This is a genomic window from Bacteroides cellulolyticus, assembly GCF_025567135.1.
In the GTDB taxonomy this organism is placed as follows: Bacteria; Bacteroidota; Bacteroidia; order Bacteroidales; family Bacteroidaceae; genus Phocaeicola; species Phocaeicola cellulolyticus.
On sequence record NZ_JAOQJJ010000001.1, the window covers coordinates 616,345 to 714,338 of the forward strand.

Annotated in this window: 77 protein-coding genes and 1 pseudogene (1 of these 78 running past the window's edge); 42 read left to right on the plus strand and 36 right to left on the minus strand. The window is 40.6% G+C overall.

Annotated features, from left to right (window positions below):
• The 4 genes and pseudogenes from uvrA to OCV82_RS02715 form a co-directional block, all read left to right on the plus strand.
• Positions 1-2,335: the 3' portion of an excinuclease ABC subunit UvrA gene (gene uvrA / locus OCV82_RS02700; protein ID WP_154042978.1), read on the plus strand. 440 nt of this gene lie to the left of the window's left edge; 2,335 of the gene's 2,775 nt are visible here — the last part of the coding sequence; its start codon lies off the left edge, out of view; the stop codon is at positions 2,333-2,335.
• A 229-nt stretch (positions 2,336-2,564) separates the two neighbouring features.
• Positions 2,565-5,159 carry a xylan 1,4-beta-xylosidase gene (xyl3A, locus tag OCV82_RS02705; RefSeq protein ID WP_154042979.1) on the plus strand — a complete coding sequence of 865 codons (2,595 nt, stop codon included), beginning with the start codon at positions 2,565-2,567 and terminating at the stop codon, positions 5,157-5,159.
• 65 nt (positions 5,160-5,224) lie between these two features.
• Positions 5,225-6,678 (plus strand): annotated as a pseudogene (locus tag OCV82_RS02710) (RapZ C-terminal domain-containing protein).
• A complete protein-coding gene (locus OCV82_RS02715) occupies positions 6,675-7,412 on the plus strand; it encodes a nucleotidyltransferase family protein (protein WP_154042980.1) in 738 nt (245 codons plus the stop codon). Before OCV82_RS02710 ends, OCV82_RS02715 begins: the two are co-directional and overlap by 4 nt.
• A 42-nt stretch (positions 7,413-7,454) precedes the next feature.
• Here the strand turns inward: OCV82_RS02715 and metH are convergent, their stop codons facing one another.
• The 5 genes from metH to OCV82_RS02740 form a co-directional block, all read right to left on the minus strand.
• Complete coding sequence (metH, locus tag OCV82_RS02720) at positions 7,455-10,214, minus strand: methionine synthase (protein ID WP_154042981.1); 2,760 nt, start codon at positions 10,212-10,214, stop codon at positions 7,455-7,457.
• Between the two features lie 9 nt (positions 10,215-10,223).
• Positions 10,224-10,685, minus strand: a complete 462-nt coding sequence (gene smpB, locus OCV82_RS02725) for an SsrA-binding protein (protein WP_154042982.1) — start codon at positions 10,683-10,685, stop codon at positions 10,224-10,226.
• Between the two features lie 35 nt (positions 10,686-10,720).
• Complete coding sequence (locus OCV82_RS02730) at positions 10,721-11,290, minus strand: YIP1 family protein (RefSeq protein WP_154042983.1); 570 nt, start codon at positions 11,288-11,290, stop codon at positions 10,721-10,723.
• A 205-nt stretch (positions 11,291-11,495) separates the two neighbouring features.
• A complete protein-coding gene (locus tag OCV82_RS02735; protein ID WP_154042984.1) occupies positions 11,496-12,287 on the minus strand; it encodes a hypothetical protein in 792 nt (263 codons plus the stop codon).
• 83 nt (positions 12,288-12,370) lie between these two features.
• Complete coding sequence (locus OCV82_RS02740) at positions 12,371-12,880, minus strand: DMP19 family protein (protein ID WP_154042985.1); 510 nt, start codon at positions 12,878-12,880, stop codon at positions 12,371-12,373.
• Between the two features lie 660 nt (positions 12,881-13,540).
• Here OCV82_RS02740 and OCV82_RS02745 point away from each other — a divergent pair.
• The 7 genes from OCV82_RS02745 to OCV82_RS02775 all read left to right on the plus strand — a co-directional run bounded on the left by OCV82_RS02745 (position 13,541) and on the right by OCV82_RS02775 (position 26,238).
• Positions 13,541-15,106 carry an RNA-binding domain-containing protein gene (locus tag OCV82_RS02745; protein WP_154042986.1) on the plus strand — a complete coding sequence of 522 codons (1,566 nt, stop codon included), beginning with the start codon at positions 13,541-13,543 and terminating at the stop codon, positions 15,104-15,106.
• A 216-nt stretch (positions 15,107-15,322) separates the two neighbouring features.
• Entirely contained in the window at positions 15,323-17,674 is a 2,352-nt protein-coding gene (locus OCV82_RS02750) for a DUF4922 domain-containing protein (RefSeq protein ID WP_262542822.1), read from the plus strand.
• Entirely contained in the window at positions 17,656-18,972 is a 1,317-nt protein-coding gene (locus tag OCV82_RS02755) for a SpoIID/LytB domain-containing protein (protein ID WP_154042988.1), read from the plus strand. The genes OCV82_RS02750 and OCV82_RS02755 overlap by 19 nt, the downstream gene beginning before the upstream one ends.
• Positions 18,973-19,033: 61 nt before the next feature.
• The gene (locus OCV82_RS02760) at positions 19,034-20,308 is read left to right on the plus strand and encodes an MFS transporter (protein ID WP_154042989.1); all 1,275 of its coding nucleotides are present in this window, start codon (positions 19,034-19,036) and stop codon (positions 20,306-20,308) included.
• A 111-nt stretch (positions 20,309-20,419) separates the two neighbouring features.
• Positions 20,420-21,211, plus strand: coding sequence for a hypothetical protein (locus tag OCV82_RS02765; RefSeq protein WP_154042990.1), 792 nt, complete (start codon positions 20,420-20,422; stop codon positions 21,209-21,211).
• Positions 21,211-25,488, plus strand: a complete 4,278-nt coding sequence (locus tag OCV82_RS02770; RefSeq protein WP_154042991.1) for an AAA domain-containing protein — start codon at positions 21,211-21,213, stop codon at positions 25,486-25,488. Before OCV82_RS02765 ends, OCV82_RS02770 begins: the two co-directional genes overlap by 1 nt.
• Before the next feature lie 9 nt (positions 25,489-25,497).
• Complete coding sequence (locus OCV82_RS02775; RefSeq protein WP_154042992.1) at positions 25,498-26,238, plus strand: SDR family NAD(P)-dependent oxidoreductase; 741 nt, start codon at positions 25,498-25,500, stop codon at positions 26,236-26,238.
• A 1-nt stretch (position 26,239) separates the two neighbouring features.
• Here the strand turns inward: OCV82_RS02775 and OCV82_RS02780 are convergent, their stop codons facing one another.
• The 12 genes from OCV82_RS02780 to OCV82_RS02835 form a co-directional block, all read right to left on the minus strand.
• Positions 26,240-27,607, minus strand: coding sequence for an MATE family efflux transporter (locus OCV82_RS02780; protein ID WP_154042993.1), 1,368 nt, complete (start codon positions 27,605-27,607; stop codon positions 26,240-26,242).
• 191 nt (positions 27,608-27,798) lie between these two features.
• Positions 27,799-29,544 (minus strand): phospho-sugar mutase, encoded by a 1,746-nt coding sequence (locus tag OCV82_RS02785; protein ID WP_154042994.1) that lies wholly within the window; start codon positions 29,542-29,544, stop codon positions 27,799-27,801.
• Positions 29,545-29,747: 203 nt separating this feature from the next.
• The gene (locus OCV82_RS02790; protein WP_154042995.1) at positions 29,748-30,440 is read right to left on the minus strand and encodes a response regulator transcription factor; all 693 of its coding nucleotides are present in this window, start codon (positions 30,438-30,440) and stop codon (positions 29,748-29,750) included.
• 4 nt (positions 30,441-30,444) lie between these two features.
• Positions 30,445-31,767: a sensor histidine kinase gene (locus OCV82_RS02795; RefSeq protein ID WP_154042996.1), complete on the minus strand. Its 1,323-nt coding sequence runs from the start codon at positions 31,765-31,767 to the stop codon at positions 30,445-30,447.
• Between the two features lie 53 nt (positions 31,768-31,820).
• Positions 31,821-34,370: a carboxypeptidase-like regulatory domain-containing protein gene (locus tag OCV82_RS02800; protein ID WP_154042997.1), complete on the minus strand. Its 2,550-nt coding sequence runs from the start codon at positions 34,368-34,370 to the stop codon at positions 31,821-31,823.
• Positions 34,371-34,395: 25 nt separating this feature from the next.
• A complete protein-coding gene (locus OCV82_RS02805) occupies positions 34,396-35,205 on the minus strand; it encodes a GLPGLI family protein (protein ID WP_262542827.1) in 810 nt (269 codons plus the stop codon).
• Positions 35,206-35,308: 103 nt separating this feature from the next.
• Complete coding sequence (locus OCV82_RS02810; RefSeq protein WP_154042999.1) at positions 35,309-36,874, minus strand: ATP-binding protein; 1,566 nt, start codon at positions 36,872-36,874, stop codon at positions 35,309-35,311.
• A gap of 297 nt (positions 36,875-37,171) precedes the next feature.
• Positions 37,172-38,536: a PFL family protein gene (locus tag OCV82_RS02815; protein ID WP_154043000.1), complete on the minus strand. Its 1,365-nt coding sequence runs from the start codon at positions 38,534-38,536 to the stop codon at positions 37,172-37,174.
• A gap of 35 nt (positions 38,537-38,571) precedes the next feature.
• Positions 38,572-38,844, minus strand: coding sequence for an ACT domain-containing protein (locus OCV82_RS02820; protein ID WP_154043001.1), 273 nt, complete (start codon positions 38,842-38,844; stop codon positions 38,572-38,574).
• A 90-nt stretch (positions 38,845-38,934) separates the two neighbouring features.
• On the minus strand, positions 38,935-39,720 hold the full coding sequence (mazG, locus tag OCV82_RS02825; protein ID WP_154043002.1) for a nucleoside triphosphate pyrophosphohydrolase: 786 nt from the start codon (positions 39,718-39,720) through the stop codon (positions 38,935-38,937).
• Positions 39,721-39,737: 17 nt separating this feature from the next.
• A complete protein-coding gene (locus tag OCV82_RS02830; protein WP_154043003.1) occupies positions 39,738-40,640 on the minus strand; it encodes a LysR substrate-binding domain-containing protein in 903 nt (300 codons plus the stop codon).
• A 96-nt stretch (positions 40,641-40,736) separates the two neighbouring features.
• Positions 40,737-41,318: a DUF6621 family protein gene (locus OCV82_RS02835; RefSeq protein ID WP_154043004.1), complete on the minus strand. Its 582-nt coding sequence runs from the start codon at positions 41,316-41,318 to the stop codon at positions 40,737-40,739.
• 261 nt (positions 41,319-41,579) lie between these two features.
• Here OCV82_RS02835 and clpB point away from each other — a divergent pair, with 261 nt between their 5' ends.
• Entirely contained in the window at positions 41,580-44,168 is a 2,589-nt protein-coding gene (clpB, locus tag OCV82_RS02840) for an ATP-dependent chaperone ClpB (protein ID WP_154043005.1), read from the plus strand.
• A gap of 35 nt (positions 44,169-44,203) precedes the next feature.
• Here the strand turns inward: clpB and OCV82_RS02845 are convergent, their stop codons facing one another.
• Genes OCV82_RS02845 through OCV82_RS02865 form a run of 5 tightly spaced genes read right to left on the minus strand, consistent with a single transcriptional unit; the run spans position 44,204 to position 49,065 of the window.
• Entirely contained in the window at positions 44,204-45,850 is a 1,647-nt protein-coding gene (locus OCV82_RS02845) for a C69 family dipeptidase (RefSeq protein WP_154043006.1), read from the minus strand.
• 24 nt (positions 45,851-45,874) lie between these two features.
• Positions 45,875-47,509 (minus strand): M23 family metallopeptidase, encoded by a 1,635-nt coding sequence (locus OCV82_RS02850; RefSeq protein WP_262542832.1) that lies wholly within the window; start codon positions 47,507-47,509, stop codon positions 45,875-45,877.
• Positions 47,510-47,531: 22 nt separating this feature from the next.
• Complete coding sequence (gene tatC / locus OCV82_RS02855; RefSeq protein WP_154043007.1) at positions 47,532-48,332, minus strand: twin-arginine translocase subunit TatC; 801 nt, start codon at positions 48,330-48,332, stop codon at positions 47,532-47,534.
• A 2-nt stretch (positions 48,333-48,334) separates the two neighbouring features.
• Positions 48,335-48,541: a Sec-independent protein translocase subunit TatA/TatB gene (locus OCV82_RS02860; RefSeq protein ID WP_154043008.1), complete on the minus strand. Its 207-nt coding sequence runs from the start codon at positions 48,539-48,541 to the stop codon at positions 48,335-48,337.
• 14 nt (positions 48,542-48,555) lie between these two features.
• Positions 48,556-49,065: an ECF transporter S component gene (locus tag OCV82_RS02865; RefSeq protein WP_154043009.1), complete on the minus strand. Its 510-nt coding sequence runs from the start codon at positions 49,063-49,065 to the stop codon at positions 48,556-48,558.
• 373 nt (positions 49,066-49,438) lie between these two features.
• On the opposite strand from OCV82_RS02865, the gene OCV82_RS02870 reads away from it, so the two are divergent.
• The 7 genes from OCV82_RS02870 (at position 49,439) to OCV82_RS02900 (ending at position 54,984) form a co-directional block, all read left to right on the plus strand.
• Entirely contained in the window at positions 49,439-49,723 is a 285-nt protein-coding gene (locus tag OCV82_RS02870) for a LysO family transporter (RefSeq protein ID WP_154043010.1), read from the plus strand.
• Positions 49,713-50,339, plus strand: a complete 627-nt coding sequence (locus OCV82_RS02875) for a lysine exporter LysO family protein (RefSeq protein WP_154043011.1) — start codon at positions 49,713-49,715, stop codon at positions 50,337-50,339. Before OCV82_RS02870 ends, OCV82_RS02875 begins: the two co-directional genes overlap by 11 nt.
• 103 nt (positions 50,340-50,442) lie before the next feature.
• Positions 50,443-51,471, plus strand: a complete 1,029-nt coding sequence (locus OCV82_RS02880) for a PhoH family protein (RefSeq protein ID WP_154043012.1) — start codon at positions 50,443-50,445, stop codon at positions 51,469-51,471.
• Positions 51,472-51,510: 39 nt separating this feature from the next.
• Positions 51,511-52,455: a phosphoribosylaminoimidazolesuccinocarboxamide synthase gene (locus OCV82_RS02885; protein WP_154043013.1), complete on the plus strand. Its 945-nt coding sequence runs from the start codon at positions 51,511-51,513 to the stop codon at positions 52,453-52,455.
• A 68-nt stretch (positions 52,456-52,523) separates the two neighbouring features.
• A complete protein-coding gene (ubiE, locus tag OCV82_RS02890; RefSeq protein ID WP_154043080.1) occupies positions 52,524-53,264 on the plus strand; it encodes a bifunctional demethylmenaquinone methyltransferase/2-methoxy-6-polyprenyl-1,4-benzoquinol methylase UbiE in 741 nt (246 codons plus the stop codon).
• An 18-nt stretch (positions 53,265-53,282) separates the two neighbouring features.
• Complete coding sequence (locus OCV82_RS02895; RefSeq protein ID WP_154043014.1) at positions 53,283-54,026, plus strand: shikimate dehydrogenase family protein; 744 nt, start codon at positions 53,283-53,285, stop codon at positions 54,024-54,026.
• A 7-nt stretch (positions 54,027-54,033) separates the two neighbouring features.
• Positions 54,034-54,984: an alpha/beta hydrolase gene (locus OCV82_RS02900; RefSeq protein ID WP_154043015.1), complete on the plus strand. Its 951-nt coding sequence runs from the start codon at positions 54,034-54,036 to the stop codon at positions 54,982-54,984.
• 142 nt (positions 54,985-55,126) lie between these two features.
• On the opposite strand, the gene OCV82_RS02905 is transcribed toward OCV82_RS02900, so the two are convergent.
• Positions 55,127-57,064 (minus strand): NAD(+) synthase, encoded by a 1,938-nt coding sequence (locus OCV82_RS02905; RefSeq protein ID WP_154043016.1) that lies wholly within the window; start codon positions 57,062-57,064, stop codon positions 55,127-55,129.
• Between the two features lie 176 nt (positions 57,065-57,240).
• On the opposite strand from OCV82_RS02905, the gene OCV82_RS02910 reads away from it, so the two are divergent.
• Complete coding sequence (locus OCV82_RS02910; protein ID WP_154043017.1) at positions 57,241-57,663, plus strand: Fur family transcriptional regulator; 423 nt, start codon at positions 57,241-57,243, stop codon at positions 57,661-57,663.
• A gap of 48 nt (positions 57,664-57,711) precedes the next feature.
• The gene (locus OCV82_RS02915; RefSeq protein WP_154043018.1) at positions 57,712-58,263 is read left to right on the plus strand and encodes an NADH peroxidase; all 552 of its coding nucleotides are present in this window, start codon (positions 57,712-57,714) and stop codon (positions 58,261-58,263) included.
• A gap of 93 nt (positions 58,264-58,356) precedes the next feature.
• Here the strand turns inward: OCV82_RS02915 and OCV82_RS02920 are convergent, their stop codons facing one another.
• Positions 58,357-59,091, minus strand: a complete 735-nt coding sequence (locus tag OCV82_RS02920) for a UDP-2,3-diacylglucosamine diphosphatase (RefSeq protein ID WP_239469579.1) — start codon at positions 59,089-59,091, stop codon at positions 58,357-58,359.
• A gap of 302 nt (positions 59,092-59,393) precedes the next feature.
• Between OCV82_RS02920 and OCV82_RS02925 the strand changes: the two genes are divergently transcribed.
• Positions 59,394-60,623, plus strand: a complete 1,230-nt coding sequence (locus OCV82_RS02925) for a site-specific integrase (RefSeq protein ID WP_154043020.1) — start codon at positions 59,394-59,396, stop codon at positions 60,621-60,623.
• On the plus strand, positions 60,620-60,928 hold the full coding sequence (locus OCV82_RS02930; RefSeq protein ID WP_262542838.1) for a hypothetical protein: 309 nt from the start codon (positions 60,620-60,622) through the stop codon (positions 60,926-60,928). The genes OCV82_RS02925 and OCV82_RS02930 overlap by 4 nt, the downstream gene beginning before the upstream one ends.
• 59 nt (positions 60,929-60,987) lie before the next feature.
• On the opposite strand, the gene OCV82_RS02935 is transcribed toward OCV82_RS02930, so the two are convergent.
• On the minus strand, positions 60,988-61,137 hold the full coding sequence (locus tag OCV82_RS02935) for a hypothetical protein (RefSeq protein WP_262542840.1): 150 nt from the start codon (positions 61,135-61,137) through the stop codon (positions 60,988-60,990).
• 340 nt (positions 61,138-61,477) lie between these two features.
• Between OCV82_RS02935 and OCV82_RS02940 the strand changes: the two genes are divergently transcribed.
• The 3 genes from OCV82_RS02940 to OCV82_RS02950 all read left to right on the plus strand — a co-directional run bounded on the left by OCV82_RS02940 (position 61,478) and on the right by OCV82_RS02950 (position 65,457).
• Positions 61,478-61,933, plus strand: coding sequence for a hypothetical protein (locus OCV82_RS02940; RefSeq protein WP_154043021.1), 456 nt, complete (start codon positions 61,478-61,480; stop codon positions 61,931-61,933).
• A gap of 107 nt (positions 61,934-62,040) precedes the next feature.
• The gene (gene mobV / locus OCV82_RS02945; RefSeq protein ID WP_154043022.1) at positions 62,041-63,348 is read left to right on the plus strand and encodes a MobV family relaxase; all 1,308 of its coding nucleotides are present in this window, start codon (positions 62,041-62,043) and stop codon (positions 63,346-63,348) included.
• Between the two features lie 99 nt (positions 63,349-63,447).
• On the plus strand, positions 63,448-65,457 hold the full coding sequence (locus tag OCV82_RS02950) for a hypothetical protein (protein ID WP_154043023.1): 2,010 nt from the start codon (positions 63,448-63,450) through the stop codon (positions 65,455-65,457).
• Positions 65,458-65,774: 317 nt separating this feature from the next.
• Here the strand turns inward: OCV82_RS02950 and lepA are convergent, their stop codons facing one another.
• Positions 65,775-67,556, minus strand: a complete 1,782-nt coding sequence (gene lepA / locus OCV82_RS02955; RefSeq protein ID WP_154043024.1) for a translation elongation factor 4 — start codon at positions 67,554-67,556, stop codon at positions 65,775-65,777.
• A gap of 229 nt (positions 67,557-67,785) precedes the next feature.
• On the opposite strand from lepA, the gene OCV82_RS02960 reads away from it, so the two are divergent.
• Both OCV82_RS02960 and OCV82_RS02965 read left to right on the plus strand, forming a co-directional pair.
• Positions 67,786-68,247 carry an alanyl-tRNA editing protein gene (locus OCV82_RS02960; RefSeq protein ID WP_154043025.1) on the plus strand — a complete coding sequence of 154 codons (462 nt, stop codon included), beginning with the start codon at positions 67,786-67,788 and terminating at the stop codon, positions 68,245-68,247.
• Between the two features lie 5 nt (positions 68,248-68,252).
• Positions 68,253-69,239, plus strand: a complete 987-nt coding sequence (locus OCV82_RS02965) for a DNA/RNA non-specific endonuclease (RefSeq protein ID WP_154043026.1) — start codon at positions 68,253-68,255, stop codon at positions 69,237-69,239.
• Between the two features lie 71 nt (positions 69,240-69,310).
• Here the strand turns inward: OCV82_RS02965 and OCV82_RS02970 are convergent, their stop codons facing one another.
• Entirely contained in the window at positions 69,311-71,371 is a 2,061-nt protein-coding gene (locus OCV82_RS02970; RefSeq protein WP_154043027.1) for a fimbrillin family protein, read from the minus strand.
• 15 nt (positions 71,372-71,386) lie between these two features.
• Positions 71,387-71,533, minus strand: a complete 147-nt coding sequence (locus OCV82_RS02975) for a hypothetical protein (protein WP_262542845.1) — start codon at positions 71,531-71,533, stop codon at positions 71,387-71,389.
• Positions 71,534-71,788: 255 nt separating this feature from the next.
• Here OCV82_RS02975 and hisH point away from each other — a divergent pair, with 255 nt between their 5' ends.
• The 8 genes from hisH to OCV82_RS03015 all read left to right on the plus strand — a co-directional run bounded on the left by hisH (position 71,789) and on the right by OCV82_RS03015 (position 79,199).
• Complete coding sequence (gene hisH, locus OCV82_RS02980; RefSeq protein WP_154043028.1) at positions 71,789-72,379, plus strand: imidazole glycerol phosphate synthase subunit HisH; 591 nt, start codon at positions 71,789-71,791, stop codon at positions 72,377-72,379.
• A gap of 15 nt (positions 72,380-72,394) precedes the next feature.
• Positions 72,395-73,132 carry a 1-(5-phosphoribosyl)-5-[(5-phosphoribosylamino)methylideneamino]imidazole-4-carboxamide isomerase gene (gene hisA / locus OCV82_RS02985; protein WP_154043029.1) on the plus strand — a complete coding sequence of 246 codons (738 nt, stop codon included), beginning with the start codon at positions 72,395-72,397 and terminating at the stop codon, positions 73,130-73,132.
• 2 nt (positions 73,133-73,134) lie between these two features.
• Positions 73,135-73,890 (plus strand): imidazole glycerol phosphate synthase subunit HisF, encoded by a 756-nt coding sequence (hisF, locus tag OCV82_RS02990; RefSeq protein WP_154043030.1) that lies wholly within the window; start codon positions 73,135-73,137, stop codon positions 73,888-73,890.
• A gap of 38 nt (positions 73,891-73,928) precedes the next feature.
• The gene (hisIE, locus tag OCV82_RS02995; protein WP_154043031.1) at positions 73,929-74,540 is read left to right on the plus strand and encodes a bifunctional phosphoribosyl-AMP cyclohydrolase/phosphoribosyl-ATP diphosphatase HisIE; all 612 of its coding nucleotides are present in this window, start codon (positions 73,929-73,931) and stop codon (positions 74,538-74,540) included.
• Positions 74,541-74,543: 3 nt separating this feature from the next.
• Positions 74,544-75,224 carry a cell division ATP-binding protein FtsE gene (locus OCV82_RS03000; protein WP_154043032.1) on the plus strand — a complete coding sequence of 227 codons (681 nt, stop codon included), beginning with the start codon at positions 74,544-74,546 and terminating at the stop codon, positions 75,222-75,224.
• Positions 75,225-75,339: 115 nt separating this feature from the next.
• Complete coding sequence (locus tag OCV82_RS03005; protein WP_154043033.1) at positions 75,340-76,659, plus strand: aspartate kinase; 1,320 nt, start codon at positions 75,340-75,342, stop codon at positions 76,657-76,659.
• 103 nt (positions 76,660-76,762) lie between these two features.
• On the plus strand, positions 76,763-77,923 hold the full coding sequence (gene lysA, locus OCV82_RS03010) for a diaminopimelate decarboxylase (protein WP_154043034.1): 1,161 nt from the start codon (positions 76,763-76,765) through the stop codon (positions 77,921-77,923).
• A 115-nt stretch (positions 77,924-78,038) separates the two neighbouring features.
• The gene (locus tag OCV82_RS03015; protein WP_154043035.1) at positions 78,039-79,199 is read left to right on the plus strand and encodes a glycosyltransferase; all 1,161 of its coding nucleotides are present in this window, start codon (positions 78,039-78,041) and stop codon (positions 79,197-79,199) included.
• Positions 79,200-79,214: 15 nt separating this feature from the next.
• Here the strand turns inward: OCV82_RS03015 and OCV82_RS03020 are convergent, their stop codons facing one another.
• Positions 79,215-81,350, minus strand: coding sequence for a DUF5686 family protein (locus tag OCV82_RS03020; protein ID WP_239469098.1), 2,136 nt, complete (start codon positions 81,348-81,350; stop codon positions 79,215-79,217).
• Between the two features lie 181 nt (positions 81,351-81,531).
• Here OCV82_RS03020 and OCV82_RS03025 point away from each other — a divergent pair, with 181 nt between their 5' ends.
• Positions 81,532-82,233 carry a Crp/Fnr family transcriptional regulator gene (locus OCV82_RS03025; RefSeq protein WP_154043037.1) on the plus strand — a complete coding sequence of 234 codons (702 nt, stop codon included), beginning with the start codon at positions 81,532-81,534 and terminating at the stop codon, positions 82,231-82,233.
• Between the two features lie 88 nt (positions 82,234-82,321).
• Here OCV82_RS03025 and OCV82_RS03030 read toward each other — a convergent pair whose 3' ends face one another.
• Together OCV82_RS03030 and OCV82_RS03035 are read right to left on the minus strand one after the other, a co-directional pair.
• On the minus strand, positions 82,322-83,566 hold the full coding sequence (locus OCV82_RS03030; RefSeq protein ID WP_154043038.1) for an ABC transporter permease: 1,245 nt from the start codon (positions 83,564-83,566) through the stop codon (positions 82,322-82,324).
• 3 nt (positions 83,567-83,569) lie between these two features.
• Positions 83,570-84,772, minus strand: coding sequence for a pyridoxal phosphate-dependent aminotransferase (locus OCV82_RS03035; protein ID WP_154043039.1), 1,203 nt, complete (start codon positions 84,770-84,772; stop codon positions 83,570-83,572).
• A 168-nt stretch (positions 84,773-84,940) separates the two neighbouring features.
• On the opposite strand from OCV82_RS03035, the gene OCV82_RS03040 reads away from it, so the two are divergent.
• The 5 genes from OCV82_RS03040 to OCV82_RS03060 all read left to right on the plus strand — a co-directional run bounded on the left by OCV82_RS03040 (position 84,941) and on the right by OCV82_RS03060 (position 90,191).
• The gene (locus OCV82_RS03040) at positions 84,941-85,420 is read left to right on the plus strand and encodes a DUF4494 domain-containing protein (protein WP_154043040.1); all 480 of its coding nucleotides are present in this window, start codon (positions 84,941-84,943) and stop codon (positions 85,418-85,420) included.
• A gap of 14 nt (positions 85,421-85,434) precedes the next feature.
• Positions 85,435-86,103: a YggS family pyridoxal phosphate-dependent enzyme gene (locus OCV82_RS03045; RefSeq protein ID WP_154043041.1), complete on the plus strand. Its 669-nt coding sequence runs from the start codon at positions 85,435-85,437 to the stop codon at positions 86,101-86,103.
• A gap of 13 nt (positions 86,104-86,116) precedes the next feature.
• Positions 86,117-87,091 (plus strand): dihydroorotate dehydrogenase-like protein, encoded by a 975-nt coding sequence (locus OCV82_RS03050; RefSeq protein WP_154043042.1) that lies wholly within the window; start codon positions 86,117-86,119, stop codon positions 87,089-87,091.
• 187 nt (positions 87,092-87,278) lie between these two features.
• Positions 87,279-88,937, plus strand: coding sequence for a long-chain fatty acid--CoA ligase (locus OCV82_RS03055; protein ID WP_154043043.1), 1,659 nt, complete (start codon positions 87,279-87,281; stop codon positions 88,935-88,937).
• A 3-nt stretch (positions 88,938-88,940) separates the two neighbouring features.
• Positions 88,941-90,191, plus strand: coding sequence for a hypothetical protein (locus tag OCV82_RS03060; RefSeq protein ID WP_154043044.1), 1,251 nt, complete (start codon positions 88,941-88,943; stop codon positions 90,189-90,191).
• A 214-nt stretch (positions 90,192-90,405) separates the two neighbouring features.
• Here OCV82_RS03060 and OCV82_RS03065 read toward each other — a convergent pair whose 3' ends face one another.
• From OCV82_RS03065 to OCV82_RS03085, 5 genes are read right to left on the minus strand one after another with little or no spacing between them, the layout of a single operon-like run.
• Positions 90,406-92,643, minus strand: coding sequence for a glycoside hydrolase family 3 N-terminal domain-containing protein (locus OCV82_RS03065; protein WP_154043045.1), 2,238 nt, complete (start codon positions 92,641-92,643; stop codon positions 90,406-90,408).
• A 20-nt stretch (positions 92,644-92,663) separates the two neighbouring features.
• Positions 92,664-94,199, minus strand: a complete 1,536-nt coding sequence (locus OCV82_RS03070) for a fimbrillin family protein (protein WP_154043046.1) — start codon at positions 94,197-94,199, stop codon at positions 92,664-92,666.
• A 25-nt stretch (positions 94,200-94,224) separates the two neighbouring features.
• Positions 94,225-95,946 carry a fimbrillin family protein gene (locus OCV82_RS03075; protein ID WP_154043047.1) on the minus strand — a complete coding sequence of 574 codons (1,722 nt, stop codon included), beginning with the start codon at positions 95,944-95,946 and terminating at the stop codon, positions 94,225-94,227.
• A 28-nt stretch (positions 95,947-95,974) separates the two neighbouring features.
• A complete protein-coding gene (locus tag OCV82_RS03080; RefSeq protein ID WP_154043048.1) occupies positions 95,975-96,823 on the minus strand; it encodes a fimbrillin family protein in 849 nt (282 codons plus the stop codon).
• Positions 96,824-96,853: 30 nt separating this feature from the next.
• Entirely contained in the window at positions 96,854-97,897 is a 1,044-nt protein-coding gene (locus OCV82_RS03085; RefSeq protein WP_154043049.1) for a family 16 glycosylhydrolase, read from the minus strand.
• Positions 97,898-97,994 lie beyond the last annotated feature (97 nt).

Genomic DNA, 97,994 nt, shown 5'->3' on the forward strand with positions numbered 1-97,994 from the left:
AGGAACGAAATATACAGTACTGACTCTGCTCCTGCCGCGCGACGGACGCACACATCAGGAACAGTTGGACATGGATCTGAAACAAGGCTTTACGCGTCTGGAAGTTGACGGCGAAATAGTAAGGATAGAAGATTACAAATATGACGAAAGCGACAAAGTATATCTTCTGATTGACCGTATGAGCTGTAATGACGACAAGGATTCGATAAGCCGACTGACGGACTCTGCCGAAACAGCCATGTATGAAGGCGACGGCACATGTATGCTACGTTTCTACATGCCAGACGGCGAAAGCAGGCTTCACTGTTTCAGTACAAAATTCGAAGCTGACAGTATAAAGTTCGATGAACCTACGGACCAGATGTTTTCGTTCAACTCCCCTATCGGTGCATGCCCAACGTGTGAAGGTTTCGGAAAAATAATCGGTATAGACGAACATCTTGTCATTCCAAACAGGGCATTAAGTGTTTACGACGGTGCCGTAATGTGCTGGCGAGGTGAAAAAATGGGCGAATGGCTTCAGGAATTCCTAAGAGAAGCACCTAAACACAATTTCCCTATATTTACGCCATACTACGAACTCACCGAAGAACAGAAGGACTATCTGTGGCATGGCCCGCGCGATAAAGTATGTATAGATACATTCTTCAAAATGCTGGAAGAAAATCAGTACAAGATACAATACAGGGTGATGCTGGCACGCTACAGGGGCAAAACAACATGTCCTACTTGCAAAGGCGGAAGACTGAAAAAGGAAGCCACATACGTAAAAGTAGGCGGGAAAAATATATGCCAGCTTGTTGACATGCCGGTATCGGAGCTGAAAGAATTCTTCCGTACACTACAACTTAACGAACATGACACACTGGTTGCACAAAGACTGTTGAATGAAATAAACAGCCGACTTAATTTCCTTATGGATGTGGGACTGGGATACCTCACACTGAACCGCTTGAGCAATACCTTGTCAGGCGGTGAAAGCCAGCGTATAAACCTTGCCACATCATTGGGTAGCAGTCTGGTTGGTTCGCTTTATATCCTTGACGAACCGAGTATCGGTCTGCACAGCCGCGACACAGACAAGCTTATCAAGGTGCTCCGACAACTTCAGCAATTGGGTAACACTGTAGTTGTGGTGGAACATGATGAGGAGATTATACGTGCGGCCGACTATATCATAGACATCGGTCCAAAAGCCGGACGTCTCGGTGGTGAGGTGGTATATCAGGGCGACATGAAAGACTTGCAGAAAGGAAGCAACAGCTATACGGTGAAATATCTGCTGGGCGAAGAAACTATCCCTCTCCCATTGAGCCACCGTTCATGGAACAACTATATAGAAATTAAGGGAGCAAGGGAAAACAATCTGAAAGGAATCGACGTCAAATTCCCGCTCAATATAATGACAGTGGTTACAGGCGTTAGCGGATCCGGAAAAAGTACACTGGTACGCGACGTGTTCTATAAAGCACTGAAAAGAGAATACAGCGAAGCAAGCGAACGTCCGGGTGAATTCGTTTCTCTGGAAGGAGATATAAAGATGATAAACGATATTGAGTTTATCGACCAGAATCCAATCGGAAAATCATCACGCAGCAACCCTGTGACATACGTCAAGGCATACGACGAAATCAGAAAGTTGTTTGCCGAACAGCCATTGTCAAAGCAGATGGGATATACGGCAGGATATTTTTCTTTCAACACTGAAGGCGGAAGATGCGAAGAATGTAAAGGTGAAGGTACTGTGACCGTAGAAATGCAATTTATGGCAGACCTTGTTCTGGAATGTGAGTCATGTCATGGAAAACGCTTCAAGAGCGATGTCCTAGAAGTGAAGTTCGAAGGAAAAAATATTTACGACATTCTGGAAATGACAGTAAACCAGGCCATAGAATTCTTTACTGAGCATAATCAAAAGAAGATTGTAAAGAAACTTCAACCGCTACAGGAAGTAGGGCTTGGATACATCAAACTAGGGCAATCATCATCAACCCTGTCAGGAGGAGAAAACCAGAGAGTAAAACTGGCATATTTTCTAAGTGTGGAGAAATCGCAACCTACGATATTCGTATTTGACGAACCTACCACAGGTCTGCATTTCCACGACATAAAGAAACTGCTCGAAGCCTTCGACTCTCTGATAGCTAGAGGACATACCATAGTAATTATCGAGCACAACATGGATGTGATTAAATGTGCGGACTATGTTATCGACCTCGGACCTGAAGGTGGAGACAAAGGAGGAAATCTGGTAATAGCCGGAACACCGGAAGAAGTAGCCAAATGCGGAGCTTCTTATACGGGACAGTTCCTTGCAGAAAAAATAAACCAATAGGAAGAATACAGGGAAAAAACTCAAAAGGTTGTGTGACCAATAAAAGAACGGTTACACAACCTTTTTTATTGTAAATCAGACTGAATATACATAAGATGAAACATATATATAAGAAAATGTTACATATAGAAAAAACATTATCGGTCAATAAAACTAAATTTACGTCTGTTATTGCATAAGACACGATGCATAACAATTACCATGAAAAAACATAAAAACATTAACCGTTATGAATTTTAAAATCTTATTACGAACAGGCATCTTCTGCGCCTTAGTATCATCATGCGCACAAGAAAACAAATTCCCTTATCAAGACACATCATTATCTCCTAAAGAAAGAGCCGAAGACTTATTGAAGAGACTCACCCTCGAAGAAAAAGCCCTGCTGATGCAAAACGAATCACCGGCTATTGAAAGGCTTGGCATCAAGGCTTACGACTGGTGGAACGAGGCACTTCACGGAGTGGCAAGAGCAGGACTGGCAACCGTCTATCCGCAGGCTATAGGTATGGCGGCATCGTTCGATGATGAACTTCTGTACGATGTGTTCACTTCCGTTTCGGATGAAGCCAGGGCAAAATCAACAGAATTCAGCAAATCGGGAAAGCTGAAGAGATATCAGGGACTTACGATGTGGACTCCTAATGTAAACATATTCAGAGACCCTCGTTGGGGAAGAGGACAGGAAACATATGGCGAGGATCCATATCTTACGTCAAAAATGGGTGTAGCAGTAGTAAAAGGACTGCAAGGACCTGACGACAGCAAGTACGACAAACTGCATGCCTGCGCCAAACATTATGCAGTACATTCAGGTCCGGAATGGAACAGACATAGTTTTAACGCAGAGAATATTTCTCCGAGGGACTTATGGGAAACATATCTTCCTGCCTTCAAGGAACTGGTGCAGGAGGCTGACGTAAAAGAAGTGATGTGCGCCTATAACCGTTACGAAGGCGAACCTTGCTGTGGTAGCAACAGACTTCTTACACAAATTCTGCGCGATGAATGGGGATTTGACGGTATTGTAGTTTCAGACTGCTGGGCTATCAATGACTTCTGGACAAAAGGAAATCATGAAACACATCCGGACAAGAATCATGCCATTGCTGATGCAGTTTCAAACGGAACTGACCTTGAGTGCGGACCTAACTACCCATCTCTTCCTGAAGCAGTAAAAGCAGGACTCATAACAGAAGACCGTATAGACAAGTCACTGAAAAGACTTCTGAAAGCCAGATTCGAATTAGGAGAAATGGACGACAAGACTCCATGGAGTGAGATTCCTTATTCCGTAGTAGATTCAAAAGAGCATAAGGAACTGGCACTTAAAATGGCAAGAGAGACGATGGTACTTTTACAGAACAAGAACAACATCCTCCCACTGAAAGGTAATGAGAAAATAGCGCTTGTTGGTCCTAATGCAAATGACTCCATCATGCAATGGGCAAATTACAACGGCTATCCGTCGCATACGATTACTCTTCTGGAAGCTCTCAAGAATACTATCCCGGCAGGAAATCTGATTTACGAACAGGGATGCGACCGCACGGAAACCACCACACTTGCAAGTACTTTCAGCCAATGCAGCAACGACGGCAAACCTGGTTTCAAGGCTACATACTGGAATAATACCGAAATGAAAGGCGAACCGGCTACTGTTACACACGTAAGTACTCCTTTCCACTTCATCACTACAGGTGGAACGACTTTTGCGTCAGGGGTAAACATACAGGGCTTTTCTGCCAAATATGAAAGTGTGCTGAAACCTGAAAAAGACACAGACATGAACTTCTGTTTCACCGCTCACGCACAGATCAGACTATACATTAATGGAGAAAAAGTGGGAGAAGGAAGATTTATCAAAAACAATGAAAGTCTTTATACCCTCAAGGCAAAGGCAGGACAGGAATACAATATAGCCATTGAATACATTTTCAACAGTAACGACCGTGCGGCATCTCTCGACTTCGATATGGGTTACTATGTACCTGTAGATTTGCAGAAGAGCATAGACAAGGTAAAAGATGCTGACATCGTAATTTTCGCAGGAGGTATTTCCCCTACTCTGGAAGGTGAGGAAATGTCTGTCAAGATTCCAGGATTCAAAGGTGGTGACAGAACTGATATAGAATTACCTGAGATACAAAGAGAATTCATCAAGAAACTGAAGGCGGCAGGAAAGAAAATCGTTTATGTGAACTTCTCCGGTTCCGCAATGGGACTTGTACCGGAATCACAGAATTGTGATGCCATTATTCAGGCATGGTATCCGGGACAGGCAGGAGGACAGGCCGTGGCTGATGTTATCACAGGTAAATATAATCCGGCTGGAAGACTTCCTATAACATTCTACAAGAACGTTGAACAAATTCCTGATTTTGAAGACTACTCAATGAAAGGACGTACATACAGATATATGACTGAAAAGCCTCTGTTCTGCTTCGGACATGGATTGAGCTACACAACTTTCGAATATGGAAATGCCAGCGTAAGCAGCAATACTCTTGATGATGACGATGAGATAAAACTGACCGTTCCTGTGAAGAACTCAGGAAAAATGAATGGAGATGAAGTCGTACAAGTATATCTGAAATACAACGGCGACAAGGAAGGTCCGTCTCACGCACTGAGAGCTTTCAAGAGAGTCAACATCGGAAAGGGAGAAACACAGAATGTAGAATTCACTCTTGATGACGACGATTTCGAATGGTTTGACACTCAGAACAACACAATGAATACCCTAGAAGGCAAATACACCATTTACTATGGTGGTACATCTGATTTGTCGAAACTGAAAAAACTCACTGTAGAAGTGAAATAAGAGATATTTCTTGCATTCAACGAAAAAGAGTTGTACTTTTGAATTCAAAGAATACAACTCCAGACATGAATACAGAAACAATAAGTACATTATACAAACAAGTTACCGGTCAGCAGCACGATAATATCGAGCTGCTGACCGGTTCCGGTTCAAACCGTCAGTATTTCCGTATGACAGGAATACGCAATCTGATAGCCGTGCGTGGTGAGTCAATTGCCGAAAACCGTGCTTTCATATATATGGCACGCCACTTTCACGAAAAAGGAATACCTGTTCCAGAAGTCCTTGCCGTATCAGATGATGAAAGTTGCTACATACAGGAAGACCTCGGCGACACGTTGCTTTTCAATGCCATAGCCAATGGCAGAAACACAGGCATATTCAGCAATCATGAAAAAGAACTTATACGAAAAAGTATAACAGTTCTTCCGTCAATACAGTTCAAAGGAGCCGAAGACATGGATTTCGGGATGTGTTATCCACTGTCGGATTTCAACCGACGCACGGTGATGTGGGATCTGAACTATTTCAAATACTGTTTTCTGAAAGCCACAGGAATAAATTTTAATGAGAGTAATCTGGAAGACGACTTCGAAGAAATGACAGACATTCTGCTCAGTGCCTCGTCCGACACTTTCATGTACCGTGATTTCCAGAGCCGCAATGTAATTATCAAAGATGAAAAGCCTTACTTCATTGATTTTCAGGGAGGGCGCAAAGGTCCTATATATTACGACGTAGCTTCATTCCTATGGCAGGCAAAGGCTAATTTCAACAGCGAAATCAGAGAAGAAATGATTGAAACATACATTTCGGAAGCGAATAAATTCACAGAAATCAACTCTGAGGAATTCAAAAAAACATTACACCATTTCGTGGTTTTCCGCACCATGCAGGTACTTGGTGCATACGGATTTCGCGGACTGTTCGAACGCAAGACACACTTCATAGAAAGCATCCCATATGCCCTGAATAATCTTCAGACACTATTCAAGAACCATTCGAACGAGTATCTTTACCTGAGCAAACTACTCATGCAACTTTCAGAAATGGATATAAACGATATAACAACATTAAAACAATGAATACAGACAAACAGCTTACAGTAAAAGTGATGAGTTTCTCCTACCGTAAAGGCATTCCTGAAGATACATCCGGCAATGGCGGAGGATACGTTTTCGACTGCCGGTATGTACACAATCCTGGAAGATATGACGAATACAAACCTCTGACAGGACTTGACAAACCAGTTATAGATTTCCTGGAAAATGACGGTGAGATAACAGAATTCCTTACTCACGTATATGCACTTACAGACGCACACGTAAAACGCTATATCGAAAGAGGATTTACCAGCCTGATGATATGCTTCGGCTGTACAGGCGGACAGCACCGTTCCGTATATTCGGCACAACATACGGCTGAACATATCCACAACAAGTTCGGCGTGAGAGTAGAGCTTCTTCACCGCGAACAGAACATAGAACAAATATTCGAAGCAAATAATACAGAAGTATGAAAGCAATGATATTCGCGGCCGGTTTGGGAACCAGACTCAAACCTCTGACTGACACCATGCCAAAAGCACTCGTACCTGTAGCGGGAAAACCGATGCTGGAGCATGTCATCATGAAGCTGAAATCATCCGGATTTGACGACATTATCATAAACATACATCATTTCGGAGAACAGATTATAGATTTCCTCAATGCCAACAACAACTTCGGAATAAATATCCGTATAAGCGACGAAAGGGATATGCTACTCGATACAGGCGGAGGAATCAGACATGCCCTTGAACTCTTCCCTACCGACGAGCCTGTGCTGATTCATAATGTTGACATCCTGTCAGATGTAAATCTGAAAGAATTTTACAGTTTCCATCTCCAGTCCGGCAATGATGCCACACTTATGGTAAGCGAAAGAAAAACATCACGCTATCTTATATTCAATAAGGAAGACAGACTCTGCGGATGGATAAACAAAAATAGCGGTGAGACGAAACCGGAAGGCTTCGTTTATGACTCTTCTGAATACTCAGAATATGCTTTCAGCGGAATACACGTGGTTTCGCCATCAATGATGAAATACATGGATGATAAATGGAGCGGAAAATTCCCTATAATGGATTTCTATCTCGGAACATGCCATAAGGCTAAATTCGGAGCATGCATAAGACCAGAAATCAAACTGATAGATATAGGTAAACCGGAAACACTTGAGAAAGCGAATGAATTTATAAATTCATTATAATATTAAAGGCGGTCTTCAAAAAACCGCCTTTAATGTTTATTATCAATCCCAAAGTTTAAGTCTGTTCTTGCGAGCCTCATCCAGAGATACCACATTCACCTTCTTTTCCTGATGGGCTTCAGTCAGAGTTTTATACTCGTCATACAGTTCTTTAACGAATATATCTTTCTGTTCCGGATTTAGCAGTTTTGCCGCTACAGGAGCATTTAGAGACGCATCCTTCAGATGAACTACCGGAGCATGATATGCAGGTACAATCTTTAAGGCCGTATGCAATTTGGAAGTTGTAGCTCCACCCACTATAACAGGTATATCAAGTCCGGCACGCTCCATCTCCGAAACTGTATGTACCATCTCATCAAGCGAAGGAGTAATCAATCCGCTCAATCCTACTATATCAACCTTTTCACGTATAGCAGTCTCTATTATCTTGTCGGCAGGCACCATAACCCCAAGATCTATAATCTCGAAATTATTGCATGCCATTACCACACCTACAATATTCTTACCTATATCATGCACATCACCTTTCACTGTGGCAAGAAGAACTTTTCCGGCACTTGTGGCACCATCTTTCTTTTCCGCCTCAATATATGGCTGAAGTACGGCCACAGCCTTCTTCATTGTACGGGCAGTCTTGACCACCTGCGGAAGGAACATTTTTCCCGAGCCGAACAGCTCACCCACATGGTTCATTCCGTCCATCAACGGACCTTCTATTATACTTACAGCGTTGGGATATTTATCAAGAGCTTCGTTAAGATCCTCTTCAAGGAAGTCGCTCACTCCTTTAACCAAAGCATATTTCAATCTTTCTTCAACAGTAGTTCCTTCACGCCATACAATCTTAGACGAAGAAGCCTGTTCACCGGTCTGCCCTTCCTTTTCTGCCTTCAATCTTTCTGCAGTCTCAATCAGTCTTTCCGCTGCATCCGGACGACGATTAAGCACCACATCCTCTATCCTTTCAAGCACATCTGCCGGAATATCTGTATATAAAACAGATGTCCCCGGATTTACAATGCCCATATCCATTCCCTGCTGGATTGCATGATAAAGGAACACAGCATGCATTGCCTCACGGATATAGTTATTTCCACGGAACGAGAAAGAGAGATTGCTGACACCACCACTGATGTGTGCTCCCGGAAGATTTTTCTTTATCCAGCCTGTAGCACGGATAAAGTCAACGGCATAATTGTTATGCTCCTCAATTCCGGTTGCCACAGCCAACACGTTAGGGTCGAATATTATATCGTGTGGATTGAAACCTACAACCTCTGTAAGAATTCGGTATGCACGTTCGCACACAGAAATCTTACGTTCGTATGTATCTGCCTGCCCCTGCTCGTCGAATGCCATAACTATAACAGCGGCACCGAATGCCTTGACAGTACGTGCATGTTCTATAAACACCTCTTCACCTTCCTTTAGGGAGATAGAGTTTACTACACACTTTCCCTGAACACATTTCAATCCGGCCAGAATAACGTCCCATTTAGACGAGTCGATCATCACAGGCACACGAGCTATTTCCGGTTCCGAGGCCATGAGATTAAGGAAAGTGGTCATCTCTGAAACTGCGTCAAGCAGACCGTCGTCCATATTGACATCTATCACAAGAGCTCCGTCTTCCACCTGCTTTCGTGCGATGGAAAGAGCCTCATCGTATTTCTTTTCGTTTATCAGACGGAGGAATTTCCTTGAACCGGCAACATTACATCTTTCTCCTACATTGACAAATCTCACTTCCGGTGTAAGCTCCAAAAGTTCAAGACCTGAAAGCCACATATACTGAGGTTTTGACACAGGTTCATGTGGAACAGCATCCTTTATCAGCTCCTGATATTTGGCTATATATTCCTCTGTAGTACCACAGCAGCCACCGATTATGTTTACCAGTCCTTCATTGATATACTCTTTCACCTCCTCTGCCATCTGTTCCGGAGTCTGGTCATACTGTCCAAGGCTGTTCGGCAAGCCGGCATTAGGATACGCGCTTATATAATACGGCGCACGAACAGCCAAAGCTTCAAGGAAAGGTTTCAGCTGTTTCGCTCCGAACGAGCAGTTAAGTCCTACAGACAATATGTCTGCATGTTGTACAGAAGCAAGAAAAGCATCAAGAGTCTGTCCGGACAAAGTCCTTCCTGCAATATCGGAAACTGTAACAGAAAGCATCAAAGGTACTTTTCTGCCAGTCTTCTGCATAGATTTCTCAGCAGCCATTATAGCTGCCTTGGCATTCAGAGTATCAAAAATAGTTTCTATGAGAATCGCATCTACTCCACCCTCAATCAATGCCTCCATCTGGATGCAGTATGCAGAACAAAGTTCATCGAATGTAAGTGCACGATATGCAGGATTATTCACATCCGGACTCATTGAACAAGTTTTGTTTGTAGGTCCCACCGAACCTGCCACAAACCTAGGTTTGTCAGGATCCATGGCAGTAAACTCGTCTGCCACCTTTCTTGCCAGACGTGCAGCCGCAAGATTTATCTCACGGCAAAGGTGTTCGGCATGATAGTCCGCCATCGACACCGGAGTAGCATTAAAACTGTTGGTTTCGATTATGTCCGCTCCTGCCTGAAGATATTTTCTGTGTATTTCCTCTATCACATCAGGGCGTGTAAGACAAAGCAAGTCATTATTTCCTTTCTGCTGTCCAGGAAGTTCCTTGAAACGCTCTCCACGGAAATCATCCTCTGCCAGTCCATATCGTTGTATCATCGTACCCATAGCTCCGTCCAGAACCAGAATACGCTCGCTTAATAATTGTTGTATTGATTTTGTAAGCATATATTATGTTTATCTCTTAAACATACGGTCCATCATTCTCTTGTCGTCTTTCTCTTTAAGCGTTTCGCGCTTGTCGTATTGTTTCTTACCTTTTGCAAGTGCTATAACCACCTTTGCAAGTCCGCGTTCATTTATAAACATACGTGTAGGAACAATGGTAAATCCAGTTTCCTGTATTCCACGCTGCAACTTACGAAGTTCTTTCTTGTTGAGCAAAAGTTTACGGTCGCGTCGCGCCAGATGATTGTTATACGAGCCATAGAAATATTCGGCTATGTGCATATTCTTCACCCAAAGTTCACCCTTCGAAAAGAAACAGAAAGTATCTACAAGGCTCGCTTTTCCCTGTCTGATAGATTTTATTTCAGTTCCGGTAAGCACTATTCCGGCTGTATATGTATCTATAAATTCATAGTCGAACGAGGCGCGCTTGTTCTTTATATTTATATTGTTATTGGTAGTATTTTTCATCTTATCACTTATTTTATTCTACAACCACCTGTAAATTACCGTAATGTTGCAGACAATACATTAAACACTATTTCAATAAAAGAAGGACAGAGCAGTATTATTATCGTCGCCACAAGAGTGAAAAGCGTTACTTTATCCTCCCGCAATCGTAAAAAGCCTCGTGTACCTTCGAACACTACAAACAATGTATAAATTTGCAATATTATAAGCAGGAGTTTAAGCGAAAGAAGACTGCTTAGGATATCAAGCACAAATTTCACAGTCATGGAATATGCCACAAACACCGTTACCATATCCCTTGAAACTGTAGTTGAAAACCATTTCTGCAAAATCTTGTCGAGCAGATATACCGACAAGAAAAAACCTCCGAAAAGTGCAACGGCAACCGCACAGCAATGAGTCAGTGCTACCTGAAACACATCTGGAATAAATTCCTTACCGAAAAAAGTCCCTATGAATTCACTCACTCCACACAAGCCTATCATAGGATATACAAAATTCGCAAGAACCGATTTCGATTCTCCTTCTGTAGAAATCTGCTCCCATGCCTTGGCAGGCGAAGAAAGTATAAATAATGTCCTTGATAACAAATCTTTGTAATTCAATGTTCCTAAGTTTTAAGTTTCTAATCCTTTGATATTCTTCACTAATACCTTTTGCCACAAAACGGCTATTTCAAAATCAATTCGAACTACAAATGTATAAAAAACAATGATAAAGTTATTAATAATGACAAAAAAAAATAAAGACGGGCAGTAAACAGTATTTACCACCCGTCAACAATCAGTTATGAGAAAATATAAGGAAAAGTTAATTATTAGTTCCTTCAATCTGAGAATAGTCAATTTCTATTTTTTGTGAAGTTACACTATTCTCATCATACAATCCGCTATTAGAGTTCTGTTCGTACTCAATACAAATTTTCTTAGGACTTGAACCTTTTACTGATTTATATTCAGACAATGCATAAAAAATATTGTATGTAAATACCTGATGATATATAGCTTTTCTCTCGCTATTTAGTTCTTCATCACCCACTGAATGTCTAAGACGCAAAATTAACTCACCTTCATTAGCTTCTGTATCATTTACACTATAATAAACTTCAATATTATGAGAATTCAACTCTTCTTGCTGCTTTGTTTCATCGTCATTATATGCTTTTACATAATAAAAAACGGGAATAAACATAGTTGTCTTGTCCCAAAATAATGTACTATAATAATATCCATCTGTAAGTCCTATAACAGGAGCATTGGCCATAAGTTCCTCCTCATCTGTATAAGGACTCAAGTACTTATTTTTAAAGCCCTCTATTCCAAGACATTCTATATCCTTATCTGCATTTACGGCAAACACACTTGAATCATATTTATAATAAATTAAGGCATAATTTGTATCAAAATCAAGATTTATTACACTCTGATTGTTTGGAGTGAGTTTTGCACCATAAGCAGTCTCAAATTTATAATATCCCAGACCTCCTGTTACCTTTACATAATCAAAACCAGTTACATTCGGATCAGACTCACCCAAACAAGAACTCAATCCCAACACTGCCATAAATGCGGTAAGCAAAACCGCGAACTTTGTTTTCTTCATAAATATCTATTTTCTTTTTAAAATTAATAAACTATACAGTAAATGCACTATAAATGTAAATACTGCATGAAAAACAAAAAAAATTATTCTATTTCTGCAAAATCTTCCAAATGATTGTCCACATACTCTGCAATTGTTGCAGTCACCATCTCTTCCATATCCATGAACTGTTCTTCCAAATCGTCGAAAACCTCATACTGTTCGTACATAGCCATAAACTCTTCGTCAGTACATTCCTTTTGCAAATCAGCCTTGTTTGCATCATAGATGGCTTTTGCATCATAAATCAGTTTGGCAAAATCCTTGGCACCAAACATACGCATAGCTTTTGCAAAAGGATTTTCGAAGATATACGGACCGTAACCATTCTGAATCAGCTGTACGAAACCTCCCTCGAGAACTTCCTCACGAAAGATATGATATCCCAACAAAGAATGCTGGAAACCATTAAGCATAGGCATTGTCTCAGCATTTATCTCGCCTCCTGTAACTTCAATATATTTATCCGTAAATACTTTGAGGAAAGCATCCATTCCTTCCTCTGCACCCTTACGCAATTCTGCATCGGACACTGTTATTTTCTTTATTTCCATAACTTATGTTTATATTTCTACAAAGGAAATATTTTTTCGCCAAACATACAATATTTATGTAATTTAAGTTTAGTCTAGCAGACTTTAACTTAGTTGACCGCCGGTTCAGTTAGCCAGTGAACACAAAATCTATCTTTACCATGTTGAAAAGTTATTTTAATCCTGACGAAATCTATAAATACAATTGTTGTTTTTATAAACCACAGTGTGATTTGTATAAACTACAGTGTGATTTATACAAACAACAGTGTTGTTTATAGTTTTTTTCCTGAAGAAAGCAATTTCTTTTATGCTTGTACTGAAGTTTTTATACAGCACTTTTCCGCCTAGACACTGAAAACTCGTATGAATCGATTAGTCTTCAAATTTTTCGTGAGAAAAGAAGAAGTATAATAATAGTATTTATTTCATTCAAACGATAACAATTGTTATTTTGTAGAAATACATTTTTCCCACAAAAGAATTGTAGCTTTTTAGAGATTTCATCGTGAATCTACAATCCTTTTTATATATTTGTGTTCAAATATTGGCAATCCCCAAAGAAGACAATAGAAAGAAGATGTTCGGTCTGTTGCCATCTTTACCTAATAAGGAAAAGAAAGTAAAGGATTCTGGTCAACGTAAGATATGTGAATGTAGAGAGTATAATCGATTAGGAGTATGGCACTTGCAATAAATATAGACGACCTTCTGAATAAGCAGAGGATAGAATCCAACCGAATAGAATTCAAGAAGGGTTGGAATCCAGCAAGCATATACCATAGTGTATGTGCATTTGCCAATGATTTTGACGATCTTGGTGGTGGTTATATAGTGGTTGGTGTTGATACAGACGAAGCAACAGGAGTAGCTATTCGTCCTGTGAATGGAATCCCTACAGAAATGATTGATGGAATATTACAGGATATGGTGGGTTACAATAACAAGATTTCACCTTACTATATGCCCCGAACTAGTGTGGAGGAAATTGATGGTAAGGTTGTACTTGTTATATGGTGTCCTGCAGGAATCAACCGACCATATTCTGTTCCTGAGAACGTTACAGCTAAAAGTATAACAAAGGAATATTTCTATATCCGTAGTGGTACGAGCAGTATAATTGCTAAGGGTGAAATTCTCGATGAATTACGTGAATTGGCATGTCGTATTCCATTTGACGAACGTGGAAACCCCGATATTAAAGTGGAGGATATTTCAACGCTCCTGTTACGAGAATATTTGGTTAAGGTTGGCAGTAAACTTGCCAATGAATTATACACAAAACCTTTAGAGAATATTCTAGAACAAATGGATTTATATGTTGGTCCCAAAGAAAATCGTATGCTTAGAAATGTAGCTGCAATGATGTTTTGTGAAGACCCAACTAAGTTTTTCAAACGCACACAGGTGGAAATCGTATATTTCCCGGAAGGAAGATTGAATAATCCAAACAATTTATATGAAGGACCTGTTATTAAAGGTTCTATTACGCAGATTATTGACAGAACATTGGAGTATCTGAATCGAATGCTTGTTATGCAAACGATAATAAAGCCAAAGGATAGCAGCCGGAGCCAAAAGTTTTTCTCCTATCCATATCAAGCTTTGGAAGAGAGTGTAACAAACTCATTATATCATAGAGATTATCGTGAATGGGAACCGGTGGTCATCACTATAGAACCGCAAGGAATTACCTTACAGAATGTTGGAGGTCCTGACAGAAGTATATCCGCAGCTGATATTTCAAAATGTGAAGTCTTGGTATCAAAGCGATATCGTAATCGCAGACTCGGAGAGTATCTCAAAGAACTCGATTTGACTGAAGGTCGTAGTACTGGTATTCCCACTATTCAGAATGTTTTGGTGAATAATGGTTCACCACGAGCTAATGTAGTTACAGATGAAGAACGAACCTTTTTTAGAATAACAATTCCATGTCATGAAGCAGCTGGAAATATTATTGCTGACATTGCACATAAAGACGGCTCATTAAAAGTTTCCAAACGTGGTTCATTAAAAACTGCACTACAAAGTGCACCAGAAACTGCACTACAAAGTGCACCAGAAACTGCACTGCAAATCATTAAAGAGATTAGGAATAACCCCAATATTACACTTTCTGAGTTAGCAGAAAAGATTGGAGTATCTCGCCGTTGGATAGCAACTAATATTAAACACCTTCAAGACACTGGAGCTGTGAAAAGAATTGGACCCAATAAAGGCGGTTATTGGGAAATTATAATGTAAATCAATCGCTAAAAAGAAACTTAATATGCTGTTATGGCAAAAGATAAAAGGACTAAGACTTGAGAATGGAATACAACAAAGACAACCAACTTCTTTTCTTCAAACAGTAGATAACTGACTAATCCGTAACCTTTTACTACAGTTAGTTGGTAGCTACTACTAATTCTCAATCACTTAGGCCTTTTTCATAATTTTGATAAACAAAAAAGAATGACTATGAATAAAGACATAACTTGCTTCACCGTTTCCGAAGATGAAAGCATTGCAAGACATATAATGAAAGAATGCAACAGAGTGAAGCAGACTATAGCACTGAAAATCAACGAAATTAACTCTACTCAGGGAATAAGAAATATCTTACGGCAGGCAGACACGGATTTTATACTGATATACACCAAACCATATCCTATAAATCTGGGATATAAAGCCATAGAGCGCATGGCAGACTATCTTATGGCAGACAATGCCGGTATGACTTATGCCGACCATTACATCATGAAGGAAGATACACGTCTGTCTCATCCTGTTATCGACTATCAGAAAGGAAGTGTACGCGATGACTTCGACTTCGGTTCACTGATAATGTTCAGAACTGATGTTTTCAGAAAAGCAGCCGAAAGCCTGATCGCACAGAAGGAATATTTATTCTCGGGACTTTATGCACTGCGACTGGCTGTTTCGAGAATTGCTGACATTATCCATATCAGGGAGTTTTTATATACAGAAGTAGAAGACGATTTGCGAAAATCTGGCGAGAAACAGTTTGACTATGTTGATCCTCGCAACCGTAGCGTACAGATTGAGCGTGAAGAGGCTTTTACATATCATCTGAAACAAATAGGTGCTTATCTCCCGCAAAGAAACAGACTGATAGATACCGAGGAAGGCAATTTTGCATACGAAGCTTCGGTCATTATTCCTGTGAGAAACAGAGTGAAGACTATTGATGATGCAATAAAGTCGGTTCTGGAACAGGAAACGGATTTCAAATTCAACATTATAATAATAGACAATCATTCTACTGACGGCACTACCGAATGCATAGATAAGTATAAAAATAATAAGAATGTGATACACATAGTTCCGGAACGTACCGACCTAGGTATAGGCGGATGCTGGAATCTTGGTATTGACCATCCTGAATGCGGACGTTATGCTGTACAACTAGACAGCGATGACCTCTACAGCAGTCCGCACACACTGCAGACTATAGTGGATAAGTTCCGTACAGAGAAATGCGCCATGGTTATAGGCTCGTACAGGATGACAAACTTCAGTCTGGAGACGTTGCCTCCGGGAGTGATTGACCACAAAGAGTGGACAGACGAGAATGGTCATAACAACGCTTTGCGCATAAACGGGCTCGGCGCTCCACGCGCTTTCTTCACTCCACTGTTGCGTGAAACAAGAGTTCCGAACACAAGCTATGGAGAGGACTATGCACTGGGACTGGCATTTTCAAGAAATTACAAGATTGGAAGAATTTACGATGTGGTATATCTGTGCCGCCGCTGGGAAGGAAACTCTGATGCGGCATTGAGCATTGAGAAGATTAACCAGAACAATGCATATAAAGACAGTCTGCGCACTTTGGAGATAAACAGAAGACTCGGACTGGCAGAAAAAGAAGCTGAAGAATTCATTGCCGCACAGTTCGAAAAATGGGAGCTTTGTCGCAAGAACCATGAAGCGCTGAAAGACATCAAAACCAAAAGTTTCAATATCAACGGAAACAATATCAAGGTGCAGTTCAATCCGGCAAGAGCAGTATCTACACTGGCAAAACTTGACAAATCATCCATCGAAGCACGTCCGTGCTTCCTCTGCATGAAAAACAAGCCTGAAGAACAGTATTCAATAAGCATTGATGCAGGAATGAAATTCAGCGTCAGAATAAACCCATATCCTATTCTGCCGGGACATCTGACGATTTCTTCGGAAGAACACATTCCACAGACACTGGCAGACAAGATGAATATGCAACTGCCGGGAAAGGTTCTTCAAAAAGTAGAGGATTATTTCGGACACGGATATGCCATATTCTATAATGGCGCTAAGTGCGGCGCATCGGCTCCGGATCATTTCCATTTCCAGGCTGCCAGAAAGGAGGATATTCCTTTTATTGCCCAATGGAACGAAATATTCAAATCTGCAGTCAAAGATGAAACTGTAGAAATGCAGAACGGAGATATGTGTACAAGTTTCTCAGTCAATGGCTATATATGCCCGATAAAAGCTTTTATTTCTAACTCTGGCAACATTGATACAGAACTACTCAACAGATATCTAAACTCACTGACTACACATGAAGGTGAAACTGAACCACGATTCAATATGTTTGCATGGAGAGATACAGACGGTAAGTTTATAACTGCATATTTTCCGAGAGAAGCGCACCGTCCATCATGCTATTTTGCAGAAGGTAAAGAACAGATATTTGTCAGTCCTGGAGCACTGGATATGGCTGGTCTTATAGTAACTCCACGCGAAGAGGATTTCTTAAAAATAACAGAATCAGACATAAAAAAGATTTACAAGGAAGTATCATCATGGAAAAACCATATATAAATGTAGGTATAGTAGCGGGGAAAGAAATCTCATTTACTCTGAATGGCGAATACCTGACACAAGAAGGAGAAGTCGTAACGGGACATCTTAAAGCATCTGTAACTGGGAATGGGGAAATCTCATTGGGTACAAAAAAAACTGAGTCCATAGAACTCACTCCGGAAGACAGCAACTGTTCGTTTACACTTCATAACGTAACAATAGGTATCTCCTATCATTGGGAAAGGCAGGAGGAGCAGACTTTCACCGGAAAATTAAAACTGATTACAGATGGAGATAATGTGATAGCCATAAACATATTGCCTGTTGAGGATTATCTGGTGAGTGTGATTTCTTCAGAAATGAGCGCCACGTCATCGCTGGAATTCTTGAAATCGCATGCGGTAATATCGCGTAGCTGGCTTCTTGCACAAATTGAAAACAGAGATAGGAAAAATGTACATAAATCTTTACAACAAAATTTCACAACAGATGAGAACAGTATAATAAGATGGTACGACCGTGAGGATCATAAACTTTTCGATGTATGTGCCGACGACCACTGTCAGAGGTATCAGGGAATCACAAAAGCATCAAACCCGTCTGTAGCAAAAGCTGTGAAAGATACTGAGGGTATGGTACTTATGTATGGTGATGAAATATGCGACGCGAGATTTTCAAAATGTTGTGGAGGTATTTCGGAAACATTCGATACCTGTTGGGAAGACAAGGATTATCCGTATCTGCAGCCTGTCATTGACGATTCTGAAAACAAGGACATACCGGACCTCAGTATTGAAGAGAATGCCGAAAAATGGATTCGCGCCACTCCTACCGCATTCTGCAATACGCACGATGAAAAGGTTATGAAACAGATTCTGAACAACTATGATCAGGAAACTACCGATTTCTACCGTTGGAAAGTGAAATATTCGCAAAAGGAAATATCGGAACTCATTCACAGGAAGACAGGTATTGAGTTTGGAGATATTAAAGATCTCATCCCAATGCAAAGGGGAAAGTCAGGAAGAATTTCAAGACTTAAAATAGTAGGGACTCTGCGCACTGTAACTATCGGCAAGGAACTGGAAATACGCCGTGCTTTGTCGGAAAGCCATCTGTTCAGTTCGGCTTTTGTAATTGACAAAACAGAAGTTGCAGGCAGCGTTCCGTCAGAGTTTACTATAACCGGTGCCGGCTGGGGACACGGAGTAGGTTTATGCCAGATTGGCGCAGCCATGATGGGCGAAAAAAGTTATTCCTACGACAAAATTCTTTTACATTATTACAGGGATGCTGAAATAAAGAAAGTTTATTAGTGTAGAGAAATCAGTTGTTAGTTAGTAGTTGTTAGAATTGGCTTTTGTACTTTAAAATAATATGAATGAAACAATAAAAACACGTTCGCCATGGACATGGGTACCTTCGCTTTATTTTGCCGAAGGTCTTCCTTACGTGGCTGTTATGATTATATCGCTGGTGATGTACAAACGAATGGGAATTTCGAACACGGAAGTGGCTCTATATACCAGTTGGCTGAACCTTCCATGGGTTATCAAACCGCTTTGGAGTCCGTTCATCGACATCATAAAAACCAAACGCTACTGGATTACCTCAATGCAATTGCTGATAGGTGCAGGACTGGCAGGAATAGCTTTTACTATTCCTACAGATTCATTTCTGCAAACCACTCTCGCAATATTCTGGCTTATGGCATTCAGCTCCGCCACTCACGATATAGCAGCCGACGGATTCTATATGATAGGACTTTCGCAACACGAGCAGGCACTGTTTGTAGGAATAAGGAGTACCTTCTACCGTCTTGCAACAATAACCGGACAGGGTGGACTTATCATGCTTGCCGGTTATCTGGAAAGCAGCAGTGGAAATATCAGCCGGGCATGGAGCATTACTTTCTATATTCTGTCGGGACTGTTCATAGGCCTGTGGCTTTACCACAGATATATCCTACCCCGCCCATCTTCAGACATAAAAATAAGTAACAGCAATTCAGAGGGTATTCTGTCGTCATTCATAGGTACATTCCGCTCGTTCTTCAAAAAGAAACAGGCAGTTACGGCTATCCTTTTCATGCTCCTTTACCGTCTGCCGGAAGCTCAGTTGGCCAAAATGGGTATTCCATTCCTGCTTGACCCATTGGAAAAAGGCGGTATGGGAATGACTACGGAACAGATTGGTTTCACTCAAGGTACTGTAGGAGTGATAGGTCTCACAATAGGCGGGATTCTTGGAGGAATTGCAGTTTCTCGTCACGGACTGAAAAAATGGCTCTGGCCTATGGTATGGGCTATATCACTGCCCGACATAGTTTATGTATATTTGAGTTTCTTTCAGAACAGCAGTCTGGAAGTAATAAATTTATGTATTTTCATCGAACAATTCGGTTATGGTTTCGGTTTTACTGCATATATGCTCTACATGATTTATTTCTCGCAGGGAGAAAGCAAAACTGCACACTATGCAATATGTACAGCATTTATGGCTTTGGGAATGATGCTTCCGGGAATGATAGCCGGATGGCTGCAGGAAACCATGGGATACCGTATGTTCTTTATATGGATTATGGTATGCACGGCTGCGACGTTCTGGGTTACATCATTGCTGAAAATTGATAACAATTTCGGAAAGAAATGAGTATAAACAGAAAAATGGGACATAACTTACTTGAATATTACCATAAAATATCTTTTTGATTTTTCATTTAAACATATATCTTTGTGACATAATAACAAAAAAATGAAACATATGAAACGAAATCTATTATCAACTCTAATTGTAATTACTAATATATTATTAACAGCTTTCCTTGCCTCTTGCGGTGAAAGCTATGCTCCGATAACATTGGTCAGTGCTGACGGAAAGACTCATATTACAAATAATGACACTATATATATCGATGCTTTCACAGAAGGACAGGATTTCTACATCAAGGGAGGCAACGGAAAATATATACTGGAAAATCTTAACAAAGATATCGTCAGCTATGAATACAATGGAGAAAAATTATCGCTTACTCCAGTAAAGATAGGAAATGGCATTATGCGTATTACTGATTACGAGAAGAATGAAAGCAGATTTGTTATAACCGTTAAAAATCAGGCACGCATATTCCATGTAAATAATATCTCTACTGAAGTTATAGGAGGAGCATTAACTCAGGATGAAACAAAAATGATTGAAGAAGATATAACAAACAGCGCAATAATGAAGACTGGAGGATCTATAGAATTTACCTATACTGTAGAAGAGCTTAACGGAGGTAATGTTACCATATATCCACAAAAGGGTGCAAGTGCAGTAACAGGAATTTTCAGTCAGAAAGAATCTTACGATCCGGAAAATGGAAACAAGATATTAAGTTTCGACATATCACTGGCAGGAAACAACAAAATAGAATTGGATCTGATTGATAAAACTGAAAACAATTACACATATAAGGTTCTTCGACATGATGTGACTGAAACATATCAGAGTCAGTATCCTAGACTTGAAAAGGCAACAATTGAATATATTCTGGAAGACACAACCGAAAACTGATGACAGACAGACCGGAACACATAGATATACAGTCTTTTGATTTTTTCCAAAGAATAGAAAAAATACATACTCAGCCCGCAGCGTCGCAAGACAACCTGCGGGCTAAGTATATTTTGCTATATAAGGTTCTGCAACAGGCATGTTACGAACTCACCACAGAAGTGACGGCTTCATTTGCAAATATGTTCTCCAGACTGGACTTTATATGCAAGGAGAAGAAGATGACTCCTTCAGACAGATACGCCATACAGACAATGAGGCGTAACTGTAATTCAGCAATGGGTGATAACTTCCAGCCGGACATGAACGAATATCTCTACGACCTCAGGGCAATAGTAAGATTTATATCACTAGGTTTTGAAGAGGACATACCGGCATCCATACTTCCGCAGATACCGCATTCCAACCGTCCGTACAGCGGAACACGCCTGTCACATATTCCTTACGTGAGAGCATCGGTGAACAGCTGGAACGAAAATCTGATTTTCGCATCTACCGACAGCGATGAGGATCCGATGATAGTAATCAACTATGCCAAGGGAGGATTTAACGGCGACATGCTGTATCTGAATGATCTGCTTGAGGAAAACATGCAGATAAACCTGCTTGGTGTTAAAGTAGATGAAGAAAACCACTATATACCGGAACTGATAATACTGCATCCGGACTTTCTGCTCGACATAAGTTCGCTGGCTTCATGCTTCAGGGAGTACGGACATCATCCGTTGAACTTTTTCATGAGCCGAATAAAGCCTAAGGCAAATACTCACCACATACTTATGGGTAACCTCGCCGGACTGTTTCTGGACGATTATATAAACGAAAGGAATACACAACCTGTGACATACGCAGGCAGTCTGAAAAAATTTTTCTCGGCTTCGGCACTTGATTTCTGTACCTGCCCTATACCTGACAATTTCCATACAATGGCACAGGCACAGATGATGAATATTCGTTCCTTCGTAAACGATATTCTACCGCACAGCATTCCTTCTTTCGACAGAAACAAGGTTATGCTTGAAGCATCGTTTATATGCGAAAAACTCGGTTTGCAGGGACGTGTGGACTTGCTTCAGAAGGATTTCAAGGTACTGATAGAACAAAAATCAGGCAAAAAGGATGAGTACAACAAAAGGCATAAGGAAGACCATTTCATACAGATGATGCTGTATCAGGGTGTTCTGATGTATAATTTCGGAAAGGCCACTGAAGATATGCAGACCTTCCTGCTTTATTCCAGATATACAGACGGACTTATCATTGAACACTTTACCGACAAACTATTCCGTGAAAGTATCAAACTGAGAAACATGATAGTGTGCAACGAAATGGCTTTCAGCGAAGGAGCCATTTCTAAAGTGACAGAAGAAATTGATACAGACCTGCTGAACGAACTTCAGGTACACAACAAACTGTGGACCGACTATCAGGAACCTGAACTTTATAAAACAATTCAGACTCTGAAGCACTGCTCATCACTGGAAAAGGCTTATTTCCAGCGTTTCTTTACATTCATATCAAAAGAATCGGTACTGGCTCGCACAGGCGGCAGTGACGACTTATCCAGAGGATTTGCCTCGGTTTGGAACACTCCGTTGGCCGAGAAAATAGAAAACGGTAATATCCTTACCGGTCTGAAAATAAAGGACAAACGCAAGAGTTCACCCAACAAGGGATATGACCTGATAGAACTCAGCATACCTGCTCAAGGAGATGATTTCCTGCCCAACTTCAGAAAAGGAGATATAATAATATTCTATCCATATACAGAAAAACCAGACGTGAGAGACGAAATTCTCATGAAAGGAAACATAACAGAAATAACTCCCGACAATATAACGATAATACTGAGGAACGGACAGCAGAACAAGGACATAATAGGTGGAAATAACGATACTTTTGCCATAGAACATGATTCTTCGGACGTTTCCGCTTCGGCAGGAATAAGAGGGCTTTTCTCTTTCCTTTCTGCACGTACAGACAGAAAGGAACTTCTCCTTGGGGCCAGAGAACCATCGTTTAATGAGGGAGTAAAGTTGAACGGCAGCTATGGACGTTTTGATGAAATCATTCTCAAGGAGAAACAGGCAGAGGACTACTTCTTGCTTGTAGGACCTCCGGGTACGGGAAAGACTTCGTGTGCATTGAGATTTATGGTTGAAGAAGCTCTTTCAGAAAAAAATACGTCCATACTGTTATTATCATATACCAACAGGGCTGTAGATGAGATTTGCAGTATGCTTGTTGATTCCGGAATAGCATCCGATACCCCTTTTATTCGTATAGGGCATGAAATGTCGTGCGACAAAAGATTCGAACCATTCCTACTGAAAAATCAGTTGGAAGACTGTCCGAAACTGACTGATATCAAAAAGAAAATTTCGGATACAAGGATATTCGTAGGAACGACTACCGCCATAAACAACAGACTCAATCTGTTCGACATAAAGCACTTCGATATGGCAATAATAGACGAGGCTTCGCAGATTCTTGAACCCGACCTGATAGGAATACTCTCTGCCAGGAGTGGCAACTATAATGCAATAGATAAATTCGTGCTTATAGGCGATTACAAACAGTTGCCTGCCATTGCACTCCAAAATGCAGAAAGCGCAAAGATTACAGACCCTCTTCTGAATACCATAGGACTGTATGATTGCAGAAACTCGCTGTTCGAAAGACTGTACAGACAGAGCGATGAAAAGGCTAAAAGCGTACTGAGGAAACAGGGACGAATGCATCCGGCTATCGCCGAATTCCCAAACACGACGTTCTATAGCCGTGAGTACCTGGAATGTGTACCTCTACCCCATCAGGAAGAGGAATTGCCGTATGCAAATATTCCGGAAAATCCAGATATGATAGAAAAGCTTCTAACTTCGAGAAGGATGGTTTTCATCACTGCACCTACCCCGGAAAATATATCAGCATCATCGGATAAAGCCAACATAAACGAAGCAAAAATCATAGCCGCATTGTTGAAAAGAATTTACAGCCTGACAGAAAACTATTTTGATACAGACAAAACTGTAGGAATCATTGTGCCATATCGCAATCAGATAGCAATGATAAGAAAGGAAATTTCATCTCTCGGCATTCCGGAACTGATGAATATCTCCATAGACACTGTAGAAAGATATCAGGGAAGCCAAAGGGATATTATAATATATTCCTTCACCGTAAGAAATACCAGCCAGCTGAATTTCCTTACATCGAACACTTTCCGCGAGGAAAATGCAATCATAGACAGGAAACTGAATGTAGCCATCACCCGTGCCAGAAAGCAGATGATAATGACAGGCAATCCGCAGGTGCTTAGTGCGAACATCACGTTCTATAAACTGATGGAATATATCCGCATGAACAACGGGTTTATTGATACCAATACAGATGACTTCTGTAAAGGTAACTTTACTATACCTTCATACGACATGAACTGGGAAACGGATGATAAATCGTATTCCATAAAACCGGAATTTGAACAAGCATTCAAGGATATTATAGAAAAACAATATTCGGAGAAAGTCCATTTATCAGGAATGGATGTCGCACGTGCCAAGGAACTGATTTCATACGGGAGAACAGATTTCAACTCTTTACACGGCTTGAAAACAGATGACTACGCCCTACTGTTCAACTTTCATGAAATGAGAAAACAATATTCGGCTGCCATGGCAATGTACGAGGACTGTGGAAACTGGCTGAGGAATGCCATACGAAATGTTTCGGGAAGAGTGGTATTCTGCGATATATCATATGAATCGGCTGCATCAGGCCTGGCATTCATAGACCTGTGCAGGCAGCTGAGCCATACGGATATATATTACTTGGGAATATACCCTACGGAAGAAATGGGACAAACGAGCGAAAAATTCCTTACATCAGAAAACTACAAACACGTGAAATGGAGTCTGTATCCACGCATCACGGCTGTAAGCGACAGTTTCTGGAAATCACACTCCGTACTTCCTGAACTTGTTATATTCAATATGTCGAACATTATGGGATGCATATCCCCTATCGAAGCAAGACATCTTGCCATGCACATAAACCAGGTGGTACATGCACGCCCAACGAACCACTACATCACCATATACAGGGATGATGCAGGAAACATGGCTAACAGGAATGCATATATGGCATTCTGCAGTCACTTGGGAAGAGAGTTTATCAGCCTAAATGAGCAGATGCCAATGATAGCAAAATATTATTTAGGGAAAAACACTAATATTCCTGAATATAAAGAATTTATTTACGAAATAAAATCAAACAGATAAAGAACAGCAATGACAAACAATACGAAACGTGCAGTAATTATGGGAGCTACTTCAGGATTAGGCTATGAAGTGGCACGACTTCTGCTTGCAGATGGCTGGAAACTGGGAGTGGCAGGCCGAAGAGAAGAGAACCTGAAAAAATTACAGTCGGAATATCCAGGACAGGTATGCGTAAAAGCCATAGACGTAAAGGACTGCAATGCCGACGAGGAACTTCTATCTCTGATTGGCGAACTTGGCGGTATGGATATGTATTTCCACAGTTCTGGTATAGGATATCAGAATGCGAGACTTGATGCCGATATAGAACTGAATACACTTGAAACAAACGGAACCGGATTTACCAGACTGGTAGGTACTTCTTTCAGATATTTCAGGGAAAAAGGCAGAGGACATATTGCAGTGATAAGTTCCATTGCCGGAACGAAAGGTTTGGGTGTAGCACCTGCATATTCTGCCACAAAAAGATTTCAAAATACATATATTGATGCATTAGAGCAACTTGCCACTATGCAGAAGCTGGATATCCGTTTCACGGACATACGCCCCGGATTCGTCGCTACAAGTCTGCTTAACGACGGCAAGAATTATCCTATGCTGATGAAAACGTCATACGCAGCAAAGCTGATAGTAAAAGCCTTAAAGAGAAATAAAAGAATAGCTGTGATAGACTGGAAATACAGCATACTGGTATTCTTCTGGAAACTCATACCGCGATGCATCTGGAAAAGGATGAAAGTGAAAAACTAAATCATGCAGTATGCAGAACTTTCTCTTTTTCCACTATATGACATAATCTGCGATATACATATCTGAATGCCGGAAGAAGAAAGGCCACGGCAAACATCCATGCCACAGGATCACCAAAGCATACCGCCCAGTATCCCCACATTGGAACAGCCACTACGCTGACCAATACACGGGCTATCATCTCTGCCACTCCGGAAAGCATAGACAACTGGGTATAACCGGCTCCCTGAATGGTATATCTGAATATACACACCATACCCAAAAATATGAAGAATGAAGCCGATACATGCAGAAACAATGCCGTGTCGGCCAATACTTCTGTTTCAGAGGCATCGACAAACAGCATGGCTATCTCTTCAGAAAAATTCCACAAGACCAGATTCACCATTGCTACATAGGCTACAGTAAGCAACATTGATGCTTTAACGCCCTGCCATATTCTCTCCGGTTTTCCTGCTCCGTAGTTCTGTCCGCTGTATGTAGCCATTGCCATACCAAGACTTTCGAGCATACAGAGGAAGAACATCTTTATCCTCATAGCTGCAGTAAATGCCGCCACACATGCCGTCCCCAAAGCATTATTGGAACCCTGAAGCATTATACTGCCAATGGCTGTTATGGAAAACTGGAGTCCCATAGGCGCACCTATGTAGAGCAACTGTTTCGCCAATTCAGGTCGGAAACGTCTGTCTGCAGGAGCAGTTTTAAGAATGTCAAATTTGCGATACATATACTTATAGCACATAAGTGCCGATACCCCCTGCGAAACGACAGTTGCTATAGCAGCACCGGCAACCCCCCATCCCAACACCAGGATACATACCAGATCGAGAACAATGTTCAGTACAGTAGATATTAGAAGGAACCAGAATGGTGTCTTGCTGTCGCCCAATGCACGTATTATACTGGAAAGAAGATTATAATAGAAAGTACATGGAATACCGATAAAAGTTACCAAGAGATATAGATAAGCTCCTTCCATGATATTATCAGGTGTCTGCATCCATTTCAAGATATAGGCACAAAGCAGACTCGTAACAATGGCTATAGCAACAGACATCACTCCAGCCAGTTTCAGGCTGACCGATACAAATCTGCGCATAGTGACATAATCGCGTGCACCGAATTTCTGAGCAACAGGAATACCGAAACCACCGCAACATCCATTACAGAAACCAAGGATAAGAAACACGACAGACGTGCTTGCACCTACAGATGCCAGTGCATTTATACCAAGAAACTTACCCACTATCGCAGCATCTACAAACGAATATGTCTGCTGAAGCAGATTTCCCAATAAGAGTGGAACTGTGAAATTCAATATAAGAGGCAGAGGAGCCCCAGATGTCATCTCTTTAGACTTTGCCATATATCCTGTACTTTTTACCGGGATGCAAAGGTAATGTATTTTCTACACTCATAGACTTAGGGTTATCAGGATTTTAACAAAAAATAAACTGCACCGGACGATATTGTTCTCACAATCATCATCCGATGCAGTATGAATATTATTTGAAAATCGTTTGCAAAAGTATTGCAAAGCCTTTGCAAGACATCTTATCAGATACCAAGAGATTTCTTGACAGCTTCAATCTTTTCTTCAGCGTCAGCGCATGCTCCTGCATAGCACTTAGGGCATGCCATTTCACCCTTGATTTCCATATAGAACTTAATCTTAGGCTCTGTACCTGAAGGACGTACAGAAATCTTAGTACCGTCTTCTGTGAAGAACTGAAGTACGTTAGATGGTTCCGGCATATCAATGTCTGTTACATTACCGTTGCCGTCTGTTGCCTTAAGAGTCTTGTAGTCCTTAACAAGAGCAACCTTAGAACCGCCAAGTTCCTTAGGAGGACATGCACGGAAGTTGTCCATCATAGCCTTGATTTCGTCAGCACCACTCTTACCCGGTTTAGTTACGTTAACAGTCACTTCCTTAGAGAAACCGTATTCAACATAGATTTCCATCAATACATCGTACAATGTCTTGCCCTGATCCTTAGCCCAAGCACAGATTTCAGCAAGAAGAGCACAAGCAGAAACTGCATCTTTATCACGAACAAAGTCTTCAGCAAGGAATCCGTAGCTTTCTTCACCACCACCGATATACTGTTTGATACCTTCGTTCAGACGGATCTGACGTGCAATCCATTTAAAACCTGTGTAGCAATCATACATTTCGATATTGTTCTTGTCAGCCACAGCTTTGATAAGTTCAGTAGTAACGATAGTCTTCACAACGAACTCATTACCCTTCATCTTACCCATAGCGATACGGTTCTTGATGATGTAGTACAAGAAGATCAAGCAAGTCTGGTTACCGTTGATAAGTACCCATTCGCCTTCGCTATTCTTGCAAGCCATACCCACGCGGTCAGCGTCTGGGTCGGAAGCCATAACGATATCAGCATCGATACTCTTTGCAAGGTTGATAGCAAGTGTAAGAGCCTCAGCATTTTCAGGGTTTGGAGAGATTACAGTTGGGAAGTCACCACTCTTTACCATCTGTTCAGGTACGCAGTGAACATTTTCGAATCCCCACATCTTAAGAGCCTGAGGGATAAGCATCATACCTGTTCCGTGGATAGGAGTATAAACGATCTTAAGATCTTTTTGACGTTTGATAACTTCAGGATCGATAGAAATTGAGTGAACTTTTTCCAAATAAACATCATCCACATCCTTACCGATAATCTGGATAAGGTCTTTGTTGCCTTCGAATTTGATATCTGCAGCAGAAGCAATCTTGTTAACTTCGTCGATGATACCCTTGTCGTGTGGAGCAAGAACCTGTGCACCATCATCCCAGTATGCCTTGTAGCCGTTGTATTCCTTTGGATTGTGTGAAGCAGTAAGGATGATACCGCTCTGGCAGCCAAGGTGACGGATAGCGAACGACATTTCAGGAGTAGGACGCATATCATCGAAAAGATATACCTTAATACCGTTTGCAGAGAAGATATTAGCAGAAATCTCAGCAAACAGGCGGCTGTTGTTACGGCAGTCGTGACCAACAACTACAGAGATATCTTTCTTGCCTGCAAAACATTTGTTAAGATAGTTGGACAATCCCTGAGTAGCAGCACCTACAGTGTAGATGTTCATACGGTTTGAGCCAACACCCATGATACCACGTAAACCACCTGTACCGAATTCCAGATCTTTATAGAATGCTTCAATCAAGTCTGTCTTGTCCTCGTTTTCTATCATACGTTTTACTTCTGCCTGAGTTTCAGCATCATATGCTGGTGTCAACCATTTCTGTGCCTTTTCAATACAAAGCTTAATTAATTCTTCGTTTCCCATGATTAGTTATTATTAAAATGATTATTGATTATATGATTAATTATGCACAAAAATATAAAATGAAAACAAATTATCCTAATGTTTTTTTATCAAATAAGACGTAAAAACAAAAAGAACGACAACAGCAATCAAAATTGAAATAAAACCCTGTTGCTATTTCATCAGGATTACAGCAAGAAACATCTTTCAAATAATACAATAAACTAATCCAACGAAAGTTTATATCCATTTCCCCTAATATTAATAATCTGGATACGTTTATCCTTCGACAAGCGGTGCCGTATCCTTGTTATCAGTACTTGCAGACTTCTTGTACAGAAAAAATCATCGTTTCCCCATAATTCCAGCAACACATTCTGCATGGGAACAATAGAATCAAAATTCTGACAGAATCTTTTCAAGACCTCTGTCTCTCTATTTGGAAGTTGTTCTGTTTCACCTGTAGGTATATATAAAAGAATACCCTTGTCCGCATCAAACTCATAATCTCCAATATTAAATATATGCTGTTCCGATTCCTCTTTTGAAGAAATACGTCCGGTCAGAGCTTTTATACGTACTATTAGTTCCTTCATGGCAAATGGTTTGCGGATATAGTCGTTGGCACCTGTTTCAAATCCTGCCACTACATCGTCCACCTCTGTTTTTGCCGTCAGAAATATTACGGGTGTAGTCTGGTCTGTTTTTCGTATTCTCTGTACCACATCCAGTCCTGATATTTTCGGCATCATTATATCCGAAATCAGGACATCGGGTTTTGATTCAAAGAAAAGTTTCAGTCCCTCCTCACCATCGTATGCAAGACAGACGTCGAATCCAACACTTTCCAATGTATCTTTAATTATCTTCGCCAAAGTTATTTCATCTTCAATAAGCAATACTTTTATCTTTCCCATATCATTATAATTCAATTGTAAACGTACTTCCCTCCCCCGGAGTACTGGTTAATGAAATCCGTCCTCCATGTCTTTCCACAATCGTTTTTGCAAAATAAAGACCAATGCCATATCCTTTCACTTCGTGTACATCGCCATGAGGAACACGATAGAATTTCTCAAATACATGTCTCTGGTGTTCCGGAGCTATTCCAATCCCGTTGTCTGATACTGAAATAAACAACTTATCTGATTTTCTGATTGCTCTAAGCTGTATCCGTACCGACTCACCTGAATACTTTACCGCATTATCGACTAAAGTGGAAACCACGCTCGACATCAGTTTTGCGTCGAATACAGCAGTCAGATTATCATCGGCCTCTATCTGTATATCACAGGCTTTTGCAGTACGTAATCTGGTCTCCTGTACTATTTTCTCAAACATATCTCTTATATTTGTTTCCGATACATCCAGCCGGAAATTACCTCTTTCCTTCATTGACATCGACAGGATACGCTCCACAAGGGCACTCAGTTTTTCCAGCTGTTCCTTGGTGTCAAGCAGGTATTCCTCCCTTTTTACAGGATTGTCCGCCAAGCCATAATTCAGCAAAGCATCATTTGCCGCGTATGCCACTGCAATAGGAGTCTTCAGTTCGTGAGTGATATTGCTCGTAAAGCTGCTTTTCATCTCGTCCAGTTCCATCTGCTTTTTCAGAGTACTTATGAAAAACCAGAAAGAGAACACCACTATGGCGACAACCATCAACGAAGTGAATATAATGCCGGACATATTCAACAGTATATATCCGGTCATCAGCCCAGTATCAAATGAATAAGGTGTTTTACCAAAAGTTGATTTAACTATGATATATCCATTTCGAACAACAGAATCGGGATTTACATTAGATACAAACTCCTGTGTATCCAGCGGACGGAAGATTTCATCTATACCTGCCTCCTTAAAATTCTGAAAAAGTATGGAATCCATCATTTCATAAAATTCCGGAGAAGTTACTGAAGATGCCACCTGTTTATTAAAGTCGTCACGCCTATATACACTTATTGACCTTATTTTATTATCAAAAGAAGAGTCTCTTTTTATTGATACAATCTTAGACAAATTATCAGGACTCAAAAATGCTATGGAGTCTGTCAGTTGCTCTCGTTTTAACTGAAACGAATAAGCTGCGAGCTCAGACTTGGAAATCAATGAACTGATCTGCATCTCCAACGACTGTCGTTGAGACTTGTAAAGCCCAGAAAGCCAATACCCCTCATAAGCAGCAATCATGACAACTGAAATTACTGCAATAATCAGGAATCTATGTTTATTGTCTATCTTCATAACAAAATAAATCCGTTTAACAGAACAAAAGTAATAGTTTTAAGGCAATATAATCACAAATCCACACTTAACTTCATGAGATATTCACGTGGTCTGAGTCGGGTCATAGAATAAAAACGGGTGATTGAACTTACATTAACCTGCTCATAAACAGAATTGCCGATAATATTGTCTGCCACAAGCGACAGTTCCCACTTCTTTGATTTATACCCTACAGAGATATCACAGAAGCTGTTCACCCCAAAAGATTTTTCATTGCTGTGATATATTTCATTATTCATCGAGAATATCCATCCGCCTGCGGGATTGAAATTTACCCCAAGCGAATGTGACCAGTCAATTACAGCACTTTCATTGTATGGAGCTGTTTTTTCCTGTCTATTGCATATCATCATTTTTGACTCACCCTGTATTGATATACCTTTCACAGGCTTCAATGAATAGTCTAACGACGCATTATACACATTCATCCTGTTTTTAGCCAACACTCCGGAAACTAATATCTGCGATTCGGAGGAGTTTACTCCCCCTCCAATCCCAAGAGTGGTATTTGCCCAAAAGAAATTCTTGGCTATACGTCCGTCAACTATATATGAGTCTGTATTATAACGCCCGGATGTAGCCACCATATTATACACTCCGGAATCCAGTTCTCCGCTATACAGAATGTTACCTTTATTATGAATATACACAGGTCGCAGATAGGCAAACAAACCGTAAAGAGGATTACGATAAGTAAACGAAGCGCTCAGAGAATGTGCAAATTGGGTTTCCGGTTCGCCTATTCCTACAGTACATTGAGCATACGAAGTGAAAAGAGGTTCTGTAACAAGTTTCTTTGCATCATACGGATCGGCCGTCAGACGGTAATCAAGAATAAGTTTCGATGTGGGAGACATTTCCCATCTCCAGTTCAGGTTAGGCTCAATCCAGAGGTCTGAAGAACGAAGCTTATCAGCAGCCCAATTCCCCGAATTATCCAATAACTGATTCACATAGCTGACCTTGGCCTTTGCCGTTAACTCATGTTCTTTATGTTTCAGACTCACAGACGGACTCCAATATAACTGCTGTAGCTTCCAGTCTGTACTGTTTATCTTCTGATAACGACTGTCAAACCCCACCATATTTTCAAAATACAATGCTCCGAACTTCTTTTTATACTGCACATGATTTTTCGAAGAGAATAAATCCATATCAAGCAACTGAATGTTGCCGTTTATCGTGAGCAACTGTCCCGGCAAACGGGTATAACCGGTAGAGGAATTGAACTGAATGACATTGCCCCCTGCCGTAGTATGCGACAACAGTAAATCTTCCGAGACCATACGTTTATAAGGTTTGACCGAAAGAGCGGTAAGCCTGTCATTATAAAGTATATTGCCATGACTTACATTCCAGTCGGAATACACTTTCGAAATGCTTTTCAGATATGTCCTTTCCTTATTCAGCGTATATGTGATTTCTCCCTTTGCCTCCTTTCGTCTGCTTTCCACATTCCAATCCTCCGTGATTACCGGCGAACCATCCAAATCCAGATATGTAGTGGAACTATTTCTCAGCTGCTCCTCACTGTCAAACAGTCCGCTTGCCTGTATCCTCAGGTCTGAATCTTTTCCGGTCCTCCACAGCCAGTTACCGGAAAGAAGATGACTTTTATTGAATGTATATCTTTCGACATCAAAGGCAGGACCGCCCAAATCGAGCAAACTGATAATATTCGCTTCTCCACGATATTCCAACAAGTCGGAAAGGCTTAAAATCTCATCTGCAATATTTGTCCCTGTATTGGTGTTTTTATAAAGCAACAATGTCTGGAAATTCTTCTTGAAATTCATCCCCTTCAGACGGTTCTCGTAAAGGAAGCCATCACTCTTTTCCGCCCATCCCAATCCTATATCAGCCAAACCCGTCCAAACAGACTTGGCATCATCTTTAAGAACTATGTTCAATGCTGCTTTATCACTGAACTCAATATCACGCAAGGACTTTACAGCCTGATGATTTTCCAAGACCTGAACACTCTCCACCTTGTCTGCCGATATGTTATTGCTGGCCTGGGCATATTGACTTCCCATCAGATCAAGACCTTCAATGTAAAAATGATTTATCGATTTTCCCTGATAAGATATACTGCCGTTAGGCTTTACTTCCAGACCTGGCATTTTCCTTATCACATCGGCTATACTGCGGTCCTGTATCTGCTTGAAACCTGCTACGGAATATGTCAGAGTATCACCCCTTTCACTTATACGTTCGGCTTTTACAGAAACCTCACGAAGCTGAAAGCTTGTTTCTTTCATTCTGACAACAACCTTATTTACCGCAGGATTATACTTCACAGTCTGTGTTTCATACCCCAGAAAGCTGAACCTGATATATGCAATTCCACCTACAGACTTAAGAGTAAAGTTACCTTCAGCATCTGAAATGGCATAACACAGCTGCCTGCCGGATTCATTATAAACCACAATATTCACTCCATACATTCCATTTTCGGATGTATCAACCACCTTACCAGAGAAAACGGCAGAAGATTGCGCAGGCAGACACAAAGAAACAGCAAGAGAGAAACACAACAGAATGATTCTTACCATAACCATACGAATGATGTATTTTCAAATGGTATTATTCCAAATCAAGATAATTACTTGTAGGCTGGACTGTATTGGTTATATCTTTACCGTTGATATCAACAGCCTTTACCAGGTTGATACCCAATTCTTTTACCGCTTCTCCATAAGTTTTTCCTTCATCGGCTTTTCTCAGTTTCAGAAATTTCGAACGTGAACACTTCAGAGCCTTGTCCTTTTCGAACAACTCTATTCTGGCGTCAGAAACATTCAGTTCCAGACCTACAGCAACAAAATGAAAAAGATTGTCAGCATCGCATGCTTCAAGAATCACACCGGGCAAACCTTTCAGAACATAAGGACCTGCCGAAACAGGGATATCTGGTGTGTACCATACAGTCCATGTTCTGCCATAAACTGTTGCTACGGCCTTCTTGCACTGATAATCACAAATCGTTTTGGTACTGTCTGATAATGCCCAGTCTATTTGCGGAAGTTTCTCTGTGTATATAAACTTATTTGTCTTGATATACCTCATATAGGTATATTTATCAGACGATGGCGCACCCGTCAGAACTTCCAGAGAGTTCTTGTTTCCATACTTTTTATTTACATTCTGTGCCCTCACCAGGGCTGTTGCAATATCCGCTTCCTTGGAAATATTATCATACTCCGACGTCCATGCCCTATTATTAGGATTGTAGAAAACAGATTGGGTTTTGCCTACATCCAGAAACCATCTGTAGGTCTTGCGTGTTTTACTGTACAAAGCATCACAATCGTATGTGACGCGAAACAAGGCTGTTTCCTGCGCATTCAGCACAACAGCCGAAAGAAATAGAATAAAGGTAATAATCTTTCTCATAAATACATTCATTTAATGTTTATATGACAAAGATCGTATGTTGGAACCAGATTTGCGGTTAACTCATAGCTAACACTCGGTTAACTAGAGTTAACTGAATCCTCTACTCTACCTTCCACTCCTCTATAGTCCCCGTCTCTGACGAGAACACAGCACCTATCTTATATACTCTACGGCTGTCAGACTCATATTCACGGACATACCCCTTTTCATCTATCTGACGCATAGCCTCATCGGCAGTTCCGTCAAGCTTGAATTCAAAAATATATACATAGTCCGGAGTTTCTACGATACAGTCCACACGACCGTGGCTCTGCACCTTCTCTGTATAGACTGTATAGACACTGATAAGGCGCATTATAAGATAGAATGTATAGTGGAAATATCTTTCCTTTTCGCGCTCGTTCTCTTTGCGTCGCATCGTATAGGGAATACTTGCAAGGAAAGCGGTCATACCGGTACGGAAATCGTCTATCTCACCTTTTTTCAATTGTGAGACAGTTTTCCTTATCCATGATGCAGTCTCCATTTTATCGCCAAAATAAGATGAAGCCACCATCGTAAGAAACCCGCGTTTTACTTCATTGTTTGGGAAATCAAGCAGAAATGTCATTTCTTCCAAATCGAATTTCTTTATAGTAAGGTAGCCACTCTGATATATCATAGGCAATGGCTGCTCAACATTGGCTTTGTAGTCTATAAATTCTTCAGGAGAATAATACTTCCCTGTTATCTCGTTCATATTCTCATCAGAATGCGACAACAGGCGGATAAGATATGTCGGAGTACCACTCTTGAACCAATAATCATTCATTTCACCTGAATCGAATGCATTAAGCAGACTGAAAGGATTATACACATCTGTCATTCTTTTACTGAAATGATAACCGTCATACTGCAATTTCAGCTTTTTCATCATTTCATCATACGTACAACTGTATTCATCAGCCATCTGTTCTATAGGCTCTCTGAAAAAACTCTCCAGTTCCTCCTGAGATATACCGCAAAGTGTCTCATACTTTGCATGCATACTTATATCCTTAGGCTGATTGAATCCGCTGAAAACACTCACCTGCGAGAACTTGGTTACACCTGTCAGGAATACGAACTGCAGGTATTCATCGGCTCCCTTGAAAGTGGAATAAAAACCTTTCAGGACGTTGCGATGCTCTTCCTCCAAATCTTTGTCATAATCCAGGACATCAAGGATAGGCTTGTCATACTCATCAATAAGTACCACAGCACGGAGACTGTTTTTTTTATAAGCTGCCTCGAGTATTCTCTTGAACCTGAAACCCAGATTAAGTTCTTCTTCGCCTTTTTCTATTTCGTACAGTTTCTCCCAATCTGTAATATAGCTTAGAATAGCACTTCTCAATGCGCCTTTAATTGTATATTCCCCACCGTTGAAATCAATATGAAATACCGGATATACCTTCCAGTCCTTTTCCAATGCATCAATTTTCAATCCCCTGAAAAGTTCCTTTCTGCCAAGAAAATAGTTCTTCAGTGTCGATACAAGAAGACTCTTGCCGAAACGGCGCGGACGGCTTAGGAAGTATATTGAGCCTTCCTGCACTAAGCTATATACCATATCAGTCTTATCGACATAAACATAATCGTCCTCTATTATACGGTCAAAGCTCTGTATTCCTATAGGATATTTCATATTGGAGAATTAATAATTAAAAGTGAATAAAGACTATTTTGTAAACATTCTTGCCTTTTACAAAGATAATGAAAGTTGAGAGCAGAGACAAATGAAAAACAAAGTTTTTCATATTTAGACTATGCCGAAACGCATCCTAGCTTATCAAAAGATAGCGCAAACATTGTGTAGTACAAAGCGAAAACAAAGTTATCATACTTTTAATTCCGAATTGAAGCCTATCTTACGCAAATATAAAAAATGACGAGCCACCCTCTTAAAGAGAAAGACTCGTCATATATACTAAATTATTTCTTTTTAGTTCTTGAAGCTATGTATAGGAGCAGGAATACGTCCTCCTCTGTTTACGAAAGCATCGCAGCTGAAACGGTTGATAGGCATAACCGGAGCATAACCCAAAAGACCTCCGAACTCTACAGTTTCGCCCACAGTCTTTCCTACAACAGGAATTACACGGACAGCTGTTGTCTTCTGGTTTATCATTCCTATGGCTGCCTCATCGGCTATCATACCTGCAATAGATGTAGCCGGTGTATCACCAGGAATTGCTATCATGTCAAGTCCCACAGAGCATACACATGTCATGGCTTCCAGTTTTTCTATTGTAAGGGCTCCTGCCACTACAGCATCAATCATTCCCTGGTCTTCGCTTACAGGGATAAACGCGCCGCTAAGACCTCCTACGTATGATGATGCCATCACACCACCTTTCTTAACCTGATCGTTAAGCAAAGCCAAGGCAGCTGTAGTTCCCGGTGCACCCGGATACTCAAGTCCTATCTCCTGAAGAATTTCAGCCACACTGTCGCCCACAGCAGGTGTTGGTGCCAGCGAAAGGTCGATAATACCGAAAGGAATACCAAGACGATGAGACGCCTCCTGTGCCACAAGCTGACCTACACGCGTAATCTTAAATGCTGTACGCTTTATTGTCTCGCAAAGAACTTCGAAACTTGCTCCACGTATCTGCTCGAGTGCATATTTCACTACTCCCGGACCACTTACTCCCACGTTTATAACAGCATCGTCTTCAGATACTCCGTGGAATGCACCTGCCATGAACGGATTATCATCAGGAGCATTGCAGAGAACTACCAGCTTAGCGCAACCCAGAGAGTCACGGTCTTTAGTCATCTCTGCAGTTTCCTTGATGATATCACCCATAAGACGCACAGCATCCATATTAAGACCAGTCTTTGTAGAACCTACATTGACAGAACTGCATATTCTATCTGTACATGCCAGTGCCTTAGGAATGGAACGGATGAACAGTTCGTCGCTATGGCTCATACCCTTCGATACGATAGCTGAGTAACCTCCAATAAAGTTCACTCCCAATTCGGCTGCCACACGGTCAAGTGTCTGTGCAATCTTTACATAATCATCGGAAGTCTTACACGCAGAACCGCCTACCAGAGCTATTGGAGTGATAGAAATACGTTTGTTTACGATAGGAATACCAAATTCCTTTGATATTTCTTCGCCAGTACTTACCAGCTTTCCGGCAAGACGGGTTATCTTGTTGTATATATTCTGACAAAGGACATCAAGATTACCATCTGCACAATCAAGAAGGTTGATACCCATAGTGATGGTGCGGACATCAAGATTTTCCTTTTCTATCATTTTATTGGTTTCAATAACCTCGGATATATTTATCATGAGTTTTTGAGTTTGTAAGTTTTTGAGTTTGTGAGTTAGATACGATGCATCTTGTCGAAGATTTCTTCTCTCTGACACTTAATCTGTACACCCATTGTTTCTCCCAAAGCAGACATTTCAGTAACAATCTGCTCAAAAGGTTTTTCTATGGCTGACATATCAACAATCATCATCATGTTGAAATATTCCTGAACGATAGTTTGCGAGATGTCAAGTATGTTTACTTTGTTATCTGCAAGATATGTACACACTTTGGCAATGATACCTATAGTATCCTTTCCTACTACGGTGATAATTGATTTATTCATCTTTAATTGATTTTTAATAACTAATTTGTCGGCAAAGATAGTTAATTGATTTCAAAATGAAAGAGTTTCAATTCGAAATATCGCAAAAATCTACAGTCCTTTACTTTTTGCCTCATTCCATAACTCGTCCATCTCGCTGAGAGTCATATCATTCAGGTTTCTTCCAGCCTTGATGGTGTGTTCCTCCAGATAGTTGAAACGGCGGATAAATTTCTGGTTCGTGCGTTCCAGAGCATTGTCAGGATTTATCTTATACAGCCTTGCCGCATTGATAAGACTGAACATCACATCACCAAACTCGGCCTCTGCCTTCTCCTTATCCATATTGCCGACTTCTGACTCAAACTCGGTTATTTCTTCTTTTACCTTTTTCCATACATCTTCCCTGTCCTCCCAGTCGAAGCCTACATTACGCGCTTTGTCCTGGATACGGTATGCCTTGATCAGTGAAGGAAGTGCGGCAGGCACTCCACTCAAAACGGATTTGTTTCCGTCTTTTTCCTTAAGCTTTATCTGTTCCCAGTTTTCCGAAACTTTCTCAGCCGTATCTGCTTTCACTTCGCCAAATACGTGCGGATGACGGAATATAAGTTTGTCGCATAGTTTGTCGCATACATCCTTAATATCGAAATCTCCGGTCTCACTGCCTATCTTTGCATAGAACACTACGTGAAGAAGTACATCGCCCAGCTCCTTGCATATGTTCTTCTTGTCATTCTGAACCAAGGCATCGCAAAGTTCGTAAACTTCTTCTATTGTGTTGGGACGCAGACTTTCGTTAGTCTGCTTTCTGTCCCACGGACATTTTTCACGCAGTTCGTCCAGCACATCAAGCAGACGGCCGAACGATTTCATCTGTTCTTCTCTTGTACTCATTATTATATATTGTATTGTTATTTGTTTTCTTTACCAAGACTGCTACGTACGAAACGCATGAACAACTGTGCAGCCTCAATCTCCTGACCTTGTGCCGACACAAAGCAGAAATGACGTGTAAACTGAAGCCCAGAAACATCAATCACCCGGAACATTCCTTCGCCCAACTCCTTCACCAAAGCGGCAATTGAGATTATTCCCATGCAATCGCTGCATGCCAGAAATGACTTGATACTCTCGGTACTTCCCAAATGCATTCTCACATTGAGTGACGAAAGTTTCAGACCTTCCTCTGCAAGGACTGTTTCTATAGCATCGAGTGTTCCAGAACCTCTTTCCCTAAGAACAAGTGGGATCTTGCAGAACTCTTCAAGAGTTATTTCCTCTACATCGGCTGGAAATGCCGACGAACGTACAACCGGAACGAGTTCATCACAAAGAAACGCCTCGTATTTCAAGTTCGGAGTACGAAACACTCCTTCCACCATACCAAGGTCTATAGTATGTTCCGACACGGCGTTCTCCACATTACGGGAGTTGGTATCGATGAGCGACACCTTTATCTGTGGATATTTCTCCGTAAACTTTGCCAGTATCGGAGGAAGGATGTACTGGGCTATTGTTGTACTTGCTCCAAGACGTAGTTCTCCCGCATATTCGTTATTAAGCAAATGCATGTCGTATTCCATCTTGCGATACTCCGTAAGGATACGCTCGCAATGTTCCATCATCACCTTTCCTGCTTCGGTCAGGGTTATCTTGTTGTTCATACGGTCGAACAGACGCACGTGGTACATGCTTTCCAGCTCGTGTACATGTTTTGTCACTGCCGGCTGACTGACAAATAGTTCCTGCGAAGCTTTTGTGAAACTAAGGTTCTTCGCCACACTATAAAATACCTTTAGACGGAAATCGGACATGTAGTTAAGAATTTAAAATTAATAGTTCTTAGTTGTTAGTTTCTGGTTGTCAGGTATAGAACTAAAAACTAATAACTAAAAAACTTAAAACTAACATTACAACTCTTCTGCTTTAATCCCCAATGACTGAAGCACTGAAAAGCCTAACATCTCAAAAGAATATGAAGCCTCATCCTTAGGAGGATTCATACCAAACAGTGTTACACTTTCTTTTCCCTTTATTTTATTGAGTGTGGAATGAGTTTTCTGCTGATATGCGTCTTCATCGGCAACAGCTACAACACGTTTCACATCCTTGGATTCGCCTGCCAGCATAAGAGCCTCATTGAACAATTCCTCGCACGTTGCCATATCTGACGGCTGGAAAGAGTATATGGAAAATTCGCCAAGCTGACTCTTGAAGGCTACATTATTGAGTTCCTTATCCAAATCAGACGGGGTACAGAACGACATTCTTGGCTCTGCCGAATCATATATAAAAATTACCTGAACGGCATTATCCCCTAATACAACTCCCGCATCAAGCGCCAGACATTCAAGCAATGCAGCCAGATCTGCCTTCGGTAATTCTCTATTTAATATAGGTGAAAAATGTTCGGCCATATCGCAGCCTACTCTATCAAGATATGATGCATCTATAAGCATCACGTTTGGTGCAAATTCTATTTTCTTTTCCATAAAAATTCAATTACCGTGTAAAGATACTAAAAACTTTACAGACAAACTGTCCTAAAAAAGGACAAAATTGCAGTCTTAGGCTCTAAGTATCTGACATTTAGACATATAATCATTTAAAAACTGTTTTGGCAAGAAGTTTGGAGTATTATAAGCGTGATTAAAAACGAAAGGTAAAAACAAGGATAACAACAAGGTATTGGAACAATAGGTAAAAAGATTCTTGGATAACAATAAAGTATAAAATAAGAAAGGAGAATATATATGAATTTCAACAACTTTACAATCAAATCGCAAGAGGCTGTTCAGGAGGCTGTGAACTTGACACAAAGCCGAGGACAGCAGGCCATAGAGCCGGAACATATACTTGCGGGCGTATTGAAGGTGGGCGAAAACGTAACCAACTTCATATTCCAGAAGCTTGGAATAAACGGCCAGCAGGTAGCTACAGTTCTTGACCGTCAGATTGCATCTCTGCCTAAAGTTTCCGGTGGCGAGGCTTATCTGAGCCGCGATACCAACAATGTATTGCAAAAGGCAGTTGAGTACTCAAAAGAACTTGGCGACGAGTTCGTTTCACTTGAAGCTATACTTTTGGCTTTGCTCAATGTGAAGAGTACTGTGGCAACAATTCTGAAGGATGCCGGAATGACCGACAAGGAATTGCGTGCCGCAATCAACGAACTTAGACAGGGACAGAAAGTCACTTCACAGTCAAGCGAGGACACTTATCAGTCACTTTCAAAGTATGCGATAAACCTGATTGAGGCTGCACGTACAGGAAAGCTGGACCCGGTGATAGGCCGTGACGAGGAAATCAGACGTGTACTTCAGATCTTGAGCCGTCGTACAAAGAACAACCCTATCCTGATAGGTGAACCGGGTACAGGTAAGACAGCTATCGTGGAAGGTCTGGCACAGCGTATCCTTCGTGGTGATGTGCCTGAAAACCTGAAGAACAAACAGCTGTTCTCACTCGATATGGGTGCGCTGGTTGCAGGTGCCAAATACAAAGGTGAGTTTGAAGAAAGACTTAAATCTGTAATCAACGAGGTAACAAAATCAGACGGTAACATAATATTGTTCATCGATGAGATACATACCCTGGTGGGTGCAGGTAAAGGCGAAGGCGCGATGGATGCCGCAAACATCCTTAAACCGGCATTGGCTCGTGGCGAACTTAGAAGTATCGGTGCTACCACACTTGACGAATATCAGAAGTATTTCGAAAAGGATAAAGCCCTTGAACGTCGTTTCCAGACTGTAATGGTGGACGAGCCTGACACTCAGAGTTCTATTTCAATCCTTCGTGGTCTGAAGGAAAGATACGAGAACCATCATCAGGTACGTATCAAAGACGAAGCTATCATAGCTGCAGTTGAATTGAGTAACAGGTATATCACAGAACGTTTCTTGCCGGATAAGGCTATCGACCTTATGGACGAGGCTGCAGCAAAACTGCGTATGGAACGTGACTCTTTGCCTGAGGAGCTTGACGAAATTGAACGCCGATTAAAACAGCTTGAAATCGAGCGTGAGGCTATCAAACGTGAAAAGGATGAAGCCAAACTTGCACAGCTTAACAAGGAAATTGCCGAACTGAAAGAACAGGAGACTTCCTACAAGGCTAAATGGCAAAGCGAGAAGGAACTTGTAAATAAAATTCAGCAGAACAAAAAGGAAATAGAACAACTCAAGTTCGAAGCCGACAAGGCTGAACGTGAGGGTGACTATGGACGTGTAGCTGAAATACGTTACGGCAAGTTACAGGCACTGGAAGCTGAAATCAAGAATATTCAGGAAGACCTGAAACACAAGCAGGGCGACAGCGCCATGATCAAGGAAGAGGTTACTGCAGAAGACATTGCTGATGTGGTATCACGCTGGACCGGAATACCGGTAAGCAAGATGCTGCAAAGCGAACGCGAAAAACTTCTTCATCTGGAAGACGAGTTGCACAAGCGTGTCATAGGTCAGGACGAGGCTATCCAGGCTGTATCCGATGCTGTAAGACGTAGCCGTGCTGGATTGCAGGATCCTAAACGTCCGATAGGCTCATTCATCTTCCTAGGTACAACCGGTGTAGGTAAGACTGAGTTGGCCAAGGCACTGGCAGAATATCTGTTCGATGACGAATCACTGATGACGCGTATAGATATGAGTGAGTATCAGGAGAAACATTCTGTGTCAAGACTTATCGGAGCACCTCCGGGATACGTTGGTTACGATGAAGGCGGACAGTTGACAGAGGCAGTAAGACGTAAACCTTACTCTGTAGTATTGTTCGACGAAATCGAGAAAGCTCATCCTGACGTGTTCAACATCCTGCTTCAGGTATTGGACGATGGTCGTCTGACAGATAACAAGGGACGTACGGTAAACTTCAAGAATACTATCATCATCATGACTTCAAACTTGGGAAGTTCATACATACAAAGCCAGTTTGAAAAAATCACTCCGATGAATCATGATACGATAGTAGAGGAAACCAAGAACGAAGTGATGAATATGCTGAAAAAGACTATCCGTCCTGAGTTCCTGAACCGTATAGACGAAACTATCATGTTCTTACCATTGAACAAGAATGAGATAGAACAGATTGTACGTCTGCAGATAAACGGCATTAGAAAGATGCTTGAAGAGAACGGTGTACAGCTCCAGATGACTGACCAGGCTGTCGATTTCATAGCTACAGCAGGTTACGACCCTGAGTTCGGTGCCCGTCCGGTGAAACGTGCGATACAGCGTTATCTGCTCAACGACTTGTCAAAGAAACTTCTTTCACAGGAAGTTGACCGCACAAAACCAATCATAGTGGAACGTGGTGGAGACGGATTGAGTTTCCGCAACTGACAATAACAGAAAAAGAGGCCCTCGGGCCTCTTTTTTTATTTCAATTCAACTGATTTATATCTGTCGCCTGTAGCCTTAACTACTTCCTTCAAGAATTCTTCAGGATATCCAGGACGTTCCAATGGAGCGCAGTTTCCAGTTTCAGGAGCAACCATCTTTCCGTTCTTTACCAGTTTTCTCGCACCGTCGTTATAACGTACGATAAGGAACTCTGCAAGTTTCTTCCAGCGGTCAACTGTTGTACGGGCAGTCATGTCAGTATAGTTTGTAAGGAAATCCTTTGCCTTTTCAGGACTTTCCTGATACAACTTCAGTGCCGAAGATTCTATTCCTGACTGAGCAGATTCGAAAGTATCTTCAAGCTCATTCTGTACGGCACGCATATCATCTATCATCAGGCTGTAACGAGGACGGATCATGTCTGCCACCCAGTTGTAAATCCAGAAAGCAGAATCCCATGAGAATGTGATGCAGTCGCCGTTTCCTTCAGCGTATGGAACAGGAATTCTGTCTGTACAGCAGTAAACCGGAGTAAATACAGTCATGTTTGCATCATCAAGTCCGAACCACAATACACCACCTACAGGGTCTGGCAAGTTTGCACGCATCTGTGCCACGAAAGAGAATGCACTCTGCTGTGTTGAGATAGGACGTTCGTTGAAGTATTCCACTCCGTCAACCTTGAATGTAAGAGGAGAAAGACGGTAAGGAGTTTCAAAAGGACCTGCACCCAAATCCTTAGTGATGTCAAGCGGTGTACCTTCGTAATGGTCGCGCATAGCTCTCTGAACATCGCGTACAGAAAGTTTTGAATCGGCCTTTATATAAAGTGGCATTGGCTCTTTGCTCTCGCCAAGAATGTATGGAAGATAAGCATCGCCTGTTGTCTTGCTGAACATATTGTAGAAACTCCATACACGCGCCTCGCAGAAACGGAGACCGCTGAAATCAAGCGGACAATATGCATCGGCAAAACTGAAATCAGAGTTCTTGCCAGTGAAATAGCCTTTTTCACGAGCGAACGAAATTACGTCCGGAGAATAAAGGCAGTTATCCTTGTCATTAAGATTGAATTTGTGGATACGACTCTGGTTGGCATGAGCAGCGATACAGTCATCAGGAATACGGACTGCCACCCAAACAGCACCTTTTATACCGGGACCCTTACCAATCATTTCCATTATCCATGCCTCATTAGGATCGGCAATAGAGAATGATTCACCGCTACTGTAATAGCCGTATTCCTTAACAAGATCTGTCATAACCTTGATGGCTTCCTTGGCTGTACGCGAACGCTGGAGAGCTACATAAATCAGGCTTCCGTAGTCCATGATACCTGTTGTATCGACCAGTTCAGGACGACCTCCGAATGTGGTTTCGCCGATAGTAACCTGATATTCGTTCATATTACCCACTACATTGTATGTCTGCTTTGCCTCCTTGATCTGTCCGAGATACTTTCCGGTATCCCAGTCGTGAATATCACGCATGGCACCATCAGGATGTGTAGCGGCAGGATAGTGATACAACCATCCGAACATACCGTAAGAGTCGGCAGAATAAGACACTATTACTGAACCGTCGGCAGACGCTTTCTTACCGACAATAAAGTTGGTACAAGCCCAACCGTTTACTACAAAGGCTGTAAGCATTACCACAGCCATTAACACTCTGTTTGTCATAAGCGTTTGTGATTGAATATTTATTTAGAAATTTAATTGTTTACGTGTTTCGTTTCCGCAATTGTCGGTCACCACGACTTCGAGCTTGTGAGGAACTCCCCTCTTTACTTTTTCCTTATCCTGAATGACAAGAATATCTTTCTTCATACCGAAGAGAACGAACTTTCCATCGATATATACTTTATAGGAAGCTATCCCTGTAGCCTTGTCGGACACCTTGAAACGGATATTCGAAGTGGAACGCCATTTTGCCTTATCAAGCGGAACGACAGAAGGAGGAACAGTGTCAACAGCCACAGAATATTTTCCGAAGTTACGTACCTTTGCCCTCATCCAGCCATTGTCGTATTTACCTCCAACGTAGTATGTCCTCCTGCCGTCAATCTGCCTGATATAGTATTTATCGGGAGATACAGTATTCAGTTTTCTTACTCCTATAGCCAAAGGACAATAACCGTGAAGCGGAGTGTTTCCTGCATCAATGTCATATTCAAGCGAAACGGCTGTTGTGTCTTCGGCTGTAATGCCAACACTTACCTCCGTATCATCGTAAAGCATTCCTTTCGGTATAATGAATTCCATACCAGGACGCTGGATAATGGCCGTATGAGAAGACTGCAACAGTTCCTCTCCTTTCATACGGTATTCCGGAATATCCTGCCTTTTCCCTCTCACCGTAAAACGGTATTTATTCTTATTCCCGAAATTATCCTCAAGGACATAGACAAACTTATAATCCCTTTCGCAGTCTATATTCACAATACCCCTGCCCTCGCCTACATGATGCAGACGCAGCTTGTTTCCAGGCGACTTGTACGAACGCATCATCAATCTGCGTGAACGCACAAGTTCATCATAATCTGTAAAGGTATTTATCATTCTGTTTTCATCGGGAAGAACCCTGTCCGTCTTACTGTTGAACACCTCAACAGAATCGACATAAAGAGTTACGGAATGTACTCCATAGAAATTGGATGTGCCGTCCATATAATCCTTGGCACTGATGGCAGCATATATCTGCCCCCATACAGTAACCGGCGACTTGATTGATGCCACAGGATAAATCTTTTTATTGGTCGAGCCTTCCACTACTCCTTTACCTCTTACAGGATAAAGTCCGATAAAGTTTGCCTTAGGTGCCTTGGTATCCTTTATCTTGCTGCTGAAATAAGGCATAGGGTCAAGATATTCATCTGTACCGGTTTTTCTTATTTCAAGATGAAGATGAGGGCCGGCAGATGAACCTTCATTACCGCTCAATGCTATGATGTCGCCCTTCTTGAACTTGAAACGTCCAGGTTCGGGATATAGATAACAGACAAAAGTCTCGTTGGCATACTGATATTCCCTTACGTATTTCTCAACTTCGGGAGCAAACGAAATGACATGACCATAGACGGATGTATGTCCGTCTGGGTGAGTGATATATATAGCCTGTCCGTATCCTCCATGCTGGACAGCCACACGCGACACATATCCGTCGGCAATACATCTTACAGGATGCCCTACAGTTCCTTTTGTCTTGAAATCAAGGCCGTTATGAAAATGGTTTGGTCTCAGTTCGCCGAAATTGGCGCTGAGTAATAGCGGAAAATCCAATGGCGCACAATACTTTATAGTATCACCGGCATATGAAACCGAGGCAACACAACAAAGCATAGCAAAAAAAATTTTTCTTAAATCAATCATCGACATTCTTATCAACATTTCTAACTATAAGAATACTTGCTTCGTATAATACAAATATAGGTACTGAAACAAGCAACAATGTAAATATATCAGATGTAGGAGTAATCACAGCCGCCACTATAAGTGCCACAACATATGCATGCTTTCTGTATTTCTGCATGAATGAAGAATGCAAAACCCCTATTTTGGCAAGGAACCAGCAAACTACAGGTATCTCGAAAACTATTCCCATTAACAGGCTCAGAAGCATCAGCGTGTCGATATACGATGAAAGCATTATTGTGTTCTGAACATCAAGGCTCACCTGATATGATGCCAAGAAACGGAATGTAAGCGGGAATATGATAAAATAGTTTACCAATACACCGATAATAAACAGCAGGTATCCGCTCGTTACTACACGAACAGAGTATTTGCGTTCATTCTCATATAACGCAGGCGATATAAAATGAAACAATTTATAAATAATGTATGGTGAAGCTACTATCAGGCCTGCATATATGGACACCATGGCGTGCATCATAAACTGACCAGCCAACTGGGTATTGATGAGCGTGGAGGTGAATTCGCCTGGACATAACCCCGGCATACCAAGCAACTCGGACAAACGGCAAAGAAACCTATAAAAAATGAAATCGGATTCCTTAGGTGCCAGTACAACAGCAAAAAGCTGATCCTTGAGACAAAATCCAAGAATTGTAAATAGCGCTACAACAACGACTATACGAAACAGGACACTTCGCAATTCGTCCAAGTGATCCCAAAATGTCATTACTTTCTCGTCCTGTTCCACCTTTACTGCTCTTTCTTATCCTTGTTTTCCTTATCGGACATCTCGATATCGTCCTCTATACCTTTCACTCCATCCTTGAAACTCTTTACTCCTTTACCCAATCCTTTCATCAGTTCAGGTATCTTCTTTCCACCAAACAAAAGCAAAAAAATAAGTCCGATAAGCAGGACTTCCTGCATCCCTATCCCCAATAGTAATAATGTTGTCATATGTTTTTATGAATTTAAATTTTTGAAATCGATTTTAAAAGCCAATATCCTCCGAAAATCTGAAGAAGCATTCCCGGAACACCTATTCTGAAGTCCTGAAGAGCTGCGTCAAGACTGCCACTTATAGCCCATTCTGCCATCCCGCCTACTATCTGATAAAACAGTACGACACCCATAAGTGAGAATATAGAAAGCTTTCCGGTACGGCTAGCCAAAAATCCTGCAGCTACAGCAAGCAATACAGACTTACATATTATAGCCGGAAGCAAAGCCGGTACTGGCATTCCGAAGAAAAACGAATTTACCAAAGGAGAAAGGATTGCAACAAGCAAACCAAGCTTCATTCCATATTTATATGCCCCAACCAGAGTGAAAAAATAAATAGGCAACATAGTAGGACCACCTAGATGAACCAGATGACACAACTGAGGCAGAAGAATATTTCCAAGTACGAAGAGCACAGAAAACAGATATGTCCTGCTCTGCCTGTAGGATAAAGAAACAAAGTTAAATGCTGTATTCATATCAAATATAAATGTTTTCATTATTAATAGTTGCAAAGTTATTACTTTCATACAATTATCAATCATATAATGAATGAAATAATTTCCGCTGAAAAGGAAAAACTTATAAATATTTGGAAAATATGCAATTTCATCATACCTTTGCATCGCAAAACAAAATAAACAGACTACCAATGAACAAACTTCTGACATACATACAGCCTCACACTCCGCTCCGAATTTATCTTACGTTCGGACATCGCAGTGCGTCCGTTCATTGGTTCAGCGGATTCGAATAAGCATAACTTCTACATATCGTTTTTCTTTATTAAGAGGTACATTATATATGTATCCCAAGGCAATCATATTCTCTCATTTTTAATATAGTACGGTTATGTTTACAATCATAGGAACAATGTTCACAGGAATTATTTTGGGTTATATTTTCAGAAACCTGGATTTTCTGAAAAAAACAGAAAAGACCATTTCTTATACTATCATATTGCTTTTGTTCATAATGGGGCTGTCAGTAGGATCGAACGACAGGATAATAGAAAACCTGGGAAGCTTCGGATGGCAGGCGGCAATAATAGCGTTCTCGGCTACTTGCGGAAGCATCATCGCGGCATGGCTGGTACTGACACTGTTTTTCAAGAAAGGAGAAAGCCATGAAGGGTAGCATGATTGTTCTTCTGTTTTTTATGGCAGGTTGCATATTGGGAGTACTGGACATCATACCTCTCGACTTGCAGAAGAGCAATCTGTCAATGTATATACTGTATGCACTTATGCTGCAGGTGGGACTAAGCATAGGTTCGAGCAAGGATCTGAAGTCTATAGTAAAGGATATACGTCCTAAATATCTGCTCATACCTCTTGCCACTATTATCGGCACACTACTGTTTTCGGCATTTGCCAGTCTGCTTCTTTCGCAATGGAGCATTTTCGACTGTCTGGCTGTGGGTAGCGGATTTGCCTATTACTCACTGTCATCAATACTGATCACACAGTTCAAGGAAGCATCACTCGGCATTCAGCTTGCCACAGAGTTGGGAACCATTGCCCTTCTTTCGAATATCTTCCGCGAGATGATGGCTCTTCTGGGAACACCGCTGCTAGTGAAATATTTCGGCAAACTGGCACCTATATCAGCTGCCGGAGTAAACTCTATGGATGTAGTACTACCTATTATAACAAGGTATTCAGGAAAAGACATGATTCCCGTAGCAATTTTCCACGGAATATTGATAGACCTTACGGTACCGTTTTTCGTATCATTTTTTTGCCGGCTTTAGTCATAAGCCGGCATTTTTTATACCTGTTTGTACATAACAATCAAAAGGATTCATTAAATTTGCAGAAAAATATACAAAACTAAAGGATATTGAATTTGACTGAATGATAGAAAAACATATTGTACTTGAAGATATCGATCCGGTTATCTTCTATGGCGTGAACAACGTCAACATGCAAATGATTAAAGCTCTGTTTCCCAAACTTAGGATAGTGGCTAGAGGAAATGTCATAAAGATAATGGGAGACGAGGAGGAAATGTGTGCCTTCGAAGAAGCTGTGACAGCACTGGAAAAACACTGCTCGATATATAACTCGCTCGACGAGGAAGTTATTCTGGACATAGTAAAAGGCAAAAACACAAAAATAGAAAAGAACAGCGAGGCTATCGTGTTCAGCGTCACCGGAAAACCTATCATTCCGAGAAGTCCCAATCAGCTGAAACTGGTAAAGGATTTCGAAAAAAACGATATGATATTCGCCATAGGACCGGCCGGTTCGGGCAAAACTTATACCGCAATAGCTCTTGCTGTGAGAGCTCTCAAAAACAAGGAAATCAAAAAAATCATATTAAGCCGTCCGGCTGTAGAGGCAGGAGAGAAACTGGGATTCCTGCCGGGAGACATGAAGGACAAGATAGACCCATATCTGCAACCGCTGTACGATGCTCTGCAAGACATGATTCCTGCTGCCAAACTGAAGGAATACATGGAACTGAACATCATACAGATAGCTCCACTGGCTTTCATGCGCGGACGTACGCTAAACGATGCGGTAGTAATCCTCGATGAAGCGCAGAACACTACTACACAGCAGATAAAGATGTTCCTTACACGTATGGGTATGAACACCAAGATGATTATCACAGGCGATATGACGCAGATTGACCTTCCTTCGTCGCAGACATCAGGCTTGGTGCAGGCAATGAAAATCCTGAAAGGAGTGAAAGGCATCAGTTTCATAGAGCTTAACAAAAAGGATATCGTAAGACACAAACTGGTAACAAGAATTGTGGAGGCTTACGAGAAATTTGAAGAGAAAGTAAAATCCGAAAAAGCGGAGAAAGCGAAAGCAGAAAAAGAAGAAAAGGACAAGGCTGAAAAAACTGAAAAGAAAGCTGCGTCAAAACAATAATGGAAACAACATATTTACTTCCTAAAATATATAGAAAAGATGAGTAAAGCATTAACAAAAACAGACTTCAACTTTCCTGGTCAGAAGAGTGTTTACCACGGAAAAGTTCGCGATGTTTATAACATCAACGGTGAAAAATTAGTCATGGTTGCAACAGACCGTATCTCGGCATTCGACGTTGTTTTGCCTGAAGGTATTCCTTACAAAGGCCAGATGTTGAACCAGATTGCAGCCAAATTCCTTGATGCTACAACTGACATCTGTCCAAACTGGAAACTCGCTACTCCGGACCCAATGGTCACTGTAGGTGTAATGTGCGAAGGTTTCCCTGTAGAAATGATTGTTCGCGGTTACTTGTGCGGTAGCGCATGGCGTGCTTACAAGAGCGGTGTTCGCGAAATCTGCGGTGTGAAACTTCCAGAAGGTATGCGCGAGAACCAGAAATTCCCTACACCAATCATCACTCCTACCACTAAGGCTGAAATGGGTATGCACGATGAGGATATCTCTAAAGAAGAAATCCTCGCTAAAGGTCTTGCTACTCCTGAAGAATATGCTACACTGGAGAAATATACTCTGGCTTTGTTCGAACGCGGTACACAGATGGCTGCTGAACGCGGTCTTATCCTCGTTGACACTAAATACGAATTCGGTAAGCACAACGGTCAGATTTATCTGATGGACGAAATCCATACTCCTGACTCAAGCCGCTACTTCTATTCAGAAGGTTACGAAGAACGCTTCGAAAAAGGCGAACCTCAGAAACAGCTTTCTAAGGAATTCGTACGCGAATGGCTGATGGCTAACGGTTTCCAGGGTAAGGAAGGACAGACTGTTCCTGAAATGACTCCGGAAATAGTAAACTCAATCAGCGAACGTTATATCGAACTTTACGAACACATCACTGGTGAAACATTCGTAAAGGCTGATACAGCTGAACTTGCATCACGCATCGAAAAGAACGTTACTGAATACTTGAAATAATTATGACAGGGCGGGATTCTTCCCGCCCATCATATATTCTATCCACAAATCCTACACTAACTCACAACATGTCAAACTATCCTCAAGAAAACATCAAACCTTATAATCAAGACGAAAGCAAAGCCGCACAGGTAGAAAAAATGTTCGACAACATCGCTCCTACTTACGATAATCTGAACCACGTACTTTCGCTTGGCATTGACAAGAGCTGGCGACGCAAAGCCATCAACATGCTCAAGCCATACCGACCGATGCACATGATGGACGTGGCTACAGGAACTGGCGATTTTGCTATACAGGCATGCCGTGTACTTCAGCCTGAAGAACTTATAGGTACAGATATCTCGGAGGGTATGATGAATGTAGGACGTGAAAAAGTAAGACAGTCGGGGCTGGACAGACAGATATCCTTCGCCAAGGAAGACTGTACTTCTCTCACATTTCCCGACAACAGATTCGATGCCATAACAGTGGCATTCGGAGTACGTAACTTCGAGAACCTGGACAAAGGGCTGGCAGAGATGCACCGCGTATTGACCACAGGCGGACATCTGGTCATTCTGGAACTGTCCGAACCGGAAACATTCCCAATGAAACAGCTTTATGCCATCTACTCGAAAGTCGTAATTCCAACAATCGGAAAGTTACTATCGAAAGACAACAGTGCATACACATACCTGCCGCAATCCATCAAGGCTTTCCCGCAAGGAGAAGTTATGCAACAAATTCTTTACAAGGCAGGATTCAGCAAAGTGACATTCAAAAGACTTACATTTGGTATTTGCACTCTTTACTTTGCAACAAAATAACTTAAAATTTTTACTACAATGAAGAAATTTGGTTTAATCGGCTACCCTTTGGGACATTCATTCTCTAAAAATTTTTTCAACGAAAAATTTCATTCAGAAAATATTGATGCCGAGTACGTTAATTTTGAAATACCATCCATAGAGGAATTCAATAAAGTTATAAAATCCAACCCTACCCTCTGCGGACTGAATGTGACTATACCATACAAGGAACAGGTTATCGGATACCTGGATGAACTGGATGCCGACGCTGCTGCAATAGGAGCAGTAAACGTAATAAAAATAGAAAAGAACAAAGGCAAACTGAAACTTATAGGCTATAACTCTGACGTAATGGGATTCACCCAGTCCATTGAATCTCTATTGGAGCCTCACCACAAGAAAGCCCTTATTCTGGGAACAGGAGGAGCATCAAAAGCCATCAACTACGGATTGCACAAACTGGGACTGGAAACAAAATTCGTTTCAAGAGCCAAAAGAAATGAAAATACTATTACTTACGACGACATAACTCCGGAGATTATGAACGAATACAAGGTAATAGTAAATTGTACACCTACAGGTATGTACCCAAAAGCAGACGAATGCCCTAAAATACCATACGAATATCTCACTCCTGAACATTTACTCTATGATTTGCTGTACAATCCTGATACAACACTATTTATGAAAAACGGTGGAGAGAAAGGTGCAGTAGTAAAAAACGGTCTTGAGATGCTTCTGCTTCAGGCTTTTGGAGCTTGGGAAATTTGGAACAAATAAGACAGACATGAAACATAAGAAATTAATTATCAGCCTCACAGTTATTGTAGTAATAATAGTTGGCGGACTGATAGGTGGAAGTCTTTACATGATAGACTACTCACTTCGTCCTGAAAACAGAGGTAAGGATCTGGCCGGATCTGAAGCGTACATGCGCGAGACCTATCCTCAAATAAATGGATGGTTGGACAGCCTTCAGGGAAACCAACTGCTAAAAGATACATTTATAACTGCCAAGGATGGAATCAAACTGCATGCTTATTATGCATATGCATCACACCCGACCAAAAAGACAGCGGTAATTGTACATGGCTATACCGATAGCGCCATAAGAATGTTCCACATCGGATATATGTACAATCAGTCTTTGGATTACAACATTATAGTTCCTGACCTGAGATATACCGGACTGAGCGGAGGCGATGCCATACAGATGGGATGGCTGGACCGTCTTGACGTAAAGGAATGGATAAACCTGACTCCGGGTATTTTCGGCGACTCTATACAGGCTGTTGTGCACGGAATATCAATGGGGGCAGCAACCACTATGATGACTTCGGGTGAAGTCTTGCCTGAATATATAAGATGTTTTGTAGAGGACTGCGGTTATACCAGCGTTTGGGAACAGTTCAAAAAGGAGCTTAAAGAACAGTTCAATCTGCCGGCATTCCCACTGCTATACACTGCCAGCTGGATTTGCGAAATTCAGAACGGATGGAATTTCCATGAAGCTTCAGCTATAGAACAAGTAAAGAAATGCGACAAACCGATGTTTTTCATACATGGCGACAAGGATGATTTCGTTCCTACATACATGGTGAACGAAGTATATGCCGCGAAATCAGAGCCGAAAGAAATATGGATTGTGCCTGAGACTGACCATGCCACATCGTATAAAAACTATCCTGAAGAATATACAAAGAGGGTAAAAGCGTTTACTGACAAGTATATCGACTAATAGAATCACTAAAACCCTTATATAAAAAGCGTCACACGAACGTGTAACGACCGGAACACGTTCGTGTGACGATAGTGACACGTACGTGTAACGCGTGTAACACGAACGTGTCACGATGATTTCATCATTGTATTCTATCAAATCAGCCTACAAGTTCCTCACATTCCTTGAGCCACATTGCCGCACTGGCATCACTAGGCATACGCCAATCTCCTCTAGGACTGAGTGATACGGAACCTACCTTAGGCCCGTCAGGAAGACATGAGCGCTTGAACTGCTGATTAAAGAAACGGCGGCAGAAATTAGTAAGCCATTTCTTTATAGTAGTACTGTCGTATGTTCCTCTGAAAGCAATCTCTGCAAGATAGAAAATCTTTGCAGGACGCATACCGAATCTGAGGAAATAATACAGGAAGAAGTCATGGAGCTCATACGGACCAACCAAGTCTTCAGTCTTCTGCTTGATATTTCCGTTTTCGTCGGCAGGAATAAGTTCCGGACTGATAGGAGTATCTATAATGTCAAGCAGAGTGTTACGGGAAATTACATCTACACCGGTCTGAGCCACCCAGTTTACAAGATAACGTACCAGCGTCTTAGGGATGCTGGCATTCACACCGTACATAGACATGTGGTCGCCATTATAAGTAGCCCAACCGAGAGCAAGTTCAGACAAGTCTCCCGTACCAATCACCAGACCGCCAATCTTGTTGGCATAATCCATAAGGATTTGTGTACGTTCGCGTGCCTGGCCGTTTTCATATGTAACATCATGTATAGACATGTCATGCTCAATATCCTTGAAATGCTGTATGCAGGCATCCTTGATGCTGATTTCCTTGGTAGTGACCTGAAGAGAACTCATCAGTGTAAGGGCATTGTTGTATGTACGGTCTGTTGTTCCGAATCCCGGCATTGTGATACCTACTATACCCTTACGTGGCAATCCCAGCTTGTCGAAAGTCTTTACACACACAAGAAGAGCGAGCGTAGAATCCAGTCCACCGGATATTCCCACTACCACGGTCTTGCAGTTTGTGTGTACAAGTCGTTTTGCGAGCCCTGCCACCTGAATAGAAAATATCTCTTCACATCTTTCGTCAAGAAGCTTTCCGCCTGCAGGTATGAACGGATGAGGATCTATATATCTTGTAAGCGACAAATCACGGCTGTTTACAAGCTCAGACTGAATATGCTGTACCTCTCCTGAAGCGTATGCCCTGACACTGGCAGCAAATGTGGTATTTACAAGACGTTCTCCACGCAGACGTTCCACATCTATTTCACTGACAACCAATTGCTCGTTGAATGAAAAACGTTCAGCCTCCGCAAGCAGGGTTCCATTCTCATAAATAAGTGCATTGCCGGCAAACACCACGTCTGTTGTAGATTCTCCAAAACCGCTTGATGCGAAAACATATCCAGCCAGACAGCGTGCTGACTGCTGTGCCAGCAACGAACGCAGATATTGATGTTTTGCGATGTTCTCAGTATCAGCAGACATATTGAATATTATCTCTGCTCCCTTTAGTACCAGTTCGGAACTTGGAGGAACCGGAGCCCATACATCCTCGCATATTTCTATTCCAAAACATGTATCCGACGTATCGAAAAGCAGATTCTTGCCAAACGGCACAACCTGTCCGCATAATCTTATTGAAGAAACTCCGGTATATGTAAGTGATGATGCGAACCATCTCTGCTCATAGAATTCCTTATAATTGGGAAGATAAGTTTTAGGCACTACTCCAAGAATCTTTCCTTTCTGAAAGACTACAGCACAATTTGCCAAAGTTGAGTTAACCACTACCGGCATGCCTACTATAGATATAATATCCAGTTGGCGTGTATTATTCATAACCTGCATCAAAGCCATTTCAGCCTGTTCTATCAGCAGTTTATGCGAAAAGAGATCGCCACATGAATATCCCGTTAAATTCAATTCAGGGAAAATCACTATCTGCACACCTTTACCGTCAGCCACCATAATCTGTGCTTCTGTCTGTTGCGCATTGAATTTACAGTCGGCCACCTTTACCGCCGGTATAGCAGCCGCCACTTTTACAAAACCAAATTTCATATAATTTGTTATATATAATGTATAGTCTGTGCAAAAATACAAATTATTCCTTTGCACAGCGGTTAAGTTAAAAGTAAAAAAAACAAAAAAGTAAGTTTGGAACTTGTAGTTTAGAAAAAAGTTTGTATCTTTGCCATTGAAATAAAATTGTAATAATTACATAATTGAAAGAGAGTATGAACGTTTACGAATATTTGCTTAATTACAACATCAAGCCATCCGTACAACGCATCGCAATTATGGACTATCTCCTAAAGAATCATACTCATCCGTGTATTGATGAGATTTATATGGCTTTGCATGATGATATTCCTACCCTTTCAAAAACAACAGTATATAACACTTTGAAGTTGTTTGTTGAACATGGAGCCGCAAAGATGCTTACGATAGACGAACGTAATGCTTGTTTCGATGGCGATACATCTGCCCATGCACACTTCCAGTGCAAATGCTGCGGTAGGATTTTCGATATGCCAATGCATATAAACGAAAACAAAATGAACGAAATGACAGAAAAAGGTTTTAGCGTGGAAGAAGTTCACAGCTATTACAAAGGTGTCTGTCCTGAATGTAGAAATAACAACTCCGACAAAAACTAAAGTCGGACTGAAAATATTAATTTAACAACTAACTAACTTATTACTATTATGAAGAAATTTATCTGTACAGTATGTGGTTATATCCACGAAGGTGATTCAGCTCCTGAAAAGTGTCCATTGTGTAAAGCTCCTGCTTCTAAATTCAAAGAAATGGAAGAAACAGAAGGTGGTCTTCAGTTTGCAGACGAACACGTTATCGGTGTAGCTAAAGGTTGCGACGAAGAAATGATTAAAGACCTTAACAACCACTTCATGGGCGAATGTACAGAAGTAGGTATGTACTTGGCTATGAGCCGTCAGGCTGACCGCGAAGGCTATCCAGAAGTAGCTGAAGCTTTCAAACGTTACGCTTGGGAAGAAGCTGAACACGCTGCTAAGTTTGCTGAACTTCTTGGTGACTGCGTATGGGATACTAAGACTAACCTTGAAAAGCGTATGAACGCTGAAAGCGGTGCTTGCGCTGACAAGAAACGTATCGCTACTCGCGCTAAAGCTCTTAACCTTGACGCTATCCACGATACAGTTCACGAAATGGCTAAGGACGAAGCTCGTCACGGAAAAGGTTTCGAAGGTTTGTACAACAGATACTTCAAGAAATAATTTACTATTACAGAATAGGTTTATGCCAGGCATACCGGAAGGTATGTCTGGTATTTTTTTATTATCACATCAAAAAAAAGGAATAAATCAGAATTATGCCATCAGGACTTTCCAGTTCTGATCTTCATCTTCTATCAGAACTGATTTATTCTCAATCCAGTCACCGGAATTAAGATAGCGGATATTTCCAAGATGAGTATCTTCCGGGTGATGGATATGTCCGCAAATAATACCGTCGTAATTATTTTTTACGGCAAAGTCTGTTATCTGTTTCTCAAAATTAGTAAAGTTTGAGACAAGTTTTTTTGTCCATCGCTTAATTACCTGAGCGAAAGAGAACGGCTGTTTATGGCGAAAAGCCCTGTATTTGTTATAGAATTCATTCAAGAAAAGAAGAAACTCGTAGCATGAAGCTCCAACTTTTGAGAGCCATGTGGCTTTACGGTTTACGGTATCGAAACAATCACCATGCGTAACAAGGAACTTCTTGCCTCCACTTGAGAGAGTAAAGTCTCTGAATACTTTTATACCTACTATCACCTTACCTACATACCTCTGCATGAAGTCATCGTGATTGCCGTATGTATAAATAACATCAGACGTGCTATTCTTCATCATCTCCGATATGGTACGGAACAGACGCATAAGGTCACTTCTCCAAGCGCACTTTGGATGCTTGTGTATGTACCACCCATCAATAATATCACCATTCAGAATCAACCGTTCGCACGATACCGAACGAAGAAACTGAATAAGTTCATTTACCTTGGCATGAGGCATTCCCAAATGAAGGTCTGATAATATTATTGTCTTATAATGCTTTTTCAAGTGTATGATTGTTTATTAATGCTGATACAAACTTACAAAAAATCTCTGGAATATCCGCCGAATCGCAGCAGATTAACGCAACAGGATTTGATAATTAGGGAGTTAAAAGAAAAACGCAGAAGTTGGGCAGACAGTTGAAAACCGTCTTAAAGCAGATTAAAGCAAAAGAACGGTTTCCTAATCATTACCCGATGAAAGTGCAGATTTAACAGTCCATGTTTCATTTTGCGGCGTTCTGCGCAGCTTTGCTTATCAACAGGTAACTCGTTGATTTATAGTTTTGCAACCAAAAAGAAACGAGTATGGCAAGAAGCACATTCAAGGTGCTGTTCTATGTGAACGGCAGTAAGGAAAAGAACGGAATTGTCCCCATCATGGGACGGGTTACAATCAACGGAACGGTAGCACAGTTCAGCTGCAAGCGGACTATCCCGAAAGAGCTTTGGGATGCCAAAGGGAACAAGGCAAAGGGCAAGAGTATGGAAGCGAGGGAAACCAATCTTGCACTTGACAACATCAAGGCTCAAATCATCAAGCATTACCAGCGTATATCCGACCGTGAAGCCTATGTAACGGCAGAAATGGTACGCAATGCCTATCAGGGATTGGGCGGTGAGTATGAAACGTTGCTCGGTGCTTTTGATAAGGAAAATGAAGTGTTCAAGAAGCGTGTCGGAAAAGACAGGGTCAGGGCTACCTATATGGCAAGGGTACGGGCAAGAAACCATGTGGCGGCATTCATCAGGTCACATTACAAGCGGAACGACATCTCCATGCCTGAACTTACGCCCGACTTCATCAAGGAGTTCGCCGTGTTCCTTTCCAACGAAGCCGGACTGCACAACGGTTCGATATGGGAAAACTGCATGTGGCTGAAAGGGGTGGTGATGCGGGCACATTTCAACGGACATATACCGAGAAATCCATTTGCCCAGTTCCATATAAGCCCGAACACGAAAGAGCGTGAATATCTGACGGAGAATGAGCTGAAAACATTGATGGAATTTCAGTTCAAAGACCCCAAGAACTCCTATCTCCGTGATATTTTTGTTTTCGCCAGTTTTACCGCCCTCTCATTCGTGGATATAAAGGAATTAAGCAACGACCAGATTGTGGAAGTGAACGGTGAGAAATGGATTATTTCCAAACGACACAAGACGGGTGTACCGTTTCAGGTGAAGCTGCTGGATATTCCCTTGCAGATAATCGAGCGTTACATGGCTTTTCAGGAAAACAATCTTGTATTTCCCAATCTCAACTATTGGTCAATATGCAAGCGTATGGGAAAGATGATAAAGGAATGCGGCATCACCAAGAAAATCAGCTTTCATGCAGCAAGGCACGGGTTTGCGACCCTGGCTCTCAGCAAAGGGATGCCAATCGAGAGCGTCAGCCGTATTTTGGGACATACGAACATTGAGACAACGCAAATCTATGCGAAGATAACCGTGCAGAAATTGGATAATGACCTCACGATGCTGGGCGACAAACTGAGCAAATCATTCGGAAACGTGAAAATGGCAGGGATATGAAACGTGAAATAATCACAACGGTCAGCTATGGTAGAATTACCATACCATCCGATACAGGTAATATATGGATGAATGAAATGGAGCTAGTAGAGCTGTTCGGGGTAATCGCCCCGACGCTCCATGCCGCCATTCGTGCCATGTACAAGTGTGGAGTTTTGAATCCTCTTGAAGTTGAAAAACGTATCAAGCTGCCCAACGGCTATTATGCGGACATGTATGCCCTGCCGATGGTGGTGGCACTCGCTTTCCGCATTGACACGTCAGGTGCCGCAACGGTTCGCAATGCACTGCTGGAAAGATTGTGACGACGAAAAGAAAAACAAGTCCTGCTGGTGTCAGTGAATAGCAGAATGCCTAATGAATGTTAGAATGAACTTTTTATGTTCAGCCATTTGATGATTAACAGTTTAATCTGACGTAGTGACGACATGAAGTCATTAAATCCGTAAATCAGTGCGTCAGTCAATCTGTAATTATCTGCAACAACCAGTCCCCGAAGACGTGCATATTCCACGACTTCGGGCTTTTTTATCTCCTTTTACCTGAAAGAGCCACCCGTTTATACTGCATTTTCTTTTGGCATGACCTATTTTGCGCCGTTCCGCATAGATTTGCGTATCAAGATTTTACCGACACTTCCGTAGATTTGCAACCATGTATAACCCGTTGCCGACAGAATGTAGGCAGCACTAAAACCTGCATCAAGAACATGAAGAAAAAAAGAAATCATTTGCGTAGGTACAACTCTCTACAGGATTGTAAATCGGGATTGTCATTATTCACCTATAAGGGGAATAGGACGTCACTACACGGTAAACAAAACACAGCTGGAAAAATTCTGATATTTTGATGAGATGATGAAAGTATATATAAAAATAAAGAGAAACAGCAACTTACGTCTTCATCAACCTTTCAACAAGAGAATCGGGCTGATGAAAAGAGAAAGGACATACCGCACTCTACATCACTTTTCTTTTGGCGAGCGGTTTGATGAAATAATGATAAATGTATATCACTTTGGTTATCAGTATATTATCCAATCAACTCATCAATTCATCGGATTTTCATCTGCCAACAAGTCTGCCGGACAAACGGACGGAAGGAAATGCCACTATCTGCAGACAGGTCGGTCGGACATCCGACCTGCCTGCTGTCCGACCGACCGACAAGGAAAAGCGTATCATATCGACGACAAGAAAAGGTCTGCTTATACCGCTGGTACTCTCACAGGCTTTTGGAAACAGAAAAGCCATAGCTCATTAGGGCATTTTCTTTACGCTGTGCAGGCACAGCTAAAAATGCCCCAATGAGCCAACGGGGTTACACCCCTCTGGACACCCCCGTTTGCCATGCGGCATGACCGCAGCAGACGGAAACCAACAAACCAAATTGTCAAACCAGAAATCGAAAAACAAGCATGGGATATATAAGCATTCAAATCAACAAGGCGAAAGGCTCGGCTGATACGGGCGCATCCGACCACATAGAACGTAAGACCATACCCAAGAACGCCGCCCCGACACGTACACATCTCAACCGTGAACTAGTGGAGTTTCCTGATGGAGTGTCCGACCGTACCGAAGCGATAAGCCATCGCATCCGTACGGCAGGTATCAAACGTAAGATAACCCCCGACCAAGTGCGGGCAATTAGAATCGTGCTTTCGGGTACGCACGAGGATATGACGAGAATACAGGACGGGGGCAGACTTGACGAATGGTGTGATGACAACCTGCAATGGCTACACCGTACATTCGGCAAGGAAAATACAGTTTCAGCAGTCCTGCACATGGATGAGCACACACCGCATATTCATGCCACGGTCGTACCAATAGTAACAGGAGAACGAAGGAAAGCCAAGAAAAAGCAGACGGATGGTAAACGCTCGTACCGCAAGAAAGCCAATACCGTGCGTCTGTGTGCTGACGATGTATTGACACGTGAGAAGCTGGTAACATATCACGACAGTTATGCAAAAGCAATGGAGAAATATGGCTTGCAACGTGGTGTGCGTGGCTCGGAAGCACGCCATACGACAACCGCCCAATACTACCGTGATTTGAAACGGCAAACAGGTGAACTTGAAGCCAACATGCGGCAGTTACAGACCGAGCAGCAACAGGCAGAGCAACAGCTTGACGAGGTAAGGAAGGAGATCAAATCGGAGAAACTGGAAGCAGCCAAGACGGAAGCGAAAGCCGCATTCGTAGCTAAGGTTGGTTCTCTTTTCGGTGGTGGTAAGTTGAAAGAGTTTGAACACAAGAATGAAGATTTGCAAAAGCGCATACAGGAACTTGAAGAAGAAGCCGTACAACGAGAGGAACAACATACCAAGCAGATACAGGAAATGAAGAATGTTTACGAACAACAATACCGCAAGCTGTCGGAATTTACGGATTTTGTCAAACGCTACTTCACTTATGTGGAAAAGCTGATGCCGACCATTAAGTTTTTGCGTGATACTCTGAATTTTGGCGATGGGTTAATCAAAAAGCTGTGCATGTTTAAGGAAATCACCATTAAAGGCGAACTCTATTCTACTGAGTTCCGACAGCACTTTAAGACTGATGGCTCAGTTTGTTCACTTAAAGAAACCTCAGATGGGAAATTTGACCTCAAAATAGATGGCGTTTCACATGTAAACTGGTTCAGACGCAAGAAATACGAGTTTATGGAAGCATTGGGATTACCAACAAAAAGACAAAACAGAGGTATTAAGTTGTAAATCAAAATAAAGTCCGTGATAGTAGAATTCTACTTAACGGATTTTTTATACTTTTGCACATTAGTGTATCCTTTCAAATATTATAAATACCATTCTGTTATGAATATAGATAAAAATGTCATATCAAATTTACTATCGGAAAAAGGAATTCTGAAATTTAAGCCATTTAATCTGAATGACAATACTGAGATATATGCATATTACACAGAAGAACAAGGTAAGAGTATTTTTCACTTCTGTGATAATAAATTACACGAACTAACACGAAATGATATAGGTTTAAAAGATGGTATTCTTTTTATATTAGGGACAAAGGATTCATATTCTTTAATGTCAGAATATACTCATGTAAAAGGACATAATGGGCAAGTAATAGAGAGAGACTCTGATGATGGATGGCTCATTGGTGAGGATAATGTCATATTACAATTTTATATTAATGGATACTTTAAAATATCAGAATATCGTTATGTTTTAGAATCATCTATTATAGAAATAGCTAAAGAAAGCATATTGAATATATGGTCTCCCAATATACATAAATATTACACGGTATACGACGCTAAACGTGATACATTAAAAGAAGACGGAAAAGATGTGTGTTCATATTATGGAAGTATTAAATCGTATCACATATTAAGAGATGCAGATAACGGTTTTTTTGTTACTAATGACAATGGGGATATTATCCATTCTCATATAGATAGCATATGGATTGCAGATAATACTATCAAACTGATTAGTATTGAATATGGAGAAAATTCATTTTTTGTTCTTAAAGATTTAGAGAGTGATAACATAATAAAAATTAGAGTTCCTATCATTTTGCACAATTCATATGGAACACACTTTAAATTCTATGCTGATAATGAAACTTTATGTTGTATATACCGTCAATATGGTAATTATTTCGATGACTATAATAAGGAATTATATAGTCATATTTTTACCATAAACCATCGTACAATACTCTACAATGGTGAATTCTCAAATGATGATGAGATATTGAATATGAAAAATGGAATTCTGACCGTAAAAACAACAAATTATGTAGGAGATTCATGGTGTCCAAGAAGTCTTTGGCGAGCAGTACATAAAATACACTTTTTTGATTATCAACTTGTAAAATTAGGAGAAGCTAATTCTATAAAGGAACAATTTGTTGTCGTAAATAGAGTATATTATAAAGCGGGGAATGACACCTTGGTAAAAGATCTATTGTATGGTGTTCTTGATACTAATGAAATGAAGTTAGTAATCCCAATCAGATATGACAATATCAAAATGCTTTGTAGCGATAATTATTTATGTGTTATACTTGGTATGATAAAATGTGACGGACTAAGTTTAGAGTATGGATTGTTTTGTAATAACAATCTTGTATTACCTATAAATAATGACGAAATCATATTATTAGATAAATCCCAATGCAATATGATAATTAGATGGAAACGGGATAGCAAGTATGGACTAATATGTAATGGCAAGATTTGTCTTAGTAATATTTTTCAATCAATTGAAATAAAAAATGGAAATATAATAATTGGGAATAAGGATAAAATAGGTTTTTACATTCCAGCAAAGGAATACCTTTCACCTATACAATTTGACACAATTTCTTGCATTAGAAATAATATTGTTATTGCTGATAATAATATATTTCAGATTATTGGTAATGAGACAAAGCAATTAACAGCATTTGATGATGATTATGTTTATGAGGATAGTACAGATGAACATTATATGTTTAAGAAGCATGAATTGTCAAGAAAAACGTCAGTCGATGACTATATATGTTATAGAGTAATCAATAATACAATTGAAGAAGTTGCAGTTGAAGATTTGAATCCGTATGATATAGATGAATTAAAAGGGTACAACATTCGTAATGAAAAATTCTATATTATAAATGGGTATTTATATTACAATGTAAAAAATGACTGCTTCGTAGGGTTAGAAGATATGATTGAAGAAGATTTTGGCTCAGTTTATGAAGATGATTATGATTACGAACGTGACACATTTTATGCATTAGGTGGAGAAGATTATGACGAATGGAAAAATAATGGTGGCAATCTTGATGATATGATGGACGGAATGGGATTCTAATTTATAAATTCTTGAAGTGTTAATTCTCCTCTCCTTTTTATTTATTCGTTGTATGCATTCAGATAAAAAGATTATCTTTGTTGTCTCAAAGAGTTACTTGTAAGGCAATATAAAGCAGACCGCAGCAATTAAGACGGTTGCCAAATCATTACCTAAAAATAAGGTAATTCTTCTAACTCTCTTGATTTCAAAAAGGTATATTCCTTATGCAGACTTACGGAAAAATACTTATAAAGAAGAGGTCTATAAAGAAAAAACGAACCCACAACGGTATAAAATCATCCGTCATGGGTTCGTTTCACTATTTAGTAAGTATATTAGTCAAGTTTCAATACAGCTAGGAATGCTTTCTGCGGTACCTCCACAGTACCAATCTGCTTCATACGTTTCTTACCCTTCTTCTGTTTTTCAAGAAGTTTACGCTTACGGCTCACGTCACCACCATAACACTTGGCAGTTACGTCCTTACGCACTGCCTTGATAGTTTCGCGGGCAATGATCTTCGCACCGATTGCAGCCTGAATTGCGATTTCAAACTGCTGGCGTGGGATAAGTTCTTTCAGTTTCTCACACATGCGTCTTCCAAGGTCGTATGCATTGTCGAAATGGGTAAGAGTAGAAAGCGCATCCACAGACTCACCGTTCAAAAGAATATCAAGTTTGACTAGTTTTGAAGGACGGAAGCCAGACTGGTGATAATCAAATGAAGCATATCCCTTGGAGATACTCTTCAGCTTATCATAGAAGTCAATCACGATTTCACCAAGCGGCATCTTGTAATGCAATTCCACACGGTTACCAGATATATAATCCTGACGAACCAACTCACCACGCTTGCCAAGACACAAGGTCATGATTGGACCGATATAATCGGTAGTAGTAATTATGGAAGCATCGATAAACGGCTCCTCAATATGGTCAATCAATGTTGGGTCAGGCATACCGCCAGGGTTGTGCACTTCCTGTACTCCACCCTGTTTGTCGTAAATCATATACGATACGTTAGGCACAGTAGTAATGACGTTCATATCGAACTCGCGGTCCAGACGCTCCTGAACGATTTCCATGTGAAGCAATCCTAGGAATCCGCAACGGAAACCGAATCCCAAAGCCAATGATGATTCAGGCTGGAATGTCAACGAAGCGTCGTTAAGCTGCAGCTTTTCCAATGATGCTCTAAGGTTCTCATAATCTTCGGCCTCGATAGGATAAACACCGGCGAAGACCATAGGCTTGACTTCCTCAAAACCATCGATAGCCTTGTCGCAAGGTTTTGCTATATGAGTAATGGTATCACCAACCTTTACTTCTCTGGATGTCTTGATACCGGAAATGATATATCCAACGTCGCCTGTACGAAGTTCCTTGCGAGGTACCATATCCATCTTCAGTACACCAATCTCATCGGCATCATATTCCTTTCCTGTATTAAAGAATTTTACCTTATCACCTGTACGCAATACTCCATTCTCAATCTTGAAATAAGCAATAATTCCACGGAAAGAATTGAACACAGAGTCGAAGATAAGAGCCTGCAGAGGAGCCTCTTCGTCACCTTCAGGATGAGGGATACGCTCAACAACAGCCTTGAGGATTTCTTCAACGCCCAAACCGGTCTTACCGGATGCACGGATAATATCTTCGCGCTTACATCCCAAAAGGTCGATAATTTCATCTTCCACCTCTTCCGGCATGGCGCTCGCCATATCACACTTGTTCATAACAGGAATAATCTCCAGGTCATGTTCAAGCGCCATATAAAGATTAGAGATTGTCTGAGCCTGCACACCCTGCGAAGCATCTACCACAAGCAACGCACCCTCGCATGCAGCAATGGAGCGTGACACTTCGTACGAGAAGTCCACGTGCCCCGGAGTGTCAATAAGATTAAGGATATACTTTTCACCATTGTAGTTATACTCCATCTGAATGGCGTGACTCTTGATAGTTATACCACGCTCACGTTCCAGATCCATGTCGTCGAGCATCTGTCCTTCAGTGACCTTGATGGTCTGTGTGTATTCCAGCAGTCGGTCAGCCAAAGTTGACTTTCCATGGTCTATATGTGCGATTATGCAGAAATTTCTGATATTCTTCATTCGTTTTCTAATGCGTAAATTTAATTTGAGTGCAAAGATAATGAAAAATCGCCTATTTTCAATGTATGAGAAAAGACATTTAAACACTAAACAACTGATATTTCTCTAATTTATCAGTAAATATTTATGTCATCATAGGAATGAAAAATCAGAATGAAGAATAACAATTCTATCAGAGTAATGAATATTTTTTAGTTAATTTGCAGAACGAACAATAATGTAGTTAATTATGGAACCATCAACTCAGCTTAACGCACACAACAAGCAGGAATTTCCTCCAATGCACACATGCGAACACATAATCAACCGGACAATGATAAATCTCTTCGGATGCGGGAGAGCTGTTTCGGCACATATCGAAAGGAAGAAAAGCAAACTGGATTATGCCATTCCGCAACCTTTAAGTGATGAAGACATTACGAAAATAGAAGAAACTGTGAACAGTGTTATAGCTCAACACCTTGATGTTACCACAGAATTCATAACACAAAAGGAAGCCGCAGACAGATTCGACATGAAACGCCTGCCTGAAAATGCCTCGGACACTGTGAGAATAGTAAAGGTTGGCGATTACGACGAATGCCTCTGCATAGGACTTCACGTACAGAACACATCAGAAATAGGAACATTCAAGATAATAAGCCACGACTATAACGATGGTATTCTGAGGATAAGATTCAAACTTGTTTAAGTGATATGGCAAAAAAGAAAAAAGCGAAAAGCGGTATCAAGTGGAAACCGTTGCTGCTAATCATACTTATAGGATTATGCGCAGGGGGATACTATGTCTATTCGGTGAATAACGACATAGATTTACCGAAACTCCCGGACAATAAAGAGATACAAAAAACATTAAAGAAAACTGTTCAGGAAGCCGATAAGATTAAGGATGAAATAGTAGCACAGGCAGAAAACCTGAAACCTGTAATTGAAAAGATAAGATCAGGAAACAAGGAAGAGACAACCGCATCTACAGAAGCTCCTAAACTTAATCTGGGAATACCTGTTTATACATATCCTGGAAGATACGAAAAGGAAATCATCATCAACAGAACAGGATATACACTATCGTACAACCAGTATTATAAAAACCCTAATTGGGTGGCATGGGAACTGACAAGGGAAGAGACTAAAGGAGAAACAGAAAGATATGACAAGTTCATGCCCGACCCGGACCTGCCTGAACCGAGAGTAGTACACAAAGACTATACGAAAAGCGGATACGACAGAGGGCACATGGCTCCGGCAGCGGATATGAAATGGAGCAAACAGGCTATGATAGAATCATTCTATATGAGCAATATCTGTCCTCAAGTTGGTAACCTGAACCGTGGGGACTGGAACGACCTGGAAGAACTTTGCAGAAACTGGGCAGACAAATACGGAAGGATATACATTGCCTGCGGACCTATTTTTGATTCCAAATCACCTAAGAGGATTGGTGGGCATAAGGTTGCCGTACCAGACAGATTCTTCAAGGTTATACTTATATATAATAGAAAGAATCCTATAGCCATGGGATTTATATTCAAAAACATCGCCCGTTCACAAGATATTGAAAAATACATGGTGACGGTGGATAGCGTGGAGAATGTCACAGGGATGGACTTCTTCTCGAAACTACCTGATGAAGTGGAAAACAGAATAGAAAGTATTATTCCACAATTGCCTGGTAAGAAATAAGGCTAAAAAAATGGGACACGTATCAAATGTGAAATCGTGTCCCATTAATATTATATAGCAATTGTATTAAATTAATTAGTGCCGGCTTCTCCTATATAATTTACATTTATCGTAGGAGTAGCACCAGAAGCTGTTATTTCCCAAATTTCTGCAGCTTTCCACACGGTACCATCTGTAACTGTAAGATCACTGGCATTTTCAAGTTCTGTATAATTATTTCCACCTACTTCTACGCAATGGTCTATCCCACTCGTTGCAATATTATTGCCTACCAAGTTAATATCTGATACATTTTCAGGCAAAACTGCATAACATGAAGTTACATGTCCGTTATTATATCCCGCAATAGCACCTATATTATTACCAGCATTACCAAGCAATGATACATGTGTTGAATAGCATCCATAAACATAAGCAGACGAGCTGTAATTGTAACCAACGATTCCACCCATAGCCTCCGAGTTTAAATCTTGTGCACCAACTGTAGTATATGCAGAATAACTTGCAACGACTTCTCCACGAGCATTGTAACCTACTACACCACCAAGTCGAGTACTGTTTTGACCTGATTCATGAATAATTACACTTCTATAAACTACACACTGTGCAACTGTTCCAAAAGCATTTTCTCCTGCTATTCCTCCAGCCCAAACACCAGAAATATTAGCTTTTTCAACTGCACATTTCAGCAAACGTCCACTTGTCGATACATTATTTTCTTCTGAATTTGAAGCTACTATTCCTCCGGCACGAGAACTTGAACCTGTCGCTTTTATTTGGGTATTATCACCAGACACTGTACAATATTCTATTTTACCATAATTATAAGCAGAAATACCACCAGCCAAATAGTTGCCATTTATTGTAACATCCTGTACATTACAGTTATTAACCTGCACACTGTTATTACCTGTTATGGCACCGGCATTATTTCCTGAAACTTTAGAATTACTTACGTTACAATTATCAATTATACCCAAGTTGGCACCTGCTACCACACCTGCATACGAAGAGCCATCGCCCGTTATTGTTGCATCTGAAAATTTAAGATCATGAACCTTGCCACCTTCCGCAAGTCCACCAAAGAAACCTACATTACCACTTACATTATTTATATTTAGGTTATGTATAGTTTTTCCATTACCATCAAAATTACCGGAATATCCTTCACCGGCAGTCATACTACTTCCTACAGGAGTCCATGTTTTACCATCCATATAAATATCTGCATCCAAAACTACATCTGTAGTTAACTTGTTTGAACTTCCAGACCAATTAACCAAATCATCAGCAGTACTAATATGAACAATTTCCTTAAACTCATCAGGTGTAATAGTTCCCAAATCCAATATATGTCCTGCTGTCAATTTTACCGGATTACCGCCCCTACGTTTCCACTCTTTTCCATTACTGTCATAAAGAACAAGTGTAATTCCCTTTTTTAATTCTAAAGGAGCAACTACGAAATAATAGTCAGTACCTGTAACAAAACCTTCATTGCTTGTCAAAGTTACTCCGGTTCCTTCACCCGTTTCAACCGTGGTTACAGGAGCATTGCCACTAACATTAATATTCAACGTACCGGCCAATGACTCTCCATCATTTCCACGGAACATTGCTTTCACAACATTTGTAACGCCAGTTCCAAGTGTAAACTTCACTACAGCACAAGCATTTTTAAAATTCAATGACTTATCAGTACCGGACTTTGCCACTGACGGATTAAGCATCTTGGCAAAACTACCTTCAAGTGCAGTTTGTTCGGCAGACAGCGTAGTAGTTATCTCACTACCTGAAATCGTTGCTTTTTCATTATAAGGATATAATGCATAATATGTCCCTAAATTGTCTTGCACTGTCCCAGTAAATGTAACAGATGGTCCACTTGTCGAGGTTGTAAATTTATTATTGCTATCTGAATCAAATAAAGATATAGCATCATCAGCTTCCCATTCAACTTTATTATTTTCAGTTAAAACAGTACGCGACATAGCATCAATACCAGCCTTAAACTCCATTTTAACTTTTTCAACACTTGAAGAAGAATCTGTATCCGAAGTAACTTCTTCTTTAGCGCAAGAATACAATAATGTAGTTCCTAAAACAAGAAACGGTATAAAATATTTTTTCATACTTAAAATCTTAATTTACCACACATATTCATCTTCTGTAAATCCATCGTGCGTTACCTGAACACTACTATTAAGGATGGCACATTCACTATCCAAGTTTATCACTTGACATTCCGGAGCTTCATAAGCCTCCACTTCCATTATAACATTGTTTGCTTTCATTTTTTCCACTTGTTTAATATCAATTATGTAAAGATATATATAATTTTTGTAATTGTATCTATTTATTCCTGTTAATTTACAAATATCTTATTACTTATATATCAAAAAAACTTTATTCAGAGATAAATAATATAAAAGTATATATTGCAATAAATTATGTTGTAAAGCAAACTTTTTGATATAAAAGTTAGGAATTAAATATTATTTAGTTACTTTTGCAAAAACGAATCAGGTAGGCAGAAATAAGACAAATATATGAATGTAGCAATCATAAAATACAATGCAGGAAACATTTTCTCAGTAGATTATGCTTTAAAGCGTATTGGAGTGACACCTGTCATAACATCCGACAAGGAGACACTTCTTAAAGCTGACAAAGTGATATTTCCAGGTGTAGGTGAGGCTGAAACCACAATGAAATATCTGAAAGAACAGAATTTGGATATATTGATAAAGGACTTAAAGCAGCCGGTTTTAGGAATATGCTTGGGTATGCAGCTTATGTGTAAATATTCCGAAGAAGGAAATACAGAATGCCTCGGAATTTTTGATACAGATGTAAAGAGATTCTGTCCGCAAAGACACATTGACAAGGTGCCACACATGGGATGGAACACTATCGAGAATACCGTAAGCCCTCTGTTTAAAGGATTCGACAAGGATGAGTATGTTTATTTCGTCCACAGCTATTATGTTCCGCTGAACGATTTCACAGCCGCACGTACCAACTACATTCTTCCTTACAGTTCTGCGCTGCACAAAGACAACTTCTATGCCACACAGTTCCACCCTGAAAAGAGTGGAAAAACGGGAGAAAGAATCTTGAGAAATTTCTTAGAACTATAAACACATAATAATATTATGATAGAAATAATTCCTGCCATAGACATAATCGACGGAAAATGCGTCCGCCTCTCAAAAGGAGACTATGACTCTAAAAAGATATACAATGAAAATCCTGTTGAAGTAGCAAAAGAATTTGAGGCATACGGTATAAGACGATTACACGTAGTTGACCTGGACGGAGCCAAATCAAAACATATTGTCAACTACAGGATCTTGGAGCAACTGGCCGGAAGAACCTCTCTTATTATCGATTTCGGAGGAGGAATAAAATCAGATGAAGATCTTATTATAGCTTTCGATAACGGTGCACAGATGGTTACCGTGGGAAGTATAGCAGTAAAAAATCCTCAACTGTTCGAAAAATGGCTGAACAAATACGGTCACGAACAGATAATTCTGGGAGCCGACGTAAAAGACAACAAAATAGCTATTAACGGCTGGAAAGAAGAAAGCGACATTATGCTTGAAGATTTTCTGAACAATTATACAGCCAAAGGAGTATCTAAAGTTCTTTGTACAGACATAAGCAAGGACGGAATGCTGGAAGGCCCGTCAATAGAACTTTACAAAAACATAATGGCAAACCATCCGGATATGCATCTGATAGCCAGTGGAGGAGTAAGCTGCCTGGATGATATATACAGACTGGATGAAGCAGGTATTCCTGCAGTGGTATTCGGGAAAGCCATATATGAAGGTAAAATCAAACTAAAGGACTTGTCCGATTTATCAAACTCTGACAAACAAGACTGATTATGCTTGCAAAAAGAATTATACCATGCCTTGACATAAAAGACGGACAGACCGTAAAAGGTACAAACTTCGTAAATCTGCGTCAGGCAGGCGACCCGGTGGAATTGGGAAAAGCTTATAGTGAACAAGGCGCAGACGAGCTTGTTTATCTTGACATCACAGCCAGCCACGAAGGAAGAAAAACATTTACAGATCTTGTGAAGCGAATAGCTGCACAGATTAACATTCCCTTCACCGTAGGCGGCGGAATAAACGAGCTTAAAGATGTTGACAGATTGCTCAATGCCGGAGCTGATAAGGTATCTATAAACTCCGCAGCAATAAGAAATCCGATGCTTGTGGATGAAATAGCAAAACACTTCGGATCACAAGTTTGCGTTGTAGCCATTGATGCCAGACAGACAGCCAATGGCTGGAAATGTTATCTTAACGGCGGAAGAGTGGAAACCGAAAGATACCTTTACGAATGGGCAAAGGAAGTCAATGACCGTGGAGCAGGAGAAATCCTGTTCACAAGTATGGATCATGACGGAGTGAAAACCGGATATGCCAACGAAGCATTGGCGCACCTGAGCGAGACACTGGACATTCCTGTTATCGCCTCAGGCGGTGCCGGAAAAATGGAGCATTTCAGAGACGCATTTACTTTGGGTAAAGCAGACGCCGCACTCGCTGCAAGCGTGTTCCACTTTGGAGAAATACCTATAATGAAACTGAAAGAGTATCTTCATAAAGAAGGTATTTCCGTAAGACTTTAAATACACATACATATTAACCGAAAAAAGATTATAGAATTATGGAATTGAATTTTGACAAAATGAACGGACTGGTTCCTGCCATCATACAAGACAACTACACTCAGAAAGTACTTATGCTGGGCTTCATGAACGAAGAAGCATACCAGAAAACAGTAGAAACAGGCAAGGTAACTTTCTTCAGCCGCACAAAGAACAGACTTTGGACCAAAGGTGAGGAAAGCGGAAACTTCCTGAACGTGGTATCTATAAAAGCCGACTGTGATAACGATACTCTCCTCATAATGGTGAACCCTGTAGGACCTGTCTGCCACCTTGGCACAGATACTTGCTGGGGAGACAAAAACGAGCAGGACATAATGTTCCTTAAAGAGCTTCAGGACTTCATCTGCAAACGACATGAAGAAATGCCTGAAAAATCATATACAACAAGTCTCTTCCAGTCGGGAGTGAACAAAATGGCGCAGAAAGTGGGTGAAGAAGCCGTTGAAACTGTAATCGAAGCATGCAACGGTACCGACGAAAGACTTATTTATGAAGGAGCAGACCTCCTCTATCACCTTATAGTATTGCTTACTTCGAAAGGTTACCGTATAGAAGATCTGGCAAGAGAACTGAAAGAACGCCACAGTGAAACCTGGAAAAAACATTAATCGATGAGCGAAGCACCACTTATATCATACAGCAATGTAAGTATCTGGCAACAGGAACAGGAGATTCTGGAAAATATCAATTTCAGCATCAATCCAGGAGAGTTTGTCTATCTTATAGGTAAGGTAGGAAGCGGAAAATCCACTTTCCTGAAATCCATATATGGCGAACTTGACATAAAGGATGGTAATGCTACAGTGCTGGGTTATGACATGAAAAGTATAAAAAGAAAACATATCCCTGCACTAAGAAGAAGAATAGGTATCGTTTTTCAGGACTTCCAGCTACTTACAGACCGTACGGTAAAAGAAAATTTGGAATTTGTACTGAAAGCAACCGGATGGAAAAACAATAACGACATCCAGGCCAGAATAACAGAAGTTCTTACGCAGGTAGGGATGGAAACCAAAGGATACAAGATGCCTAACGAACTGTCCGGAGGCGAACAGCAGCGAATTGTAATAGCCAGGGCAATCCTGAACAAGCCTGAACTTATTCTGGCAGACGAACCGACAGGTAATCTTGATGTGGAAACCGGTCATCGTATTGTTGAGCTCCTCAGGGAAATATGTTCTCAAGGCTCGGCGATAATAATGACCACTCACAATATAAACTTGCTTTCGGAATACCCCGGCAAAGTATATAAATGTGAGTCGCACAAGCTGGAAGAGCAGCAGAATTCATAAAAAAATCAAACATGAACGTAAAATCGGCATAAAAACAAAAAGAAATTGATTATTATTGCTAATTTTGCATTCTGATATTTAATTATTAACAATCCATTAAAATTCGAAACGTAAAATGAAGGTTTTAAAGTTTGGAGGAACATCGGTAGGCTCTGCACAGAGAATGAAAGATGTTGCCAAATTGATTTCTGACGGCGAGCAGAAAATAGTAGTACTCTCCGCAATGTCGGGTACAACTAACACATTAGTTGAAATTTCGGATTATCTGTACAAGAAAAATCCTGAAGGTGCGAATGAAATCATCAATAAGCTGGAAGCAAAATATAAACAGCATATAGATGAACTTTATTCTACCGAAGAATATAAACAGAAGACATTGGAATTCGTAAAGTCAGTATTTGACTATATCCGTTCATATACAAAAGACATTTTCACTTTGTTCGAAGAAAAGGTTATCCTGGCTCAGGGAGAAATCATTTCTACAAACATGGTGACAAACTACCTTTGCGAACAAGGTATCAATGCTGTTCTTCTGCCAGCATTGGAATTCATGCGTACTGACAAGAACAGCGAACCTGACCTGACTTATATCCGTGAGAAATTAGCCCTTCAACTTGAAGCAAATCCAGGATATGAAATCTATATCACTCAGGGTTATATCTGCCGAAACGCTTACGGCGAAATAGACAACTTGCAGAGAGGTGGCAGCGACTACACTGCATCTCTGATCGGTGCGGCTGTCAACGCTTCTGAAATCCAGATATGGACTGATATCGACGGTATGCACGACAATGACCCTCGTATCGTTGAGAAGACTTCTCCAGTACGTCAGTTACACTTTGAAGAAGCTGCAGAACTGGCTTACTTCGGTGCAAAAATTCTTCACCCTACATGTGTGCAGCCTGCTAAATACGCAAATATCCCAGTAAGACTGCTTAACACTATGGAGCCAAGCGCACCTGGTACACTTATCTCTAACGAAACAGAGAAAGGCAAGATTAAAGCTGTAGCAGCAAAAGACAATATCACTGCTATCAAGATCAAGTCAAGCCGTATGCTGCTTACTCACGGATTCCTCCGCAAGGTATTCGAAATATTCGAAAGCTACCAGACTGCCATCGATATGGTTTGTACTTCAGAAGTTGGAGTATCGATGTCTATCGACAATACAAAGCACCTCAACGAAATTGTTGACGACCTGAAGAAATACGGTACAGTTACTGTTGATCAGGACATGTGTATCGTATGTGTGGTAGGTGACCTGGAATGGGAAAACGTAGGTTTCGAATCTAAAGCTCTTCAGGCTATGAAAGAAGTTCCTGTTCGTATGATTTCATACGGAGGAAGCAACTACAACATCTCTTTCCTTATCCGTGAAGAAGACAAGAAACGTGCACTGCAGTCTCTGAGCGATGTTTTATTCAACAATAAATAAACATCTATAATATAAAGGCGAATGGCTGTGGATTGATATATCCAGACCATTCGCTTTTTTTGTAAAAACAGCTACAAACGAAAATAAAAAAACAGAACACTTTATGAAAGGTACATTCCCTATCGGAAAATTCCGCGAAATGGAAACTCCATTCTATTATTATGATGCAAATCTGCTTCGCGAAACTCTTCAGACTATAAAGGATGAAAGTGGCAAATACAATAAATTCTGCGTTCATTATGCCGTTAAGGCAAATGCCAATCCTAAGGTTCTCAGTATTATCCGCGAAAGCGGACTTGGTGCCGACTGTGTAAGCGGCGGAGAAATCAAAGCGGCTATCAAAGCTGGATTTCCTCCAAGCAAGATAGTATATGCAGGAGTAGGTAAAACTGACTGGGAAATCAATCTCGGACTGGACTACGATATTTTCTGCTTCAATGTAGAATCTGTTCCTGAACTTGAAGTTATCAACGAACTTGCAGCAGCCAAAGGCAAAATTGCAAGAGTGGCTTTCCGTATCAATCCTGATGTAGGTGCACATACTCACGCCAACATCACAACAGGTCTTGCAGAAAACAAGTTCGGTATCAGCATGAACGATATGGACTATGTCATCGACCGTGCACTGGAGATGAATAATGTGAAATTTGTAGGACTTCATTTCCACATCGGTTCACAGATTCTTGATATGGGTGACTTTGTTGCTCTCTGCAACAGAGTCAACGAACTGCAGGAAAAACTGTTTGCACGTCAGATTATCGTTGAACACATCAACGTAGGTGGCGGACTCGGTATAGACTATGCTCATCCTAACCGTCAGCCGATACCTGATTTTGCAGAATACTTCAAGACATACCACAAACATCTGCGCCTTCGTCCGCAACAGACACTGCATTTCGAACTGGGACGTGCAGTAGTTGGGCAGTGCGGTAGCCTCATCACAAAGGTTACTTACGTAAAACAGGGAACAAACAAACAGTTTGCAATCGTTGACGCAGGTATGACAGACCTTATACGTCCGGCTCTGTATCAGGCATATCACAAGATAGAAAACATAACTTCAGACGAGGCTATGGAAACATACGATGTAGTGGGTCCTATCTGCGAATCATCAGATGTTTTCGGAAAAGCTATCGACCTTAACAAAACTAAGAGAGGCGACTTGATAGCCCTTCGTTCGGCAGGAGCATACGGTGAAATAATGGCATCGGCATACAACTGCAGAACACTTCCGCAAGGATATACATCCGACGAACTTATTTAAGAAACAAAACACACAAGCTAAGGCTCCTTCATGGCTAAATAAAAACCATTGAAGGAGCCTTTTTTCTGAAATTTTGAACTACTTTTGCATGACTTTTCAGAAAACAAAATAAGATATGATACACATAGACTATAATTCGGCTATTCTATTTTTTCAGATATTCTGCGGACTGACATTTTTAATACAGTTATACTATTTTCTTGTTCCGTACAGCAGATTATTCAAAAGCAACAAAATACAGAACAAACTTCAAGAAAACACAAACTGTCCTCCCCTATCTGTCATTATAGTTACAAAAGACTCTGCCAGCATGCTTAAAGACAACCTGCCGGCAATCCTCGAACAGGATTATCCTGAGTTCGAAGTAATCGTAGTAAACGATGAATCGGCAGGTGAAGATGAGGATATACTTAAGATTCTTGGCAGCAGATACCGTCATCTATACCGCACATTCATTCCTAAATCTGCACGATACGTCAGCAGAAAGAAACTTGGAGTGGCAATGGGTATCAAAGCCAGCAAATACGACTGGATTGTTGTGACAGAGCCTTATTGTAAACCTGAAAGCAAAGACTGGTTAAAAAGTTTGTCAAGAAACTTTGTACCGGGAACAGACATTGTACTGGGCTACTGCAATTACAGCTATGGCAAAGGAATATTCGCTAAAAGAATAATAACGGACATGCTGATGGTTTCAATGCGCTTCCTAGGAAAGGCTATCGGCGGAAATCCGTATATGGGAATAGGAAGAAATATGGCATACCGCAAGGATATATACTTGCAGCACAAAGGTTTCTACAATCAGCTTACACTGTCAAGAGGTGACGATGATTTGTTTATCAACGAAATCGCAGACAGCAGAAACACAAAAGTATGTGTAAATTCAAACAGCATAATGCGTATGCCTTTACCTAAATACAGGAAGACATGGAGAGACGACAAAATAGGATATGAAGTAACCGGAAACCATTATAAAGGAACAGCCAGAATATCAAACAGCCTGGAAACATGGTCTGCCTGGCTGTTTAATCTATCGGTAATAGTAGCTTTGTGTATTGGAATATTGAATAAAGAATTGATCTTCACCTCATGTATCTTCGCTGCATGGCTGATAAGAACAATAACAGCTATGACAGTTTTCTTCAAGACAGCAAAAGCCATGGGAGAAAAAGTTTCTGCATATCTTTTTATATATGATATTATGCGCCCACTATACAGTCTGAGCCTGAAAATAGGATATATCACCCGCCATAAGAGTGACTACATGAGAAAATAGTCACACACTTATACATTATTTATTGAACAATTCGAACGTAAACTTACAACCTACAGAGGTAAATTTTCCACGTTCATTCCCAATAAATACACCGGCATCAAATATGTGTGTACCTATACCATAGCCTATTTCGAAATAAGGATTAAGGTGAGGCATAAACAATATTCCGGCATATATTCTTTCCTTCTGAATGAAGGAAAGAAGCTTGCTGACAGGATAAAGCAATATGAACGGTGATTCATAAGTCATATTTCCACGTACATAATGGCTTGAAGCATTATACCATCTTCCATCGAGCATCTGAAAAGTACCTCCAATATCATCATTCCATCCTTGAGGAAGATTTCTGTTTGCAAAATTTACATAGTCCACAAAATACACATCCTCCTGATTCAGAAAGAATCCGCATCCTACATGATATGCAATGTTGTGAATATCCCTGACCTTGATAATTTGTTCTGCAGACAACTCCAGACGCTCATACTCACCTGAGCTTTTAAAGACCTTGATACCACGCTCATAATCAGCTATGAAAGTTGGATAATACGAACCCACATTAACCTTTCTGTTTCCATTCATATAATAATACATTCCAGGAGTCCATTCTATCCTCACACGTGGAGCGAAACTGTTATATTTTGAACGAACCCTTGCATCCAACTCCGGAGTGCTTTTCGTATATCTCCAATGCATTGAAAGACCCGTCCAAAGATTCAATCCGTTTATTATCTCTATATTATGTGAAAGACTTACGTATATATCCTTGAAATAATCCAAATTCAATCCGTCAAAAGAAAATGTACTGTCAGGCATAGCAGCAAGCTGATCAAGCACAACACTACTATAAATTCTGTTACCGTTTCCAACATGCAATTCCAAAGCGCCGTGTTTCCTTGGATTATAAACATACTCTACGTCAGCCTTAGCGTACAGCTCCTTCTTGGTAAAATTGAAACCTATCTGTGGGGCTATCCTCAACAAACGCCCGTCATAAAACAATTTGTTATATTTATAAACCTGCCTGTATGATATACCATTGCGATGACTGTAACTAAGCAACAGAGGATTAATTATAGGCGAACAGTTAATACTTCCCACTTTGGGCAAGTCAATATCATACGAGTTTATCAAAGCATCACCCACCTGTCCCAGGAAGACCTGACTTTTAGGCTTCTTCAGGTTCTCTATAGAATCTTTCACCCATTTTTGCCTGTCAATCATCTTCCGGTCTATTTTATCCTTATAGAGCATCTCTTCTTCATATGTAAGCGGAAAAGGCCTTATTTTTGAAAACGAATCAATATCGGTCACCAGACGTGTGGTATCACAAGTCAATGTATATGAATTCGACAGATTATATTTACTTCTGTCTTTTTTCAGATATATAATCTCTCCCAGTTCAGTGAATTTTACCTCGGTATAATCCAGCCATCCATAATACCTCATCTGTAAATGATTTTTCAGAAACTTGAAATTCATATCAATATCCATATAGCACGGGAGAAATTTCGTCTGCGGAGTATTACCCATATTGGCCTTTATCCTGAAATCTATCAAATCATACTCTCCTTCAAAATCAAAACTGTGTACTGACCAATCATCGGCATAAAGCCACATATAACCGTCAACAAGTTTCGTACTCTTATACTTAGGCTGAACACGTATCTTACAGCAAGGCTTATTGTCTATTATCGACACACTGTCCAGCATATATTTATAATGAACTTTAGACTGGCTGTTTAATGGCGACAACACCTTATCGCCCATTAATGACGACGAATAAACATTGAACTTCATATAGTCCATGATATCGAATATCTGCCCTCTCTGGCTCCTGAAAGTAGATACCATAGCCTTTATCTTTCTGTCATAAATGGAAGGAGCAGTATATTGAAGTTCACTTATTGATTCGTGCATATAGTTACGGATACTATCCTCAAGCTTGAACATTGACGGAATATACTTTATAATCCTGTTCCGGTTATGCACTGTTATAGTACCTTTCAGATACATATTTGCCTTGTAGCTCTTTACTTCATTGGAATAAATGGATGCCGACGAATACATCTTACCCAAAATAGAATCAGGAACAACACGGTCTTTGGGAAATAGCGAAACGATATTCTCCGATTTCCCAAACCACGGCATCATTATACAAAAGCATATTAAAAACAGACGCACTAAATTCAACCTTGTATATTTTAGCATATACGACATAACAGAAACAAAAATAATCAAAACCCGTTGAAACTGTTATTTTTAATCGTAAAAAAACAGTTTTTTAATTTTTTATTCTTACCTTTGTGCTATATAACACGTTTTTATAACATCTATGGTAAAAAAAGAATTATCTGAGACTGAGATTGCCGAAAGTATTCCCGATTTATGGCAACCATTAACAGACGCTCAAAGAGATTATCTAGCGCAGAACTTTACAATTCAAAAGTATAAGAAAAACGAAACAATCTATTGTGAAGGGGAAACTCCTAAGCACTTAATGTGCCTGCTTAAAGGAAAAGTAAAAATCTATAAAGACGGGGTCGGCGGAAGAAGCCAGATAATAAGAGTTATCAAAGACAAAGAATACTTCGCCTACAGGGCATATTTTGCCAATGAAAATTTTGTTACTGCAGCAGCTGCATTCGAGCCTTGCACAATATGTCTTATACCAATGACATGTATAGTCAAGCTTCTGGAGGAAAATGCACAGCTTGGACTTTTCTTCATCAGACAACTTTCTATAGATTTGGGTATTTCGGATGAAAGGACAGTAAGCCTTACACAGAAACATATACGCGGAAGACTTGCAGAATCTCTGCTGTTCCTGAAAGATACATACGGAGTGGAAGAAGACCAATGTACACTTAGTATATACCTCTCACGCGAAGACTTGGCAAACTTGTCGAATATGACAACATCGAACGCAATACGTACGCTTTCAAACTTTGCCTCAGAAAAACTAATAATAATTGACGGAAGAAAGATAAAACTTATCGACGAAGAAAAGCTGAAAAAAATCAGCAAGATAGGTTAATCCCACCAAAAGATGATATATAAAACGAAATGTCCGATACAAGGTAAAATAGCCATTGTATCGGACATTTCGTTTTATATCACTTTTTTTATTCATATCTGATGGAACGCGCAGGATGAATTCTGCTTATAAGATAAGATGGGCCCACGAGCATCAATACAGATACAATCAATGTAAATAGATTAAGCAAAATATAAATCAGAACATTCAGCTCAATAGGCACTGAGCTTACATAATATACAGAAGGATCAAGCTTCATCGGTTCGAAGAAATACTGTATCAGACAAAGTGAGAGCCCAATCACATTTCCCCACAACATTCCCCTGCCTATCAGGAACACTGAGAACGAAAGGAATATTTTCCTTATGGAATTATTGTCCGCCCCCATAGCCTTCAGCACACCAATCATGTTGGTACGTTCAAGTATTATTATCAGCAAACCTGAAATCATGGTAAAACCTGCCACTCCGGTCATAAGTATCAATATCACCCAGACATTAAGATCAAGCAAATCGAGCCATGCAAATATCTGTGGATTTGCCTCAACTATGGTACGCGAGAAATAGTTCTGTCCGTATTTGTCAGAGGATTCAAATAATCCGGTACGAATATCATCATTCACAGCATCAATACGCGAATAATCATCCACATTTATTTCTATACCGCTCACCTGATCAGCTTCCCATTTATTGAGACGGTTCACTGTATAAATGTCTGTCAGCAGGAAATAATCATCGAAAGCCGAAAAGTTAGTCTGATAAATTGCCGAAACAGTCAACCTTCGTGCACGCACATTATCATCTACATAATATGTATAAATCCTGTCACCGGTCTTAATATTCAGCTTGTCGGCTATAGATTTTGAGATTATCACGCTATTGGTGGCAACAGTATCAGTAAAAACCGGTATCTCTCCTTCAACGATATGCTCGCGGATGTAGCTCAGGTCATACTCCTGCCCCACTCCTTTCACTACCATACCCTGGAAATTGTCTGATGTCATTATCATCCCAGGTTTGACCGAATACCGCTGTACATGAGTTATATCAGGCTTTTGGGACAACGCCTCCATCAGACTGTCGCTTGCCTGTATAGGAGCCGTCATATAAAGCTGCGCATCGTCAAGGCTGGTCACTATAACCTCAGAAGCAAGTTCCACCACCTTGTCGCGTACCTGATTCTTGAAGCCGATAACCACTGCCACCGAGACAATCATCACGGCTAGACCAATAGAAATGCCGGCCATGGCAATGCGCACAGCCGGCTTTGATACCTCTTTGTTTCCGTCGTTATTCTTGTAGATACGACGGGCAATGAACAATTTCCAATTCATATTTTATTCGTCAACTCTTCCCGGATATGCCTCCAGTGCCTTTCTCAGAACGAAAAGCGAACGAACCAAATCTTCTTTCTTCAACACATAAGCCAGTCGGACTTCATTCTTTCCGGCTTCCGGTGTAGTATAGAAACCGCTTGCAGGGGCAAGCATAACTGTTTCACCCTCGTATTCGAATTCAGACAGACACCATGCGCAGAACTTCTCACTATCGTCAACAGGAAGTTTAGCTACAGTATAGAAAGCACCCATAGGTATAGGTGAATATACACCTGGGATTCTGTTCAGTCCGTCTATCAGACATTTTCTGCGTTCCACATACTCGTCATAAGTCTCACGTGAGTATTCTTCGGGCTCGTCAAGTGAAGCCTCAGCAGCAATCTGACCAATCAATGGAGGACTAAGCCTTGCCTGACAGAATTTCATCACAGCCTTACGTACCTCCGGATTCTTGGTAATCAGGGCTCCGATACGGATTCCGCATTCAGAATACCTCTTCGATACAGAATCTATCAAGACCACATTCTGTTCTATACCCTGAAGATGGCATGCAGATATATAAGGTGAACCTGTATAAATAAACTCCCTATATACTTCGTCCGAGAACAGGAACAAATCATACTTCTTCACCAAATCGCGTATCTGGTTCATCTCCCTGCGTGTATAAAGATATCCGGTCGGATTATTAGGATTACATATAAGGATACCCTTGGTACGTTCGTTTATGAGTTCCTCGAACTTTTCTACCTTAGGCAATGAAAATCCTTCCTCAATGGTAGTTGTTACGGTTCTGATAATAGCACCGGCTGAAATTGCAAAAGCCATATAATTGGCATATGCAGGTTCAGGTACTATAATTTCGTCACCCGGATTAAGGCAACTCATGAAAGCAAACAACACGGCTTCCGATCCACCTGTGGTGATGATAATGTCGTCAGCAGTAAGATTTATGTCGTATTTTTTATAATAACCTACCAGTTTTTCACGATAGCTCCTATATCCCTGGCTCGGACTGTATTCCAGAACAGTACGGTCTATGTTACGAATTGCCTCAAGGGCCGCTCGTGGAGTAGGCAGGTCAGGCTGACCTATATTCAAGTGATACACATGAATACCTCTTTCTTTCGCAGCTTCGGCCAATGGTGCCAATTTTCTGATTGGCGATTCTGGCATTTCGTTTCCTCTAATGGATATTTGTGGCATAATTTATTATGTTATATAAAATTTTGACTGCAAATATAAACTGATTAGCTAAATAAAACAACTAACCGACAAGAAAGTTTTGTCCGTTTTCGTACACCGTTAACAAATAAATACTATCTTTGTCAAACTAAATTATACGTACTATTTAATTTAAAAAAGTAAAAAGACATGATGCATAATTGGTTTGAATGCAAAATCAGATACGAAAAAGTAGCGGAAAACGGTATGAACAAAAAGGTGACAGAGCCTTATCTGGTAGATGCCTTGAGTTTTACTGAAGCTGAATCAAGAATAATAGAAGAGATAACACCATTCATAAGCGGTGAATTCACTGTCTCAGACATAAAGAGAGCCAACTACAGCGAACTCTTTTTCTGTGAAGACGATGAAGCCGACAAATGGTTCAAATGTAAATTATATTTCATCACTCTTGACGAAAAGAGTGGAGCAGAAAAGAAAACGGCAACAAACGTACTTGTACAGGCTGCCGATCTGAAGGATTCAATCAAGAAACTTGACGAAGGCATGAAAGGAACAATGGCAGACTATGTCATAGCATCCGTAGCCGAAACAGCTATCATGGACGTGTATCCATATTCAGCAGAGCCTGACGTGAAACCTGAGTTTCCGGATGCAGCAAACAGATAAGGAGAAAACCAATCATGGATATAAAAGCAATATTGAGTGAGATAAAGGCAGAGTTGCCACAAACCACACAACTCGTAGCAGTATCGAAATTCCATCCGGCAGAAGCCATAAAAGAAGCTTATGATGCAGGACAGAGAATTTTCGGAGAAAGCAAGGTACAGGAGTTGGAGGAAAAACACACCATACTTCCGAAAGACATTGAATGGCATTTCATAGGTCACTTGCAGACAAACAAAGTGAAATACATTGCACCATATATATCTATGATTCATGCCGTAGATTCGTACAAGCTGCTGGCAGAAATAAACAAGCAGGCGGCAAAATCAGACAGGATTATACCTTGCCTGCTTGAAATACACATTGCGCAGGAGGAAACAAAATTCGGATTCACTCCCGAAGAATGCACAGAAATGCTCAAAGATGGCAGCTGGAAAGAGCTGAAGAATGTATGTATAAGCGGAATAATGGGTATGGCAACAAATACCGATGATGACGCAATGATAGAAAGCGAATTCACCAAGCTTGCCGCATATTTCAACGAGCTGAAGTCAACAGTTTTCAAGGACTGCGACTCATTCAGAGAACTGTCAATGGGAATGTCGGACGACTATCATCTGGCAATAAAGCATGGCAGCACACTTGTAAGAATCGGAAGTAAAATTTTTGGAATAAGAAACTATTAAAATCATATTTATTATGACACAATTATCAACAACTTTTGCAGGATTAAAACTTAAAAATCCTGTTATCGTAAGCAGTTCAGGTTTAACTAACAGCGTAGAGAAAATCAAAAAACTGGAAGCTGCAGGTGCAGGTGCCGTTGTTCTGAAATCAGTATTCGAAGAACAGATAAACATACATGCAGGACAGATGAGCGGATACGGAGCTCCTGAAGCCGACGATTATCTTAATGCATATGTACGTTCGAATGCGTTAAACGAACACATCGAACTCATTAAAGAAGCCAAGAAATCTTGCAGCATACCTGTAATAGCAAGCATCAACTGCTACTCGACAAGCGAATGGACAGACTTTGCAAAGCATATGGAAGAAGCAGGTGCAGACGCACTTGAAATCAATATCCTTTCATTGCAGTCAGAAAAAGACTATACATACGGAAGCTTCGAACAGCTGCACATCGATGTATTGAAAAACATCAAGAAAGCTGTAAACATTCCTGTGATAATGAAACTGGGCAGCAACCTTACTAATCCTGTAGCACTCATCAATCAGCTTTATGCCAACGGAGCCGCAGCAGTAGTATTGTTCAACCGTTTCTACCAGCCTGACATCAACATCGACACAATGACTTTCACAAGCACTAACGTGATGAGTGAATCAAATGAACTTGCTGAAAAAATCAGATGGACAGCTATAGCTTCTGCATCAGTTCCACAGATAGATTACGCTATCTCAGGTGGTGTTCACTGCGGTAAAGGTGTAATCAAATCAATTCTTGCCGGAGCAAGCGCCGTAGAAGTATGCAGCGCAATCTACAAGTACGGCGAAAAGGAAATAGCTGAAATGCTTAAAGAGCTTACTTCATGGATGGAATCAAAAGGCTACGAAAACATTGAAAGCATGAAAGGCATCATGAACGCTAAAGCTGCAGGAAGCGTGAACCCATTCGAAAGAACACAGTTCATGAAATACTACAGCAACCACGAATAATGTAAATATACAAGCTTGATATACACAGAAAGGTGTTCCCGATAATAGTTAAAAAACATTATAAAAACTATTATTCGAGAACACCTTTCATTTTATTACGTTTTATTGACAAATAATTGGAATAGTAATAACTAAATTGTATATTTGCACTACACACTGAATCTTGTGCACAATCAAATAATCAATTATGGAAAAAAGTTTTATAGCTTTCATCGAAGAAAGTATCAAGAAAAATTGGGATCTTGATGCTCTGACAGACTATAAAGGCGCCACACTCCAATATAAGGACGTAGCCAGAAAAATCGAAAAACTTCATATTCTTTTAGAAGAAAGCGGTGTCAAACCGGGTGACAAAGTAGCCCTGTGTGGCAGAAACAGCTCGCACTGGGGAGTAGCATTTCTGGCTATTCTTACGTATGGTGCCGTCGCAGTACCTATTCTTCACGAATTCAAGCCGGACAATGTACACAATATAGTAAATCACTCTGACGCACGTATCTTGTTTGTAGGTGATATGGCATGGGAAAACCTCAATGAAGCAGAAATGCCGTCACTCGAAGGTATCATACTTATGACAGACTTCACTCTGCTGGTATGCAGAAGCGAAAAGCTCCTTTATGCCAGAGAACATCTTAATGAAATGTTCGGTAAGAAATTCCCTAAGAACTTCCGACGCGAACATGTGTCATACCGTCGCGACAATCCGGAAGAACTTGCAATCATAAACTACACTTCAGGTACAACAAGTTTCTCTAAGGGAGTAATGCTTCCATACAGATCATTGTGGTCTAACACACAGTTTGCATTCGAAGTGCTGTCACTCAAACCAGGCGACAGAGTAATATCAATACTTCCTATGGCGCACATGTACGGTCTGGCATTCGAATTCATATACGAAATGTGTACCGGATGCCACGTATATTTCCTTACACGTATGCCAAGTCCGAAAATCATATTCCAGGCATTTGCAGATGTCAAACCAAACATTGTAATATCAGTACCTCTGATTATTGAAAAAATAATCAAGAAAAATGTACTTCCTAAACTGGAAACCCTCAAGATGAAAATACTGCTCAAAGTACCTATCATCAACGACAAGATAAAAGCTACTGTCAGAGAGCACATGGTACAGGCCTTCGGAGGAAATTTCTACGAAGTAATCATCGGAGGTGCAGCATTCAATCAGGATGTGGAAAAACTGCTCAAGAGTATAGAGTTCCCTTACACGGTAGGCTACGGAATGACTGAATGCGGTCCTATAATCTGTTACGAAGACTGGCAGCGCTTCAAACCGGGATCATGCGGTAAGGCCGCTCCGCGTATGGAGGTAAAGATAGACAGTCCTGATCCTGAAAACATTGTAGGCGAAATCATTACCAGAGGTGATAACGTGATGCTTGGCTATTACAAGAATCCGGAAGCCACAGCCCAAGCAATAGATAAAGACGGTTGGCTTCACACCGGCGACCTTGGAATTATGGACAAGGATGGCAATATCACAATAAAGGGAAGAAGCAAAAACATGCTTCTGGGACCTTCAGGCCAGAACATATATCCTGAAGAAATAGAGGATAAACTTAACAATATGCCATTCGTTTGTGAAAGCATTATCATACAACAGGAAGACCATAAGCTGGCTGCTCTGATATACCCTGATTTCGATGAAGCCTATTCACACGGAATGAGCAATGCAGATATAGAAAAGGCTATGGAAGAAAACAGAAACACACTCAACTCCGAACTTCCGGCTTATTCACAGATTGCACGAGTTAAGATTTACCCTGAAGAATTCGAGAAGACCCCTAAGAAGAGTATAAAACGATTCTTGTATCAAGACGTTAAATAATAAATGAAAAAACACTCTACAAATATCAGAATGTTCCTGTCAGCTATAATCCTGACAGGAACAATGTTATCCCCGATATATGCTCAAGAATACGGCTTAAAGAAGGGAAGGAATATTTCCTTGAGCATAAACAGCCACAAACCCGATACACGCAAGACATATTTCAATCTTGGCTTGTTCAGTAATTACCAGAATCTTAACGGAGCCAGCATCAATATTATCTCCGATGTAGTACACCAAAGATCATCAGGACTCCAGTTGTCAGGATTTGTAAACATCGTAGGCAACAGAAGTTCCGGAATGCAGGTGGCTGGTTTGGCCAATATATCCGGAATAAAATCTCACGGACTAAGAATTGGAGGACTATTCAACATCAGCGGACGATCAACATTCGGTGCCCAGATTTCCGGTATAGGTAACCTAGCAGGCAACAATCAGAAAGGTCTCATGATTACCGGACTCATGAATATGGGCTCAGTAGATATGAAAGGTCTTATGATATCAGGCCTTGCCAATATAGCAGGAAACGAGCATAAGGGAATTGGTATAGGCGGTCTTACAAATGTAAGTGGTGGAGACATGCGGGGAGCACAGATTTCATCATTGATGAACATAGCCGGAAACAGTAATAAAGGTTTACAGTTTGCGGCACTGAGCAACGTGAGTGTAATTAATCAGGGAGTACAGATCGGTGTTATTGCCAACTACTCCGGCGATAACAAAGGATTGCAATTGAGTATAGCCAATGTAAGTAATAAATGCAGCAAAGGTGTACAGATAGGAATATTGAATATAAACGGCGACAGTTGCGCACGTCAGGTAGGTATAATCAATATAAAACCACAGACACGTACACAACTCATAATATCCGGCGGCAATCTGAATAAAGCCAATGTTGCCGTAAAATTCAAAAACAAAATGATTTACACACAGCTGGAAGCCGGAATGATACTTGGTGAACTTACCGACAAAGCTTCTGTGGCAGGTACATACAGAACAGGTCTTGCATTTCCGCTAATAAAAAACAGACTTCACCTGAATACCGACATAGGATATAGCCATATTGAAACACTTGGCAATACCAATGTACCAAACAGGTTATATTCAATTCAGCCGAGAATAGGACTGGAATATAATCCTCTGAAGAGATTGGGCGTTTTCATTGCCGGTGGTTATTCATGGACAAGAACATATAAGAATAATCAGGCATACTCAAAAAATCCAACTGTTGAAGCAGGTCTGGTAATCTTCTAACAAATAATTTTATAAAAAATCAAAACGGCATTCAAGCCTTTTTCATAGCCGAAAAAAACGTGCGCACGTTCAAAGTAAAATGTGCGCACGTTTTGTATTGAATGTGCGCACGTTTAAAGTGAAATGTGCGCACGTTTTATTTTTATCTATAAATATAAAGTAAAGAAGCATTTTCAACTATGAAGTTGAAGTTGCAAAGCTTCAATAATCAGTATCAATCAATGACTGTGAAATCAGCCGACAAGCCTTCAGCACTGTTTGTTCCAACCCACAGTTTGAAGTCTCCCGGTTCTACACCGTAAGTCATATCATAACGCCAGAAAGCAAGATCCGATACAGGAAGAGTGAATGTAACAGTCTTGCTCTCCCCTGCTTTAAGTTCCACTCTCTGGAAAGCCTTAAGCTCTTTAACCGGACGAGTGACAGAGCCAACCTTATCCTGTACGTACAATTGTACAACTTCAGTACCGTCATACTTGCCGGCATTCTTAAGGTTTACACTCACATTAACCTCTCCGTCAACTGTAAGCTTATCAGAAGCCAGTTTCAGGTCACTGTACTCAAAGTTTGTATATGACAGACCGTATCCGAACGGGAACAAAGGAGAATTTCCCGCATCAAGATAGAACGAACGGCATCCCACAGAAGTCTGTCCGGCCTCAACAGGGATTTCATCAATAAGCATCTCTGTAGGATTTGCAGGACGTCCTGTATTGTTATGAGCATAATAGATTGGAGCCTGACCTGTCATACGAGGGAATGTAACAGGAGTCTTACCGCTAGGATTTACCTTTCCGAAAAGAATGTCTGCAATGGCAGGGCCACCCATTGTTCCCGGATGGAACGAATAAAGAACAGCATCCGAAACCTCAACCTCATCAGAAATAGTAAGCTGACGTCCCGCCATAACTACAATAACCACAGGTTTGCCAGTTGCGGCCAGCGATTTGATCAGCTGACTCTGTGCTCCCTGCAAATCAAGATTTGCCAAAGAATGAGCCTCACCCGAAAGGATTGATTCTTCACCTACAAAACATACCACAACGTCTGCACGGCGTGCCGCATTTACAGCCTTTGCAATGCCTGAAACATTCTTGTCGCGGCTGTATGCCAATCCTTGTTCGAAGATTACGTTCACCTTGTCGCCATACATTTCCCTGATAGCTTTCAGAGGTGTCTGTGTATGTTCCTTTTCACCATCGAATACCCATGTACCCATTTGCTCGTATGGAGCATCAGCCATAGGGCCAACCACTGCAACAGTCTTAACCTTGTCAGTAAACGGCAATGTCTGTGCATCATTCTTCAGAAGGATAACCGACTGCTCTGCTGCTGTCTTTGCAACCTGCAAATGTGCATCGGCATATTTCACAGTCTGAGGAGTGACAACATAAGGATTTTCAAACAATCCCAAACGGAATTTCAGACGAAGGATGTTTCTCACCGCATTGTCTATAGTCTCCATTGAAACCTTCTTCTCTGCAACAGACTGTTTCAGATTTTTAATAAAAGTTTCGCTCACCATTTCCATATCCACTCCGGCATTTACAGACTTCTCTGCTGCATCCTTACCGTCAACACAGAAACCATGATTAATCATTTCTGCAGCCGAAGCCCAGTCTGTAACCACCATACCGTCGTATTTCCATTCGTCACGAAGAACATCTTTCAGGACAAACTTGTTGGCTGTAGAAGGCACACCGTCATTATCATTGAACGAAGTCATGAAAGTGGCACATCCGGCTTCAACAGCAGCCTTGAAAGGAGGAAGATATACATTGCGTAGTACACGTTCAGGAATGAAAGTCGAGTTGTAGTCCTTACCGCCTTCGGCAGCACCGTATGCCACAAAGTGTTTTGCACAAGCAGCAATGGCTGTAGGATCATTCAAAGAATCTCCCTGATACCCCTTAATCATGGCAGCACCCATCACAGAACTAAGATAAGGGTCCTCACCACAGCTTTCGGCTATACGTCCCCAGCGCGGATCACGGGATATATCTATCATAGGCGCAAATGTCCAACGGATACCGTCTGCCGATGCTTCTATGGCAGCCACACGGGCACCGTCTTCAGCAATCTGAGGATTGAAAGTAGCAGCCTGTCCCAACGGTATGGGGAAAATAGTCTTATAACCATGAATAACATCGCGCGAAACAAGAATAGGAATACCCAGACGAGATTCCTCAACGGCTATTTTCTGTATCTTATTTATCTCTTCAGGATTGACAACATTAAGGATGGAACCTACCTCACCCTTGCGCACACGTGCAGCCAGTTCTTCAAAATTCCAAGGGCTGAGCTGGTTCATCTGACCAAGTTTTTCTTCAATTGTCATTTTTTGAAGCAAAGCTTCTACCTTGTTCTCTATCTCCGTATTATTGTCCTGCGGTTGACTGCATCCAATCAGGGATGCAGCCAACACCACAGCATATAAAAGATTTTTCTTCATCGTATTGTACATTTATTTTTTCAGAACGCAAAAATAGGACGTATCTTTTCAGATCCAGGAATACCATGCCAGCCATTCTCCTGTCCGTCTGATTGCATAAGACAGAATCCAGAAACATCACTATTATTAATGAAAGTAACAGAAGGAATACTTCCTGATAACTCTTCTCCATTTATTTTACTTAGCTGACCATTAACATATTCCAATCCTTCGCCAGATGGAGTTCCTGAATTTTCACCTCTCACAAGATATTTAAGTTCGTTGAACGATGGTATATACCATGAAGTAGTACCAGCAATAATTTCATCTTTATGAAGATTCAATCCTGTAAATGTTATACCATTATCACTTGCGTTGTCTGTTAACAATTTTGTCATCTTATACCCATTGGACAAATCTGTATTTCCAGAATCATTATAATCAGTAAAACAGTTACTCCAAGAATCTATATTATTAGTAGGTGTGCCATAATTATTGTCATTTATAAGAGAAACCACCAGACCATGCTTTCCGTTGTATCCCGGGATGTCGCTTTCAGTCAATTCATTATTCGTCACGAAAGTATTCCATTCACTAGGACTACCACTTTCATCCATTATATGAAATACTATTCCCTTACAAGTCCATCCTTCAGGAACACCGGCTGCATTTCCCGGAAGCACCAATACATCATTAGACGACGACACACAATAAAAATCTCCTGCAGCAATACCGGATGTTCCTGTCTGATTTACAGGACATTTGAAAGTATAACTCTTATTACTCTCAATTTCTATTGGATTTCCACTAATAGTTTTCACATAAGATTGATTATCCACTGTATAGAAATACCTGAAATCATCTTTCTGTAACTGAGGCACATCAACAATACATACATATCTGCCATTTACCAGTTCCGGTGTATATAATTTATCACCAATAGAAAAAGCGACATCTGATAACTCCAATGAATATGTCACTTCTGTATTTTTAGATGTTGTGGCAATTGCTTCTGCAGAAAACGCAATCATAGAAAAAGCATGAGTGAAATTTATATCCATAGTTGCCTTTTTAAATTCTTTTGCTTCTGATACAAGCAAATCTTTCTCTTTAAACCCGGCATCTTTATTTATAAAAATCTCTTTTAGTTCTTCTTTTGTTGATGGTAAATCAGTCATTTCCGTATAAGGAAAGTAAGCAATAGCTTTTTTAATTTTGCTGCTATAATATTCATTTGTCTTATTGAGCCATTTGTTTTCACCATTCTGATTTACGTACTTGAACGCCACATTGGCATAAGCTTCTCCTGAATCATCAATAAGCAATACGCCTAATTCATCGCCGTTAGCATCATTGATATTTGTACCAGCCTCAAAAGTTACCGTCTTGCTGTCGTTTATCACACGACTTTCTGTGTTTTCTGCAAAATTATTCACATTAACGCTGCCTATATTCAATAGCTCATCCGTCACAGGCCTTTCTACATTTGCCTGATTCATTATTTCATCTTGTGTACAGGCAGAAAACAGCAACATAGATAAAGCTGCAAGTTTTATATGTAAATATAATTGTTTCATAACTTAAAAAAATAATTATGAGTTATTAGAATGTAAGTATCAGACGTACTTTCTGCTCTGAATTCACAGCCCTAAAAAATTCTGTACTACTTATTGCACCACTAGCAAATACTACTATATAAGCATTGGCATCACCATCAAACGAGCTGTCCCAGTATGTACCATCCAAGGCTGCATATCCTTGTTCTGAAAAACCTGCAAGAGACTCCAGATCCTTCAATTGCGTATGCGAAGGCAAATACCAACCAGAAGTACCGTATATAACACTTGAAGAGTTCTTTGCTGTAGAAGTAGATGCTGCCGGTACTGTCGTTCCATCTTGAGAAGCGGCCTTTTCAATGAGATATTTTGTATTCTGATAACCGATATATTTGGAAGTATTGCCACCATCTATACCAATTTCGGGATATTCATCACTATGTAAAGCCCCAACTCCTTCTTTCCATTTAAAAGCACTTGTACTGCTACTGTTTTTCTCATCATCTAAAGCAACTACATAGCCATGTATCTCAGTAATACCTGTACCTTGATAATTATTTACATTATCTGTACTATGTTGACCTATTTTATATATAATACCTACAGTCTGGTTATCTTTATATGTATCTCCGTATGTTCCGTCACTATAGAAATAATAACCTACTTCCATATATTCCGGCATATACGCAAGTTTTATATCAGAACGTATATTGGTAAAACTAAATGTTACTGTATTCGCATTTGGGCCTACTGTACGTTTCCTATCGCACATTCCTTCAAAATCAATACCGTCACTAACGGTGCCTTTTGTGTATGTAATAGAAAAACCTGTAGTGGCATCACTTATGAATCCATCAGCTTCAATACCTGTAACAGAGTACCCCTCCAGACGAAAAATTTCATTCGGTACTACTGCCTTAAACTTAGAATCAGCAACGTCTGTAATTTCCTGATTACCGCCCCAATTAACAGGATCACTCTCCATCGTTACCTGCAATCCCTTTTTGCTTACCTGCAAGAAATATTGTTGTCTTATTCCAGGAACAAGTACCCCTGTATTTTTTTCAAAATCTGATGTAACACTTTTACTTGGTGTATAGACATAAATATCCCCTCCAATTTCTACTTGTATCAATGGCCTTTCCCACATGTCACAAGGAGCCAAAAGCGCTTCACCATTGAAATCACTCGTTTTATATGTCGGAATCAGATTATCAGGATTCCCTACAGGAGTAACAATACCATTAGTGAATGTTGCCGAAGCATATCCAAAAAACGAAATCTTTGCATTCTTTGCTTCTTCATCAGTATAACCTGTATAAGTCTGAAGCATATACTGCATTTTCGTCATTTTATGGTCAAAAGCCAATTGCACATTTGCAGATGTCGCTGTAGTTTCACAAGCAAGCAAATCGCAATCTGATGAATTTTCAACTGTGGTCTGTTGTGTCAAATCAATAGACGTTTCTGTATAAGGCGTCCAGGCCTTAACATTGACTGATGTAGCATCGTCAGCCCAGACAAAACCTTCTTCTTCAGTACTCATTGTACCAGTATTAGTAATGCTGTAAGATTTTACAGTTTCACCGATACAAACAGCAATTGTTTCGTCTCCTTCCCAACCGTTGTTCATAACCCTACTTGCAAACTCGCCTATACCTGCAGAAAACATCATGTTTCCATCCCTGCTTGTATCAAGATTATTTTCAGTGGTACAGGAAACAATACACAAGGCTGTCAGTTCTAAACATAAATTATATAGTTTCATATCTTTATATCATAGTTATTATAGGATGTCATTGCGCTTCCGGATAAATCGGCCCCTTATCAGAGCCTTCAGAGCCCCAATCGTTGATGGTTGCACCCAAGGTTACATAAATCTTCTTTTTAGTAATTTGTAAATAATACATTTGTCTTGATCCTGAAACAAGTACTCCTGTATTTTTTTCTGTATCACTTGCTACATCCAGACTTGGTGTATATATATGTACATCACCTCCTATTTCAACTCTTATCAATGGTTTTCCCCACATTTCACATGGTGCCAATAACGCTTCACCTGTCAATTCTCCGGCAGGACAAGTAGATATAAGCTGGTCTGCTTCACCTTGAGTAGCGATTGTTCCATTAGCATTAGTAACCGAACCATAACCTATAAAATAAACTTTAGCCGCTTGCGCTTCTTCAGCCGTGTATTCACCATAGTTTTGAATCATATACCACATTCTTGTCATCTGATGATTGAAAGCCAGTTGTACATTTGCAGATTCAGCTTTAGTCTGACAAGCCAGCAAATCACAATTATAAAATTTTTCCTCAGTGCTCTGATCTTTCAAATCAATAGGCTGTTCAGTTAAAGGAGTCCAAGCTTTTACATCAACAGCTGTTCCTTCCCATATATAAGGATTATCAGAACTCATTTCACCAGAAGCAGTAACATTGTATGTTCTATATGAAGCATCACCTCCAAGACTTACTCCAATCAGTTCATCACCATCCCATTGATTATTAGTGACTCTACTAGAATAGTGATCAACTTTTGCAGAAAAAAGCATATCATTACCTATCCTGATACTTTCAATATTATTGTTACAAGAAACAAGACCTAAAACAATTAAACTAAAAAATAAATTACGTTTTTTCATATATTATACATTTAAAAATTAAACTAAAAATTATTGTGCATCTGTATTTATAGAACCTTTATCTTCGTCATCGTGATCCCAATCGTTTATTGTACCATCTGAAGAAATTTCTTCATCAGGATTGTCACCACCGCCAGGATTGTCACCACTACCAGGATTGTCACCACTACCATCTGGATTTGCGTCAGGATCTTCAACATCACCAGAAGGTGGGGTTACCTCTACCAATGTATCTTCATTCTTTTTATATGCTCTCACATAATCTATATACATAGTTTGTGGAAATACTGTTTCAGATGTAGGATTTCCACCGAAGGTACCTCCTACGGCAACATTAAGTATTATAAAGAAAGGATGGTCAAAAACCCACTCTCCGTCAGTAACATCTATAGCTTTTACTCTATTATAAAGCACATCATCTACATAAAAATCAATCTTTTCTTTATACCATTCAATAGCAAAGACATGAAAATCAACATCAAATCTATTATCCTGAAACCCAAATGTCTTTGTAACAGGATTTCCACTATAGCGTCCAGGCATATGAAGTGCACTTGATACAATATTCGGTTGATAACCTTTATTTTCCATTATATCAATTTCTCCACATGCAGGCCACGGATTTTCAGAATAATCACTTCCCAACATCCAAAATGCCGGCCAAAGCCCAGGACCGTAAGGCAACAGCAGACGTGCCTCAATACGGCCGTAACGAATCTCAAACAATCCTTCGGTCTTTATTCTTGCCGATGAATACTGCACATTATTGTAATTATCGTTTAACGCTGTAATAGCAAGACAACTTACTCCCTTATACGTTGTATAATGTACATTTTCTTCACGGCTTGTATAGTTTTGAAGTTCATTATTTCCAAACCCGGAATTACCTTTCTCATAAGTCCATTTAGACGGATCCGGACGATTATTTGACGTTGGAGTGTCAAACTCATCCGACCAGACCAAAACCCATTCCTTATTGTCTTTGGCCATTTCCCCATCTTTTTCACAACTCGCAAAAAAAGAAGTGAAAACAATGCTCAACAGACCAAACAATATCATATTGTATCTTTTCATATATCGTTTTCCATTTAAAATCCAAACAAAGTTGGATAATTCATTAATAATTAACTTTAGTTTTATACCTTTGTATCAGGATGTTAAGAGGAAGTAG

Coding starts and splice junctions, on each gene's coding strand:
- OCV82_RS02925 (WP_154043020.1), top strand. CDS start 59,394: ATGGCAAGAAGCACATTCAAGGTGCTGTTCTATGTGAACGGCAGTAAG.
- OCV82_RS03080 (WP_154043048.1), bottom strand. CDS start 96,823: ATGAAAAAACGTAATTTATTTTTTAGTTTAATTGTTTTAGGTCTTGTT.
- OCV82_RS02860 (WP_154043008.1), bottom strand. CDS start 48,541: ATGACAACATTATTACTATTGGGGATAGGGATGCAGGAAGTCCTGCTT.
- OCV82_RS02930 (WP_262542838.1), top strand. CDS start 60,620: ATGAAACGTGAAATAATCACAACGGTCAGCTATGGTAGAATTACCATA.
- ubiE (WP_154043080.1), top strand. CDS start 52,524: ATGTCAAACTATCCTCAAGAAAACATCAAACCTTATAATCAAGACGAA.
- OCV82_RS03000 (WP_154043032.1), top strand. CDS start 74,544: ATGAGCGAAGCACCACTTATATCATACAGCAATGTAAGTATCTGGCAA.
- OCV82_RS03015 (WP_154043035.1), top strand. CDS start 78,039: ATGATACACATAGACTATAATTCGGCTATTCTATTTTTTCAGATATTC.
- OCV82_RS02950 (WP_154043023.1), top strand. CDS start 63,448: ATGAATATAGATAAAAATGTCATATCAAATTTACTATCGGAAAAAGGA.
- OCV82_RS02800 (WP_154042997.1), bottom strand. CDS start 34,370: ATGGTTATGGTAAGAATCATTCTGTTGTGTTTCTCTCTTGCTGTTTCT.
- OCV82_RS03040 (WP_154043040.1), top strand. CDS start 84,941: ATGATGCATAATTGGTTTGAATGCAAAATCAGATACGAAAAAGTAGCG.
- OCV82_RS02765 (WP_154042990.1), top strand. CDS start 20,420: ATGAAACGAAATCTATTATCAACTCTAATTGTAATTACTAATATATTA.
- OCV82_RS02780 (WP_154042993.1), bottom strand. CDS start 27,607: ATGGCAAAGTCTAAAGAGATGACATCTGGGGCTCCTCTGCCTCTTATA.
- lysA (WP_154043034.1), top strand. CDS start 76,763: ATGAAAGGTACATTCCCTATCGGAAAATTCCGCGAAATGGAAACTCCA.
- OCV82_RS03020 (WP_239469098.1), bottom strand. CDS start 81,350: ATGATGCCGTGGTTTGGGAAATCGGAGAATATCGTTTCGCTATTTCCC.
- OCV82_RS03085 (WP_154043049.1), bottom strand. CDS start 97,897: ATGAAAAGATACAATATGATATTGTTTGGTCTGTTGAGCATTGTTTTC.
- OCV82_RS02815 (WP_154043000.1), bottom strand. CDS start 38,536: ATGATAAATATATCCGAGGTTATTGAAACCAATAAAATGATAGAAAAG.
- OCV82_RS02875 (WP_154043011.1), top strand. CDS start 49,713: ATGAAGGGTAGCATGATTGTTCTTCTGTTTTTTATGGCAGGTTGCATA.
- OCV82_RS02900 (WP_154043015.1), top strand. CDS start 54,034: ATGAAACATAAGAAATTAATTATCAGCCTCACAGTTATTGTAGTAATA.
- OCV82_RS02790 (WP_154042995.1), bottom strand. CDS start 30,440: ATGGGAAAGATAAAAGTATTGCTTATTGAAGATGAAATAACTTTGGCG.
- xyl3A (WP_154042979.1), top strand. CDS start 2,565: ATGAATTTTAAAATCTTATTACGAACAGGCATCTTCTGCGCCTTAGTA.
- OCV82_RS03065 (WP_154043045.1), bottom strand. CDS start 92,643: ATGAAGAAAAATCTTTTATATGCTGTGGTGTTGGCTGCATCCCTGATT.
- hisF (WP_154043030.1), top strand. CDS start 73,135: ATGCTTGCAAAAAGAATTATACCATGCCTTGACATAAAAGACGGACAG.
- OCV82_RS02810 (WP_154042999.1), bottom strand. CDS start 36,874: ATGAAATATCCTATAGGAATACAGAGCTTTGACCGTATAATAGAGGAC.
- OCV82_RS02850 (WP_262542832.1), bottom strand. CDS start 47,509: ATGCTTTGTTGTGTTGCCTCGGTTTCATATGCCGGTGATACTATAAAG.
- OCV82_RS02820 (WP_154043001.1), bottom strand. CDS start 38,844: ATGAATAAATCAATTATCACCGTAGTAGGAAAGGATACTATAGGTATC.
- smpB (WP_154042982.1), bottom strand. CDS start 10,685: ATGAAAAATACTACCAATAACAATATAAATATAAAGAACAAGCGCGCC.
- OCV82_RS02870 (WP_154043010.1), top strand. CDS start 49,439: ATGTTTACAATCATAGGAACAATGTTCACAGGAATTATTTTGGGTTAT.
- OCV82_RS03030 (WP_154043038.1), bottom strand. CDS start 83,566: ATGAATTGGAAATTGTTCATTGCCCGTCGTATCTACAAGAATAACGAC.
- lepA (WP_154043024.1), bottom strand. CDS start 67,556: ATGAAGAATATCAGAAATTTCTGCATAATCGCACATATAGACCATGGA.
- OCV82_RS03050 (WP_154043042.1), top strand. CDS start 86,117: ATGACACAATTATCAACAACTTTTGCAGGATTAAAACTTAAAAATCCT.
- clpB (WP_154043005.1), top strand. CDS start 41,580: ATGAATTTCAACAACTTTACAATCAAATCGCAAGAGGCTGTTCAGGAG.
- OCV82_RS02750 (WP_262542822.1), top strand. CDS start 15,323: ATGAATAAAGACATAACTTGCTTCACCGTTTCCGAAGATGAAAGCATT.
- mobV (WP_154043022.1), top strand. CDS start 62,041: ATGGGATATATAAGCATTCAAATCAACAAGGCGAAAGGCTCGGCTGAT.
- hisIE (WP_154043031.1), top strand. CDS start 73,929: ATGGAATTGAATTTTGACAAAATGAACGGACTGGTTCCTGCCATCATA.
- OCV82_RS02775 (WP_154042992.1), top strand. CDS start 25,498: ATGACAAACAATACGAAACGTGCAGTAATTATGGGAGCTACTTCAGGA.
- hisA (WP_154043029.1), top strand. CDS start 72,395: ATGATAGAAATAATTCCTGCCATAGACATAATCGACGGAAAATGCGTC.
- OCV82_RS02805 (WP_262542827.1), bottom strand. CDS start 35,205: ATGAGAAAGATTATTACCTTTATTCTATTTCTTTCGGCTGTTGTGCTG.
- OCV82_RS02865 (WP_154043009.1), bottom strand. CDS start 49,065: ATGAATACAGCATTTAACTTTGTTTCTTTATCCTACAGGCAGAGCAGG.
- OCV82_RS03045 (WP_154043041.1), top strand. CDS start 85,435: ATGGATATAAAAGCAATATTGAGTGAGATAAAGGCAGAGTTGCCACAA.
- OCV82_RS02715 (WP_154042980.1), top strand. CDS start 6,675: ATGAAAGCAATGATATTCGCGGCCGGTTTGGGAACCAGACTCAAACCT.
- OCV82_RS03035 (WP_154043039.1), bottom strand. CDS start 84,772: ATGCCACAAATATCCATTAGAGGAAACGAAATGCCAGAATCGCCAATC.
- OCV82_RS03060 (WP_154043044.1), top strand. CDS start 88,941: ATGAAAAAACACTCTACAAATATCAGAATGTTCCTGTCAGCTATAATC.
- OCV82_RS03070 (WP_154043046.1), bottom strand. CDS start 94,199: ATGAAACAATTATATTTACATATAAAACTTGCAGCTTTATCTATGTTG.
- metH (WP_154042981.1), bottom strand. CDS start 10,214: ATGCTTACAAAATCAATACAACAATTATTAAGCGAGCGTATTCTGGTT.
- OCV82_RS02760 (WP_154042989.1), top strand. CDS start 19,034: ATGAATGAAACAATAAAAACACGTTCGCCATGGACATGGGTACCTTCG.
- OCV82_RS03075 (WP_154043047.1), bottom strand. CDS start 95,946: ATGAAACTATATAATTTATGTTTAGAACTGACAGCCTTGTGTATTGTT.
- OCV82_RS02755 (WP_154042988.1), top strand. CDS start 17,656: ATGGAAAAACCATATATAAATGTAGGTATAGTAGCGGGGAAAGAAATC.
- OCV82_RS02975 (WP_262542845.1), bottom strand. CDS start 71,533: ATGAAAGCAAACAATGTTATAATGGAAGTGGAGGCTTATGAAGCTCCG.
- OCV82_RS02740 (WP_154042985.1), bottom strand. CDS start 12,880: ATGGAAATAAAGAAAATAACAGTGTCCGATGCAGAATTGCGTAAGGGT.
- OCV82_RS02915 (WP_154043018.1), top strand. CDS start 57,712: ATGAAGAAATTTATCTGTACAGTATGTGGTTATATCCACGAAGGTGAT.
- OCV82_RS03005 (WP_154043033.1), top strand. CDS start 75,340: ATGAAGGTTTTAAAGTTTGGAGGAACATCGGTAGGCTCTGCACAGAGA.
- OCV82_RS03025 (WP_154043037.1), top strand. CDS start 81,532: ATGGTAAAAAAAGAATTATCTGAGACTGAGATTGCCGAAAGTATTCCC.
- OCV82_RS02885 (WP_154043013.1), top strand. CDS start 51,511: ATGAGTAAAGCATTAACAAAAACAGACTTCAACTTTCCTGGTCAGAAG.
- OCV82_RS02960 (WP_154043025.1), top strand. CDS start 67,786: ATGGAACCATCAACTCAGCTTAACGCACACAACAAGCAGGAATTTCCT.
- OCV82_RS02795 (WP_154042996.1), bottom strand. CDS start 31,767: ATGAAGATAGACAATAAACATAGATTCCTGATTATTGCAGTAATTTCA.
- OCV82_RS02910 (WP_154043017.1), top strand. CDS start 57,241: ATGAACGTTTACGAATATTTGCTTAATTACAACATCAAGCCATCCGTA.
- OCV82_RS02965 (WP_154043026.1), top strand. CDS start 68,253: ATGGCAAAAAAGAAAAAAGCGAAAAGCGGTATCAAGTGGAAACCGTTG.
- OCV82_RS02895 (WP_154043014.1), top strand. CDS start 53,283: ATGAAGAAATTTGGTTTAATCGGCTACCCTTTGGGACATTCATTCTCT.
- OCV82_RS02830 (WP_154043003.1), bottom strand. CDS start 40,640: ATGTCCGATTTCCGTCTAAAGGTATTTTATAGTGTGGCGAAGAACCTT.
- mazG (WP_154043002.1), bottom strand. CDS start 39,720: ATGAGTACAAGAGAAGAACAGATGAAATCGTTCGGCCGTCTGCTTGAT.
- OCV82_RS02770 (WP_154042991.1), top strand. CDS start 21,211: ATGACAGACAGACCGGAACACATAGATATACAGTCTTTTGATTTTTTC.
- OCV82_RS02880 (WP_154043012.1), top strand. CDS start 50,443: ATGATAGAAAAACATATTGTACTTGAAGATATCGATCCGGTTATCTTC.
- OCV82_RS02745 (WP_154042986.1), top strand. CDS start 13,541: ATGGCACTTGCAATAAATATAGACGACCTTCTGAATAAGCAGAGGATA.
- OCV82_RS02785 (WP_154042994.1), bottom strand. CDS start 29,544: ATGGGAAACGAAGAATTAATTAAGCTTTGTATTGAAAAGGCACAGAAA.
- OCV82_RS02835 (WP_154043004.1), bottom strand. CDS start 41,318: ATGGAAAAGAAAATAGAATTTGCACCAAACGTGATGCTTATAGATGCA.
- hisH (WP_154043028.1), top strand. CDS start 71,789: ATGAATGTAGCAATCATAAAATACAATGCAGGAAACATTTTCTCAGTA.
- OCV82_RS03055 (WP_154043043.1), top strand. CDS start 87,279: ATGGAAAAAAGTTTTATAGCTTTCATCGAAGAAAGTATCAAGAAAAAT.
- OCV82_RS02970 (WP_154043027.1), bottom strand. CDS start 71,371: ATGAAAAAATATTTTATACCGTTTCTTGTTTTAGGAACTACATTATTG.
- OCV82_RS02735 (WP_154042984.1), bottom strand. CDS start 12,287: ATGAAGAAAACAAAGTTCGCGGTTTTGCTTACCGCATTTATGGCAGTG.
- OCV82_RS02845 (WP_154043006.1), bottom strand. CDS start 45,850: ATGACAAACAGAGTGTTAATGGCTGTGGTAATGCTTACAGCCTTTGTA.
- OCV82_RS02905 (WP_154043016.1), bottom strand. CDS start 57,064: ATGAAATTTGGTTTTGTAAAAGTGGCGGCTGCTATACCGGCGGTAAAG.
- OCV82_RS02940 (WP_154043021.1), top strand. CDS start 61,478: ATGATGAAAGTATATATAAAAATAAAGAGAAACAGCAACTTACGTCTT.